Source organism: Micromonospora sp. CPM1 (genome assembly GCF_023896895.1).
GTDB lineage: Bacteria > Actinomycetota > Actinomycetes > Mycobacteriales > Micromonosporaceae > Micromonospora > Micromonospora tulbaghiae.
Map to the genome: position 1 here is coordinate 1 of NZ_JAMHIU010000017.1, position 110,756 is coordinate 110,756.

Here is a 110,756-nt window from a genome sequence, read left to right on the forward strand (position 1 = left end):
CCGGCGGAGGGATCAAGCCTGACCGCCCGGAGCCGGGCACGGTCGGCCCCGGCCCCCACCGCAACCACGGATCAACCCCAGCGAACCGGAATCTCCGTAGGAGGCTCACCCTCACCAGCCCAGAAGATCGTGCCCGAGGCGTCCACCACCACCACGCGCGGCGTCCGAGCCAGCCCCCACTCGATCGCCCCGGCCGGGTCGTCCCAGGTCGAGCCCTCCTCCAGCACACCGGTCTCGGCGTCCGCGGTGTCACCGGACGACCGCTCCCAGTACGTCGTCCAGACCTGCTGCCCGGCGGACAGGTCGGGGTGCACGAACACGGTGCCCCGGCCCCGCCAGGCGGCCAACCGGTCCGGCACCACAGGCACCGGATGCTCGCCGGTCACCGCCTCGATGTCGGCCACGTCGAAGGCGTGCGGCAGCAGCTCCGCCATCCGCAGCGGGCCGCCCTTCGCCTCGACCAGGCACTCCGGGCCGCCCTGCTCCCAGAGCAGCTGCCGGCACCGGCCGCACGGCATCAGCGGCTCACCGGTGGCGTCGACGCAGGACAGCGCCACGATCCGGCCCCCGCCGGTCGCGTGCAGCTGCGAGACCACGCCGCACTCGGCGCAGAGCGTGACGCCGTACCCGGCGTTCTCCACGTTGCAGCCGACGACGACCCGGCCGTCGTCGACGAGCGCGGCGGCACCCACCGGGAACTTCGAGTACGGCACGTAGGCGTGCCGCATCACCTCGGTGGCGGCGGTACGCAACCGCTCCCAGTCGATCTCCATCACGACTCCCATTCTGCCCAATTCACGCCCGATCGGTCGCGAGCGCGGCCGGAGACGACGATGCCCGGCGGGTCGCCCCGCCGGGCACGGTGTCGCCGCGGGCGGTCAGCCCTTGATGTACGGCTTGCCGTCGGCGGCCGGCGCCCGGACCTTGCCGACCAGCCCGGCCACGGCCAGGATCGTCGCCAGGTACGGCAGCATCGCCAGGAACTGGCTCGGGATGCTGCTGCCGATCGCGCCCAGGTAGGTGGCGAGCTGGTCGGCGAAGCCGAAGAACAGCGCCGCGAGCAGCGCGCCGGTCGGGCTCCACCGGCCGAAGATCAGCGCGGCCAGGGCGATGAAGCCCTTACCGCCGATCATGTTCTTGGTGAACGAGTAGAGCGCCAGCGTGTACGAGGCGCCGCCGACGCCGGCCACCAGACCGGCCAGGATCACGTTGCGGTAGCGCAGCCGCAGCACCTTCACGCCGAGCGTGTCGGCGGCGGTCGGGTGCTCGCCCACCGACCGCGTCCGCAGGCCCCACCGGGTACGGAACAGCGCCAGGTGGATGACGAGCACCAGCAGCAGACCGAGGTAGAGGAAGATGTTGCCCCGGAACAGCGCCGGACCGAGCAGCGGGATGTCGGACAGCAGCGGGATCTCCCAGTTGCTGAACCGGGGCGCGCTGTTGTACTTCGCCGCGTCGGTCTGCATCAGCCGCTCGTAGAGGAAGCCGGTGATGCCGACCGCGAGCAGGTTGAGCACGATGCCCATGACCACCTGGTCGACCAGGTAGCGGATGGAGAACACGGCCAGCAGGAACGAGATGAACGCGCCGCCGATGGCGGCGGCCACCAGGCCCACCCAGACGCTGCCGGACATGCTGCCGAACAGCGCCCCGGAGAACGCGCCCATCAGGAGCTGGCCCTCGATCGCCACGTTCACCACGCCGGAACGCTCGCAGAGCACACCGGCGAGCGCACCGAAGATCAGCGGCAGGGCCAGGATGAACGTGCCGCGGACGACGTTCACCAGCGGCATGAAGTTGCGGCCCTCGGGCGCGGCGGAGACCTGCCAGCACAGGAAGCTCAGCACGAAGGCGACCAGCCCGGCGCCGAGCAGCAGCGTGAACCAGCGCTTCGGCACACCGGCCAGCAGCGCCCCTCCGGCCGCGGCGGTGATCAGCCCGAACAGGATCGCGCCGACCGTACCGTTGATCTCCAGGGCGGCTCCGCCCTCGGTCTCGCTGAGCGTGAACCGCGCGTGCTGGTCGGTCGCGAGCGCGCCGAACAGCACCGCCGCGAGCACGCCGAGCGCCAGCAGGACCGCGCCGATCTTCCGGTTGCGGGTCCAGAAACCCTCGTCGACCGCGGTAACGGCGACCTCGGGGACAGCGGTGGTGGACATGCTCACCAGCCCTTCGCGAGGCTCGTCTGCAACCGGGCGGCGCGGGCCGCCCGGAGCTGGAAGATCGTCTTCACCAGGGCAGGCGCGGCGATGAAGATGACGATGAGCGCCTGGAGCACGGTGACCAGTTCCAGCGAGATGCCGGAGTACGACTGCATCCGGTTGCCACCGGCCTGGAGCGCGCCGAACAGCAGCGCGGCCAGCAGCACACCCCACGGCTTCACGCGGCCGAGCAGCGCGACCAGGATGCCGTCGAAGCCGATCTGCGCGATCACCAGCGGGGTCAGCGCGGTCGCGGTGGTGCCGAGCACCATGGTCGAGCCGCCCAGACCGGCCAGCATGCCCGCGAACACCATCACCAGCACGTACGTCTTGGTCACGCTGATGCCGGCGGTGCGGGCCGCGTCCGGGTTCGCGCCCACGGCCCGCAGCTCGAAGCCGAGCGTGGAGCGGTTGAGCAGCCAGGCGATGAACCAGGTGGCCGCCACCGCGAGCAGGATGCCGGCGTGCACCCGCAGGTCGTCGCCGAGCAGGCGGGGCAACTGCGCGGAGGAGTCGACCGGCTTGCTGATCGCGTCCGACCGGTTCGGGTTCTGCACCCCGTTCTGGACGATGATCCAGGACAGGAAGTAGACCGCCACGTAGTTGAGCATGATCGTGTTGATCACCTCGTGCGCGCCGGCCCGTGCCTTCAGGATGCCGGGGATGAAGCCCCAGAGCGCGCCGCCGAGCGCGCCGGCGATCAGCGCCACCAGCAGGTGCACGACGGGCGGCAGCGGCAGCGCGAAGCCGGCCACGGCGGCCAGGATGACGGCGATCGTCGCCTGGCCCTGGGCGCCGATGTTGAACAGGCCGCCGCGGAAGGCCAGCGCCACCGACAGACCGGTGAAGACGAGCGGCGCGGCGTAGGTGAGCGTCTCCGAGATCGGGCTGAGGGCGGCGGTGAAGCCGACCGCTTCCGGGTCGAAGATCGCGCCCTTGAACAGGTTCGCGTACGCCTCGCTGACCACCGTCCAGCTGGCGTTCAGCGCGTCCGTGGGACGGGCCGTGATGTAGCTGTAGGTGGCGAGCACCTCCGGGTCGGACACGATGATCAGCACCGCGCCGACCACCATGGCCAGCAGCACCGCGAGCACCGTCACGGTGAACGTGTTGGACGCCCAGAGGTTGTCCAGGAACATCCGGCCCATGCTCGGGCGGGACTCTCCGCCCGGAGCCGGCTTCTTCGCGGTCGCGGTGGCGGGCACCGTCTGCTCGGTGTCACCGGCCGGCTGCGTCGGCGTCGCCCGGGCCTCGCTCAGCGACTCCTGCGCCTCGGTCGCCGGCTCCTTGTCCGGTGAGCCCGAGTCGGGGTTCGGGTTGGTCATGCCTCGTCCTCGTTGCCAGGGCCGTCCTCGGTCGCGGTGGCGGCGTCCGGGGTGGCGGCGTCCGGGGTGATGCCGGCCATCAGCAGGCCGATCTCCTCGCGCGGGGTGTCCGGGCCGACGATGCCGATGATCCGGCCGCGGTACATGACCGCGATCCGGTCGGCCAGGCCGATCACCTCGTCCAGTTCGCTGGAGACCACCATGACCGCGGTGCCGATGTCCCGCTCGCGGATGACCCGGCTGTGGATGAACTCGATCGAGCCGACGTCCACGCCCCGGGTGGGCTGGGCGGCGATGAAGAGCTTCAGCGGCCGGGACAGCTCCCGGGCCACGATCACCTTCTGCTGGTTGCCGCCGGAGAGCGTGCCGACCGCCGCGTCGGCCGAGGAGGTGCGGACGTCGAACTGCTCGATCCGCTCCCGCGCCGACTTCGCGATGGCGTCGGGCTTCAGCGACAGGCCCTTGCCGAACGGCGGCCGGTCGTAGATGTCCAGCACCAGGTTCTCCGCCACGGAGAACTCCTTGACCAGGCCGTCCACGCTGCGGTCCTCCGGCACGTAGCCGACGCCGGCGCGGAGCACCTTCTTGGTCGACCAGCCGTGCGTCGGCTCGCCGTCGAGGCTGATCGTGCCGGCGAGCACCGGGCGCAGGCCCATGATCGCCTCGATCAGCTCGGTCTGGCCGTTGCCCTGCACGCCCGCCACGCCGAGCACCTCACCGGCGTGCACGGTCAGGTCGACACCGTCGACCGCGCGTACCTGCCGGTCGTCGTCCACGACCAGGCCGGCGACCTCCAGGATCGGCTTACCAGGGGTGGCCGGCTTCTTGTCCACGGTCAGCCGGACGCTGCGTCCCACCATCAGCGCGGCCAGCTCGTCCCGGCTGGCGCTCGGCTCGGCGGTGCCGACCGTCTTCCCGCGCCGGATCACGGTGATCCGGTCGGCGATGGCCTTCACCTCGCCCAGCTTGTGGGTGATGAACACGATCGACTTGCCGGCGGCCTTGAGCGACCGCATGACGGCGAGCAGTTCCTCGGTCTCCTGCGGCGTGAGCACGGCCGTGGGCTCGTCGAGGATCAGCAGGTCGACGTCGCGGGTGAGGGCCTTGACGATCTCCACCCGCTGCTGGATGCCGACCGGCAGGTCCTCGATCACCGCGTCCGGGTCGACGCGCAGGTTGTACCGCTCGGAGACCTCGGCGACCTCGCGCCGGGCGCGCCGCCGGTCGAGGATGCCGGCGAAGGGCCCCCTGACCTGCTCGGCGCCGAGCATCACGTTCTCGGCCACGGTGAAGACCGGCACCAGCATGAAGTGCTGGTGCACCATCCCGATCCCGGCGGCGATCGCGTCCGACGGGCCCTTCAGCTTCAGCGGCTTGCCGTCGACCAGGATCTCGCCCTCGTCCGGCTGGTAGAGGCCGTAGAGCACGTTCATCAGGGTCGACTTGCCGGCGCCGTTCTCGCCGAGCAGGGCGTGGATCTCTCCAGGCTCCACCGTCAGGTCGATGTGGTCGTTGGCGACCAGATCACCGAACCGTTTGGTGATGCCGCGCAGTTCGAGTCTCAGCGCAACCTCCTGGAGTGCGAGCGATGGTGCAGCGTAGCGACCTGCCGCGCCGCCACCACGCCGGGTGGGGATGTTCCGGGGGATTCAAGGTGATCGGCCGCCCCGGCACCGGGGGTACCTTCCCCGTGGCGCCGGGACGGCCGGATCGTCAGAGCTGGTGCCCGCCGACCCTCGCTGCCGATGATGGCACCGCGGTGGCCGGCGGGACTGTCACTTGGTCGGCTGGGCCTTCGAGGTGACGGTGATGGTGCCGGCGGCGATGTCCGCCTTGATCTTGTCGACCTCGGCCTTCAGATCCGCCGGGACCTTGCTGTCGAAGTCGTGGTACGGGGCGATCGAGACGCCGTCGTTGGCCAGCGTGCCGACGAAGCCCGGGGTGGCCTCGAGCTTCTCGCCACCGGCGGCCTTCAGCGCGGCCTCCTTGACGGCGTCCGGGATGTTCTTGACCACGGTGGTCAGGATCGCCGAGCAGTCCGGGGTGCTCTCGCAGCCGTCGATGTCCACCCAGACGACCGAGTACTTGCCGCCCGAGGCCTTGGCCGCGGAGGTGGTGCCGAGACCGGCGCCACCGGCGACCGGCATCACGATGTCGGCGCCCTGCGCGACGAGCGCGTCGGAGACCTTCTTGCCCTCGTCCTGCTTCTCGAACGAGTTGGCGAAGGAGCCCTTCTGGGTGGCCTTGTCCCAGCCCAGCACCTGGACGTTCTTGCTCTTGGCCTTGTTGTAGTACGCCACGCCGTCGGCGAAGCCGTCCATGAAGATGGTGACCGGCGGGATCGGCAGGCCGCCGTAGGTGCCGACCTTGCCGGACTTGCTCATCCCGGCGGCCAGGTAGCCGGCCTGGAAGCCCGCCTGCGCGGTGTCGAACTGCATCGGGTAGACGTTCGACACACCCGGGTTGGCGTCGACGATGGCGAACTGCTGGTTCGGGTTCTTCTCAGCCGCCGCCTTGGTGGCGTCCGACATCAGGCCACCGACGGCCAGGATGAAGTCGCACTTCTGGTTGACGAACCCGGTCAGGTTGACCTCGTAGTCCGCCTCGGCCTTCGACTGGACGTACTTGATGTCGATCTTGTCGTTCTCCTTCTTCGCCTCCTGCAGGCCCTTCCAGGCCGAGGCGTTGAAGGACTTGTCGTCGACGCCGCCGACGTCGGTCACCATGCAGGCGCTGAACTTCTTGCCGCCGTCGCCGCCGGCGTTGTTGTCGTCGTCCGGAGCCTCACCACACGCGGCAGCGCCCAGCACGAGTCCACCCGCCGCAATGACGGAGGCGATCCGCATCCCACGCACAGAGCGCAAGACGTCTCCTTCCCCTTGCACGCCGCGTCGTGCGCGGCGTGCAGCCCTTCGCCGGCCTGCGGTGTGCCGCCGGCGTCCCACGTTACGGACGGGAGCGTACGCCCGCGCCCACCCACCGGCCGACAATCGTGCACGACTGTTGAGCGTCCGTTACCCCGGTGTAACCCTTGCGTGGGGCACGTCACTTATCCGGCCGGTAGGCGTGCGTGGCGGTGTCGCTAACGTCCGTTTTCCCGAGCTTCCCCGACTTGCGGCGAACTAACGCCAGAACACCGCGACGGCCGCGTTGACCAGCGTCAACCCGACGATCGCGAGGAAGTGGCCACGGTTGACGCTCTCCCGCTTCCGGGAGAAGAAGACCATGACGAAGATGAGCAGCGCGAGCACCAACTTGGTAACAAGTTTCGCCGGGGCCGGCTCGTCCCCGTCCCGCAGCGGAGCGGACAGCCCGATGCCGGTGAGGATCTGGATGATCGCGCCCCAGAGCATGGCCGCGTTGATCCGCAGCCGGCCGGTGACGTACTGGGCGATCGCACCACCGAGCAGCAGCGCGAAGCCGATCAGATGGACGTAGAGAAGAATCAGTCGAAGAGCTTCCACGCGCCCCATCCTCCCCCATCAACGACGCAACGTAGTAGTCACCCCGCCGACCGCCGTCATACCGTGACCCACCCTCCCGGCCCTCCTCCCTCACCCCCCTCCCCCGCGATCTTGCAGTTGCCGCCCCGGCATCCGGGACGAAAGCCGCGCCACACGGGCCGGAACCGCAAGATCGACGGGGGCGGGGCGCGGGGGCGGGGGGCATGGGATCAGGGCAGGCGCCAGACCTGGAACGTGGGGCCGTCGGCGGGGAGGGTGACCGCGCCCTCGGCGTCGGGGCGGAGGGCGGGGGCGTTGCCGTAGACGTTCTCGGCGTTGGGCAGGCCGGTCAGGCGGACCGGAGTGCCGGCGGCGCGTCTCGCCAGCACCAGCACCGTCGACGTGGGCGCCTCGCGCAGGAAGACCAGCGTGTCCGCGTCCGCGTGCACCCAGCGCAGGCCGCCGTGCCGCAGCGCCGGCTCGTCGCGGCGCAGCATCAGCAACGACCGGTACGCGTCGAACGTGCGCCGGTCCCAGCTCTCCGGCCGGTGCCACGGCATCGGGGTACGCGAGCCCTCCCCGTTCGTACCGGTCAGGCCCAGCTCGTCCCCGGCGAAGACCACAGGCGTGCCGGGCATGGTGGCGAGCAGCCCGGCCGCCACCTCCTGCCGGGCCGCGTCGCCGACCACCGTGCGGATCCGGGCCGAGTCGTGCGAGCCGAGCAGCTGCCACGAGTGCGTGTACGACCGCCAGGACACCAGCGACCGGTAGGTGTTCATGGTGGCGAGGATCGCCGCGGCGTCGCGCCGCCGTACCCCGCCCGGAGTGCCGAGGAAGTTCGGCACCGGGTCGTCGCCGTGGCGCAGCCAGGACCAGACCGGGTCGGTGAAGCCGACGTAGTTCATCGTCCCGTGCCAGCCGTCGCGGTCCAGGTCACCGGTGTGGTCGTGGCCGTGCTCGGCGAGCAGCAGCCCGTCCGGCCGGGTCTGCGCCACCACCTCGCGCAGCAGCCGCGCCACCTCGTGGGTGTACGCGTCCGCGCCGCGCCGTCCGGTCATGTTCGCCACGTCGACCCGCCAGCCGTCCAGCCCGTACGGCGGGCGCAGCCAGCGGCGCAGCAGCGAGTCCTCGGCGGTGGCGAACCGGCGGCGCAGCTCGGCGCTGCCCCAGTTCAGCTTCGGCAGCGACTTCACCCCGTTCCACGACTCGTAGTCCGAGCCGGGCAGGTCGAAGTAGTACAGCTCGCGTTCCGGAGCGTGCACGTCGGAGACGGCGGCGGTGAACCAGTGGTGGGCGTCGCCGGTGTGGTTGCTGGTGATGTCGCCGAGCAGCCGCCAGCCCCGGGCGTGCACCGCGTCGGCGAGCCGGGCCAGCGCCGCGTCGCCGCCGAGCAGCGGGTCGACGGTGTCGAAGCTCGACGCGTCGTACCTGTGGTTGGAGCGCGCCGGGAAGACCGGCGTGAGGTAGACGGTGTTGACGCCGAGCCGGTCCAGGTGGTCCAGGTGCTCGGTGACGCCGTCGAGGTCGCCGCCGTAGAACTGGCGGGGCGTCTCCGGGCCGCGGCCGACGACCGGGGTGTCCCAGTCGCACGGGATCGCCCAGTCCGGGACGGTCCGGCCGTCGGCGGCGGCCGAGCGGGCGAACCGGTCCGGGAAGATCTGGTAGATCACGGCGTCGCGGGCCCAGGCCGGCGGCGGGGCGTAGCCGACCAGCTTGAAGTCGCCGTTGTCCGGCACGTCGTGGCCGGCCAGCCCGGCCGCGTTGAGCCAGCGGGCGCCGCGCTCGCCGTCGAGCAGGAAACGATAGTTGCTGACCGGGTTGCGGACCTCGACGTCGGCCCGCCACCACACGTCGCCGCCGTCGGTGCGGTCGATCCGCGCCTCGGCGAAGCGCGGATCGCCGTCGCCGGTGGTGCGCACGTGCACCTGGGAGACGCCGGATCCGGCCGGCACCCGGACGAAGACCGGCACGGTCTGCCCGAGCGCGGGCTCCTGCTCCGGGACGTAGGTGGCGGAGCCGTCGTGGTGCGGCTGAAGAGACATGGTGCTGCCTTTCGCGTCGTACCGACAGGGAGAGGGGCGGGCACCCGCCGCGGCCGGTTTCACCCGACCGCGGCGGTCCGCCCGGAAACCGCTCCGGTGTACGCCGACACGACGCCCTTGCCGCAGCGTGAGCCGAGGAGGCTCAGCCCTTGACCGCTCCGGAGGTGAGTCCGGAGACGATGTAGCGCTGGAGCAGTTGGAACACCAGCACCGTCGGGATCGCGGTGAGCAGCGTGCCCGCCGCGAACATCCCGAAGTTGTTGTTGCGCTCGCCGGCCACCAGGCCGTACATGCCGACCGCGAGGGTCTTCGACTCGGGTTCGGTGAGGAACACGTTGGCGATGATGAACTCGTTGATCGACCCGATGAACGCGAGCAGGCCGGTCACCGCCAGGATCGGCGCCACCAGCGGCAGCATGATCCGGAAGAAGACCTGCACGTGCGACGCGCCGTCCATGGTCGCCGACTCGTCCAGCTCCTTCGGCAGGGTGTCGAAGAAGCCCTTCATCAGCCAGGTGTTCGCACCGAGCGCGCCACCCATGTAGAGCAGGAACAGGCCCCACGGGGTGTTGAACCCGATCGCCGGGTAAAGGTCGGTGAGCGTGGTGAAGATCAGGAAGATCGCCACGATCGCCAGGAACTGCGGGAACATCTGGATCAGCAACAGCGCGAGCAGGCCGACCCGGCGCCCGGCGAAGCGCATCCGGGAGAACGCGTACGCCGCCAGCGACGACAGGAAGATCGACGCGAAGCTGGCCACGCCCGCGAGCAGCAGCGAGTTGAGGAACCAGTGGCCGAACGCGGTGTTGTCGAACAGGTTCGTGAAGTTCTCCAGCGACACCCCGGTCGGCAGCAGCTCGGTGGAGGAGAGCGTGCCGAGCGGGTTGAACGCCGCCGAGATCACGAACAGGATCGGGAAGAGGCTGAACACCACCGCCAGCACCCCGACCAGGTGCCGCCAGCCCACCTGGGCGAACCACCGGCTGCGCGAGCGGCGGACCGGCCTACGGGTGGCCGTGGGTGTGGGCGTCTCCGCGATGCTGGTCACGAGTACACCTCCTCCTGCTTGCGGGTCCGCCGGAAGCTGATCGCCGACACCGTCGCCACGATCGCGAAGATGAAGATCGAGACGGTGGCGGCCAGGCCGAACTCGGCGCCCTGCGCACCGAACGCGAGCCGGTACGTGTAGGTGATCAGCAGGTCGGTGGCGCCGTTGGTCGGGTTGTCCGGCGCGAACGGGCCGCCCTCGGTGGTGAACAGGATCGCGTTGACGTTGTTGAAGTTGAACGCGAACGACGCGATCAGCAGCGGCGACAGCGCCACCAGCAGCAGCGGCAGGGTGACCGCCCGGAACGACTGCCAGGGCGACGCGCCGTCGACCGAGGTCGCCTCGGTCAGCTCCCGCGGGATGGCCTGCAACGCGCCGGTTGCCACCAGGAACATGTACGGATAGCCGAGCCACAATTGCACCAGCACCACCGCGATCCGGGCAGACCAGTTGCCGCCGAACCAGTCGACGTTCAGCCCGAACAGGTTGTTGAGCAGGCCGAAGTCGGTGTTGAACATGTCCCGCCAGATCAGCAGCATGGCGAACGACGGCATGGCGTACGGCAGGATCAGCACCATCCGGTAGAGGTTGGTGCCGCGCATCCGGGGTGAGTGCAGCGCGAGCGCGATGGCCATGCCGAGCAGGAACGTCAGCCCGGTGGAGCCGATCGCGAACGCGAAGTTCCAGGCCAGCGTGCCGAAGAACGGGCCGGAGATGTTGCGGTCGGTGAGCACCGTGGCGAAGTTCTTCAGCCCGACGCCGACCTTCCAGCCCTGGGCGAGGCGTTCGCCGTCGGCGGCGACGAAGGAGCCGGACTCCTCGTCGGCGGTCCACGTCTTGCCGGTCTCGCTGTCCTTGACGCAGTCGCACGCGGCGTCGTACGCCCGGATCGCCTTGCCCTCGTACGCGCGGGTCAGGCCGTTGGAGCGGATGGCGCCCTCGTCGGTGGGAACGACGAGCGCGGTGACCGCGTCGCTGCGGCTGCTGGCCTGCCCGATGTTCAGCAGGGTGTAGCCGTCCGCGGCGGTGATCTTGCCGCTGAGGCTGCTCACCTCGACGTCGGCGGCGTCGAGCTTGCGCAGCCCGTCCGCGTCCCCGGCGAAGACCTCCTTGGTCTTCGGGTCGCTGAGCAGGAAGGTCAGGGAGCCGGTCGCCGGGTCGCCGGTGGTGGCGATGGTGAGGTTGTACTCGGTCGAGCCGGGCACCTGCTTCACCGAGGCGGTCTGCACGGCGACGATCGCGTCGTCCTTGGTGCCGCGGTGCCCGTCGCCGAAGTTCGTGAACGCGGTGCTCGCGGTGTAGAGCACCGGGAAGACCTGGAACGCGATCAGGAAGAGCGTGCCGGGGACCAGGTACTTGGCCGGGATGTGCCGGCGGCTCAGGTAGAGGTAGAACAGGCCGGCGGTGGTGACCGCCAGGACGCCCAGCGCGATCCAGTGTTCGGCCTCGATGAGCGGGAAGGCCGCCCAGATCGCGATCCCGGCCACCAGGCCGAGCAGGACCACCTTGACGACGAGGCCGGTCGCGGTGATCGGCGCGTGTTGCCGCGCGGTACGGGACGTGCGCGGGAGCCCACGGCGTACGGGCTCCCGGCCCGGGGCCTGCGGTGCAGACCCCGGGCCGGACAGCGGCGCGCTCATTACTTGATCTGACCCTGGATGGTCTTGCCGGCGGCCGTGATCGTCTTGGCCGGGTCGGCGCCGCCGATGATGGCGGCCTCGGCCTTGCCGAACGGGTCCCAGATCGCGGCCATGGCCGGGATCGCCGGGAGCACCTGGCCGTTCTTACCGGCCTCGGAGAACTTGGCCAGGTCCGCGTCCTCGCCCTTGACCTGATCGAAGGCGGCGGTCAGCGCCGGCGGGCGCGGCTCGGCCTTGTACAGCGCGACGGCCAGCTCGGGCTTGGTCACGTAGTTGGTGACGAACTCCTGGGCCAGGGCCTTGTTCTTGCCCTTGGCGGCCACGTAGAACGCCTGGACACCCACGAACGGCTGGGCCTCCTTGCCACCGGCGAAGCCGGGGACCGGGGAGATGTCGTAGGAGATGCCGGCCTTCTTGGCGTCGGCCACGGCCCACGGGCCGGAGACCAGGAACGCACACTTCTTGCCGGTGAAAGTGGCGATGGAGTTCTCGCCGGTGATGGAGCGCTTCAGCGCACCCTCGCCCTTCTCACCCAGCTTGGCGATCTTCTGGAAGGCAGCGATCGACTCCGGCTTGCCCACGCCCAGGTCCTTCGGGTCGTAGTCGCCGTTCGCCGCGGTGCCGAACAGGTAGCCGCCGCCCGAGGTGTAGAGCGGGTAGATGTGGTACGCGTCGCCGTTCTGGCCGGACTGGAGGCACAGGATCTCGCTGGCCTTCTTCTCGGCCTTGAGCTTCTTGCCGGCGGCGACCAGGTCCTCGATCGTCTTCGGCGCCTCGGGGGCCAGCTCGGTGTTGCGGATCAGCGCGACGTTCTCGGTGGCGTAGGGCACGCCGTAGAGCTGGCCGTTGAACGTGACGGCCTTGACGGCGGTCTCGTTGAAGCCGGCCTTCTGCTCGGCGGGGAGCTGCACCGGGTCGATGGCGCCGTTCTGGACCAGGTTGCCGATCCAGTCGTGCGCGCCGACCACGACGTCCGGGCCGCTGCCCTGCTGAGAGGCGGTGACGAAGTTGGTCTGCAGGTCCTTGGAGACGGCCTGGACCTCGACGGTCACACCGTTCTCCTTGCCGAACTCCTCGGCGAACGGCTTGAGGGCGGCCGTGCGCTTGTCGTCGGCCCAGATGACCAGCTTGCCGCCGGTCGCCTTGGCGGACTCGTCGGCGGCCGGCTTGTCGCTGCCGCTGTCACCACAGCCGGAGGCGGCGAGCGCCAGGCCGAGGACGGCGACCACACCCGCGGTACGGATGCGCATCGGTACTCCTGTCGTCATGGCGGCCCGCCGGGGGAAGGGCGGCCCGCCAGTGGGAACCTCTGAAAGTTCTTGCTGACCGGCGCCGAGATGCTGCGCCGCTGCTCTCGCATGTTGCGGGGACGTTAGCAAGAGGTTGCAGAGAATGGAAGGGCTTGCAGAAGTGTACGCAAGACTTTGCCGTTGGGCTAAAGTGCCGCACATGCGCGCTCGACTGTCCGACATCGCCCAACAGGCTGAAGTCAGCGAGGCCACGGTGTCGCGGGTGCTCAACGACCGCCCCGGCGTGGCCCCCGAAACCCGCCAGGCCGTCCTCACCGCCCTCGATGTGCTCGGCTACGAGCGCCCCGCCCGGCTGCGCAAGCGCAGCGCCGGACTGGTCGGCCTGGTCGTGCCGGAGCTGGACAACCCGATCTTCCCGGCATTCGCCCAGATCATCGAGTCCGCGCTCGCCCCCACCGGCTACACACCGGTGCTCTGCACGCAGACCCCGGGCGGCGTACGCGAGGACGAGTACGTGGAGATGCTGCTGGACCGTCAGGTCTCCGGCATCGTCTTCGTCTCCGGCCTGCACGCAGACACCGCCGCGGACCACGACCGCTACCGCACGCTGCTGGCCCGGCCGCTGCCGATCGTCATGATCAACGGATACGCGCCCGGCATCCCCGCGCCGTTCGTCTCCTGCGACGACCGGGAGTCCGCCGAACTCGCGGTCGCCCACCTGGTCGCGCTCGGGCACCGCCGGATCGGCCTGATCACCGGCCCGGACCGGTTCGTGCCGGTGCAGCGCAAGGTCGCCGGCTACAAGGCCGCCATGGGGCGCCTCAGCGACATCGCCGAGGACGAGCTGGCCGACCTGACCGAGCTGTCCCTGTTCGGCGTCGAGGGCGGCGAGGCGGCCGCCGGCCGGCTCATCGAGCGCGGCGTCACCGGGCTGGTCTGCGGCTCGGACCTGATGGCGCTCGGCGCGATCCGGGCCGCCCGGCAGCGCGGGCTGTCGGTGCCCGGCGACATCTCCGTGGTCGGGTACGACGACTCCCCGCTCATGGCGTTCACCGACCCGCCGCTGACCACGGTGCGCCAGCCGGTCGCCGCCATGGCCGTGGCCGCGGTGCGCGCCCTGGTCGACGAGATCAACGGCCACCCGTCCCCGAACTCCGAGTACCTGTTCCGCCCTGAGCTGGTGGTACGAGGCTCGACAGCGGTGGCGAAGCCCGCAACTCCCCCCAGCCGCCAGCGCCCCGCCACCCCTTCCTCCCCCACCCCCTCCCTCCCCATCCCCGCCTAACCCCCCTCGCCGCACCCCCTCCTCCCCCGCCCTCCAACGCGTCGATCATGAAGTTGACGGCGACAAATCGGACGGCCAAGGCCGCCAACCTCATGATCACCCGAGTCACCCCGGCCGGACCCACCCCCCGGACCCCCGTTGATCAAGGGATTTGTGTCCGGGTTGATCTCCACTCGGGACACAAACTCCTTGATCAACGCCTGGGGGGCGGGTCGGTCCGGGCAGGAGGCGGCCGGGTCAGGGGTGGCGATCATGAGGTTGGCGGGGGTTGAGGTCCGGAATGTCGGGGTTAAGTTCATGATCGACGGTGGAGCGGGGGGGCCTGTCGGGAGGGCTGGCGGGTGGGTGTCTCGGGATTCGGGAGAGGGTTTCGGGGTGGTGGCGGGTGATGGCTGCCATTTCTTGCGCAAGGAATGCTTGACTCTTGCAGTGCAATGGCGGCATTCTGCTCAGACACCCTGCGCCGCACCAGAAGCCGCCACAGAACGGGATCGACAGCGATGACCTCCGCCCCCAGCACCACCCCACGCACCGCCGGCGACGACTGGTGGCGGTCCGCTGTCGTCTACCAGGTGTACGTCCGCAGCTTCGCCGACGCGAACTCCGACGGCGTGGGTGACCTCCAGGGCATCCGGCAGCGCCTGCCGTACCTGCGCGATCTCGGCGTGGACGCGCTCTGGCTGACGCCGTTCTACACCTCGCCGCAGGTCGACGCCGGCTACGACGTGGCCGACTACCGCGACGTCGACCCGCTGTTCGGCAACCTGACCGACTTCGACGAGATGATCACCGACGCGCACGCGCTCGGCCTGCGGATCATCGTCGACATGGTGCCGAACCACACCTCCAGCGCGCACCCGTGGTTCGCCGCCGCGCTCGCCGCCGGGCCGGGCTCTCCCGAGCGCGAGCGCTACCTGTTCGCCGACGGCAAGGGCGAGCAGGGTGAGCTGCCGCCGAACGACTGGGAGAGCATCTTCGGCGGCCCGGCGTGGACGCGCGTGGTCGACGGCCAGTGGTACCTGCACCTGTTCGACCCGGCGCAGCCCGACCTGAACTGGCGCCACCCGGAGGTGCGGGCCGAGTTCGAGGACGTGCTGCGCTTCTGGCTGGACCGGGGCGTGGACGGCTTCCGGATCGACGTGGCCCACGGGATGATCAAGGCCGAGGGCCTGCCGGACGTCGGCTTCAACTCGATGACCACCGGCCAGCGCCAGTCCGAGCTGCTGGGCAAGGGCCGGCTGCCGTACTTCGACCAGGACGAGGTGCACGACATCTACCGCGCCTGGCGGCCGATCCTGGACAGCTACCCGGGCGGCCGGATGGCGGTCGCCGAGGCGTGGGCCGAGACACCGCAGCGGCTGGCCCGCTACATCGGCCCGGACGAGCTGCACCAGGCGTTCAGCTTCGACTTCCTCGACGCCACCTGGTCGGCCGACTCGTTCCGCAAGGTGATCGACACGGCGCTGGCCGAGTCCACGATCGTGGGCGCGCCGACCACCTGGGTGCTCTCCAACCACGACCGGCAGCGGCACGTCACCCGGTACGGCGACGGCGAGGTCGGCCTGCGCCGCGCCCGCGCCGCCGCGCTGCTGATGTTCGCGCTGCCCGGCTGCGCGTACGTCTACCAGGGCGAGGAACTGGGTCTGCCGGAGGTGCTGGACCTCCCCGACGAGCTGCGTCAGGACCCCGCGTTCCGGCGTACCGGGGAGAGCCGGGACGGCTGCCGCGTGCCGATCCCGTGGGGCGGCGAGCTGCCCCCGTACGGCTTCGGGCCGGGCGGCAGCGAGCTGAGCTGGCTGCCGGCGCCGGCGACCTGGCGGTCGCTGTCGGTGGCCGCCCAGACCGGGGTGCCCGGCTCGACGCTGGAGCTGTACCGGACCGCGCTGCGCATCCGGCACGAGCACCCGGCGCTGGCCGGCCTGGACGGCATCACCTGGCTGGAGACCGAGCCCGGTGTCCTGGCGTTCCGCCGCAGCGCCGGGGACGCCGAGGTGACCTGCGTGGTGAACATCAGCGGCGCCGACGTGACGGTGAGCGGCTACGGCCGCCCGCTCGTCGCCAGCGCCGGCCTCACCGAGCGGGGCGACGGGTACGTCCTGCCGGTGGACGCGGCTGCGTGGTTCGAACGGCGCTGAGCCGGGTAACCCGCCAACGACCTGGCCGTCCGTTGTGCCCCGCGCCGACGGGCGGCTGGGCTGCCGACCCCTTGTGGTGGGGGGTGAGGTGGCCCCGGCCCCTCGGGAGTGCGCTCCCGGGGGGCCGGCGTCCATCGGGGAGCGCGCGCGTCCTCAGCCGCCCTTGGCGGTGAGCAGCGCGGCGATCCGGGCGAACCCGGCCCGGATCTCCTCCCGGTCGGGCGCCTTCGCCGGCTCGGGCTCCGGCTCGCGTTCGGCGGCCAGTTCCAGCTCCTCGTCGATGACGTCCTCGAAGTCGCCGTAGAGGTCCGCCTGGTCGACCTGCGCCGCCTCGTCCTCGGCGGCGATCTGCGCGGCAGCGATCTCGCTGCGGATCTCCTCCGGCGTGAGCGCCGGCAGCAGCGGCTCCACCACCGCCATCAACTGCTCGTCGGCCACCACCGCCTCGGCAAGCGCCAGCGCGTGCGGTCGCTCGTACGGGCCGCAGACCACCGGCTCCCAGTCGTCCTCGGCGCCGAGCGGGCCGAACGTGATGATCCACGGCAGGCCCCGGATCGGGGAGTCGTCCGGCAGGTCCAGTGTCACGAGTGCGCCCACCGGCCCATCATGGTCGTCGCGCATCGGCCCGGGGAACGCAAACATCGGACTCTCCCCGCTTCGGGGACCACGCTCAGCCACGCGTACCGGCGTCCAGCGCCGCACGGACCAGGGCGACGGCCTGCTCCGGCGGGACGCCCAGGTGACGCGCCTGCTCGGCGTACTCGGCGGCGGCCCGGTGCAGCCGGTCGGTGGCGTCGTCCCGGCCGGGGGCGACCACCGTGCCGTGCCGGCCGCGCGTCTCGACCAGCCCGGCGCCCTCCAGCTCCCGGTACGCCCGTGCCACGGTGTTCACCGCGAGCCCCAGGTCCGCGGCGAGCTGCCGCACCGCCGGAAGCCGGGTGCCCACCGGCAGCCGCCCGTCGCCGATGCGCGCGGCGAACTGCGCCCGCACCTGCTCGTACGGCGGCACCGCCGACTCGGCGTCGATCCGGATCCGCGCGCTCATCCCGCTCCCCCCGGTGTGCCCGGCTCGGTCTCCTCGTCGAGCACGTCCGCCTCCACGTCCACCTCCCGGGCGCCGCCCTCGGCCAGGTCCACCACCCGGCCGTACCGGCTGGTGGCGGCCAGCGCGGCGCCGAAGAGGACGAGCTGGTTGAGCAGGTAGAGGTAGAGCAGCAGGCCCACGGCGGTGGCGACCACCGTGTACGCGGGGTTCCGCTCGGTGCGTACCACGTAGTAGCGCCCCACGGTGTTGAGCAGGGTGATCCCGACGGCGATGGTCAGGATCGCCGGGCGCAGCCGGCGCCGGCTCATCCGCAGCCGGGGCACTGCGAGCAGCAGCGCGGCGGCGAGCACGGCGTTGACGAGGACGCTCAGCACGGCGCTGATGGTGGTCAGGCCCACCGAGCCGGTGCTGCGCAGCAGGAAGCGCAGCAGCGACTCCAGCGCGTCCACGGCGGCGACCGAGACGAACAGCAGCACGAAGACCGCGACCAGTACGCCCAGGTCGACCAGCCGCCGCACCACCAGGTTGCCGGGCTGCTGGTTGAAGCCGTACATCAGCCGCTGCGAGGACCGGATCGCCTCCACCCAGGCGATGCCGGTGAAGACCAGGATGACGAGGCCGATCACGCCGACGGTGCCGCTGCTCTCGGCGATCAGCGCCGGGTCGAGGAAGGGCAGGTTCTCCTCCAGGAAGTCGGCCGCCGCGCGGCTGACCTCCTCGTTGTCGCGCAGCACCGCGCCGAAGACCCAGTACGCGACCAGGGCGAGCGCGAACACGGCGAAGAAGCCGTAGTACGCGATGGCGGCGGCGAGCCGTCCGGCGAGCAGGTCGGCGTAGAGCGTCCCGGCCCGCCAGACGTGGTCGAACGCCGACGAGCGGCTCCGGGCCGCGTCGATGCGGCGCCCCACCGCCGCCTCGATCCGGCCGAAGACGTTCACCCCGTCATCCTCGCCGATCTCCGCCCGTGGCGGAGGGGCCCCGGCCGGTCGGATGTTCAGCTCCGGCCGCCGAGCCGGAAGTCGCGGCGGGGCTGCCACCGGGTCGCCCCGCTGTGCGAGAACAGCGTGAACGCGTCCACCTGGAACAACGCGGAGAAGTCGGCCAGATCCTCGTACGCCTTGTCGAGCACCTCGGGCGGCACGTCCTGCGCCACCGTGACGTGCGGGTGGTACGGGAAGCGCAGCTCGCGCCGCAGCTCGGGGGCCGAGTTGATCGCGGCGGCCAGCAGTTCGCACTCGCTGATCCCGGCCGCCACCGCCACGAACACCACCTGGGTGACCGGGCGGAACGTGCCGGTGCCGCGCAGGTGCAGCGAGAACGGCAGGTGCGCGGCGGCGACCCGGGCCAGGTGGTCCTCGACGGCGGGCAGCGCGCGTACCGGGATCTCGGTGGGCCCGAGGAGGGTGACGTGCGCGGGGACGGCGAGCGGGTCGCCGGCCTCGACCCGGCGGCGGGTGAGCATCCCGCCCCAGGGCTCGGGGACGTCGACCGCGATCCCGATCTGGATCGTGTCCGCGCCGCCCGGCGCCGTGTCACTGCCCGCCACGTCGCGCGCCACCCCTCCGGCCACCGGCTGCGTCACCCGTTCCCGCCCGTCCGGGCCGTTACTCGAACCGCACCGGCGGGAAGAAGCCGACCCGCTCGTACGCGTCCCGCAGCGTCCCGGCGGCCACCACCCGGGCCTTCTCCGCGCCCCGCACGAGCAGCTTGTCGAGCTGCGCCGGGTCGTTCAGGTAGGCGTTCGTGCGTTCCTGGATCGGCGTGACGAACTCCCGCACCACCTCGGCGAGGTCCTTCTTCAGGTCGCCGTAGCCCTTGCCGTCGTACGCGGCGACCAGGTCGTCGATGCTCCGGCCGGAGAGCGCGGAGTAGATCGTGAGCAGGTTGGTGATGCCCGGCTTGCCCTCGGCGTCGAAGACGATCTCGCGGCCGGTGTCGGTGACCGCCGAGCGGATCTTCTTGGCCGAGCGGGCCGGGTCCTCCAGCAGGTCGATGATGCCGGCCGGGGAGGACGACGACTTCGACATCTTGGCCGTCGGATCCTGGAGGTCGGTGATCTTCGCGGTGTCCTTCACGATGTGCGGGGAGGGCACGGTGAAGGTGCGGCCGAACAGCGAATTGAACCGCTGCGCCAGGTCGCGGGAGAGCTCCAGGTGCTGCCGCTGGTCCTCGCCGACCGGCACCGCGTTCGCCTGGTAGAGCAGGATGTCTGCGGCCTGGAGGATCGGGTACGTGAACAGGCCGACGCTGGCCCGCTCGCTGCCCTGCTTCTGCGACTTGTCCTTGAACTGGGTCATCCGGCCGGCCTCGCCGAAGCCGGTGATGCAGCCGAGCACCCAGGCCAGTTGCGAGTGCTCGGGCACCTGCGACTGCACGAACAGCGTGCTGCGCTCCGGGTCCAGGCCGAGCGCGAACAGCTGCGCGGCGGCGACCCGGCTGCGGCGCTTGAGCACCTTCGGGTCGTGCCCCGCGGTGATCGCGTGCAGGTCGACGACGCAGTAGTAGGCGTCGTGGCTGTCCTGCAACGCCACCCAGTGCCGCAGCGCGCCCAGGTAGTTGCCGAGGTGGAACGAGTCGGCCGTCGGCTGGATGCCGGAGAAGACGCGCGGGCGGGCGGGTACGTCGGACATGGCGGCAATTCTGTCAGCAAGCCCCGGCGTCCGTCATGACGGGCCGGTGGATCGGGCGGGTACGGGCGGAAGCGGACCGTTCACCTCACGTCGGGGCTCGGGCAGCCGTGCTGCGGAGACCGCCAGGCGGGACACCCGCCGGCCGTCGAGTGTGAGCACCCGCAGCAGCCAGCCGGCCGGATCGGCGGGAACCGATCCGCCGGCCGGATCGACGGCCACCGGCACCTCGTCGCCGGCCACCGGCAGCCGGCCCAGGGCGGCCATCACGAACCCGCCCACCGTCTCGTACGGCCCGGCGGGCAGCGGCACGCCGGTGCGCTCGGCGAAGTCGGTCAGGTTGAGCCTGCCGTCGACGACGGCGGGCAGGCCGGCGGGTTCCGGTTCGAGAGGGCCGTGCTCGTCGTCCCGGATCTCCCCGACCAGCTCCTCGACCAGGTCCTCGCAGGTGACGATGCCGGCGGTGCCGCCGTACTCGTCGACGACGACGGCCAGGTGGTGGCCCTCCCGGCGCATCTCGGTGAGCGCCGCCAGCACGCGTTTGCTGTCCGGCAGGCGCTTGACCTCCCGGATCAGGTCGCCGACCAGCAGCGGCCGGTCCGATTCCGGGCGCAGCAGCACGTCCCGCAGGTGCACCATGCCGACCACGTCGTCGTGGGTGCCGTCGACCACCGGGTAGCGGGTGTGCGGGTCGGCCCGGACCAGCCGCTGGGCCTGCGCCAGCGGGAGCGCCGCGCTGAGGAAGACCACCTCGGTGCGGGGCACCATCACCTCGCGGACGAGCCGGGCGCCGGCGACCAGCACCTCGTCGATGATCCGCCGTTCGTCCGGGTCGAGCAGCGTGTTCGCCGCGACCAGGTCCCGCAGTTCGGCCTCGCTGATCCGTTCCCGGCCGGCGGTGGGGCTGGCCCCGAGCAGGGCGGTGACGAGGCGGGTGGCGCCGTCGGCGCCGCGCACCACGAGACGGGCCACGGTGCGGGCCAGCGGGCCGGGTTCGCGTCGGGGCCGCCCCGACGGTTTCCGCCGGGGCCCGGGACCACCACCCTCCCGCATGAGAAGGATGGTAGACAGCGGCCACCGGACGCTCGGCCCGATGTTCGGATCTGTTCAATCGTGAAGGATTATGGTGGAGTAGAGGTGGATTCAACTCGACAGCCGTGACGCAGCCCTCGGCCTTAGGGTGATCACGGGACGGCCGCCGCGGGACGCGGCCCAGGCAGGAGGACCGACGTGAAACTGCTCGTCACCGGCGGCGCCGGCTACATCGGCAGCGTGGTGACCCGGATGCTGCTCGACCACGGCCACCAGGTGACCGTGCTGGACGACCTGCGCACCGGTCACCGGGAGGCCCTCGCCCCCGACGCCACCCACGTCGAGCTGCCGGTGCACGAGGCCGCCCGGGTGCTCACCCCCGACGCGGGCTTCGACGGCGTGCTGCACTTCGCCGCCCTGATCGCCGCCGGCGAGTCGATGATCCGCCCCGAGCTGTACTGGCACGCCAACACGGTCGGCTCGATCGCGCTCATCGACGCGGTCCGCGCCGCCCGGGTGCCGCGGATGGTCTTCTCCTCCACTGCCGCCGTCTACGGCAACCCCACCGAGCTGCCCATCCCGGAGACCGCCGTCAAGGCCCCCACCAGCACCTACGGCGCCACCAAGCTGGCCGTCGACATGGCGCTCACCTCCGAGGCGATCGCGCACGACCTGGCCGCCGTCTCGCTGCGCTACTTCAACGTCGCCGGGGCGTACCTGCGCGACGGGCTGGCCATCGGCGAGCGGCACGACCCGGAGACCCACCTCATCCCCATCGCGCTCGACGTGGCCGCCGGACGGCGGGAGAAGCTCCAGCTCTTCGGCGACGACTACCCCACAGTCGACGGCACCTGCGTCCGCGACTACATCCACGTCGAAGACCTGGCCCGCGCCCACCTGCTCGCGCTGGACGCGGCCACGCCGGGCCGGCACCGGATCTACAACCTGGGCAACGGCAACGGCTTCACCAACCGGCAGGTCGTCGACGTGGTCCGCGAGGTCACCGGGCAGCCGGTTCCGGTCGAGGTGGCCGCCCGCCGCGAGGGCGACCCGGCCGAGCTGGTCGCGTCCTCCGCGCTGGCCCGCGACGAGCTGGGCTGGACGCCGGCCAAGCCGACCCTGCACGACATGGTCGGCGACGCCTGGGCGTTCTACCGGGCGCACGTCGCGAGGCAGCCCTCGTGAACGCGAGGAGTGAGCCGGGGTTGCGAGCCCCGCAGTCGCGAACGAAAGAAGGCACGGCATGAACGTCGCCGACCGCGCCACGGCCGGCTTCCGGCAGCGGTACGGCACCGAGCCGGCGGGCCGCTGGGCGGCTCCCGGACGGGTCAACCTGATCGGCGAGCACACCGACTACAACGACGGCTTCGTGCTGCCCTTCGCGCTGCCGCTGCGTACCGTGGTCGCCGCCGCGCCCACCCCCGACGGACGCTGGACGGTCTGGTCGGAGCTGGACGACGAGCCGGTCGAGTTCGGCCCGGCGGAGGCCGACGAGCCCGGCCGGGTCGACGGCTGGGCCGCCTACGTGGCCGGGGTGGTGTGGGCGCTGCGCGCCGACGGCCACGACGTGCCGGGCGCCCGGCTCGCCGTCGCCTCCGACGTGCCGGTCGGCTCCGGGCTCTCCTCGTCGGCGGCGATCGAGTCGGCCGTGCTGGCCGCCCTGGTCGACCTCGGCGGCCTCGACCTGCCTGCCGGGCGGTGGCCGCGGCTCGCCCAGCGGGCCGAGAACGACTACGTCGGCGCGCCCACCGGGATCATGGACCAGTCCGCGGTGATCCGCGGCCGGGCCGGGCACGCGCTGTTCCTCGACTGCCGCACCGAGGAGATCGAGCAGATCCCGTTCGACCTGGACGGCGCCGGGCTGGCCGTGCTGGTGATCGACAGCCGGGCGCCGCACCGGCACGCGGACGGCGAGTACGCGGCCCGCCGCGAGAGCTGCGAGCGGGCCGCCGCGACGCTCGGCGTGAGCGCGCTGCGCGACGTGACGGTGGCCGGCCTCGACGCCGCGCTGGCCCGCCTCGACGACGAGACCCGCCGCCGGGTGCGGCACGTGGTGACCGAGAACCAGCGGGTCCTCGACACCGTCGCGCTGCTGCGCGCCGGCCGGGTCCGCGACACCGGTCCGCTGCTGACCGCCTCGCACGCCTCCATGCGCGACGACTTCGAGATCACCGTGCCGGAGATCGACACCGCGGTCGAGGCGGCGCTGTCCGCCGGGGCGTACGGCGCGCGGATGACCGGCGGCGGCTTCGGCGGCTGCGTGCTCGCCCTGGTCGACGCCGGCTCCGCCGACGCGGTGGCCGCCGCCGTCACCGACGCGTACGCCCGGAACGGCTTCACCGCCCCCGGCACGCTCACCGTCCTGCCGGCCGGCGGCGTCACCCGCCTGGAGTGAACGCGAAAGGCCCCCGGCGCAGCGCCGGGGGCCTTCTCGTCACGTGCGTCAGCCGGCCTCGACGATCATGCCGGCGCCGACCGTACGGTTCGTCGACTCGTCGATGATCACGAAGCCGCCGGTGGTGCGGTTACGGCGGTACTCGTCGGCCAGCAGCGGAACAGTGGTCCGCAGCCGGACCCGGCCGATCTCGTTGAGCTTCAGCTCGGCGGCCGTCTCGTCGCGGTGCAGCGAGTTGATGTCCAGCCGGTAGTGCAGCCCGCGCACGATCGCCCGCGCCGAACGGGTCGTGTGCTTGATCGCGTACTTGCCGCCGACCTGCAACGGCCGGGTCTCGTCCATCCAGCAGACCATCGCCTCGATGTCCTGCACGGCCATCGGCGCGTTGTTCGGCCGGCAGATCATGTCGCCGCGGGAGATGTCCAGCTCGTCGGTCAGCCGGACCGTCACCGACATCGGCGGGAACGCCTCGTCCACCGGGCCGTCGGCCGTCTCCACCGCCGCGATCCGGCTGGTGAAGCCGGACGGCAGCACCATCACCTCGTCGCCCGGCTTGAGCACGCCCGAGGCCACCTGACCGGCGTAACCCCGGTAGTCGGTGACGGTGGTGGACTGCGGCCGGATCACGTACTGCACCGGGAACCGCACGTCGACCAGGTTGCGGTCCGAGGCGATGTGTACCCGCTCCAGGTGGTGCAGCAGCGACGGGCCCTCGTACCAGGGCATGTTCTCCGAGCGGGTGACGATGTTGTCGCCCTGCAGCGCGGAGACCGGCACCACTGTCAGGTCCGGTACGTCGAGCTTCGCGGCGAACGCGGTGAACTCGTCCGCGATCCGCTCGTAGACCTCCTGCGACCAGTCCACCAGGTCCATCTTGTTCACGCACAGGACCAGGTGCGGCACCCGCAGCAGCGAGCAGAGGAACGCGTGCCGGCGGGACTGCTCCACCAGGCCCTTGCGCGCGTCCACCAGGATCAGCGCCAGGTCGGCGGTGGAGGCGCCGGTGACCATGTTCCGGGTGTACTGGATGTGCCCCGGGGTGTCGGCGATGATGAACTTCCGCCGCGGCGTGGCGAAGTAGCGGTACGCCACGTCGATGGTGATGCCCTGCTCCCGCTCGGCGCGCAGGCCGTCGGTGAGCAGTGCCAGGTTGGTGTACTCGTCGCCCCGGGCGGCGCTGACCGCCTCGACGGCGGCGAGCTGGTCGCTGAACAGCGACTTCGTGTCGTAGAGCAGACGGCCGATCAGCGTCGACTTGCCGTCGTCGACGCTGCCCGCGGTGGCGAACCGCAGCAGGTCCATCGGCCGGGCGGTCTCGCTCTCGGCCGGGGCCAGGGTCTCGACGCTCATCAGAAGTAGCCCTCTCGCTTGCGGTCCTCCATGGCGGCCTCGCTGACCCGGTCGTCACCGCGGGTCGCGCCGCGCTCGGTGATCCGCGTGGCGGCCACCTCCTCGATCACCTTCTCCACCGTGTCGGCGTCCGAGCTGACCGCCGCGGTGCAGGAGGCGTCACCCACGGTCCGGTACCGCACCTGGGCCTTGAACGGCTGCTCACCGGCGCGGGCCCGGAAGAACTCGTTGACCGCGTAGAGCATCCCGTCGCGCTCGATCACCTCGCGCTCGTGCGCGTAGTAGATCGACGGCAGCGGGATCTGCTCCCGCGCGATGTAGTGCCAGACGTCCAGCTCGGTCCAGTTCGACAGCGGGAACACCCGGATCGACTCGCCCGGGTGGTGCCGGCCGTTGTAGAGCGCCCACAGCTCCGGGCGCTGGTTCTTCGGATCCCACTGGCCGAACTCGTCGCGGAAGCTGAACACCCGCTCCTTGGCCCGTGCCTTCTCCTCGTCGCGCCGGGCGCCGCCGAACAGCGCGTCGAAGCGGTGCTTCTCCACCGCCTCCAGCAGCACCGGCGTCTGGATCCGGTTGCGCATGCCGTCGGCCGACTCGCGGACCAGGCCCTTGTTCAGCGCCTCCGGCACGCTCGCCACGATGAGCTGCAGGCCCAGCTCGGCCACCCGCTGGTCGCGGTAGTCGAGCACCTCGGGGAAGTTGTGCCCGGTGTCCACGTGCATCACCGGGAAGGGGATGTTGGCCGGCGCGAACGCCTTCTGGGCCAACCGGAGCATCACGATCGAGTCCTTGCCGCCGGAGAACAGCAGCACCGGCCGTTCCATCTCGGCGACGACCTCGCGCATCACGAAGATGCTCTCCGCCTCGAGCGCGTCGAGGTGCGACACCTGGTACGCGGCGGGGGACGTCATGACACGAACTCGATTCGCACGGATCCGTACATCGGATTCCAGACCTTTCAGGTCGGACTCGTGAAGAAGAACGCTCAGGTTACCCGGAATGCCGCTGCAACGCTGCAAGCAACCGACTCGCGAGATCCTTGCGGCAGACCAGCAGATCCGGTAGGCGCGGGTCGGCCCCGTTGTATTTCAGCGCAGAACCGTCGATCCGGGAAGCATGCAGACCGGTGGCCGTCGCCACAGCGACCGGAGCGGCCGAATCCCACTCGTACTGACCGCCCGCGTGGATGTACGCGTCGACCTCACCGGTCACCACGGCGGCGATCTTCGCGCCCGCCGAGCCCATCGGGACCAGATGAGCGCCGACGTCCTCTGCCAGGTCGGTCAGGAAAACCGGCGGACGGCTACGGCTGGCCGCCAACCGGATGACCCGCGCGCCGCCCCCGATGGCCGCCTCCACAGTCATCGGCGGGTACGCCGGCGGGTGGTCCGTGCCGAGCACCCGGTGCTGGGCCGGCAGGGCCACCGCGCCCGCCACCAGACCGTGCGGCGTCGACGCGTTGCGCGACCAGAGCGCCACGTGCACCGCCCAGTCCGCGCGCCCCTCCTCCGCGTACTCCCGGGTGCCGTCCAGCGGGTCGACGATCCAGACCCGGTCCGCGGTCAGGCGCGGCAGCGCCTCGTCGGTCACCTCCGCCGTCCAGGCCAGCCGCGAACCCTCGTCCTCCTCCGACAGCACCGCGTCCGCCGGCCGCCACTTCGCCAGCTCGGTGCGGATCAGGTCGTGCGAGACCTTGTCACCGGCCGACCGGAGCGCGCCCGCGTCGGCGAAGCCCATCTCCGCGCGCAGGGCCGTCAGCGCCTGACCGGCCCGGGCCGCCAGCCACCGGGCGAACCCGCCGTCGATCATCGGAGGACTGCCCATGATGCTCCCGTCACCCGCCTTCGCTCCCGCCGCCCGAGGCTACCGGCCGCGCTCCGCCCCGCCGGTCAACCCCCGTGGTACAGGTTCTGCGTCGGCTCCACGCCCTTGAGGACCACCGACTCCACCACGTCCGCCGCGCGGTCCACCAGGAACTCCAGCTCCTTGCGCTCCGCCGAGGAGAAATCCGAGAGTACGTAGTCGGCCGGGTCCTGCCGGCCCGGCGGCCGGCCGATGCCGAACCGCACCCGCACGTACTCCTTGGTGCCGAGCGACTTCGACATCGACCGCAGGCCGTTGTGCCCGCCCTCGCCGCCGCCGCACTTCACCCGCACCTGCCCGTACGGGATGTCCAGCTCGTCGTGCACCGCGATCACGTGCGCCGGCGGGATCTTGTGGAACTGCGCCAGCCCGGCCACCGGACCACCGGAGAGGTTCATGTACGTCAACGGCTTCAGCAGCACCAGCTTCGGACCGCCGAACCCCAGCCGCCCCTCGGCGGCCTCGGCCATCGCGCGCTTGTGCCGCCCGAACTTCGCGCCCACCCGGGCCGCCAGCAGGTCCGCCACCATGAACCCGACGTTGTGCCGGTTGTTCGCGTACTCCCGGCCGGGGTTGCCCAGGCCGACCACCAGCCACGGCCCCGCCTCGTCCGTCACCCGACGCCCCTTCCCGCTCGCTCGCCCGACCAGTCCCGATACGCCGACAGGCGCCCCCGGGAACCGGGGACGCCTGTCGCACAGCCTTGCGGACCGGTCAGGCCTCGGTCTTCGCCTCGGCCGGGGCCTCCTCGCCCTCGGCGGCCGGAGCGCCCTCGGCACCCTCGGCGGTCTCCTCGCCGACCTCGGCCTCGGCCTCCTCGGTGGCCTCCTCGACCTCGGGGAGGGTGGCCTCGAGCTGCTCGGCGGTCGGAGCGGCGGTCACCGAGGCGACAGCGGTCTCCTCGTCGGTGGCCAGCTCGACGCCGGACGGCAGCTCGACGTCGGCGGCGGTGATCGTGGTGCCCGGCTCGGCGCCCTCGATCGACGCCTCCAGGTGGTCCGGCACCTTGGTCGCGTCGGCGGTCACCGACAGCGTGTCGTGGTCGTGCACGATCAGGGTGTCCTTCGCGGCCTCACCGGTCAGCTGGACCGGGACCTCGACGGTGACCTTCTCGCCGCGGCGGACCAGCAGCAGGTCCACGTGCTCGAAGGTGTCCTTGATCGGGTCACGCTGGATCGCCTTCGGCAGCGCCAGCACCTGGGTGCCGTCGCTGACCTCGATCGCGAAGAGCTGGTTCGCGCCGCCCTTGCGGATCGCGGCGGCGAACTCCCGCGCCGGAAGCGCGATGTGCTTGGGCTTCTCGCCGTGGCCGTACAGCACGGCGGGCACCTTGCCGGCCCGGCGGGTACGACGGGCACCACCCTTGCCGAACTCGGTACGGGGCTCGGCGCTGATCTTTACCTCGGACACGGGGAAACTCCTGATGCTTCGCTGCGGCGGCTTGTCGTCTGGCGGTGCTGGGGCGAGGGGCTCGCTGGGGCTAGGGTCATGAACGACCGCCCGGAGCACCGCGTCGATGACGGCGCCTCCGTGCGGTGCTTGTCAGCAGCCCGCCGGGCACCCTCGCCGTGGCAACCGCACCAGTCTACCCGAGGGAATTCCCGGCTCTCCGGCAGTCCCCCATATCACCGCCCGGCCGCTTGCGCAGGGCATCGGCCCGGCCGCCGGAGACACCCCGGCGACCGGACCGGCGCGCTCAGCTCAGGCCACCGAACAGGGTGGTCACCGACCCGTCGTCGAAGACCTCCCGGATCGCCCGGGCCAGCAGCGGGGCGATCGACAGCACGGTCAGCTTGTCCAGCTGCTTCTCCGACGGCAGCGGCAGCGTGTTCGTCACCACGACCTCGCTGATCGGGCTGTTCTTCAGCCGCTCCGTCGCCGGGTCGGACAGCAGCGCGTGGGTCGAGGCGACCACGATCTCCGCCGCGCCCTGCTCCTTGAGGATGTCCGCCGCCTTGGTGATCGTGCCACCGGTGTCGATCATGTCGTCCACGATCAGGCACACCCGGCCCTCGACCTCACCGACGACCCGGTTCGCCACCACCTGGTTCGGCTTGAGCGGATCGCGGGTCTTGTGGATGAACGCCAGCGGGCAGCCGCCCAGCCGGTCGGTCCAGCGCTCGGCCACGCGTACCCGGCCCGAGTCCGGCGCGACCACGGTCATCGGCCGGCCCGCGTACTTGTGCTCCACGTACTCGGCCAGCACGTCCATCGCGAACAGGTGATCCACCGGGCCGTCGAAGAAACCCTGGATCTGCGCGGTGTGCAGGTCCACGGTCAGGATCCGGTTCGCACCGGCGGTCTTCAACAGGTCGGCGATCAGCCGCGCCGAGATCGGCTCCCGGCCGCGGTGCTTCTTGTCCTGCCGCGAGTACGGGTAGAACGGCAGCACCACTGTGATCCGCTTGGCCGAGCCGCGCTTCAGCGCGTCGACCATGATCAGGGTCTCCATGACCCAGGTGTTCACGCCGTGCGTCACGGACTGCACCACGAAGGCGTCCGAACCACGGACCGAATCCTTGTACCGTACGAAGATCTCGCCGTTGGCGAAGTCGTACGCGTCGGCCGGCGTCGGCGCGACGCCGAGCACCTCACCGATCTCCTTGGCCAGCTCCGGAAAACCCCTCCCGGAGAAGAGCATCAGGCTCTTGCGGTTTTCGGCGACGATGCTGCCCATGGGCCCGTCTGCTCCCGTATGTCGGTGGTACCCGGCGGCGGTGGGCCGGGGACTGTTCGGTTGCAGTATGCCCCCGGTTCAGCGATCCACCCACGGCCCGGCGGCCGCCGTGGAGTCAGTCACCTTCGCTTGCGGCGCCGCCCGTGTCCGACGCACCCTCACCGGCCCGCCGCGCCGCCTCCGCGGCGTCCGTGCCGGCCCGCTTGCGCAGCACCCAGCCCTCCACGTTGCGCTGCTGACCCCGCGCCACCGCCATCGCACCCGGCGGCACGTCCCCGGTGATCACCGAACCCGCAGCGGTGTACGCTCCGTCGCCCACCCGCACCGGCGCCACGAACATGTTGTCCGCCCCGGTACGCGCGTGACTGCCGATGGTGGTGTGGTGCTTGCGTACCCCGTCGTAGTTGACGAAGACGGTCGCCGCGCCGATGTTGCTGTGCTCGCCGATCGTCGCGTCCCCCACGTACGACAGGTGCGGCACCTTCGACCCGTCACCGATCGACGCCTTCTTGGTCTCCACGAACGTGCCGACCTTCGCCTTGCGGCCCAGCCGCGACTCCGGCCGCAGGTACGCGTACGGGCCGACGCTCGCCTGTGGGCCCACCTCCGCGCCGAGCGCGTGGCTGCGCACGATGCTCGCGCCCGCGCCCACCGCCGTGTCCACGAGCGTGGTGTCCGGGCCGACGAGCGCGCCCTCGCCGACCGTCGTGGCGCCCTGGAGCTGGGTGTTCTGGTCGATCACCGCGTCCCGCTCGACGGTCACCGTCACGTCGATCCAGGTGGTGTGGGGGTCGAGGATGCTGACGCCGGTCCGCATCCAGCCCTCGTTCACCCGGTCCCGCAGCAGGCGGCGCAGCGCGGCCAGCTCGACCCGGTCGTTGCAGCCGAGCGTCTCCACGTGGTCGGCGGCGCAGTGCACAGCCACCGGCTCACCGGCGTCGCGCAGCAGCGCGAAGACGTCGGTCAGGTACTCCTCGCCCTGGTCGTTGTCGGTGGAGAGCTTGCCCAGCGCCTCCCGCAGGCGAGCCGCGTCGAACGCGTAGATGCCCGCGTTGATCTCCCGCAGCGCGCGCTGCTGGGGGGTGGCGTCGCGCTCCTCGACGATCTGCTCCAGCTGCCCCTGCACGTCCCGCACGATCCGGCCCAGGCCGGTCGGGTCGGGCACCTCGGCGGCGAGCACCGTCGCCGCGGCGGCGGCGTCCTCGTGCGCCTCGACGAGCGCCTGGACCGTCTCCGGCCGCAGCAACGGCACGTCCCCGTTGATCACCACCACGGTGCCGGTGGCGTCCGGCACCGCGTCCAGCGCGATGCGGACCGCGTGCCCGGTGCCGAGCTGGCGCTCCTGGAGCACGGGCGTGGCACCCGGGGCGACCTCGGTCAGGTGCTCCCGGACCTGGTCGGCGCCGTGGCCGACCACGACCACGGTGCGGTCCGCGCCCAGCGGGCCGGCCGCGGCGAGGACGTGACCGAGCAGGGTACGGCCGAGCAGCGGGTGCAGCACCTTGGGCAGGGACGACTTCATCCGCTTGCCCTCACCGGCGGCGAGCACGACAACGGTGCGGAGGTGGGGCTGGGACACGACGTGGCTCCCGTCGGGACGGCGACAGTCTCGCGGTCATGCTAACCAGAGCAGCCCGCAGGTTGCCGCGTACCCCAAGAAGGGCACCTATACCTGGAATTGCTCGGCCGCCAGGATTCGAACCTGAAACACAAGAACCAAAATCTTGGGTGTTGCCAGTTACACCACGGCCGAAGGGACGCAGACAGCTTAGCGGGTGTCGTCCACCTCGGGAGGTCTCGGATCGGGGCAGACGCCGCGACCCACGCCGACCGCTGCCGCCAGTGGCATCCGATTGATCACTCATCCCACGCCTGTTCCACAGCGCGCCCGACTCCGGTCATCACACCCTCGATGCGCCAGTAGAGCCACCGGCTGCGCGGCACGGTGATCACCAGGCAACCGCGGTAGTCAGCGCCGTTGTTCCGCCGTACCGTCGCCGGATTGTGCCGTTTGAGGGTCGCCCGGCCGAACCGCTCCGGCGGAAGGGTCAGCCGTTCCACCCACCAGCGTTCCGCCGCAGGGACATCGGCGGACTCGTGGATCAGGAGCCGATAGGCCGGCACGTCGCGTTCGATCCCGCAGCAGGCCAGGAACGCGAGGAACAGGGCGAGCAGCCCGGGATCGCTGTTGACGAACTCCAACCGGCCCTGGGGCCGCCAGGGCTTGGACTTCGCTCCCTCGCACCAGTAGATCGCGGCACCGAGCATCAGCAGGTCCCGTTCGCCGAGACCGCCGACCACACCGGCGGCGCGGGTTTGCTCCGCGGCCCGCGCGGCGTCCCGCGTCTCCCGGTACGCGCTCCAGCGCGCCTCCGTCATCGCCTTCGAGTGCTCGCGGCGCCGCTCGGCCGTCTCGTCGTCCGGGTCCAGCGGCAGGTGCCGCACCCACTGGTAGGCGGTCGACTTCGCCACCCCGAGCCGCGCCGCGATCTCGTTGACCGATCGGCCCACCGCGCGCAGCCGCAGGGCCTCGGCACGGGCGTCGTCGCGGGCTCGCGGCCGGCGGGTCCACTCGGGCGGCGGGATGCCGCGCAGCAGCGCGTACACCCGGTCGCGGCCGATGCCCAGGCGAACCCGGATCTCGGCGACGGAGAGCTGCTCGTCCACACGTAGGCGCCGCGCCTCGGCGGCGAGGGGGTCGGTCACCGGCGCAGATTAGAACGTGCGTACGACAGCGGCCGGTCTGACCGCGAGCGTCGCGCCTGGCAGGATGGACGGGTGACCGACGTTTCCGGCAACGACCGCACCCGTCGGCGGCCCGTGCCGGCGACGAAGCCCTCCCGGGTACGGATGTCCGCGACGCAGCGGCGCGAGCAGCTGATCTCGATCGCCCGGCAGATCTTCGCCGAGAAGGGCTTCGACGCGACCTCGATCGAGGAGATCGCGGCGCGCGCCAAGGTCTCCAAGCCGGTGGTCTACGAGCACTTCGGCGGGAAGGAGGGGCTCTACGCGGTGGTGGTGGACCGGGAGGTCCGCTCGCTGCTGGACCGGATCACCACGGCGCTGACCGCAGGTCATCCGAGGGAGTTGCTGGAGCAGGCCGCGTTGACGTTGCTGACCTACATCGAGGAGGAGACCAGCGGCTTCCGGGTGCTGGTCCGGGAGTCCCCGCTGATGTCCGCGACGGGCAACTTCAGCAGCGTGATGAACGACGTGGCGCACCAGGTGGAGCACATCCTGGCGGGCGAGTTCTCCATCCGGGGCTACGACCCGAAGCTGGCGGAGCTCTACTCGCAGGCGCTGGTGGGCATGGTGGCGCTGACCGGCCGCTGGTGGCTGGAGGTGCGCAAGCCGCGCAAGGAGACGGTGGCGGCGCACCTGGTGAATCTGGCCTGGAACGGGTTGTCCCACCTGGCCTCGAAGCCGGGGCCGATCGGGACGTGAGCCGGATCCTCGGCCGTGCGGTGCGGTGGTGGCACTACGCCCCTGCGGCGGCCGCGATCGCCGAGTCGAAGTCGGGGCCGGCACCGATCTGGGCGAGCAGCACGTTCGCCGCGTTGTAGCAGTCGAACCTTTCGATCTTTCCGTCCCGCAGATGCCAGAGATCAGCAGTGGGCACGTCGATCCGGTTGCCGGTCGGCGGGATCTCGCCGGCCGGCGTGGGGAAACCGCCGAGGTGGGTGCCCTGAATTCGTAGTTCGACGGCGACGACGTCACCGAGAGCATGCACGTCGAGCAGTTCGCGGTGGACGTCGGGAAAGACGCCGGCGAAGCCGGTCAGCGCCTGCGGAATCTGGTCCCCGCGGAAAGTCAGCCCGTTGGGCATGTCGTTGAACGTTCCGTCCTCGGTGAACAGGGCGCGGAAGCCGGGCCCGTCGAGGACATCCCCTTCCGCCAGCCGGTACGCCTCGCGAACGATCTCTTCGTTGCTCTTCATTCGGCCCGTCCTCGATTGTCGTGCCACCGCGGGAACAGTTCTCGTCGATGTGCGCCGCCCACGCTAGCAAGTTTTTGACCGGATGGTCAATAACGTAGGCTTCCCCCGTGCCCCGTCCCCGCAAGTTCGTCGAGAGCGATGTCGTCAGCAGCGCCAGTGAGGTGTTCGCCGTGCACGGCCTCGCCGCCTCGACCCTCGACGACCTGGTGCGGGCGACCGGCCTGGGCAAGCAGAGCCTCTACAACGCCTTCGGCGGGAAGCGGGAACTGTTCCTCCGGGCGCTCTCCGAGGATCGGGAGGAGGCGACGCGCGCCGTCTCGGAAGCGCTCGGGCACGACGGCGCTTCGCCGCTGGAACGAATCCGGGGGCACATGCTCCGCATGGCGATCGAGTTCAGCAGCAGCGATCGGCGGGTCTCACTCACCACGCGCGCGCTCGTCGAGTCGACAGGCGAGGAGGACCCGCTCTCGACCGTCACGAAAGCCGGCATCGAGCAGCTCGCCGGGGTCTACGCCGGATGCCTGGAACACGCCCGGGAGAATGGGGATCTCCCGGAGGACGCGAACGTGCAGTCACTGGCGGTCTACTTCGTCGCGGTCACCCGGGGGATGGAGTTGCTCGGCCGCGCCGGTGTCGGCCGTGGCGTTCTCACCGCTGTCGCACTCGACGCGCTTCGCGCGCTCCACGACCCGCGGACCGACCAGGCCGACGGCGGTCGCCCGACGCTCCAATGAGCCGCGGCGCCCGTCGTGGCGACGAGGGCGCCGGTCACCGAGAGCGTTCCCCGATGGGGTGGTAGCGGCGCTGCCGTTCCTCCTCGGCGTGCTCGGGTGTGCCGACCTTGTCGTACAGGCCGGTGGCGAGCAGGACCAGCCCGAACAGCAGCGACACGATGACAGTCGACATCGAGAAGTTGAGGAAGTTCGCCGAGGTCTGGAGCACCGACATCATCAGGATGCCGGTGACCAGGAAGACCACCCCGGCGGTGAGGTTCATGTAGTGGCCGAGGTTGTCGCGGCGGGACGCGCCGACCAGCAGGACCGCGCCGAAGACCACCGAGACCAGCGAGAAGGCCAGGTTGGTGCGCAGTCCGAGCGCCCAGTCGCTGTCCCGGCCGAACAGCCCTTCGCCCCAGGTCTGGAAGACGCCGAAGACGCCGAAGACCAGGATGTAGAGGCCGATGAGCCCGGACAGCACCCGGTACAGCGGCCGCGCGGGGTGGTTCACCGGGAAGTGCGCCATGTTGCCCTCCAGCCGTGTGACTGATTCGGGGCAATTGTCGCCTGACGTGTCCGCGCGCGTCCGGAAAACACCGAAGGCCCGGCGCGGCGCGCCGGGCCTTCGGTACGAGGGCGGGATCAGAGCACCAGGCGGGCCTTCTGCCAGGCCTCGTGCTCGTCGTCGGAGCCGACCTTGCCGTACATGCCGACCATCAGGAGCACCAGGGACAGGGTCAGGACCACGACGTCGGTCATGATCGAGAAGTTGAAGATGTTGGCGTCGGTCTGGAGGAACGCCAGCGCGGCCAGGCCGATCACCATCAGCGTGTAGGCCAGCCACTGGTTGATCGCCACGTCGAGGTTGCGGCCGATCGCGGTGCCCACCAGGATCACGACGCCGAACAGCACCGACAACAGCGAGAACGCCATGTTGGTGCCCTGGCCGAGGACCTTGGTGTCGTCCTGGGCGAGGAAGTCGTTGCCGGCGCTGGCGATGATGCCGAGGCCGCCGAAGACGACGAAGTACAGACCAACGATCCCGCCGATCGCCCGGTAGATCGGCCGCGCGGGGTGGTTGACGGGGGTGTGGGCCATCTCTGCGTCTCCAAAAGACCGTTCGGACGAGGGTTCCACCGGTGATTGTCCCGTACGCCGGTCAGTGACGCCGCACACCCCCCACCCCGGCGGCAGGTCAGCCGGCCGGAAGCTCCTCGGCGAGAGCCAGCCAGGTCTCCTCGGTGCGGTCCCGCTCCGCCCGTACCTCCTTGAGCTGGGCGTCCAACTCGGCGACCCGGGCGTAGTCGGTGGCGTTCGCGGCGAGCTGCTCGTGCAGGCCCGCCTCCTTCTGTTCCAGCTTGGCGATCTGCCGTTCCAGCCGGTTGAGTTCCTTCTTCGCGACGCGTACCTCGGCGGCGGACATGCCCTCGCGCGCCGGCGCCGCCGTGGCCGGGGTGAGGTCGGCGGGCGCCGGGCCGCCGGCCGCGGCGGCGCGCTCCAGGTACTCGTCGACGCCGCCGGGCAGGTGCACCAGCCGGCCGTCACCGAACATGCCGTACGCGACGTCGGTGACCCGCTCGATCAGGTAGCGGTCGTGGCTGGCCACCACGATCGTGCCGGGCCACGAGTCGAGCAGGTCCTCCAACGCGGCGAGCGTGTCGGTGTCCAGGTCGTTGGTGGGCTCGTCGAGCAGCAGCACGTTGGGTTCCCCGGCGAGCAGCCGCAGCATCTGCAGGCGGCGGCGCTCGCCGCCGGACAGGTCGCTCACCGGGGTCCAGAGCCGCCGGTCGTCGAAGCCGAAGATCTCGGCGAGCTGGGAGGCGCTGATCTCCCGGTCGCCGAACTGCACGCGCCGGGCCACCTCCTCGACGGCTTCCAGCACGCGCAGGTGGCCGGGGAGTTCGGCGAGTTCCTGGGACAGGAAAGCCGGACGGACGGTCTGCCCGGCGGCGAAGCGCCCGCCGTCGGGGCCGGTCACCCCGGCGAGCATCCGCAGCAGGGTGGTCTTGCCGGCGCCGTTGCGCCCGAGGATCGCCACCCGGTCGCCGGGACCGACCTGCCAGGTGGTGTCGTGCAGGATCTCCTTCGGGCCGGCGTACAGCCGCACGTGTTCGAGGTCGTACACCTGCTTGCCGAGCCGGGCGGTGGCGAGCCGTTGCAGCGACATGGTGTCGCGGGGTTCCGGCACGTCGGCGATGAGCGCGTTCGCGGCGTCGATGCGGAACTTGGGCTTGGAGGTGCGTGCCGGAGCGCCCCGGCGCAGCCAGGCGATCTCCTTGCGGAGCAGGTTCTGCCGGCGGGCCTCGGTGGCGGCGGCGACGCGTTGCCGCTCGACCCGGGCCAGCGTCCACGCGGCGAAGCCGCCCTCGTACGCCCGGACGGTCTGGTCGGCGACCTCCCAGGTGCTGGTGCAGACGGCGTCGAGGAACCAGCGGTCGTGGGTGACCACGACGAGCGCGCCCTTGCGGGTGACGAGGTGCCGGGCGAGCCAGTCGACGCCGCCGACGTCGAGGTGGTTGGTGGGCTCGTCGAGGACGAGCAGGTCGGCGTCGCGGACCAGCAGCGCGGCGAGCGCGACGCGGCGGCGTTCCCCGCCGGACATCGGGCCGACCGGGGTGTCCAGGCCGAGGTGGGGCATGCCGAGGCCGTCGAGGATGGCGCGCACACCGGCGTCGCCGGCCCACTCGTGTTCGGCGCCCATGCTCTCGCCGAGCCAGGCGGTGCCGAGCACCACGTCCCGCACGGTCAGTTCGGGGGCCAGGTCCAGGCGCTGCGGCAGCCAGGCCACCCGCAGGTCGCGGCGGTGCGTGACGCGGCCGTCGTCGGGTTCCTCGGTGCGGGTCAGCAGGCGCAGCAGCGTCGACTTGCCGGCGCCGTTGAGGCCGACCACACCGACCCGGTCGGCGTCGTCGAGGCCGAGCGAGACGTCGGTGAGCAGCGGCCCCGCGGCGCCGTACCCCTTGGACACCCGGTCCAGGTTGACGATGTTGGCCACTGACCCACCCCTCACGACTCAGGCGTCCCGGGGGCCCGGGACGCCTGAGTCAAGGGTACGGGGCGTCAGACCACGCGGGCGCCGGCGACCGGACCGTGCGCGACGCGGGCCTCCCGGCACACCCCGGCGGCGGTGATCTCGGCGGCGATCCGGACCGCGTCGGACTCACCGGTGGCCAGGAAGACGCAGGTGGGCCCGGAGCCGGAGACGATGCCGGCGAGCGCGCCGGCCGCCTCGCCGGCCTTGAGCGTCTCGGCCAGCGACGGGCGCATGGTCAGCGCGGCGTCCTGGAGGTCGTTGCCGAGCGTGGCGGCGAGCACCCGCGGGTCGCGCTGGCGCAGCGCGGCGAGCAGCGCGTCGGTGCTGCCCAGCGGCGTGCCGGCGGCTCCGGCGTCACGCAGCCGGTCCAGTTCCCGGTACGCGGCCGGGGTGGACAGGCCGCCGTCGGCGATCGCCACCACCCAGTGCCAGGAGGTGGGGCGGGCCAGCACCGGGCTGACCGCCTCGCCCCGGCCGGTGCCGAGCGCGGTGCCGCCGTGGATGAGGAACGGCACGTCGGAGCCGAGGTCGGCGGCGATGCCGGCCAGTTCGTCGCGGGACAGCCCGGTGCCCCAGAGCGTGTCGCAGGCGACCAGCGCGGCGGCGGCGTCGGCGCTGCCGCCGGCCAGCCCGCCGGCGAGCGGGATCTGCTTGCGCAGGTGCAGCCGGGCGTGCGGGGCGACGCCCGCGTAGCCGGCGAGCGCGTGGGCGGCGCGCAGCGCCAGGTTGGTGTCGTCCAGCGCCAGCTCTCCGGCGCCCTCGCCCTCCATGGTGAGGGTGAGCGTGTCGCCGCGACGGGCGGTCAGCTCGTCGTAGATGGAGATCGCGTGGTAGACGGTGTTCAGCTCGTGGTAGCCGTCACGCCGCAGCGGCCCGACACCGAGATGCAGGTTGACCTTGGCGGGCACCCGCACCTTGACCGGGCCGCTGGACCCGCGCCGCTGCCCGTCCTCGTCCTCCGGTCGCCATGCCTCGGTCACCGGGCGGACTCCACCGGTCGTGGGCGGATGTCGAACGGCTTCGGCACGGTCAGCTCCTCGGCGAGGGGTCGGACAACGGCGCCAGCCTACTGCTCGCCGCCGGGGGCGTCCGGGGCCGACGCGGCGATGGCGGCGAACTGCTCGACGGTGAGCGATTCGCCCCGTGCGCCCGGATCCACACCGGCGGCGGTGAGCGCGGCGGCGGCCCGGTCCGCGCCGCCGGCCCAGCCAGCCAGGGCGGCGCGCAGCGTCTTGCGGCGCTGCGCGAACGCGGCGTCGACGACCGCGAAGACGGCCTTCCGGGGTACGTCCGGCCGGGGCGGCTCCCGCCGGGTGAACGCGACCAGGCCGGAGTCGACGTTGGGCACCGGCCAGAACACGTTCGGCGGGACCTTGCCGGCGGCGCGGGAGCGGGCGTACCAGGCGAGCTTGACCGACGGGATGCCGTACACCTTGGAGCCGGGACCGGCGACGAGCCGGTCGGCGACCTCCTTCTGCACCATCACCAGGCCGTGGCGCAGCGTGGGCAGTTCGGCGAGCAGGTGCAGCACGACCGGCACGGCGACGTTGTAGGGCAGGTTCGCCACCAGCGCGGTGGGCGCGGGGCCGGCCAGGTCGGCGGCGGTGACCCGCAGCGCGTCGGCCGGGTGGACGGTGAGCCGCTCGGCGGCCGTACCGGCGAAGCGGGCGGCGGTCTCCGGCAGCGCGGCGGCGAGCGCCGGGTCGAGTTCCACAGCGTGCACGTGCGCGGCGACCGGGAGCAGGGCGAGCGTGAGCGAGCCGAGCCCGGGGCCGACCTCCAGCGCCACGTCGTCCGGGGTGAGCCCGGCGGTGGTGACGATCCGGCGCACGGTGTTCGGGTCGTGCACGAAGTTCTGGCCGAGCTTCTTGGTCGGCGTGACGCCGAGGCGCGCGGCGAGTTCCCGGATCTCCGCCGGGCCGAGGAGTCCGGTCACGCCGGGCATCCTCTCACCACGGCCCGAACGCGCGGTCGCCGGTCGCGGAGATGGTGGCGCAGAGTTCGTCCAGGTCGGTGCCGGTGGTCTCGGCGAGGAAGCGGACCGTCAGCGGGATCAGGTACGACGCGTTGGGCCGTCCCCGGTACGGCATCGGGGTGAGGTAGGGCGCGTCGGTCTCGACGAGCATCTGCGCGGGCGGTGTGACGGCGGCGGCCTCGCGCAGCGCGGCGGCGCTGCCGAACGTGAGGGTGCCGGCGAAGCTGAGCAGGAAGCCGCGCCGGACGCACTCGCGGGCGAAGTCGGCGTCGCCGGAGAAGCAGTGCATCACCACGGTCTCCGGGGCGCCCTCGTCATCGACGATGCGCAGCACGTCGGCGTGCGCGTCCCGGTCGTGGATGACGAGCGCCTTGCCGTGCCGCTTGGCGATGGCGATGTGCGCCCGGAAGCTCTCCTCCTGCGCGGCCCGCCCCTCGTCGCCGGTACGGAAGAAGTCCATGCCGGTCTCGCCGACGCCTCGGACGCGGTCCCGCCCGGCGAGCGTCTCGATCTCGCGCAGCGCCTCGTCCAGGTCGGCCAGCCGGGGCGCCTCGTTCGGGTGCAGCGCGACTGTGGCGAGCACCGGGGCGTACTTGTCGGCGACGTCGGCGCTCCACCGGGACGAGTCGACGTCCACGCCGACCTGGACGAGCCGGTCCACGCCGGCCCGGGCGGCGACGTCGATCGCGGCGGCCACCGGGTCGTCGCCGGGGGCGCCGCCGGGAGGTGTGCCGAACTCGCCGACGGTGATGTCGAGGTGGGTGTGGCTGTCCAGCACGGGTACGGGCAGCGGCTCGGGGGCGGGCGGGAACTCCCCGGCCCGGCGGGCGGCGCGCTGCTTGCGGGTCTCGGTCTGCTCGGTCATCGCGGCCAGCATCACACACCGGCCCGGTGCGGCGTTCCCGGACCGCCACCGGCTGTTCACGTGCCCCACATCTGGCGGGCTTAGCGTCCCGGAGTGACCGTCACCGACCAGGCCGGCGGGCCCGCCTCCGACCGGGCCGGGTTGCGCGTGACGTACGGCGGCCGGGTGCACCCGGCCGAGGAGATCGCCCGGGGCGCGGCGTACGAGTTGTTCAGCGCCGACGAGGCGCCCGGGTTCGAGTGGTGCCCCCGGCCCGGCAGCGGCTGTCCGTGGCGCCGGTTCGTGCACGCGACCGAGGTGGACGCGGTGCACGGGGGCGCCGGGCCGGGCGACGACACGGACGCGCCGCTGCTGATGCCGGTGCACCGGGACCGGGGCTGGGCGTACGTGCACCGGCTCAGCCAGCAGCCGGGTGCGGCGGCCGATCCGACGCTCGCCGCGGTGCGGGCGTCGGCGGTGATCCGGCCCGGTACCCGGATGGTGAAGGTGCTCTCGGCCCGGCAGCTCGCCGGGTACGTGCGCGGGTGGCTGCCGCACGGCTTCTGCTACCGGGAGCACGACGTGGCGCACCTGCGGACACCGGCCGGGATGGCGGTGCTGCGGGGCGACTCGGAGGGCGGCGACGTGGCGTACGCGCTGCGCTGGCGGGCCGCCGACCCGGCCGACTACGACGTGCCGGTGGGCGCGGCGCACCGAGGGCTCATGGCGTTGCCGCCCCGGGACCGGCTGGGGCCGCCGGTGCTCGGTACCGGGTTCGTGCCGAGCAGCGCGCAGCTCGTACCGGAGTTCGTCACCCGGGACTTCGCCGACCTGCCGATGCCGGCGAACGCCACGCTGCTGGCCTACCCGGCCGAGGGGGTGGAGGTGGTGCTCTACACCTACCAGGCGGAGCAGCGGGGCTGGCTGCGCCTGGCCGGGCCGCAGTGGCGGCACCTGCTCGCCGCGGTGCCCGGGCTGGCCGCCGACCAGGAGTACGTGCCGACCGGCGACGCGCCGCGCTCCACCCGGCTCGTCGGCACGTACGCCGGTTCGGAGTACGAGGCGGTGGCCGACCAGCCGGGCGGGTTCCGGGTGCTGGCGATGACCCGGGCGGCCCGGTACCCGGTGGACGCGGCGGCCCGGCGGGTGCGCACGGCGGTGTGGCGCGGGGTGCCGTGCCTGGTGCTGCGGGAGGAGGGCGGCTGGCTGCGGTTGCGGCTGCGCCGCCCGGATCCGGACGCGGTGGCCGCGACCGGCGCGCAGTGTCTGGAACGCGGCGTGTACGAGGTCTGGGCGCCCGGCGGCGAGCTGACCGAGGACCGGATGGTGGACCTGCCCTATCCGGCCCGCCACGAATAGACGGGGGCAGGTCGGGAAGGCGTGGGGGGTCCGAGAAACCCGCGCGAGGGGGAATCCCGACATGCCTTTCGTCACCGTCGGTACGGAGAACTCCGCACCCATCGACCTGTACTACGAGGATCACGGTTCCGGTCAGCCGGTCGTGCTGATCCACGGTTTCCCGTTCAACGGGGCGACCTGGGAGAAGATGAGCGGTCCGCTGCTGAACGCCGGGTACCGGGTGATCACATACGACCGGCGTGGGTTCGGTAACTCCGCCCAGCCGGCCATGGGCTACGACTACGACACGTTCGCCGCCGACCTGGACGTGCTGATGACCGAGCTGGACCTGCGCAACGCGATCCTGGTCGGGCACTCCATGGGCACCGGTGAGGTGACCCGCTACCTGGGCGCGTACGGGTCGGACCGGGTGGACCGGGCGGTCATGATGGCCCCGTTGGCGCCGTACCTGCTGAAGGCGCCCGAGGACCCGGAGGGCGTCGACAAGAGCATGTTCGAGGGGTTCCAGAAGGCGATCATCCAGGACCGGTTCGCCTACCTGACCCAGTTCTGCGACGCGTTCTTCAACGCCAGCGAGAACCGGGGGAAGCTGGTCAGCGACGAGGCGTACCACGCGCACTGGCAGATCGGCGCGCAGGCGTCGGCCAAGGGCACCCATGACTCGGTGGACGCCTGGCAGACCGACTTCCGCGGTGACCTGCCGAACATCGACGTGCCGGTGCTGATCATCCAGGGCGACAAGGACAACGTGCTGCCGTACCCGGTGACGGGCCAGCGGCTGGTGAACATGCTGTCCGACGCCAAGCTGGTCACGCTGAAGGGTGCGCCGCACGGCACGCCGTGGACCCATCCCACCGAGGTCAACAAGGCCATCATGGAGTTCATCGGCAAGCCGAGCATGGCGACCGCCTGACCTGGCGGACGACCGCGGCCCCGGGGATCTCCCCGGGGCCGCGGTCACGCGTGCGTGGTCAGCCGGCCAGGCGGGCCAGCTCCTCCTCGACGATGGACGGGTCGAGCTTGCGGAACACCGGCTTCGGCGCCGCGAGCGGCCGGCCCACCTCCAGGGGTACGGACTCCCAGCGCGCCCCGACCGTGTAGTCACCGGTCAGCACCGGGTACGACGGCCCGCCGTCGAGGTCGTCGACCTCCTCGATCACCGGCATGGGCGCGTGCACGCCGGTGCCGCCGAGCAGCTCGTGGATCTTCTGCGCGGAGTGCGGCAGGAACGGGGTCAGCAGCGTGTTGGCGTCGCTGACGACCTGGAGCGCGACGTGCAGGATGGTGCCCATGCGGGGCTTGTCGTCCTCGCCCTTGAGCTTCCACGGCGCCTGCTCGGAGAGGTACTTGTTGGCCTCGGCGACGACCTTCATGGCCTCGCCGATGGCCTGCTTCTGCCGGTGCCGGGCGATCAGGTCGCCGACGGTGGCGAAGCCGGCCTTCGCGGTGTCCAGCAGCGCCTGGTCGGCCTCGGTGAGCCCGGCCGGGTCGACCGGCGGGATCGCGCCGAAGTTCTTCGCCGCCATCGACACCGAGCGGTTGACCAGGTTGCCCCAGCCGGCGACCAGCTCGTCGTTGTTGCGGCGCAGGAACTCGGCCCAGGTGAAGTCGGTGTCGTTGCTCTCCGGCCCGGCCACCGCGATGAAGTAGCGCAGCGCGTCGGCGTCGTAGCGCTCCAGGAAGTCCCGGACGTAGATGACCACCTTGCGGGAGGAGGAGAACTTCCGCCCCTCCATGGTCAGGTATTCGCTGGAGACGACCTCGGTGGGCAGGTTGAGCCGGCCCAGCTCGCCCGGCTCGCCGTCGCGGGCGCCCGCACCGGAGTAGCCGCCGAGCAGCGCCGGCCAGATCACCGAGTGGAAGACGATGTTGTCCTTGCCCATGAAGTAGTAGGAGCGGGAGTCCTTCCCCTCCCCGTCCGCCGACCACCACTTGCGCCAGGCCTCCGGGTCGCCGGTGCGGCGGGCCCACTCGATGGACGCGGACAGGTAGCCGATGACCGCGTCGAACCAGACGTAGATCCGCTTGTCCGGGCGGTCGCGCCAGTCGTCGAGCGGGATCGGCACGCCCCACTCCAGGTCGCGGGTGATGGCCCGGGGCTGGAGGTCGTCGAGAAGGTTGCGGGAGAACCGCAGCACGTTCGGGCGCCAGCCCTCGCGGGTGTCCAGCCACTGCCGCAGCGCGTCGGCCAGGGCGGGCAGGTCGAGGAAGAAGTGCTCGGTCTCGACGAACTCCGGCGTCTCCCCGTTGATCTTCGACTTGGGGTCGATCAGGTCGATCGGGTCGAGCTGGTTGCCGCAGTTGTCGCACTGGTCGCCGCGTGCGCTGTCGTAGCCGCAGATCGGGCAGGTGCCCTCGATGTAGCGGTCGGGCAGCGTCCGGCCGGTGGACGGGGAGATCGCGCCGGTGGTGACCTTCGGGACGATGTAGCCGTTGCGGTGCAGGCCGGTGAACAGCTCCTGCACCACCGCGTAGTGGTTGCGCGTGGTGGTGCGGGTGAACAGGTCGTACGACAGGCCGAGCGCCCGCAGGTCCTCGGCGATCACCCGGTTGTAGCGGTCGGCCAGCTCGCGCGGGGTGACCCCCTCGGCGTCGGCCTGCACCTGGATCGGGGTGCCGTGTTCGTCGGTGCCGGAAACCATGAGCACGTCGTGACCGGCCATCCGCATGTACCGGGAGAAGACGTCGGAGGGAACGCCGAATCCGGATACGTGGCCGATGTGGCGCGGGCCGTTGGCGTAGGGCCAGGCGACCGCGGCGAGAACGTGACTCATGAGCAGCAAGCCTAGTGATTGCCGTGGGCGCGCCGCGAACCAATGGGGTGTGCGCTCCGACCGTACGTCCGATTTGTCGCCGACACGCGGAGTGAGCTGCCCGACAAGCCAGACGTACCGGTGTGAAATGAACATCGTGACCAGCAGACCAGCGGCGCCCGAGCCGTCGGCGGCCGCCACCCGGCGGGCGGCGCGGCCCACGCCGCCCGGCGGGCCAGTCGCCCCGCAGCCCCGGCTCGACCCGGCGGACCTGCCGGTGGAGGTGGAGCCGACCACCGGCGCACCGGTCGACGCGGTGCCGAACCGGGTGCCGGTGCGCCAGCCGCGCTGGCAGCGGGAGGCCGCCACGTCCGGCGGCTGGGCGCCGATCGAGGAGGTGCACTGGGACGGCACGCCGCTGCGTGACGAGCCCCGTCCACGTCCCGGCCGGCCGCCCGCGCGGCGGGAACGCGCCCGCCCGGTCACGCCGCCGAGTCCGCCCGCCGGTCTGGCCGTGCTGCTGACGCTGAGCCTGCTCGCCGCGTTCTTCGCCTGGGTGAGCGCCGGGCCGTTCTGGCTGGCCGTGGGGCACTCGACCGGCGGCACCGTGATGATCACGCAGTGCGCGGGCGGCGGGCTCACCCAGCGCTGCCGGGGCATCTTCTCCGCCGACGGAGACCGGTTCCAGGCCCACGGGGTACGGGTCAGCGGCGTACCGGCCGGGCACACCGACACCGGCAGTTCGCTACGCGCGCGGATGACCGGGCCGGACGGGTCCACCGCCTACGCGGACACCGGCGCCGGACGGCACCTGCGCTGGCTGCTGGGGCTGGCCCTGGTGGCCGGCTGCGCCGCCGGGATCGCCAGGTGGACCGGGGCGACCCGGCTCGCCGAGGAACGGCAGCGGCGCTGGGCGGTCGGGCTGGCGCTGGCCGGCCCGCTGCTGATCACGGTCGGTTTCCTGGCCGCCGCCTGGTAGGTGCCCGGCGGCCTCAGCCGTGCACCACCGCGTAGACCTCCCGCCGCCGCAGCCCGTACGCGGTGGCGACCTCGGTGATCGCGTCCCGGCGGGACAGCCCGGCCGCCTCGCGCTCGGCCACCGCGGCGCGCAGCGTCTCGTCGTCCGGCCGGACCGCCGGTGTGGCCGGGGCGCCGGCCACGACGAGCGTGATCTCGCCCCGGGGGTCGCCCTCGGCGGCCCACTGGGCCAGCTCGCCGAGCGGCCGGCGGACGACCTCCTCGTAGGTCTTGGTCAGCTCGCGGCAGAGCGCGGCTGGACGATCCTTGCCGAACGCCTCGGCCAGGTCGGCGAGCGCACCGGCGATGCGGTGCGGCGCCTCGAAGAACACCAGCGTGCGCTCCTCGGCGGCGAGCGTGCGCAGCCGGGAGCGGCGGGCACCGGGGGTACGCGGCAGGAAGCCCTCGAAGCAGAACCGGTCGCAGGGCAGCCCGGACAGCGCAAGCGCGGTGGTGACAGCGCTCGGCCCGGGCGCCGCGGTGACCGGCACCCCGGCGTCCAGCGCGGCCCGGACCAGCCGGTACCCGGGGTCCGAGACGCTCGGCATGCCGCCGTCGGTGACCAGCGCGACCGTGTAGCCGGCGGCGAGCACCTCGGCCAGTTCGGGGGTACGCCGCTCCTCGTTGCCCTCGAAGTACGAGACGATCCGGCCGGGCACCGTCACGTCCAGGTCGCGGGCCAGCCGGGTGAGCCGCCGGGTGTCCTCAGCGGCGACCACGTCGGCGGCGGCCAGCACCTCGCGGAACCGGGCGGACGCGTCGGCCGGGTTGCCGAGCGGCGCGCCGAGCAATACGAGCCGCCCTACCTCGGACATTTCCCCCACGGCGTGCGCTCCCTCATCGACGGTCGTACCAATTTCGGAGACGACGGACGCCACCGGGCACCCTCGCAGCCTACGATCGCCGGGTGACGAGTGCGTCGACAGCACAGAGCGCGAACCCGGGCCCTTCCACCACCGACCGGGGCGACGGCGCCGGGCCCGGGCTCGCCGCCGCCGTGCGGCGCCGGCTCGCCACCGTCGACGACCGCATCGGCCGGGGTCAGGCGTGGCTGGCGACAGCCGTGGTGGTGGCCATCGCGGCGATCCTGCGTTTCGTGGGGCTCGGTTTCCCGCCCGGGAAGATCTTCGACGAGACCTACTACGCCAAGGACGCGTACGGGCTGATCGACCGCGGCTTCGAGTGGAACTACAAGGACAACGGCCCCTCGTACGTGGTGCATCCACCGCTGGGCAAGTGGATGATCGGCATCGGCGAGTGGGCCTTCGGCTACCAGGACGCGGACAGCGGCGTCTCGGTGCCGGGGCACCTGATGACGACCTCGCCGGAGTTCGGCTGGCGGTTCGGCGCGGCGGTGGCCGGCACGCTGTCGGTGCTGCTGCTGGTCCGCATCGGGCGGCGGATGTTCCGCTCCACGGTGCTCGGCTGCGCGGCCGGCCTGCTGCTCGCGCTCGACGGCTACCACCTGGTGCTGTCCCGCACGGCCATCCTCGACATCTTCCTGCTGCTGTTCGTGCTCGCCGCGTTCGGCGCGCTGGTGCTCGACCGGGACGCCCGGCGGCGGCGCTGGGCCCGGGCGCTGGAGGGCGGGCTCGACCCGACCCAGCCGGGCAGGGCCGGCCGGCCGTCGTCGGGCTGGCGGGACTGGCCGTGGTGGCGGCTGGCGGCCGGGGTGCTGCTCGGCTGCGCCTGCTCGGTGAAGTGGAGCGCGCTCTACTTCGTGCCGGCGTTCGCGTTGCTGGTGCTGCTCTGGGAGGTCGGCGTCCGCCGCTCGTCCGGGGTACGCCGGCCGTGGCGCGACGCCGTGCTCGACGAGCTGCCGTGGCTGCTCGCGGCGGGCGTGCTGATGCTCGTGACCTACGTCGCGACCTGGTCGGGCTGGCTGCTCGGGCAGGACGGCTACTACCGCCTGGCGGAGCGCTACCCGAACAACCCGGAGCTGAGCGACACCCCGTTCGTCGGGGCGCTGATCAACCTGTGGGAGTACCACAAGGCCGCGTACGGCTTCCACACCCAGCTCGACGACCCGCACAAGTACCAGTCCTGGCCCTGGCAGTGGCTGCTGCTCGGCCGCCCGGTGGCGTTCCACTGGTCCGGTGACGGCAGTTGCGGCGCGCCGAGCTGCGCCTCGGAGGTGCTGCTGCTGGGCACGCCGCTGCTGTGGTGGTCGTTCCTGCCGGCGATCGCCGCGACCGCCTGGCTCGGTCTGGCCCGGCGTGACTGGCGGGCGGGCGCGATCCTTCTCAGCGTCGCCGCCGGCCTGCTGCCCTGGTTCTGGTTCGCCCTCGACGGCCGGACGATGTTCTCCTTCTACGCCGCGCCGGCGGTGCCGTTCCTGGTGCTCGCGGTGGTCTACGTGCTCGGCGCGATCGCCACTCCGGCGCCGGTGACGAACACGGCCGCGCCACCGGACCCGCAACAGGTCCACGACCGCCGGCTGGTGGGCGGGATCATCGCGGGCGCGTACGTGTTGCTCGTGGCGCTGTGTTTCGCGTACTTCTACCCGATCTTCGTGGGCCGGGTGCTGCCGTACGCGGACTGGTCGGCGCGGATGTGGCTGGACGGCCGCTGGATCTGAGGCGGGGGGCGCCGGGCACTGCGCGGCGCCCCGGCACAAAGAAGCGCGCCCCGATCGCCTGCCACGGGGGAAGCGGGCGATTGGGGCGCGCAAGACAGAGCTTAACCACACTCCGGCAACCGCACAACGGGTGCGGGCCGGTCAGATTTCCGACGAGTGCACCACCGGCCGAAAGGTTTACATGGTGCAGCTAACGGTGGGTGGCCGAGCGCGACCGTGACGACCCCGGCGGACGCCGGGAACGGGCACCCGCGACCCGGATGATCTTCCAAAGTGGATCTCACTACACTTCGCCCGGTGATCAACAAGAGACGATCGACGGCCGTCCTCATCGGACTGCTGGCGGCGGCCGCGATGATCGGGCCGAGCCCCGCCGGGGCCGACGACGAGACCACCGAGCCCGTCGCCGAACCACCCAAGGTCGAGCTGGTCCTCGACGTCAGCGGGTCGATGCGGGCCCGCGACATCGACGGCCGCAGCCGGATCTCCGTCGCCCAGCAGGCGTTCAACGAGGTGGTCGACGCCCTGCCGGACGAGACACAGCTCGGCATCCGGGTGCTCGGCGCCACCTACCGGGGCAAGGACAAGAAGCAGGGCTGCCTGGACACCCAGCAGATCGTGCCGGTCGGCCCGGTGGACCGCACCCAGGCCAAGGCCGCCGTCGCCGGGCTGCGCCCGACCGGCTTCACCCCGGTCGGGCTGGCGCTGCGCTCCGCCGCGCAGGACCTGGGCACCGGCAGCACCGCCCGCCGGATCGTGCTGATCACCGACGGTGAGGACACCTGCGCGCCGCCCGACCCGTGCGAGGTGGCCCGCGAGCTGGCCGCCCAGGGCACCCGCCTGGTGGTCGACACGCTCGGCCTCGCGCCGGACGAGAAGGTACGCAAGCAGTTGCTCTGCATCGCCGGCGCGACCGGCGGCACCTACACCGCCGCGCAGAGCGCCGACGAGCTGACCGGCCGGATCAAGCAACTGGTCGACCGCGCCCGGGACACGTACACGGCCGCCCCCGCGGTGGTCGGCGGCGGCACGGCCTGCGAGGGCGCCCCGCTGCTCGCCCCCGGCGTCTACAGCGACCGCGAGGCGTTCTCCGAGCACCGCTGGTACCGGGTGCCGGTGCGTCCCGGGCAGGAGCTGCGCGCCTCGGTGAGCGTCGCGCTGGACCGCCCGGTCAACCCGGACTACGGCGTACTGCTGCGCGCCACCGCGCCCGACGGGCGGGAACTGGTCCGGGGCGTCGACGCCGGCAGCGGGCGTACCGACGTCGTCTCCGCCGGGCTGCGCTGGTCGGCCGCCGAAGAGGAGGAGGAGGACGGCCCGAGCACCGAGCCGACGCCGGGCACGGAGCAGGCCGCACGGACCGTCTGCCTGGTGGTCAGCAACTCGTTCGCGGCCAAGCCCGGCACCCAGGCCCGTCCCGGCATGCCGGTCGAGCTGACAGTCGACGTGGTGGCCGCCTCCCCCGCGCCGGACGGACCGGACCTCGGCCGCGGCTGGGTGCTGCTGCTCCTGCTCACGCTCGCCGGACTGCTCACCGGGCTGCTCGCCGGACTGCTCACCCGCTGGTGGGTGCACACGTGGAGGACGAACTGAGCATGCGTACGCTGATCCGCGCCGCGGCGGCGACCACCGCCGTCGGACTCGCGCTCACCCCGGCGGCGGCCCTGGCCGCGCCCAGCCCGTCACCGGGCGCGACCACGGTGACCAAGGCCGGCACCTCGTTCCTCACCGCCACGACCGTCACCGCCGGTCAGCCGGTGCAGGTCGGCGCGTCGACCGGCGACCACCTGTACTGGTCGTTCCGCGCCGACGCCGGGCAGGTGCACGAGGTGACCGCCACCGTCACGTTCCCGAAGTCACGCAGCGGCGCGTCCACCTGGACCATCGACGTCTTCGACGGGCTGCGCCGCCGGCAGGCGTGCACAGCGGGCGCGCAGACCCCCACCGCCGACGCGTCGGCGACGAGCGTCGCGCTGGGCTGCACGCTGCGGCGGGTACGGCCGTGGGCCGAGCCCTGGTCGGGCGACCCGCTGCCCGGCACCTACTACATCCGGCTCTCCGTCACCGACCTGCCCGAGCCCGACCTCGGCCTGCCGATCGACGTGGAGATGCTCGTCGGCGCGACCGACGAGGGCGGCGCGTCCGGCGACGACGGCGAACTGGCCGCGCCGCTGGTGCCGAACACCCGGGCCGGCACCGTGCTGACCGCCGAGCCGACGCCCGAGCCGGTGGCCGACGAGGAGATCGACCTGACCGGCTGGCTCCCGGAGGCCGGGTCGCGCTGGGTGTGGACCACGGTGGGCGGCGTGCTCGCCGCCGTGGCCGGCGTGGTCGGCTTCGGGCTCACCCGGCGGCCCCGCCGCCCCTGAGGACCGCAGCCGGTGGCCGCCGCGAACCCGACGCGGCGGCCACCGGACGCGCTCACGCCTCGGCGGTACGCGGGCCGCGCGGCACCCAGCCGATGAAGCGGTCCTGGAGCGCGGTGACCGGCACGGAGCGCAGATCCTGCGTCGCCGCGGCGAGGCAGGATCCGAGATAGACGCTCAACGACGCCCGGTCCACCTGGTACTCGCGCAGCAGGTGATGACGTTTCGTGGCGCAGGGCCAGTCGTCACCGCACGAGCCGCAGGTCCAGTGGGGGGTCACCGGCACGTGCTCGCCGCCGGTGCTCCCCGAGCCCTCCACGCCAGGCGTCATCGGCCGCTCCTTCCGAGTCGGAAATGGGTGGTGATGGACCGGTTGCCTCCCCGCAACGTTCCTTCAGCGCAGCGGCACGCCCAAGCGTTACGGTACGTTCACCGCGTGTCCCCGTCATCCACCTCTCGTGCGTGATCTGCTTCCGGCCGAGGTCGCCGTCGCGGTGGCCGCCCCCGCCGACTGGGCCGGTGACCTGCTCCCGGCCGAGCTGGCCGCCCTGGGTGAGCGCGCGGTGCCCGGCCGCCGCCGTGACTTCACCGCCGGGCGCGTCTGCGCCCGCCGGGCGCTCGGCGCGCTCGGCCTGCCCGCCACGCCGGTACCGGCCGGCGCCGACCGGGCCCCGATCTGGCCGCCCGGCGTGGTCGGCGCGATCACCCACACCCGCGACTACTGCGCGGCGGCCGCCGCCCGTGCCGCCGACGTGCGCGCCGTCGGTATCGACGCCGAGCGCTACCGGCCGCTCTCTGCCGGGGTACGGCGGAAGGTGTGCCGCCCCGACGAGGAGGCGGACCTGGCCCGGCTGCCGTCCGGCACGCCCTGGCCGACCGTGCTGTTCAGCGCGAAGGAGACCGTCTACAAGGTCTGGCACCCGCTGGTCGGGACGTGGCTGGGTTTCGCCGACGCGCGCGTCGTGCTCGACCCGGAGGCGGGCACCTTCCACGCGGTGATCGCGCCGGCCCGGATCGCCGCCGCCCCGGTGCCCGATCCGCCGTCAGCGGTGACCGGACGGTTCGCCGTGGACGACGACCTGGTCCGCACCGCGGCCGTCCTGCCACATCGATGAGCCACTGCCGGGCGGGTTGTGCCCGGCTTGTACCGTCGTTCCGACTGAAAATTCCGAAGGCGCCCAAGGAGTACGGTGAGCAACCCTCAGCCTCCGTCCGGGTCACCCGACCCGAACCAGCAGCCGCAGGAACCGCCGACGCAGGCGTTCCCCACCGCCCCGATGCCGCCGGTGCCGGGCAGCCCGTACGCGCCGCCGCCCGCTCCGACCTCGGGCGCGCCCTATCCGCCGCCTTCGGACGCGCCGCAGCCGCCCGTCTCGGGCGCGCCGCCCGTCTCCGGTCCGCCGCAGCCGCCGACCTCCGGGGCGCCCTATCCCCCGCAGCCGGGTCCGGGCGAGCAGTACCCGCCCGCGCCCGCTCCCACCACGGCGTTCCCGCCGGCGCCGCCCACCTCGGGCGCGCCCTACCCGCCGCCGGGCAGCGAGTACCAGCCCTCGCCCGGGGCGTACCAGCCGCCGGGGTTCGAGTACCAGGCACCAGGCGCCGCCTACCAGCCGCCGGGGTCCGAGTACCAGCCCCCGGGTGCCGCGTACCAGCCGCCGGGCAGTGAGTACCAGCCGCCGGGCGGGGCGTACCCGCCGCCGGGCGGTTACCCTCCGCCGGGTGGTGGCGCGTACCCGCCACCGCCCGGAGCGCCGTTCGGGCCGCCGGCGAAGAAGTCGAACAAGAACGTCTGGATCACGGTCGGCATCATCGCGGTGATCCTGCTGCTGCTGTGCTGCGGTGGCGGCATCTTCGCCATCTACAGCGGCGCGAAGAAGACCCAGGAGGCGATCGACTCGCTGCCCACGCCGGGCGTCACCTATGGCCAGCCCACAGGTGACACCCCGACGGGCGTTCCCACCGGCACGCCGCAGCCGGGCAACACCGACGACAAGACGTTCAACATGCCGGCCGGCGACAAGCTGGTCGTCAACGACGACCGCGGCACCATCGAGATCACCGTCGGCAACTTCCGGACCAGGAACGCCGCCTGCAGCGAGGTCATGCCCGGCCCGAAGAACGGCATGTTCCTGATCGCCGACGTGACCGCCGAGATCACCAAGGGCACCGGCTCGATCAACCCGTTCTACTTCACCTGGGTCGCCGCGGACGGCACCGAGGAGAGCGGCATCGGCGGCGCCTTCTCCGGTTGCGGCAAGCTGATGACCTCGGGCACCAACCTGCCCGAGGGTTCCAAGCGCAGCGGCCAGCTCATCTTCGACGTGAAGGACCAGAACGGCGTCGTCGAGTACAAGCACCGCTTCCGTTCCGCCGGGTCCTGGAAGCCCTGACCCCACGCGAGACCCCGCACGGGGGCCGGTCCACAGCGGACCGGCCCCCGTGTCCGTTCGGGTGAGGCCGGCAGCCGATCGGACATTTCCATGTGCGCGTGCCGACCCTCGGTCGCCAGGCTCGGAGCATGGCGAACGAGACGACGATCCCACTGCTGCCGTGCCGCTCCCTGGACGACGTGGCACCCTTCTACCAGGCGCTCGGCTTCGAGGCCACGTACCGGCAGGAGCGCCCGAACCCGTACCTCACGCTGCGGCGGGAGGATCTCCATCTGCACTTCTTCGGGATGCCGGAGTTCGATCCCGCCGACTCGTACGGCTCCTGCCTGGTGGTGGTGGACGACCTGGTCGACATCCACCGGGCCTTCGCCGACGGCATGCGTGCCACGTACGGCAGGGTGCTCGTCTCCGGCGTGCCCCGGATGACCCGGCCCCGGCCCCGCCGCAACCAGGACGGCCACTTCGGGTTCAGCATCGTCGACCCCGGCGGCAACTGGATCCGGTTCGTCGGCCGGGCCGAGCCACCCCGGGCCGACGACAAGGGCGGCCTGGCCCGCACGCTGGGCAACGCGGTGGTGCAGGCCGACTCGCGCGGCAATCCCGCCCAGGCCGCGCGGATCCTCGACGGCGCGCTGGCCCGCCCGGAGGCCGCCGACGACCCGGCCGTCCAGGTGGAGGCGCTGGTCTACCGGGCGGAGCTGGCGCTGCAACTCGGCGAGCCGGAGACGGCGCGGGAGCTGGTGCGGCAGGCCCGCTCGGTCCCGCTGGACGACGCTGCGCGCGACGCGCTGGCCGACACGCTGCGGCACGCCGAGGACCTGACCGCGAGCATGCCGCCCGGATAGCCACCCGGCGCGGCCGGCTCAGTCGCGGCTCGCAGCCGGCTCGGGCCGAGGCGGCGGAGCCGGGCCGGTGGTGGCGGTTTGCCGGCCGGGCCAGCGGGGACGCGACGCGGCAGGCGGCGAGGGCCGCGACGCGACGATCCGGGGAGGCGGCATGAGCGTCGAGCGCGCGAAGAACGACCTGGAGGATCTGGCCGGTCCGGCCCGGGCGCGGCTCGGTGACCTGAACCAGGACGAACACGCCGAAGCGGACCGGGTACGCGAACAGGACGAGATCCGGGGCAAGCGCCCCGGCGAGCACATCCAGGCGGACGCCCGCGACGCCGACGACAACTTCTCCGCCTGACCCTGTGCCGCCGAAGATCTTGTTGACAAACGGCCCTCATATGGGCCGAAATCTTCCAAGATCTCCCCGGACCGGCGTGGAGGGGCAGTGTCAGGCCTGGTTCCTATCCTGTGGTGATGGTTCTCACCGACGTCACCGGGTCCTGGGCAGGCACCAACGGCTTCCGGCTGATGCCCTCCGACCCGCTCGCCGAGTCGCCCGCCGCGCTCACAGTCGCCACCGCGGCCGGCGGGCACCTGACCACCGTGTCGTACTCGTGGGACCACCCCGACGACGGCCCGCAGGACGGCCTGCTGGTGATCGCCGCGGGCGACCGGCCGGGCTCGCTCGTCGCCTGGTGGGGCGACTCGTGGCACCAGCAGCCGACCCCGATGACGCTCACCGGCGCGGCGGACGGGGTGTCGGCTGTCGAACTGAGCGCCGAGTACGGCGGCGGCTGGGGATGGCGGATCGTCCTCGACACCGCCGACCCGGCCCTCCTGCGCCTGCGGATGGAGAACGTCGTCCCCGCAGACCAGGCCGGGCCCGGCACACCGGCCGGGCCCTACCCCGCGATGCTCACCGAGGTGCGCCGGGCCTGAGCCCGATCAGGCGTCGAGGATCTCCCGCAGCCGGCGCGCGAACGCCTCCGGCTGCCCGGCCTGGCCCATCTCCTCGCCGAGGAACCCGCCGTGGTGGCTCGGGAAGACCGCGGGTTGCCCGCCGAGCAGCTCGGCCGTGGCCACCGACGTCCGCGCGGTGAGCGTGTCCGCCGACTCCTCGCCCACGGCGATCACCACGCGGGTCGGTGCGGCGCGCAGCGCGTCGGCGTCCGGCCGGTACACGGTGACCGCCGCGGACCGGTCGGAGAGCAGCGGGTCGTCCCGGCTGCCGTCGTCCTCGGCCGGCATCCCGAACGCGGCGGGGTCCGGCGCGGGCTGGGCGAAGTAGTCGTCGGTGAACTCGCCCCGCCACGACGTCAGGCCGATGAACGCCGCCATGCCGGCGCCCCAGCCGTTCTTCCGGTACGCCTCCTGGCAGGCGGCCATGGCCCGGCCGGCCGCCTCGGCGTCGGGGAGCAGCGTGGTCAGCGGCGGCTCGTGCGCCACCAGCGTGGTCACCACGTCCGGGTACGCGGCCACCAGGGCGAGCGCGGTCACCGCGCCGCCGCTGCTGGCGAACATGTCGACCGGGCCCACGCCGAGGGCGTCGACGATGTCGCGTACGTCCCGGGCCTGGACCTCGGGCAGCGAGTCGTTCCGGCCGTCCTTGCGGACGCTCCGGCCGAGCCCGCGCGGGTCGTACGTGATGACGGTGCGGTCCGGGAAGTACGACGCGAGCGTGGTGAAGCCGTCGGCGCACATGGGCTGGCCGATCATGAACAAGGGGCGGTGCCCGCCCTCGGCCGCCGTGGGGGCGTGGACGTCGTAGACGAGGTCGACCTCGGGCGTCTGCAGAGTGAGCGTCTTCATGCCTCTGTCGACCGGTGCCGGCCGGGAAAATCATCGGTCCTGCGGAAACGTGTGCCGGGGCGCGGCTCGCGGCGGTGTCGGCGCCCACCGCCGCGAGCCGTGCCGTCGCGGTCAGCTCACCGTGCCGGTGACGGTGCTGCCGGACTTCGTGACGTAGTAGGTCAGCTTCGTGCCGCTCCAGAAGTGGAACGTGAGCGTCACCCGCTGGCCGTCGTTGACCTCGGCGAAGAACTCCGGCTTCAGCGCGATCGTGTTGCCGGCGTAGTCCGGCGCGAACGTCACGTCGAACTCCTTGTACGAGGTCCAGTTGTGCGGGCCGGCGTTGCTGCCGTCGGCGTACTTCGCCTCCATCGTGGCGAGCTGGTCGCCGCGGAACTGCGCCGGGAGCGTGAACGCGGCGGTGGTGCCGGTCGCGTTGGAGAGCACCGGCGGGTCGTACGAGATGATGCTGATGCGCCACGGCACGCCCGCGGAGAAGCGGGCCTGGAGGTTGGCGTTCACCCCGTACGCGCGGGAGCCGACGAGCCGGGTCAGCGCCGACGCGGTGAACGTCAGGGTGGTGCCGGAGACGGTGTAGTCGGTGCCGTTGACCAGGTCGGTGGTGCCCTGGCGCAGCCCCTGGAACGTGGTGCCGTTCAGGTTGAGTGTCAGGCTCTTGGCGGTGATCGAGCCGGTCCGCGGCACGTACACCTGGTCGCTGGACGCGGTGCCGGAGCGGGTGGTCCAGCTCGACTTGATCTGCGCGAACAGCTCGGGGTCCTTCCAGACGAAGGACGTGCGGTCGAAGTGCTGGCCGTTGTCCCAGAGCTGGGTGGTCAGTTTGCGGCTGCGCGCGTAGTGGCCGAGGAACTCGAAGAACTTGAGCTTCTCGCCCTGCTCGATGGTGCCGGTGTGGCGGTCGAAGCCGAGCAGCCCGTACTCGCCGATGATCACCGGGATGTTGCGGGTGACGAAGGCGTTGTAGACGCGGTCGAACTGGTCGGTCAGGTCCTGCTGGACCGTCGCGTCGAACCGGGTGCCCCCGGCGACGTTCACGCTGAACGGCCAGTACCCGTAGAAGTGCACGGTGGCGATCAGGTTCGGGTCGTTGAGCGTGTTGAACGTGCTGACCAGTTCGTCCACCCGGGCCTGCTCGGCGGAGGTGTGCAGGGTCGGCAGGACGAGCAGCCGGGTGGCGTTGTTCCCGCCGGACTGGCGGACGATGCGGTGGAACGAGGTGTTCAGCTCGTTGAGCAGCGTGGCGTTCTGCGCGTCGCCGGAGCTGCCGGTGAACTGCGGTTCGTTGACGCTCTCGAAGGTCAGCTTCGGCGAGGAGTCCTTGAACGCGGCGGCGATCTGGGTCCAGAGCGCGTTGTAGCGGTTCAGCACGCCTGCGCGGTCGGTGGGCATCGTGTTGATCCACTGCCACGAATCGTGGTGGATGTTGAGCACCACGTAGAAGCCGTCGGCGAGCGCCCAGCCGACCACCTCGCGTACCCGGTTGAGCCAGGCCGCGTCGATCGTGTAGTTCGGCGCGGCGCCGTGGTGGTTGCTCCAGGTCACCGGGATGCGGATGCTGTTGAAGCCCTGCGCCCGGACGTTGTCGAGCAGTGCCTCGGTGACCCGCGGGTTGCCCCAGGCGGTCTCGTCCGCGCCGACCGCGTCGAAGGAGTTGCCGAGGTTCCAGCCGGGCTGCATGGCGGCGACAGCGGCCATGGCGTTGCCGGCGGGCGGCGGGGTCGTGGGCGGTGGCGTGGTGGGCGGCGGGGTGGTCGGGGGCGGAGTGGTCGGCGGTGGCGTGGTGGTCGGCGGCGGGGTGGTTCCGCCGACGCCGCCGGTGCAGGCCACGCCGTTGAGCGAGAACGCTGTCGGCGCGGTGTTCGCGCCGGACCAGGAGCCGTTGAAGCCGAACGAGACGCTGCCGTTTGTGGCGATGGCGCCGTTGTAGCCGACGTTCGTGGCGGTGACGTCGGCGCCGGAGGAGGTGACCGTGGCGCTCCACGCCTGGGTGACCCGCTGGCCGGACGGGAACGTCCAGCGCAGGTTCCAGCCGTTCACCGGGTCACCGAGGTTCGTCACGTCGACGTTCGCGGTGAAACCGCCGGGCCACTGGCTGGCGGTCGTGTAGGTGACGCGGCAGCCGGCCGCCGCCTGGGCGTTCGTCGCCATCACGGCGGTGCCGGTCACGAGCGTGGCGGCGGTCGCGGCGACCAGGCCGACCCGCAATCGGGCGGTACGGGGAGAGCGGAACATGGTGGTTCCTTCGTGGTGGGGTGGGGCGCGTGGACGGGGAAGGCGGGGCGCGCACCCGCCCAGCGCGAGAGTAAGTTTGGAATCTAAACATTGTCAATCGGCAGACGTGGATGCAGGAAGCACGTCAGGCGGTCGGCAGCGTCTCGACGGTGAGGTGCGCCGACAGTGCGCGCAGGAAATCGGGCGCGTCGAAGATCCGGCCGGCCGAGGCGACGCCGGTCGCCCGCGTCCGCCCGGTCAGGATCCGGTGGACCGCCTCGACCGCCAGCGGCGCGCTGATCGCGTAGATGTCCTGCCCGTGGGCCGCCACCCGCCGCCGGGCGTCACCCGCGCGCACCACCACGTCGACTGTGAACGTCTGCGCGGACCGGCCACGCTCGTCCACAGCGGCCGGCGCGTCCCCGGCGGCCAGGTCCCCTGCCGCGTTCACGGTCATGTACGTGCACACCTCCGGGATGTCCAGGTGGCTTGGCACCGTCACCACGTCGGCCATGGTGAACTCGCCGAGCACCGGCCGGACACCGAGCGGCGCCGGGAACTCCCAGTCCAGCCGGGGCAGGTCGCCGTCGGCGTACACCAGGCGCCCGTCGGTGAAGCGGACCCGCCGGCCGTCGCGGCGCTCGCGTGAGACGACGCCGGAGGCGACCGTCCCGGCCGTCGGGTGCCAGCTGCTCAGCCCGTACGCGACGTGCGCCTCGTCGGCCGCCGTCCAGTCCCCCATCGCGGCGGTGACCAGCAGGTCGCCGAGTCCGCCGAAGAACGCCATGGCCGGCACCACCGCCACGCCCGCGGCCTCGGCACGCCCGGCGTAGTCGGCGAACGTGTCCCGGTTCGCCTCGATCTCGGCCGCCACGTCGACGTAGGGGATTCCCGCTCGCACCGCGGCCTCGATCAGCGGACCCGCGGTCGAGGCGAACGGACCGGCGCAGTTGACCACCGCCGCCGCCCCGGCCAGCGCCCGATCCAGCGAGGCCGGGTCGTCCACCGACGCCACCCGGTGCTCCTCCCCCGGGAACGCGGCCGACAGCTTGCCCGCGTCGCGCCCGACCGGCAGCGGCTCGTAACCCCGCTCCCGCAGCTCCGCCACCACGAACCGCCCGGTGTGCCCGTACGCCCCGAACACCGCCACCTGCATGATGCTCTCCCTCGAAGATCGACTGAACTGATCCTCGCCGGGATCCGAGGGCCGGGACAGTGGCGCAAACGCCAATGCCCGTACAGTTTCGGACATGACTCTGATCGCGCTCGCCGCCACCGACGGGATGCTGCACTTCGAGCTGGCGGCGGCCTGCGAGATCTTCGTCCGCGACCCGACCGGCCTGGCCGACCCCTGGTACGACCTCGTGGTCTGCGGCCCCGGCCCGGTCGGCGTCGGCCGGTTCGCCGTCACGCCCGACCACGGGCTGGACCACCTGGCACGCGCCGACACGGTGATCGTCCCGGCGATCGAGGACACCGACGCCGAGCCGCCGTCCGATCTGGTCGACGCCGTCCGCGCCGCGCACGAGGCGGGTGCCCGGATGGTCTCGTTCTGCACCGGCGCGTTCGTGCTCGCCGCCGCCGGCATCCTCGACGGGCTGCGCGCCACCACCCACTGGGCGCACACCGACGCGCTCGCCGCCCGCTACCCGCGCGTCCAGGTCGACCCGGACGTGCTCTACGTGGACAACGGCGACGTGCTCGCCTCCGCCGGCAAGGCCGCCGCGATCGACCTGTGCCTGCACCTGATCCGCCGCGACCACGGCTCGACGGTCGCCAACGCGGTCGCCCGCCGCCTGGTGGTGCCGCCGCACCGCGCGGGCGGCCAGGCCCAGTACGTCACCACACCCGTCCCGGCCCGCGAGGACCACCCGCTCGCCGCGCTGCTCCCCTGGGCGATGGCGCGGCTGGACCACCCGCTCACCGTCGCCGACCTCGCCCGCCAGGCGACCATGAGCACCCGCAACCTGGTCCGGCACTTCACCGCCGCGACCGGGGCCACGCCCTCGCAGTGGTTGGCGACGCAGCGTATCCGGCGGGCGCAGGAGCTGCTGGAGAACACCGACGACAGCATCGACGCCGTCGCCGAGGCGTCGGGCATGGGTACGGCGACGACACTGCGCCGGCACTTCCAGCGCACCGTGGGCGTACCGCCGGACACCTACCGCCGCACGTTCCGCCGCGGCTGACCCGATTGCCCGCGCAACGGCCCGGGTAGAAGGTCCACCATGGATCCGAGCACGGGGTCGAAGCAGCGCTGGTGGAACACCTACCCGGAGGCCACGACCGGGCAGTGGACGACAGCCGTCGTGGTGGCCCTGGCCCTCTCGATGCCGACCACCCTGCTCTGCGTGTGGCTGGCGACGTCGCTGCTCAGTGATGCCCACTGGCTGCTCCAGACGCTCGCCTTCGCCGTCGTCGGTCTCGTCGTCGGCGCTGGCGCCCTCGTACTGCTGACAAAGCTCGCCGGGCGCCGCACGACCTGACCTTGCCCGGCGGTTGTAGCCTCGGCCTCCGACTCGGCCCTCGGACCACCGGAGCAGACCATGGCGGAGCAGGTACGTGTGCCGGACGACGGCGCCGGCAGCGAATTCTTCAGCTTCGCGCACACATACAACGGCTACGAGTTGCGGGGCAGCTTCGAGGCGCTCGCCGCCACCGCGCAGGCCGTACGCGAGCGCTGGGAGCGGACCGGCGAACTCGGCGACGACGTCGACGAGTTGCGCGCCTGCCTGTTCTTCGAGGCACGGGCCTTCCGTCACGGCGGCGGATATGGTCGGTTCGACCAACGGCCGATCGTCCCTGGGCTGGTGGCGCGCATCCGGTCGTTGTCCGGGGGCGTCGTACCGGACAAGTCGACGATCACCTGACCTGAGGCACGGGGGCATGTGTGTTTGACGTGATCGTCGTCGGCGGCGGGCCGACCGGGATGATGCTGGCGAGCGAACTGCGCCTTCACGGTGTCGGCGTGCTCGTGCTGGAGCGGGACGCCGAGCCGCCGCCGTACGTGCGGTCACTCGGCCTGCACGTCCGCAGCATCGAGGTGATGGACCAGCGCGGGCTGCTGGAGCGGTTCCTCGACAACGGCGGCAAGCATCCGATCCGGGGGTTCTTCGCCGGCATCGACAAGCCCGCGCCCGCCGATCTGGACACCGCCCACCCGTACGTGCTCGGCATCCCGCAGACGCGCACCGACCGGCTGCTCGCCGACCACGCCGCCGAGGTCGGCGCCGAGATCCGGCGCGGCCGCGCGGTGACCGGGCTGGAGCAGGACGACGACGGCGTGACGGTCCACCTCGACGGCGAGCCCTCGGAGCCGCTGCGGGCGCGGTTCGCGGTCGGCTGCGACGGCGGGCGCAGCACCGTCCGGAAGCTGCTCGGCGTCGGCTTCCCCGGCGAGCCGTCGACAGTCGACACGCTGCTGGGCGAGATGGAGGTGACCGCCTCCCCGGACGAGATCACCAGGATCATGACCGAGGTACGCCGCACCGAGAAGCGGTTCGGGCTCGGGCCGTCCGGCAGGCCCGGCGTGTTCCGGGTGGTCGTACCGGCGGCCGACGTCACTTCGGTGCCGCCGACACTCGACGACTTCAAACGGCAACTGACCGCGTACGCGGGCACCGACTTCGGCGTGCACTCCCCCCGCTGGCTGTCCCGGTTCGGCGACGCGACCCGCCTGGCCGAGCGTTACCGGATCGGGCGGGTGTTCCTGGCCGGCGACGCCGCGCACGTCCACCCGCCGCTGGGCGGGCAGGGGCTCAACCTGGGCATCCAGGACGCGTTCAACCTGGGCTGGAAGCTGGCGGCGGCCGTGAACGGGTGGGCGCCGGACGGCCTGCTGGAGACCTACGAGTCCGAGCGGCGGCCGGTCGCCGCCGACGTGCTGACCAACACGCGCGCCCAGATGCTGCTCACCACGAACGAGCCCGGGCCGCAGGCCGTGCGGGAGGTGCTGACGCAGCTCATGGACTTCGACGAGGTCAACCGCTTCCTGATCGAGAAGGTCACGGCGATCGGCGTCCGGTACGACGTCGGCGAGGGGCACGCCCTGCTCGGGCGGCGGCTGCGCGACGTATCGCTGCCGCAGGGACGCCTGTACGAGCTGATGCGTACCGGCGGCGGGTTGTTGCTCGACGGGACCGGGAAGCTGTCGGTGGACGGCTGGGCCGACCGGGTCGGGCTCGTCGCCGGCACCGGCGACGAGCTGGACGTGCCGGCGGTGCTGTTGCGGCCGGACGGGCACGTGGTCTGGACCGGCGACGACCAGCGGACGCTGGGCGACGCTCTCACCAGGTGGTTCGGCGGCGCGACGCGGTGAGCTGCCGCCGATCGCCCGCGGGTGTTCAGGGTCCGGTCGTCTGGTAGCTGCGGAGCGCGGCTTCGGCGAGTCGGGTGAGGTGGTCGTCGCCGCCGGGCTCGTTGCCCTGCTCATGAACGGTCACCAGGGTGGTGCCGGTCCGGACGAGGATGCTGTCCCATCCCAGCGTGGTCGAACCGGAGGTCGTGCTGGCGTCGACGCGCATGCTCTCGTCGCCCAGTCGCGGCCCCGGCACCACCGCGAAACGGTAGCTGCCTCCGTCCTGGCTCGCTGACGCGACGGTGGGGCACCGGCCGATGAGCGTCCGCAGGTCAGCCATCGCCCCTCGGGCGCCGTCGTCGGCGTACGTCCTGAGCACTTCGTTCGCCACCCACGGGTAGTCGGGGCCCTCGGCGGAGCTGACGGTGGCAGCGGCCATCGCCGACGGAGTACCGGTCAGCCGGTTGGCCGACAACAGCGGAATCATGTCCGCACAGGGCACCTCGGGGCCGGGGCGCTGCCGGCCCGCATCCGGGGCCATGACCGTTGCGATGTCCACTGTGAACCCCGGTGGCAGCGCGTCCGTGGTCACCAGCCGCGCCGACAGTGCCGCGGAGTAGCCGGCGCCGCCGGTCGCCGGAACCGCGGACGGCTTCCGGGTGGTGGGCATGCCGGTCGCCTGGGCCGCAGAGGGGACGGCTTCGCCCGCCGAACGATCCGCTGGATCAGCGGTAGAGGGTCCGCACGCGGCCACCACGCAGACCGCGCCCGCCGCGCCCAGCCTCCGCAGCACCATCCTGAGCATCGGGCAGACTCCATCTGTCGTACGGACGCGTCAGGCTACCAACGGACGTGACTCCAATCGGCCGCCCGGCTGCGGGGCGACCGCCGGCGGCAATCGCGCGTTCGTCTTCCCTTCCGGGGAGCTGGCTCCGCCTGCCGTGCCCTCCGGCGACACCGTCCTGGCGGCCGAGACGTCCGCCGTCACGTACGTGCCGATGCGGGACTCCGACGGCTACGACGAGGCGCGCGAACGCTGGCGCGGTGAGTCCGGCCGACCACTGCGAGACGTCCTCGGGCAACTCGGCGGACTGCCGGCGTGGCTCCAGTTCGACCAGACGCCCACCTGTCCCGCCTGCGCCCTGCCCATGTCGTTCGTCGTCCAGCTTGAGGAAGGCCACGATCACCGCACCGGCTTCAACTTCGGGGGCGGTGGCTGCGGGTACGGATTCCGCTGCCGGCCGTGCTCGGCGGCGGCGTTCCTGTGGCAACAGTGACCTGCTTTTCAGGCTTGACGAGCGTCAATGGTAAGCCGTAGCTTACCGTTCGTGGGCACTTACCGAACCGAGGACGGGTGGGACGCCCTGGGCGACCCGACGCGGCGGGCGATCATCGCGTGTCTCGCGGAGCAGCCGCGGGCGGTCGGCGAGCTGGCCGCGGTGCTGCCGGTCAGCCGGCCGGCGGTGTCGCAGCATCTGCGGGTGCTGAAGGACGCCGGCCTCGTGACGGACCGCACGGCGGGCACGAAGCGTGTCTACCGGCTCAATCCCGCCGGCGTGGCCGCCCTACGAGATCAGCTCGACACCTACTGGAGCCGCGCGTTGGACGGCTTCAAGGACGTCGCCGAGCGCCCTGACGAGGAGGAATCATGAGTGGAACGGATGCGGTGGTACGGCGGCAGATCGTGGTCGACGCGCCGGTCGAGCGCGCCTTCGCGGTGTTCACGGAGCGGTTCGGCGACTTCAAGCCGAAGGAGCACAACCTGCTGTCGTCGCCGATCGCGGAGACGGTGTTCGAGCCGAAGGTCGGTGGACACATCTACGACCGCGCCGAGGACGGCAGCGAGTGCGCCTGGGCGCGGATCCTCGTCTTCGAGCCGCCGGACCGGCTCGTCTTCAGCTGGGACATCAGCCCGGCATGGCAGCTCGAACAGGATCTGGAGAACGCCAGCGAGGTCGAGGTCCGGTTCGTCGCCGAGACACCGGGGCGGACCCGGGTCGAGTTGGAGCACCGCAACCTGGACCGGCACGGTCCGGGCTGGGAGTCGGTTCGTGACGGCGTCGGCCACGACGAGGGCTGGCCGCTGTACCTGAACCGCTACGCCGCCCTGTTCACCGAGGCGAGATAACGCCGGAGGCGACTCGTTGAGGATCTCGCATGACGCCTTCGGTCAACTTCGCCTCGCCCAATTCCTGGCGGTGGAAGACCTGGAGGAGCTTCGTGGCTGGGAGTACCTGGGGCGTCGCTGGGTCGGGGAGGCGTCCGGCTTCACCGAGTGGCTTCGTCTTGAATCGGCTCCCGGCGTGACGCGTTCGGTAGCGATCGACCTCGCGGCCCTGCCGGAGGCGACGGCTCAGCGCATGATCGACGCGATCGGACTTCCCCTCCGAGCAGGGATGGATCAGCAACACATCACCGGCGTCTTCGGCAGGCCCACCGGCACGGAGAAATTCGTACGGGATCGGGTCACACTCGTCTTCCACGTCGGCACCGCCGATCCCTACGAACTGAGCGGCACCGTGCACGAGGAGCAGGGGCTGATCCACCTCACGATGCACCCCACGCCGTTGCCGCAAGAGCCGACGGCGGCGCAATAGGCTCCAGATCGTGCACGGATTCACCGACGTCGACCGGCAGTCAGACCCGGACTCGTGGGTCGGCGTGCTCGATCGCCTCACCGACGAGCCCTTCTACCAGGCGTATCAGCATCGGGTCCGCGAACTGCTCCATCCGGTGCCCGGCCGGCGCTACGTCGAGGTCGGTGCGGGCACCGGAGCGAGCGCGGTCCGCCTCCGAGACGAACACGACGCCTGCGTGGTGACCGTGGACCGCGCCGTCACCATGGCTGCCGCCATGCAGGCGCGCGGCTTGACGCAATGCGCCGTCGCCGACGCCCACCGGCTGCCGTTCCTCGACGACTCCTTCGACGGCGCCTGGTCCGACCGCACCGTGCAACACCTCGCCGATCCCCACGCCGCGATCGGGGAGCTCGTCAGGGTCGTCCGGCCGAGTGGCCGCATCGTCCTCGCGGACCCCGACTACGACACGCAGGTGCTCGACATCGCCGACCAGGATCTGGCGCGACGTGTGCTGCGGTTCCGGGCCGACGTCCTCCTCCGCAACGGCACCCTGGCCCACCAGCACGCCGGCATTCTCGCCACGCTCGGTCTGGCCGACATCGCCGTCGAGCCCCGAACGCTCCTGGTTCGCGACCCGGCCGCCGCCGACAACGTTCTGGGCCTGCGCAGTTGGGCTGCCACAGCGGCTCAGCGCGGCGTAGTCGAACCCGCCGAAGCTCGCGCGTTCGAAGACCAGTTCGACGAGGCCGTCGACGCGGGCCGGTTCACCTATGCAGTCACGTTCTTCCTCACCGCGGCGACCGTCACCTGAGACGGAGGGCACTGGCAGACTGTCGCCATGCCGCCCGAACCGGAGTCGTGGATCATCAGGCACTTCTCGCAGGCCAATCCCGTGGGTCCAGGACAGGACAGTGTCCCGGCGTTGCTACGCCGCATCGCCGACAGCATCGAACAGCGGCCGGGCATCGAGGTCCAGGACGTCGTCGTACAGAACGAGATCACTGCCGACGGTGACTGGTGGTCGGCCACCGTCTACTTCCACGAGCCGTCGCCCTAGCGAATTCGGCGCACAGGTCGGCTCGTCCGCCACTGAGGGCGACACAAGGGGTCGTGACACGTGGACCGACTCCTGAGGACTGCCGCACTTTTCTGCTTCACAAGATCGAGGCCACCTCTCCAACTAGCGGAGAAGGCCTCAGGGCTTGGTTGAGCTGAGGATTCGATTCGGTGGCTCGTCGATGCAGGCTAGGTGCCTTCTGGTCTGCTCGGGGAGCTACGCAGCGCCTGCGAGGGCGTCGCAGAAGCGCTGGTCAATCAACCATCTACTGAAAAGGACTGGCTGACCTCGCGCGAGAAGGAACTGCTGCCCACACATCGAAGCAGAGCCTAAAACAGAGCGCTCCCTTCTGAGCCTGCCCACGCACCGGTGCGGCACACAAGCACCCATGCGCTGCGGCCGGAGCTCGCGGCCTCTCCCTTGGAGTTCCGGCCGCCCCCTTCAAGACGAGTGCGTCGACAACACAGCCCTCGCAGCGCTGAGGGTTGGAAGTCGTTGCTGGAGATGGCAAGGTGTATTACATGGATACATCGACTGCCCTCAACGTGGCTGCCTTCATAGCATCTCTCATAGCTTTGTGCCTCTCGTCCGCAATCGCCCTTCAGCAAATCCGGATTTCTAGGCATGCTAATCAACTCCCCGTGGCGGTGGAATTTTTGTGGAAGGTGCGCACTGCCGAATTCCTCAGGCGAGAAGAGAACCTGTGGACTGAGCTGCCGAAGCAGGATAAAGATCTACCATTCCTCGACCTTCCGGAGCCCGTGCGTGACGATGCCCAAGAGGTCGCCACTTTCTACCAAACGGTGTCATACCTAGTCGCCCTGGGAATCGTAGATGAGAGGCTAGCCATACTGCCGTTGCACTACAGGGCACCGAAGACCTGGTCAGCGATTCAGCAGTTCGTCATGAACGAGAGGGCGCGGCGCGACGATCCGCTTTCATTTCTAAACGCCTTCGAACATTTGGTCGACACCATCAGCTCGTCGAATGCCTCGACCCTATCAGGTGAATTGTTTCGAAGAAGACGATGACAGGGGCGCCACCAACAGCCTCACATCTTTGGCCAGCTAGGGGAACGCAGAACGATTCGTGGTGGTCGAGCCACCCTCGCCGCATTGGCGCTGACGAGCCCTATGCACCGAGCTGCGCGGCTCACGAGAAGCTAGGAATTGCCCGCCTCGCGCAGATTCCAACGCCACAGCCGGGTTGCCTCGCGGTCGGCTCCACTCCCCCGGCGGTCAACGAGATCAGAATGGCCGTTCCAACTGGAGAAACGGCTGCCCTCGCTCGCCGCCCTCTGCAAGCACTACAACGTCAAGCAACACGATCATCCGCGCCGCCATGCTCGTGCCGCGAATGTGCGGGCACACGACGCGATTCGCCATCCACGTGGATACGTGGTTGGCCTAGCTGCCGTACGAGAGTCCCCACCTGCGGGCTGAGAGGGCCTCCCGTCCGGGGCACTGAGCGGGCCGACACCTGTCGGGGTGTAGGCAGGCGGGGCGTCGGGTACCTCGCGCCCAACCCCGCACCCCTGCCCAGGAGGACCTTATGACCGTCGTACTCGCCGTTGTCTGCAAAGACGGGGTGGTGATCGGCGCCGACTCCCAGATCACCGAGAGCGACCGCGGTCTGAGCTTCCCCGCCCAGAAGCTGCACCCACTGGGCGACTGCGCCGCCTGGGGCGGCAGCGGCGCGCGAGGAGTGCTCAACGACCTGCGCCCACTTCTCCAGGACTCGGCCACCGCCATTCTCGAAGCACCGGACATCGGCGACGAGCTGCAGGAACGCGTCCTACCCGTCTTCAAGAAGCACTACGAGAACTACATCCCGGACGTGCCCGGCGAGGGCAGCGGCGGCGGGGTGTCGGCGTACCTGCTCGCGGCCGGCTACAGCCAGGGCGGGCCGTGGATCGTGGAGATCAACCCGAACGGGCTCATCGGCCGCTACGAGGACGTGGGTTTCCACGCCATCGGCTCCGGCGCACCCATGGCCCAGCAGGCCGGCGCGCTGCTGTCCCACTTCCGGATGACCACGCGCACCGTCGAGTACGGCGTGGTGGGCGTGGTGCGGGTGCTGGAGGCGCTGGAGCGGACCTCGCCGTCGGTCGGCGGGCCGTTCAGCGTCGCGTGCATCCGCGAGGAGGGCGCGCACCACCTCGACGAGAAGGAGATCGCCAAGGCGCTGAAGGACGCCGAGCGCTGGCGCGACCTCGAACAGAAGGCGCTCGACGACCTGTTCGACTGACGCCGGCGGGTGATCGGCGACGACCGGCACGGTGGCGACCCGTCGGGGGTTGTCCACCGTGCCATGAGGGCGAGATCGAAAAGGCCGTCTCCGACTGGCGGAAACGGCCTTTGAACTGGGTGGAGCTGAGGGGATTTGAACCCCTGACCCCCTCGATGCGAACGAGGTGCGCTACCGGTCTGCGCCACAGCCCCTCCGCTGGCGAACCAGCGTCGGTCCCACCCAGCTTTCACCGGGTGGGCCGGCGACAAGGCTAACAGGTCGCGCCCCCACGATGCGAACCGCCCCACCGCCCACGTAGATCTTGGAAGAAAGCGGCCCCCAGAGGGGCCCAATTCTTCCAAGATCGCTACCGAGCCCAGCACCGGCAAGGCAGGTGAGGGGTCAGGCGCCCCGGCCGGACTGGTAGGGGCGTCCGCGCAGGCCGCCCGCACGCCGGTAGGACACCGAACCGCCGCTCGCCGCCGGCGGCAGGTCCGCGGGACGGTCCAGCCCCATCGCCGTACGCCGGACCGCCTCGCGCTGGGCGGCCAGCCGGCGCTGCGCCTCCCGCCGGGCCGCCGCGCGCCGGGCCTGCTCGCGGCGCACCTCGGCCTGGCGGGCGGCCAGCCAGGCCGCCTCGCGGGCGTCCGCGCGCCGCCGCCGGCGCTCGGCCAGGGCGCGCTGCCGCAGGTGTACGACGTACGCCACGAGCAGTGCGCCGGTGACCGAGACGCTGATCCAGAACCCGGGTCCGACGAGCACCACGCCGCCCAGCTCGACCAGGTTGAGCAGCAGCAGTGCGGCCAGCACCCGGCGCCGGCGGTAGATCGCCGGGGTGTGCCGTCGCCGGGGCGGGTGCCGTCGGCGGGACTGGGCCGGCACCGCGGAGACGGGCCGGAGCCGCCCGGAGCGACGCCGCAGCGGTGGCGCGGAGACCGGGCGGGCGAGACTGCCCGTGTCGGAATCTTCACTGAGGGTCACGACAAGGGAGCGCGGAGGGTGCAGCGGTCGCCGCCCGGGCACGGTGCGCCGTCGACGCTGGCGCTGGAGCACCCGCGCCGTCGACTGCGCCCGCTCCGCCACCAGCCGCTCGGTGGCGTCGTACCGGCGGACCAGCGCCGGAGCGAGGGCGAGCAGACCGGCGGCGGCGAGGACGGCGAGGAGCACCGACGTGGGCACCCTCACCCCTCCCGTCACCAAAGTTCGGGGCGAGCGTCACACCGCCGCAACTTCTTCCGTCGACCGTCGTTTACGGCGCACTTCGTGCGGGCGGGCAGCGCTTGCCACAGCTTGCAGTTACTTGAGGTTACGGGCCGCCGACCCGGTTCACAGTGCGCCGCGCCGGGCGTTCGCCTCAGCGGCGGTTGTCACGTACGCGGTGCCACCGCGCCAGCAGTCCGCCCTCGGCGACCACTTCCTCGCCGGTCATCGCGTATCCGATGTGGTCGCGCCAAGCGCCGTCGATGTGCATGTAACGCACGTGATAGGCCTCCTCGCGGAAGCCGAGCTTCTCCACCACCCGGCGGGAAGGCATGTTCTCCGGCCGGATGTTCACCTCGATCCGGTGCAGGCCGCCCGGCCCGAACGCGTGGTCCACGGCGAGCGCCACGGCGGTCGGGATCACGCCGCGACCGGCCACCCTGGAGTCCACCCAGTAGCCCACGTACCCGGAGCAGAACGCCCGCCGCACGATGCTGCCGATGTTGACGTGACCGACCAGCCGCTCCTGCCCGTTCTCGCGCAGGCAGACCGCGAACGGCATGCCCTCACCGGTACGCGCGGACTTGCGCTGGTCGGCGTGCACCAGGCGGAACGCGGCGGGCGAGTTCGTCTCGTACCAGCCACCGGGCACATGGGACTCCCACGGCGCCAGCCACTCCCGGTTCGCGCGCCGGATCTCCGACCAGGCGGCGGCGTCCGAACGCCGGTACGGCCGCAGCACCACCGGACCGTCCACCAGCACCGCCGGCCACCCCGGCGCCCGCCGGAACCTCACCGAGCCGGCCCTTCGCTCGCGACTGCGGGGCTCGCAAGCTCACTCCTCGCGCTCACCGGCGCCGGTCCAGCAGGAGCACATCCACGGTAGACCCGGCAGCGGCCGTGGTGACCCGCTCGCCGAGCACCAGCAGACCGTTGGCCTCGGCCAGGCCGGACAGCGTGTACGGACCACCGGCCAGCGGCTGCACCGTGTACCCGCCACCGCGCCGCTCGGCCACGTGCGCGGGCCGGAACTCGCGCAGCCCCACCGGGGACGAGACCGTCTCCAGCAGGTGCGCGCGGACGCTCGGCCGGAACACCGGCTCGGCGCCGGCCAGCAGTTGGATGGCCGGGCGGGCCAGCACCTCGAAGCCGATCAGCGCCGCGCCGGGCTCACCGGGAAGACACACCACCGGCACCTCCTCGGCGCCGACCGTACCGAACCCGAGGGCTGTTCCGGGATAGAGGGCCACCTCTGTGAAGGTGACCGGCCCGGCCCGGCCGCCGTCGCGGCGGGACAGGATGCGGCGGACCATGTCGCCGGGGCCGGTGCCGGTGCCGCCGGTGGTGATGATCAGGTCGGCGCGCAGTGTCTGGTCCTCCAGCAGGCCGCGCAGCGCCTCCGGGTCGTCGTCGCAGATCCCCACCCGGTACGCGAGCGCGCCCGCCTCCGCCGCCGCCGCGGTCAGCGCGTGCGAGTTGGTGTCCACCACCTGCCCGGGCTGGCTGCCCCGGCCCACGTCCACCAGTTCGTCGCCGGTGGCAACGATGACCACGCGCGGGCTGGGCCGTACCACCACGTGCCCGATGCCGGTGGCGGCGAACACCGCGACCAGGGCCGGGGAGACGTACGCGCCGGCGCGGGCGAGCAGCGTGCCGGCGACCAGTTCGTCCCCGGCGCGGCGCAGGCCGTACCCCCGTTTGGGGGCGCGGAAGATCTCGACGGCAGCCATGCCCTGGTCGGTCCACTCCACCGGGACGACCACGTCGGCGCCGATCGGCAGCGGTGCGCCCGCCGCCACCGAGAAGCAGGCGCCGGGGGTGAGCCGCACCGGCCGCCAGCTCGCCGCGCCCAGGTCACCGACCACGTTGAGGCGGATGCTGCGGCCGCCGGGCATACCGGAGGGGGCCGGGACGTAGCCCGGCCCCCGACTCCCACCGGAGATGTCCTCCCAGCGCGCGGCGTACCCGTCCACCGCCGCCTGGTCGAAGGCGGGGTACGAGTGCGGGGCGACCACGTCCTCGGCGAGCACGTTGCCGTACGCCTGGGTCAGGTCGAGGTCGAGTGGAGGCAGCGCTCGTAACCTGCGCAGCACACTGCCCAGGTAGTCGGCGAGCGGCGTCAACTCGTTCGCGGCCGCCTCGGCGTCGGCCGTCGCGGTCATGTATCGGCACCGCCGGACGCGTCGCGGATGCCGTTGAGCACCGCAGCAGTGACCGTCTCGTCGCCGTTGTTGACGAACTCGGTCAGCCACTTGCGGAACTCGGCGCCCAGGTCCTCCCGCTCGGCGGCGATCTGCACCACGGTCTGGAGGTAGCCGAGCGGCATGCCGGTGTCGTAGCGGGTGCCCCGGTAGACGATGGCGTGCACCGGCACCCCCTCGGTACGCAGCAGCTCCATCGCGTCGGTCAGCTGGATCTCGCCGCCGCTGCCCGGCTGGGTACGCCGGATCGCGTCGAAGATCTTCCCGGGCAGGACGTACCGGCCGAGGACGGCGAGGTTGCTGGGGGCGTCCTCCGGGCTGGGCTTCTCCACCATGCCGGTGACCTTGACGACCTCGGCGATGTCGGCGTATTCCGACTCGGCCGGCTCGACCGACGCGATGCCGTATCGGCTCGTCTCGGCCGGGTCGACCTCGAAGAACGCGAGCACCACACCGCCGGTGCGCGCCTGGAGTTCCAGCATGGCCGGCAGCAGCGGCTCGGACGGCTTGACGAACTCGTCGCCGAGGAGCACCGCGAAGGGCGCGTCGCCGACGTGCGACTCGGCGTACCCGACGGCGTGGCCGAGGCCGAGCTGTTCCGGCTGGCGGACCGTGTAGATCGCGGCCAGTTCCTCGGTGCGCTTGACCTCGGCCAGCAGCTCGGGCTTCTTGGCGAGCCGTTCCTCCAGGTCCGGCCGGCGGTCGAAGTGGTCCACCATCGAGGTCTTGCCGCGACCGGTGATCAGCAGGATGTCGTCGATGCCGGCCTGCGCGGCCTCCTCGACGATGTACTGCAGCACCGGCCGGTCGACGACCGGCAGCAGTTCCTTCGGAACCGCCTTGGTGGCCGGCAGGAACCGGGTGGCCAGGCCGGCGGCCGGGATCACGGCCTTGACCGCGCGGGAGCGACCGTGGGCCGCTGAGGGGTTCGCTGAGTGCTCCGACATGTCGCGAGACTATCGGCCACGGCTCTGCCGCGGCGGGTGAGGACCGGAAGACGCGCCGCCCTGGACGGTGCCCGCCGGGTCCGCCGCACCGGCCCGGGGCAGCCCGTCCGGTGGGCCGGCACCGGCGGCCACCACCGGGATCTCCTGGGTGGGCACCGGATCGGGCGCCGGGGCGAGCCGGTAGCCGTCACGTCCGGCGGCCTTCGCCGCGTACAACGCGTCGTCGGCGGCGTCGAGCACCTGCTGGCCGTCGGCGGCGTGGTCCGGGTAGACGGCGATGCCGATGGAGACGGTCACCGGCACCCGCACCGGCTCGTCGCCGTTCCCCTCGACCGCCACCGGCTGGTCGCGTACCACCGCGCCGAGCCGCTCGGCGACGATCGTGGCGCCCCGGGCGTCGGTCTCCGGCAGCAGCACCACGAACTCCTCGCCGCCCTGCCGGAACGCCAGGTCCACCTCGCGGATCACACCGCGTACCCGGCGCGCGAACTCGACCAGTACGGCGTCCCCGGCGGCGTGCCCCCAGGTGTCGTTGACGTTCTTGAACCGGTCCAGGTCGAGCGCGAGCACGCTGAGCATGCGGCCGAACCGGTTCGCCCGCTCCACCTCGCGGCGGATCGACTCCCGCAGGTAGCGGTAGTTCCACAGCCCGGTGAGCGGGTCGGTGAGGGAGAGCCGCTGCGCCTCCTCGTGCACCCGGACGTTCTCCACGGCGACCGCGGCGTGCCCGGCGAACGTCCGCAGCGTCACCACGTCGTCGTCGTGGAACTCGTGCCCGCCGAGCCGGTCGTAGAGCACGAGCACGCCGAGCGCCGCACAGGCCGAGCCGGGCGGTTCGCCGTCGGCGGGCGGGTGGCCGGGCCGGTCCGGGCCGCGCGGCTCGGCGGCGCCAGGGGTGGCGAACGGCACCGCCACGTACGTCTCGCAGGACGGCTCCCCAGTCTCCGTGTCCGGCGACGCCCACCGTCCGCGCAGCGGTTCGCCGGTGGCGGCCACCGCGCCGAGCACCCCGGCGCCGACCGGCACCCGCAGCGTCGCCGGGTCGGCCGGGTCGCCCGTGGGCCAGCGCCCGGTCAGTCCCTCCACGCACCGGCCGACGAGGACGCCGTCGCCGTCGACCAGCAGCACCGCGCCGGCCCGGGCGCCGGTGGCGGCGATCGCGCTGTCCAGGATCACCCGCAGGATGCGTTGCAGGTCGTGCGTGCTGGCGAGCGTGTCGCCGAGCACCGCCAGGTGGTTGCGGATCTGGTCGCGGCTGCTGGTCAGCGCCGTCACGTAGGTGCCGGTCTCCCGGGTCATCCGGTTGAACGCGCTGGCCAGCCGCCCGATCTCGTCGCGGCTGCGCACCGGCACCCGGGCGCTCAGGTCACCGCGCGCCACCCGGTCCACCGCGCCGGCCAGCTCACCGAGCGGCCGGGTGGTCACCCGGGCCAGCCGCCAGGCCGCGAGCACTGCCAGCAGGGCGGCGAGCGCGACCGCGGCGATCAGCGCCCCGTACAGGCCGGGCGCGCGTTCCCCCGGCACCGACAGCACCAGCGGCAGCGGCTGACCGGGAGACGGACCGACGCGCCGCACGTACCGGCCGTCGCCGGTGCCGGTCACCCGGTTCCCGTCCGCCTTGCCGGCGGCGGCCAGCACCGCTGCGCGTACCCCCTGGGCCTCGGTCGTGTGGGTGATGCCGCCGGGGTCGTCGAGGAGGGTGACCCCGACGCCGGTCACGGCGGCGAGCCGCGCCACGAAGGCCCGGTCGACGGGCTGGGCGGCGGCGACCGCGCCCAGGTCGGTGCCGGCCGGGTCGCGGAGCCCGACCTGGGCGGAGAGCGCCCCGACTCCGGTGGCGGGCGCGCCGGCGCAGTCCTGCCAGCGCCCGGCCGGCCCGCCGGCCGTGGCGTAGGTGGTGCGGCCGGCGGCGTCGGCCATCCGCACGGCGGCGGCCAGGCCCCGGGCGACCACCTGGTCGGCCGCGCGCGAGCGGGCGGCCGGGTCGCCGACCAGCGCGACCGCGTCGGCCGCCGCGCGTAGTTGCTGGCAGAGCGCGTCGATCGAGGTACGGACGCCGGCCGCGGCCAGACCCAGCCGCTCGGTGGCGCGGCTGTGGTCGACGGCGCTGAGCGTGACCCCGACGAAGAACGCGCCGAGCAGGACGGGGCCGAGGACCACCGCGAGGAAAGCCGCCGTCAACCGCCCGCGTAGCGTCAATCTTCCCCCCGGAAGTTCCGCTCCCTTGGTGCGATGCTGACACAGAGCGACCATTAGGCAAGCGTTGCGTCAGGAGTGTTGCGTGCCGGAATTTTCGGATGAAGCGCACGATGCGAAGCGGGAGATGCGCATCGCGCTACTCGCCGCGCGCCGGTCGCTGTCCGCGGCCGACCGCACGGTGGCTGCGGCCGCCGTCCAGGCCGAGCTGGTGACGTTGGTACGCCGGCTGCGGCCGGCCAGGATGAGCGCGTACGTGCCGGTCGCCTCCGAGCCCGGCGGGGACGACCTGCCGGACGTGCTGCGCGCCGCGTTGCCGCCCGACGCCGAGCTGCTGCTGCCGGTGCTCCGCGACGACCTGGACCTGGACTGGGCCCCGTACACCGGCCCGGAGTCGTTGCGCGCCGCCGGCCGGGGTCTGCGCGAGCCGACCGCACCGCCCCGGGGGCGTGCCGCAGTGGCCGGGGCCGCCCTGGTCGTGGTGCCGGCGGTCGCGGTGGACCGCCGGGGCGTGCGGCTGGGCCGGGGCGGCGGCTCGTACGACCGCGCGCTGGCCCGGGTGCCCGCCACCGTGCCGACCGTGGCGCTGCTGCACGACGGCGAGCTGGTCGAGGCGGTGCCCGCCCTGCCGCACGACCGCCCGGTGCACTGTGTGATCACTCCGGCGGATGGACTGGTGGCGGTCCCGGATGTGGGCCCGGGCGCTTCCGCTGGACGAACCCGGGGGTCATGACGCACCATTGGCACTCGAAGACCAGGAGTGCCAACAGGCCGTGCCGAAGATCCGGAGGAGAACGTGCCCACGTACCAGTACGCCTGCACCGCGTGCGGCCACCAGCTCGAGGCGGTGCAGTCCTTCTCGGACGACCCGCTGACCGAGTGCCCGGCGTGTGAGGGGCGGCTGCGAAAGCTCTTCAACTCGGTGGGCATCGTGTTCAAGGGCTCCGGCTTCTACCGCACGGACTCCCGTTCGTCCGGCTCCGACAACGGCGCCGCGGCCACGAGCAAGCCGGCCAAGTCCGAGTCGTCATCGTCCTCGTCCTCGCCCTCGTCGTCGTCGGACTCCTCGTCCTCGTCGTCCTCCTCGTCCGGGTCGTCCTCCTCGTCCGGTTCCGGGTCGGGGTCGACTGCGAGCAAGGCGCCGGCGGCGTCCAGCTCGTCCTGAATCAGCCTCTCGCGCTCCTCGCGCGACACGTGGCCGTCCCCGCTCGGGGGCGGCCACGTTCCGTTCGCGGCGGATGCTCGCCGGCTCGGCGAGGTCGCTGCACCGGGCCGGTGGCGGATGCTCGCCAGTTCGGGGAGGTTGCTGCACCGGCCGGCGGATGCTCGCCAGTTCGGGGAGGTTGCTGCACCGGCCGGCGGATGCTCGCCAGCTCGGGGAGGTTGCTGCATCCGCTCGTCCGGAAGCAGCAAGCTCCCCGAGCTGGCGGTCCCGGCCGCACCGGACCTCCGCGCTGGTGACGGCGGGCCTTCCGGGGAACGGTTTTCCACAAGCCGGCGGGTTATCCACAGGGGCGGGCGATGGGGCGGCGCGCGTCGGGAGGCCGGTCCTAGCCTGGGGTCGGATGGTTGGCCGGCGGCGGGAGGCAGCGGTGGCGGATGGCGAGGCGACGTTGCGGCCGGTCCGCTGGCGCGGACTGCCCCGGCGCCGGACGCTGCTGCGGGTGACGCTCGTCGCGGTGCTGCTGGGGCTGGCCGCGGCGGTGCTCCAGACGCCGCCGTCCTGCCCACCACCTCGCGCGTTGCCGTCCGCCCCGGCGACCGCGTCACCGTCCGGCGGCATCCGCGCCCTGCCGGCCGGTGCGGTGGGCGTACCGATCCGGCTGGCCGAGCCGGCCGCCCTCGCGGTGCTGCGCCCGGGTGCCCGGGTCGACCTGCTCGTCGTGCCGGCCGGCGGTTCGCCCGACCCGACGCTGCTGGCTCCGCGCGCGTTGGTGCTCGACGTGGTCGGCGCCGCCGGAGCGGTCGACGGCTCCTGGGCGCTCTACCTGGCGCTGCCGCCGGAGCAGGCCCGGCGGGCGGTCGGGTTGCCGGAGGGCAGTCGCTTCGCCGTGGTGGTACGCGGCTGACGTGAGCACAGCGGGAGGCCTCGGCGCGGCGCCATCGGCCCTCGACGGTCCGCTCGGCGCGATCGGGCCACTGCGGCGCGATCGGGCCGTTGGGGCGCGATCAGCCCCAGTGCGGAGGGCGCTCGGCGAGCAGCCAGTCGTCGTTGCCGCCGGGGCGCTCGCCCCAGCCACGGTCGGTGTCGTCGCTGGTCTGTTCGGGCAGCACCACGAAGTCGTCGCTGAGGTCGACCACGCGGTCGTCGTCGCGCGGTGCCCGGATGGCGGGGTCGGTCACGAGCAGCAACGATACCGCCGGACGGGCCGCCGGCTCGATCCCCGGGACCGGGCGGATCGACCCGAGCCCGGCCGTACCGGCCCGGAAGCCGCCGGACCGCCACCCACCGGGCGCGAATGGCCGAGCGGCGGTGATCGACGCGTCGGGCGGCCGACCGGCCGGGGCGTTGGTAGCGTCGGACGGCGTGACGACGCCGAGCGGTGGCAGCCCCGACGACGAGACCTGGCGACGCCCGGAGCAACCGGTACCCGCCGGGGAGAACGCCCCCGGGGCGGTCCCCCGGGGCGGTGCGGACAGCGCGGACGTCCACCCGGCCGGTCCCGGCCCCCGGCCGGGTGACGCCGGTGACGCCGGTGACGCCGGTGACGCCGGTGACGCCGGTGACGCCGGTGACGCAAGCGGAGCACATGAGTCGGACCGCACCGCCGAACCGGACCGCACCGCCGAACCGGCCGGGGCCGCCGGGCAGCCCGAGCCGGCCGCCCTCCCGGCGGAGCCGACCGCCCTCACAGCAGAGCCGGCCTCCCGCCCGGTGGAGCCGGCCTCCCTCCCGGCGGAGCGGGCCGTCACCGAGGGCGTCGAGACGGCCGGAGCAGCCGCCGACAACCCCGAGGCGGCCGGGAACGCCAGCCCGTGGTCGCGCGAGGCGGCCACCGAGAGCCCGTGGGCCCGGCCGGAGGCGGCAGGCGGCTGGACGGTGGCCGGCGGCGCGTGGCCGGGCACGCCCGGTGCCGGCCCGCCCGCCGGTGGCCCGCAGTTCGGGGGCGGCGCGCCCGCTGGTGGCCCGCCGCCCTCGGGATACGCGGGACCGCCGCCGAGCACGCCCCCGCCGCCCGGCTGGCGGCCACCGGTACACGTGCAGCCGTCACCGCCCCGCCGGCTCCCGCCGCAGGACATGGCCGCGATGGACCAGGCGGAGCAGCGCGCGCAGCGCCTCACCTACGGCATCGGGGCGGTCGTCGCCGTGGTGCTGGTGCTGCTCACCTGCCTGCTCTGCTCGCGGGTGCTGTTCTGAGTCAGACGACGCCGTCCCAGACCATCTTGGCGCCGCTGTCCCCGGTCCAGTACACGTACACGAGCGCGAAGACCGCGAGCACCGCCACCACGACGGTGAGCACGATCGGGAGCCAGCGGGGCAGGTTCCGGCCCGCGACGAGGCGGCTCGTCGACAGCACGAGCAGCAGCGCGGCGACGCCGAGCCCGAGCGCGAACCAGAACAGCATGTCGCCGTACTCGGCGTGCTCGCTGATCTGCTGGAGCCGGTCCGGCGGGTAGCCCTTCGCGCGCAGCGCCTCCTCCAGCTCCTCGCCGGACTCGGTCGCCACCCAGGCGACGATCGGGGTGACCACGGCGAGCGCCGCGACCGCCCAGCCGAGGCGGGGCCGCCAGCGGGGCAGCACCCCGTACCCGACGGCGAGCAGTGCCAGCAGCGGCACCAGCACCACCGCCGCGTGGATGACGAGTACATGGACGGGCAGACCGTTGATTTCCCTGAACACCGACACCTCCGGCGAGTGGGTGGTTTGGCGCGCTCAGCGTACGGCGTGACGCCGTCTGCCTCGATACACGCGAGCGCGGCGGTGCCGGTTCACCTGTGGCCCCGGCCACGGGTGAACAACGCTCGCTTGTCGGCCCGCCTGCCCCGTGCTGTCATGGATCCATGTCCACAGGTGAGGAGCTGCTCCGGTCGAGGGGCCTACGGGTCACCCGGCCGCGTCTCGCCGTGCTGGACGTGCTCTCGGCCGGCGGTCACCTGGAGGTCGACGAGATCACCCGGCGGGTCCGCCAGCGGATCGACTCGGTCTCCACCCAGGCCGTCTACGACGTGCTCGGTGCCCTGTCCCGGGCCGGGCTGTCCCGCCGGATCGAGCCGGCCGGCAGTCCCGCGCGGTACGAGGCCCGGGTCGGCGACAACCACCACCACGTGGTGTGCCGGGGCTGCGGTGAGATCGCCGACGTGGACTGCGCGGTCGGCAGCGCCCCCTGCCTGGACCCGAACGTGGCGCACGGCTTCGAGCTGGACGAGGCGGAAGTGACCTTCTGGGGCCTCTGCCCGTCCTGCCAGTCCCGCCGCTCCGCCGACGACTGACCGCCCCATCGTCGACCGACCGCCGCACCGGGGACGCCCGGCGACGGCTCGTGGCACTCTTGATCGGTGGACACCGAAGACCTCGGCCTCTTCGGTCCGGGATCGGTCACGTGGAAGGTGCACGAGGAACCGATCCTGATCGTCGCCGGCCTGCGCTCGCTCTACCTCCAGGCGCTGCACCCGCGCGCGATGGCCGGCGTCGCGCAGAACAGCAGCTACCGCACCGACGCCTGGGGCCGGCTGGTCCGCACGGCGACGTACGTGGCGACGACGATCTACGGCACGACGGCCGAGGCGGAGGCGGCCGGGCGACGGCTGCGTACGCGGCACGCCCGGATGCGCGCCACCGACCCGTTCACCGGTGAGGAGTTCCGCGTCGACGATCCGGAGCTGCTGCGCTGGGTGCACGTGACCGAGGTCGAGTCGTTCGTGAGCACCGCCCGGCGGGCCGGTCTGGCGCTCACCGACGACGAGGTGGACGGCTACTACACCGAGCAGCGCCGGTCGGCGGCCCTGGTCGGGCTGGACCCGGACGACGTACCGGGGACCGCCGCCGAGGTGGCTGACTACTACCGGGACGTACGCCCGCAGTTGCGGATGACCCGGGAGGCGGCCGAGACCGCGGTGTTCCTGACCGCGCCGCCGATCCCGTGGAAGGTGAGCCTGCCGGCGCGGGTCGGCCTGAACCTGGGGCCGCCGCGCTGGGCGTACTTCGGGATCGCCGCCACCGCGCTGGGGATGCTGCCACCGTGGGCGTTGCGGCTCTACGGCGGGCTGGGCCTGCCCACCACCGCCCTGTCGGCGGACCTCAGCGCGCGGGCGCTGCGGCTGGCGCTGGCGGCGGTGCCCCGGCGCTACCGGGAGGGCCCGTTGCAGCAGGCCGCGAAGGAACGCGCCGCCCGCCTGACCGCGGCCTGACGCCGCCGCGCACTCACTCCGGTCCGGCGAACCGCTCGACCGCGGACCAGGGCTCCTTGCCCGGGGTCTGCGCGCCGGTCGGGCACGTACGCCGGTAGTCGCACCAGCCGCACCGCGGCCCCGGCTCGGTGGGGAACGCCGCGTCGGGGTCGGCGCCGTCGGCCACGGCGCGCTCGGCGGCCATGATGTCGCGGGCGGTGTCCTCCGCGCGGGTGAGCTGCCGGTGCAGGGACTCCGGCGTGTGCTCGTGGGCCGCGACGGTGCCGGTGGGCAGGTGGTGCAGCTCGACCCGGCGGCACGGCTTGCGGAACACCCGCTCGGCCGCGTACGCGTAGAGCGCGAGCGCCTGCGAGCCGCGTGCGTCGTCGGCGTCGAGCCCGGTGCGGCCGGTCTTGTAGTCGACGATGACCAGCTCGGGCCGCCCGTCCGGGCCGGGACGCGAGTCGATCCGGTCGGTGCGGCCGTTGAACGCGAGCACAGCGGTCTTGACCGCGACGACCCGTTCCACGCCGACCGGTTCGTCGGCCGGGTCGAGGCCCGCCACGTAGCTCTCCAGCCAGGTCAGCGCCCGCCGGAAGGCGTCGCGCTCCTGCTCGTCGTCGCGGTAGCCCTCGCGGACCCAGGTGCCCTTGAGCAGCGTGCCGAGCACCTCGGGGCGGCGGCGGTCGGCGGCCAGCGCGTACCAGTTCTTCAGCGCGGTGTGGACGCTCGCGCCGAGCGAGTTGTGCGCCCACGGCGGGCCTTTCGGCGGCGCGGGCCGGTCCACGTAGGCGTAGCGGTAGCGGCGGGGGCAGTCCGCGTACGTGCCGAGTTTGCTCGGGGTGCAGACGAACAGGCGTTCCGGCATGCCCTCGAAGCCGAGCTGCTCGGACTGCTCGGCGCGGGGTCGGGGAGCCCGGGAGCCGGTGGGGCCGGCTGCTGACGGTCGTCGCACCCCTGAGATCCTGCCACCCCGGTACGACAGCGGACGAAGCGCTCAGGCGTTGTTGAGGTACTGGGTCACGAACGCGGCGATCGCGTCGGCGATGAGCTGCACGGCGATGGCGGCCAGCAGCAGGCCGGCGATCCGGGTCAGCACCTCGATGCCGCCGGGGCGCAGCACCTTGACGATCCCGCCGGAGAAGCGCAGCACCACCCAGACCGTCACCATCACCGCGACGATCGCCAGCGCGATGGCGAGGTAGTCGACGGGACCGCCGGCCTGCTGCACGAACAGCATGGTCGCCACGATGGCGCCCGGCCCGGCCAGCAGCGGGGTGCCCAGCGGCACCAGCGCGATGTTGGAGGTGACCTGCTGGCTCGGGTCGTCCGCCTTGCCGGTCAGCAACTCCAGCGCGACCAGGATCAGCAGCAGACCGCCGGCGGCCTGGAGCGCGGGCAGGTCGACGTGCAGGTACGCCAGGATCGTCTGCCCCGCCACCGCGAAGATCACGATGACCCCGAGCGCCAGCGCCACGGCCTGCCAGGCGGCCCGGTTCCGGTCGCGCGCGGGCAGCGGCCCGGTCAGCGCGAGGAAGATGGGCATCATTCCGGGCGGGTCGACGATCACCAGCAGGGTCACGAAGACCTCGCCGAAGAGCTTGAGATCCACGCGGACACGGTAGCCGTGCCGCCGGAGCGCTTCAGCTCGAAGCGACAGGGGTCACCCCGCGGGCCAGCGCGACGATCCGCTCGTACGCCTCGGGCCCGGTGGTGTACGCGCCGAGCCGGACGGTCTTGTGCGTGCCGTGGAAGTCGGACGATCCGGTGACCAGCAGTCCCAGGTCGGCGGCGAGCCCGCGGACGTGCTCCCGCTCGGCCGGGTCGTGGTCCTCGTGGTCGGCCTCCAGCCCGGCCAGGCCGGCCGCCGCCAGGTCCGCGATCAGCTCGTCCGGCACGATCCGGCCGCGCCGGCTGGCCTTCGGGTGGGCGAAGACGGGCACGCCGCCGGCCGCCCGCACCAGCGCCACCGCCTGGAACACCTCGATGTCGTCCTTCGGCAGCCGGTACCGCTCGCCGAGCCAGTCCGGCCCGAACGCCTCGGTGGTGGTGGCGACCAGACCGGCCCGGATCAGCGCCTGCGCGATGTGCGGGCGGCCGACGGTGCCGCCGCCCGCGCTGGCCAGGATCTCCGTCCAGCTCACCGGGACGCCGTCGGCCTGGAGCAGCCGGACGATGCGCTCGCCGCGTTCCTCGCGGGCCCGGCGGACCCGGGCCAGCTCCGCAGCCAGGTGCGGCTCGGCCGGGTCGAACAGGTAGGCGAGGAGGTGCAGCGGGATCGCCGGCTCGGCGCCGAACCAGCGGCAGGAGATCTCCGCGCCGCGGATCAGGGTGAGGCCGGGCGGCAGGGCGGCGACGGCGGGCGCCCAGCCCGCGGTGGTGTCGTGGTCGGTGAGTGCCACCACGTCGAGCCCCGCGTCGGCGGCGGCCCGGACCAGTTCGGCGGGGGTCAGGGTGCCGTCGCTGGCGGTGGAGTGGGTGTGCAGGTCGATGCGGGCGGGGACGCTCACCCGCCCGACGCTACGCCCCCTCGGGCACCGTGGGGACGTCGGCCACCACCACCGGGTGGTCCTCCGGCGCCAGCCCTTCGACCTTCGAGGCCGTGGGCCGGTCACCGGCCAGCACCCGCTCCGGCTTGACCCGGACCAGCCCGCCGCTCGCGTCCACGTGCAGCGCCACGCCGCCCCGGGTCCAGGCCACGCCGGCGGCCAGCACCGGGCCGGCCGGGTGGGTGACCGGGCTGGCCGGGTCGGCCAGGTCCACCAGGAGGGCGGTGCGCGAGGTGCCGTTCGCGAGCAGCCACCGGCCGTCGGAGGAGACGGCGCCGAGTCCGTCGGTGGCCAGCTTCAGGCCGCATCCGGTACGCACCGGGGCGAGGTCACGGGCCGGGTCGAGCAGGGCGAGGCAGCGCTGCTGATCCCGGCCGGCGGCGACCAGGGCCACCACCCGGCCGTCGGGCCGGGTGCCGTAGACCGCGCGTACGTCCGGGTTCACCGGTCCCGGCTGCCCGCCCAGCGCGCGGTCCCAGACGCTCATCCCGCCGTCGCCGGGCTGCTGGATCAGCACGGAGTCGCCGGCGAAGCCGACCGGCACGGCGCCGTCCGGCGCGGCGGTCCGGACCGGCGCGATGAGCTGGCCGGCGACCACACCGGCGGCGATCACGTCGGTGCCGTCCCGCCACGCCACCTGGCGGCCGTCCGCGGAGACCGCCACCGCGTCCGCGGCGGCGAGCATGACCTGCGGCGCGGCGCCACCGACCGGCACCCACCAGAGGGTACGGCCGGCGACGGTGGCCGCCGAGGTGAGCAGCCAGCCCTCCTGGTCGTGGATCCGCTGCGCCCGTTCGACGCCGCTCACACCGGGCAGCTGCCGCCGTTCGCCGCCGCTGGTGTCCAGCCGGTCACCGACGAGCAGGTCGAGTTCGGCGCGGACCGGCCCGAAACGGGTGATCGAGGACGGTCCGGAGGGCTCCGGGGACGGGAAGAGGACGGGCGGGTCGCCGAGCACCACAGTGGGCGTGCCGCCGTTGCCGCCCGACGCGCTGAACTGCGCCACCCCGGTGGTGATGAACACGGTGGCGACCCCGGCCAGGGCCAGGCCGGTGAGCGTACGCCGCCGGCCCGTGCGCCGCGCCCGGCGCAGGATCTCGCCGGCCGGGTCGGCGGGCAGCGGGCGGGACGTCGCGACGCGGCGGGTCAGCGTCTCCCGCAGCGCCCGCTCCAGCTCGTCGTCGCTCACGGGGAATGGACGCTCCGGGCTGCCGGTCCGGTTGTCACCGTGCTGGCGGGTGCCGCTCATCGGCTCTTCGCCGGGATCGGGACGGCGGGGCGTACCGGAGCCGCGGGTGGGGCCGGTCGCGGCACCCGGGCGGCGGGCTGCCGCGCGGGGGTACGGGCCGGTTCGGTGCCCCGGGCCGGCGGGACGGACCGGCCGCCCGTGGCGGGCGCGGTCGGATTCGCCGCGGGCGCGTCGGCCGGTGCGGGCAGGCTCAGGGCCGCCTCGGAGCCGAGCCGGCGGCGCAACGTGTTCAGCGCCCGGGAGGTCTGGCTCTTGACCGTGCCCGGGGAGATCTCCAGCAGCGCGGCGGTCTGTGCCTCGGACATGTCCTCGTAGAAGCGCAGCACCAGCACCGCCCGCTGCCGGGCCGGCAGCGCCTGGAGGTGCCGCCAGAGCGCGTCCCGGTCGAGTTGCTGCTCGATCTCGTCGACACCGGCGCGCTCCGGCAGCACCTCGGTGGGGCGCTCGCCGTGCCAGCGGCGCCGCCACCAGCTGGTGGACGTGTTGACCATGACGCGGCGGGCGTACGGCTCGATGGCGTCGATCCCGCCGAGCCGCTTCCAGGCGAGGTAGGTCTTGGTCAGCGCGGTCTGGAGCAGGTCCTCGGCGGTGGCCCAGTCACCGGCGAGCAGGTACGCGGTACGCAGCAGCGCGCCGGACCGGGCCGCGACGAATTCGCGGAACTCCTCCTCCAGCGGATCTCTGCTCGCCACGCTCATCTCCCCCCGTCCTGCCTGGCAGAATGCCACGGCCGGGCCGGTCGGGTCGATGGCGGAAGGTGTGCAGTTCATCCGATGTTCGGACGAAAAGTTTCAGGCTCCGTCGTCGGCCTTGGCCTCGTCGGCCTCCTTGCCCAGCCGCGCCTCGACCGCCTGCGGCTCGTACATCTCCTCGACCACACGCAGGTAGAGCTCGTTCGGGTTGGGCAGGTTCTTGATCACCCGGAGTGCCTGTTCCTGGCCGGCGGACTCCAGCACGAACGTTCCGTAGTTGAGGGCGCGGCCGGTCGGGCTCTGCTCGTACTTCATGTCGGTGACCCGGGTGAGCGGCATCATCGCGACCTGCCGGGTGATGATGCCGGCGACCACCATCACCCGTTTGTTGGTGAGGATGAACCGGTCGTACCACCAGTCGGCGACCCGCCAGGCGACCCAGCCCATCACGCCGAACCAGAGCAGCACGGCGACAGTGGTCAGCGCGCCGACGTCCCGACCGGCGAGGAAGCCGGAGAGGTAGCCGAGCACGAACGTGGCCGCGACGCCGACGATGATCGGGGTGGTGAGGTGGATCCAGTGCCGCTTCCACTCGCCCCGGTAGCGCTCGGTGGGGAAGAGGTAACGGGCCACGAGCGAGCTGGGCTCGTCCTCCAGCGGCAGCACCCGGCGGGGTGCCATGCCGGTGGCGTCGGACCGCAGCCCGGCCAGTTCGTCCTCGGAGATCGGCTGGTCCGGGAAGCCGTCCGGGTCACGCGCCCAGGCGCGGCTGGAGCGCCCCTCGCCGGCGTAGGCGCCGCCGTAGCCGGCGTCGTCCGGATCCCCGCCGTAGGGGCCGGGGCCGTAGGCGCTGGGAGGGTCGTCCGGGTCGATCCGGGGGATCGGCTCGGTGTCGCGCTCCCGGCGGGCCCGGTCGGGGTCGTCCGGGTCGAAGGGTGGACCGGAGGGGCTTCCCATGGGCGGCTAGGCGACGAGGTTGGTGAAGAAGTCGCCGAAGCCCTGCGCGATGTCCATGATGCCGCCGCCGAGAGACTTGAAGACGTCGGCGGCGGAGTTGGGCCGGTACGCAACAAAGAAGATCAAGAATGCGATGCCGGCCCAGGTGAGGACCTTCTTGACCATAGCGGGCCATCCTCTCGCGCGGCGCCGGGTCCGTTTACCGCAGCGGCACCCAGAGTATCAGCATGGTGTCTTACCGTGAATATCTGCGTCCGCTCCCCGACTCGCCGTGGCGAGCCGGTCAGGCCCGCCCGTGCAGGTACGGAGATGGTGCGCCGTACACGAGTTCGGGCGGTGTCCACTCGGTGAGGTCGTGCAGCACGACTTCTTCCGCGAGGAGGTGACCCGCACTCGCCGGCCAGGCTATCGCATGGAGCCACATTCCCCGAGCCTCGCCGGCGTACGCGCTTCGATCCGTTTCGGAGCGGACGAGCCACAGTGGAGTCGGATGGCCACCCACCCGGATCTTCGCGTGCGGCAGCCGCTCGGGATGACCAGGGCCGGGATCGGTGAGCGCCTCCTCCACCTGTGGGCCGGGGTCGGGTCCGGGCAGTCCCGCGAAGCGGGATCCGAGGCCCACGCCGGGTTCCTCGGCGACGAAGATCAGGTCGGCCGGCCCACCGTCCAGGGGGGCCGGTCCGGCGCAGGCGACCAGCGTCGCCCGTACGCCCGCGCGGTCGTCACCCGCCCACGCCACGCCGGTGAGCGTCCAGCCCGGCGGGAGCGGCCACGGACACCACAGCGGCATCCGGAGCCGGCCGGCCGGGTCGGGGTCGGCGGCCATCCGGTCCACCACACTGGCCATGATCTCGGCGCTGATGTGCTCCGGCACGTGCAGCGGCGCGACCGGGCCGCAGCGTACGCACCGGTGCTCGGCGTGCATCAGGTCCGGCTCGCGCACCGGGCCCGCACATCTCGGACAACTCACCGCGACAGTCACACCCTCACCGTCGCCCCGGACCCGCGGGGCGTCAAGCGGGGCGGGCCGACGAGCGTGGGATTTCCGTCCGGTGGTGGACCCACGCCGGGTTCAGTCCGGCGGCGGCCCGGCGTACGACCGGATCCAGGCGTGCATGGCGATGCCGCTGGCCACACCCGCGTTGATGGACCGGGTCGAGCCGTACTGGGCGATGGAGAACAGCGCGTCGCAGGCCGACCGGGCCACCGCCGACAGCCCCGGCCCCTCCTGCCCGAACAGGAGCACGCAGCGGCGCGGCAGCACCGCCGTCTCCATCGGCCGGGAGCCGGGCAGGTTGTCGATCCCGACCACCGGCAGCTGTTCGTCACGCGCCCACGCGACGAACTCCTCGATCGTCGGGTGGTGCCGGACGTGCTGGTAGCGGTCGGTCACCATGGCGCCCCGGCGGTTCCACCGCCGCCGTCCGACGATGTGCACCTCGGCGGCGAGGAAGGCGTTGGCGTTGCGGACCACGGTGCCGATGTTGAAGTCGTGCTGCCAGTTCTCGATCGCCACGTGGAAGTCGTGCCGGCGCCGGTCCAGGTCGGCCACCACGGCCTCGCGCCGCCAGTAGCGGTAGCGGTCCACCACGTTGCGCCGGTCCCCGGTCGCGAGCAGCTCCGGGTCGTAGCGCGGGTCGTCCGGCGGGTCACCGGGCCAGGGCCCCACACCCACGTCGAGCTGGTCGTCGGTCACGGTCTGCAGAGGGTACGGCCCGGCGGCGTCCCCGGTCAGCGCAGGTCGAGCGCGCCGCCCAGCCGGTCGAGGAAACGCGTGTCGGCGGGGCTCGGCGTGGTCTGCCCGGCCCGGCACACCCGGGCGGCGACCGACTCCACCCACTGCCGGTACGCCGCCGAGTCGGCCGGGTCGGCCCGGCGGTGCAGCACCCGTACCGCGGCCCGGGCGGCGGCCAGCAGGTCGACCAGGTCGGTCAGGCGCTCGTCCCGCTCGGTGGCCCCGTCGTGGCGGGCGTAGATCGCGGCCACCACGGCGCGGACGAGATCGCTGTCGAAGGCCCGGCCGGCGGCCACCGCGTCCAGGCCGGCCAGGCCGGCGGCGACGCCGCGCGGCGGGCGCCCGGGCCCGGGCGAGGCGGCGGCGACGAGGACGCGGCCCGGCAGGTCGGTCAGCAGGTCCCACTCCGCCGCCGAGTAGGCGGCGGTGGTGAGCGGTGCGGCGCGGCGACCGGCGGAAGGCGGCTCTCCGGCTACGGAGTGGCTCATGGGCACCTCCAGCCCGAGCATATGCCCCCGGACGAGGTCCGGGCCCCGTCCCCGCCGAACGGAGAACGAGGCCCGGTGGCCGGAGATGTTCAGGTCAGCGCGGCTCGGGGAAGCTGGGGCGCTCCGGGTCGACGCCGTCCGGGACGGCGGCGGCCGCGTACTCCTTCTTGGGGACCATGACCTTGCGGCGGAACACGCAGACGAGTGTGCCGTCCTGGTTGTAGCCGCGGGTCTCGACCGCGACCACGCCGCGGTCGGGCTTCGAGGCCGACTCCCGCTTGTCCAGCACCGTCGTCTCGCCGTAGATGGTGTCGCCGTGGAACGTCGGCGCGACGTGCCGCAGCGACTCGATCTCCAGGTTGGCGATCGCCTTGCCGCTGACGTCCGGTACGGACATGCCCAGCAGCAGCGAGTAGATGTAGTTGCCGACCACCACGTTGCGCTTGAACTGCGAGGCGGACTCGGCGTAGTGCGCGTCCATGTGCAGCGGGTGGTGGTTCATGGTGAGCAGGCAGAAGAGGTGGTCGTCGTACTCGGTGACCGTCTTGCCCGGCCAGTGCCGGTAGACCGCGCCGACCTCGAACTCCTCGTAGTAGCGGCCGAACTGCATCCTTGTCCCCTTCACGGGCGGCGATGGAGTTCGGCACAGCATGCCTTATCGCTTGTTAAGGCGAGGGGCGGGGCGCTCGCCCGGCGGAAATGTCACACCGGGGGTCACCGAGGTCCGGACGCAATGAGCGGCGGGGCCCTCCCCGGCACCCGCCGCCCACGCTCTGATGCGAAGAATTCTGCCGTACGAACACCCGGCACCGACAGAGACGGAGGTCACATTTATCTTTTCGTAACATTACTCAAAGTAACCGACAGGCGGTCGGTAAGCGATCTCTGCAGGCCGGATAGATGCTCGTCAAGCCCAAAGTTACCGATACGTAGCCACAACTGAGCGTGATCTCCCTGGAAACGCTCCCATCACGTCCCGTCACGCAAGTGCGGTGTGCATTTGCGATCCGCACGACCGGGCCGAACAGATGGTGTTCGATGTGCCCAGGGTCACCGTCCGGGCGCTCAGCGTTTCGTCACCCCCGCGACGGGAATTCGGACGGACTGACCCTGGTTCCACCGGACGTACGACAATCCGCGGTGATCGGAGAGAGCAAATGGCAACGGTTGAGCTGACCACGGCCAACTTTGACGAGGTGACCGGGCGCGACGGGATCGTCCTGCTCGACTTCTGGGCGGACTGGTGCGGCCCGTGCAAGCGCTTCGCCCCGGTCTACGAGCGCTCCTCGGAGAAGCACCCGGACATCGCCTTCGGCAAGGTCGACACCGAGGCGCAGCAGGAGCTGGCGGCGAAGTTCAACATCAGCTCCATCCCGACGATCATGGCGATCCGTGACGGCGTGATCGTCTTCGCCCAGCCGGGCGCGCTGCCGGAGTCCGCGCTGGAGAACCTCATCGAGCAGGTCCAGGCGCTGGACATGGACGACGTGCGCAAGAAGCTGGCCGAGCACAACCACTGACGTTCCACACGCCGCCGGCCGGTGCCCCGCTTCGGGCACCGGCCGGCGGCGTTTCTCGTGCCGGCTCGCTTGCACTTTGTTCGTACACATGTTCGAATGAACGCCATGCGCTGGGACAACCTCTCCGCTCCCCCGGACGAGGGGACTCCCGATCGGGCGGCGCCGGCGGCTCCACCCCTGCCGCTGGCGCTGCCCGGCGCCGTCACCCGCACGTTCGACACCCCGGACTTCGCCGGCATGACCTTCTACGAGGTCCAGGCCAAGTCGATCATCAACCGGGTGCCCGGCCAGTCGCGCGTGCCGTTCGAGTGGACGATCAACCCCTACCGGGGCTGCTCGCACGCCTGCGTCTACTGCCTGGGCGGCGACACGCCGATCCTGATGGCCGACGGCCGCACCAAGGCGATCAGCGAGCTGGAGCCCGGTGACCGGATCTACGGCACCCGGCGGCGCGGCGCCTACCGCCACTACGTCGTCACCACAGTGCTCGACAAGTGGTCCACTGTGAAGCGGGCCTACCGGGTCACGCTGGCCGACGGCACCACGCTCGTCGCCAGCGGCGACCACCGGTTCCTGACCGAACGCGGCTGGAAGCACGTCACCGGAACGATGCGCGGCGGCGGCCGCCGTCCCCACCTGACCACCCGCAACCGCCTGCTGGGCACCGGCCGGTTCGCGGTCGCGCCGAAGCGCTCGGCCGACTACCGCCGGGGCTACCTGCACGCCCTGGTCCGCGACGACGGCCCCTCCGGCGACCGGCGAGACACCCGGTTCCGGCTGGCCACCGCCGAGTCCGAGGCGCTGGACCGGGCCGAGCGCTACCTGACCGACGCGGGCGTCACCGTCGAGCGGGCCACCGTCGCCCGGGTCGGCCGCCGGGCGACGACCACAGTGGTACGCACAGCCGGCCCGGCCGAGGCCGTCACCGGGCTGTTCGAGCCACCCGCCGAGACGACCGACGACTGGGCGCTGGGCTACCTGGCCGGCATGTTCGACGCCGTCGGCACCTGCCATCGGGGCGTGTTCCGGATCAGCGTCGCCGACGACGAGAGCCGTGCCCGCGCGGCCGGTGCGCTGGAGCGGTTCGGCTTCCGGTGGGCGCTCGACGTGCCGGGCGCCCCGGGTGCGGCGAGTCAGCTCCGGCTGACCGGCGGGCTGCCGGAGCGGCTGCGCTTCTTCCACCTGACCGACCCGGCCGTCACCGCCCGGCGCTCGATCGAGGGCATGGCGCTCAAGTGCGCGGCGCGACTCCAGGTGACAGCCGTCGAGGATCTCGGCCTGGAGCTTCCGCTGTGGGACATCACCACCGGCACCGGCGACTTCATCGCCAACGGCGTGGTCAGCCACAACTGCTTCGCCCGCAACACCCACACCTACCTCGACCTGGACGCGGGCGCCGACTTCGACCGCAAGGTGATCGTCAAGGTCAACGCGGGCGAGCTGGTCCGGCGCGAGCTGGCCGCCCCGCGCTGGCGCGGCGCGCACGTCGCCATGGGCACCAACGTGGACTGCTACCAGCGGGCTGAGGGCCGCTACCGCCTGATGCCGCCGATCATCGAGGCGCTGCGGGACTTCGCGAACCCGTTCTCCATCCTGACCAAGGGCACGCTGCTGCTGCGCGACCTGCCCCTGTTGCGCCAGGCCGCCGAGGTGACCCGGGTCGGGCTCTCGTACTCGGTGGGGTTCGTCGACGAGGTGCTCTGGCGGGCGGCCGAGCCCGGTACGCCGAGCCCGCGCCGCCGGCTGGACGCGGTCCGCCGCCTCACCGACGCCGGTTTCTCCGTCGGCGTGCTGATGGCGCCGATCCTGCCCGGCCTCAGCGACGACGAGGAGTCGATCGACGCCACGGTCGCGGCCGTCGCCGCCTCCGGCGCGGCGAGCGTGACGCCGCTGCCGCTGCACCTGCGGCCCGGCGCGCGGGAGTGGTACGCCCGCTGGCTGGCCCGCGAGTTCCCCCATCTGGTGCCCCGCTACCGGCAGCTCTACCAGGCCGGCTCGTACGCGCCGCAGGCGTACCAGCGGGAGGTGACCGCGCGGGTGCGGATGGCGGCACGCCGGCACGGGCTGCACCGCGGCGAGACCGGCGACAACAGGCGGCTGCCGGAGACCCCGCCGCCGGCCCCTGCCACCGAACAGCTCTCTCTGCTCTAGCAACCGGGGGAACCCCGCCGGCGGGGCTAGTCTCGGGGAATGCGTTCCGCTCAGCAGATCCTCGCCGACTCCGCCGTGATCGCCGTCGTGGGCGCCTCCCGTGACCCGGGCAAGGCCGCGCACCGCGTACCGCTGGAGATGCAGCGGCACGGCTGGCGGATCATCCCGGTCAACCCGACAGTGGACGAGTTGTTCGGCGAGAAGGCGTACCCGACGCTCGCCGACATCCCGCACCCGGTCGACCTGGTCGACGTGTTCCGCCCGGCCCGCGACGCGGTCGACGTGGTCCGGCAGGCGGTGGCGATCGGCGCCCCGGCGGTGTGGTTGCAGCTCGGGATCTTCTCGGACGAGGCGCGCCGGATCGCCGAGGAGGGCGGCCTGGACTATGTCGAGGACAAGTGCCTCATCGTCGAGCGGGCCGCCGCCGGCCTGACCCGTCGCGGCTGACGGCGCCGGGCGCCGGTTCGGGCCCGAAGATCAGGTCGAGGTGGGCGTCGAGCGCGGCCAACGCGGTCTCCGGCGGATAGTGACCGCCGAGCACGTAGATGCCGAGGCCTTCCATCACGGCGAGCAGCCCGACCGCGGCCCGCTCCGGGTCCACCCGGCCGTCCGCGACGAGCGGTGAGCCGGCGGTGATCTGCCCGGCCACGAAGGCCAGCAGCGCGGCCGTCTCGTCGTGCAGCGCGGCGGCCACGGCCGGCCGGACGGCGGTGTAGGCGAGGAAGGCCAGAGCCACCCGCCCGTCCGCCCGCCGGTCCTCGTCCAGCGGCAGCAGCTCGGCCAGCATGGCCCGCAGCAGCGCCCGGGGTGCCGGCGTCGCGCCGAGCGCCTCGACCGCCCTCCGGACCCGGGCCTCGTTGCGCTCGCGCACCACGGCGAGCGCGAAGACCATCATCTCGTCCCGGGTACGGAAGTAGTGCTGCACCATCCCGGGGCTGACCTCGGCCGCCGCGGCCACGTGGCGCAGGCTGACCGCCTCCAGCCCCTGCTCGGCCGCGACCCGCATCAGCGCGTCGGCGATCAGCGCGCGACGCTCCCTGTGGTCGACCCGCTTCGGCATACCCCCATGGTTTCACAATACGACTGCATTGACATGTCGCCGACACGCGCTTTACATTGCAGTTGTATTGGAAAAGGGGGGTGCGCGATGGGACGGGCCATCCGGCTGGCGCGGCGTGCGGTGGCGTACGAGTGGGGCATGTGGCGCAGCCTCACCCGGTGGATCCTGCGCCGCCCGTATCCGGTCGCCCCGGGCGCGGAGACGTACGCCTACGCCGGCGGCGTCCAGCCGATCCTGCTCGCCTTCATCGCCCTGTCCACGATCGAGATCCCGGTCCTCGACGTGATCCTGCGGCACACGGTCGACCAGCCGACAGTGCGGCACGCGGCGATCGCGCTCGGCCTCTGGGGTGTGCTGTGGATGATCGGGCTGCTGGCCAGCCTCCGGATCCACCCGCACGTCGTCGACGAGGCCGGCCTGCGGGTGCGCAACGGCGTCTCGGTCGACGTCACGATCCCGTGGCACGCGGTCGCCCGGGTGGCGCTCCGCCGCCGCTCACTGCCGTCCAGCCGGGCCGTCCAGTACGACGCGGACGACCCGGCGGTGCTCAACCTCGGCGTCGGCAGCCAGACGGCGGTCGACGTAGTGCTGCGCGAGCCGCTGTCGGTGCGGCTGCCGAAGGGGCCGAGCGAGCCGGTGCGGGAGATCCGGCTGTACGCCGACGACCCGACGGCGCTGGTCGAGCACGCGCGGCGGCACCTGCCCACCGCCGAGCAGGCCGCGCGCCGGCCCGAGCGGTGAGCCGGGCCCTTACTGCTTGTACTGCTTGAGCAGGCCGCGCGAGATGATCGTCTTCTGGATCTCCGAGGTGCCCTCGCCGATCAGCAGGAACGGCGCCTCGCGCATCAGGCGCTCGATCTCGTACTCCTTGGAGTAGCCGTAGCCGCCGTGGATCCGGAACGCCTCCTGGACCACCTCGGCGCAGTACTCGGACGCGAGCAGCTTCGCCATGCCCGCCTCGACGTCGTTGCGCTGGCCGGCGTCCTTGAGCCGGGCCGCGTTGACCATGAGCGCGTGCGCGGCCTCGATCTTCGTACCCATCTCGGCGAGCTTGAACGCGACGGCCTGGTGCTTGGCGAGCGGCTGGCCGAAGGTGTGGCGCTGCTGGGCGTACGCGACCGCGAGTTCGAACGCCCGGATCGAGATGCCGCAGGCGCGGGCCGCGACGTTGACGCGGCCGACCTCGATGCCGTCCATCATCTGGTAGAAGCCGCGGCCGACCTTCTCCTCGCCGCCGAGCACGGCGGAGCCGGGCACCGTGACGCCGTCGAGCACCATCTCGGTGGTCTCGACGCCCTTGTAGCCCATCTTGTCGATCTTGCCGGGGATGGTGAGGCCGGGCGCGGTCTCGCCGAAGCCGGGCTCCTTCTCCAGCAGGAAGGTGCTCATGTTGCCGTAGACCGAGTCGGCCCCGGTGTCGGTCTTGACCAGGGTGGCCACCACCGAGGAGTACGCCCCGTTGGTCAGCCACATCTTCTGGCCGTTGAGGACGTAGTTGTCGCCGTCACGGACGGCCTTCGACTTGATCGCGGAGACGTCCGAGCCGCACTCGGGCTCCGACATCGAGAACGCGCCGCGCACCTCGCCGGTGGCCATCCGGGGCAGCAGCCGGGCCTTCTGGTCGGCCGAGCCGTGCTGCGAGATCAGGTACGCCACGATGAAGTGGGTGTTGACGATGCCGGAGATCGACATCCAGCCCCGGGACAGCTCCTCGACCACGAGAGCGTAGGTCAGCAGGGACTCGCCCAGGCCGCCGTACTCCTCGTCGATGGTGAGGCCGAACAGCCCCATCTCGCGCATGCCGTCGAGGATGTCGCTCGGGTACTCGTCGGCGTGCTCCAGCCGCTGCGCGTGCGGGATGATCTCCTTGTCGGCGAACTCCCGGACGGTTTCCAGGATCGACCGCTGCACGTCGGTCAGTCCGGGTGTCTGGGCGAGTCGGGCCATCTCAGCCTCCGGGGTCGGCGCCTTACTCATGGGTAACTGAACGCTCGGTCAGTATCGGTCCCGGGACCGGCCGCGCCAAGGTGACCAGTCCACACAACCGCTGTGAAAAGGTTCACCGCTGCGGGTAGCGTCCGCAAGAGAGAGGGCCGTTGACCTGGGGGAAGGGGCGCCCGTGAGTGACGAGCAGCCACCGTCGCCGTACGAGCCGCCGCCGCACGGTCAGCCCTACGGGCAACCGCAGTACGGTCAGCAGCACCCGCAGTGGGGCCAGCAACCCCCGTACGCCCCGCAGCCGCCCTACGGCCAGTACGGGCCACCTGGCCAGGGGCCGGGGCCCCTTGGCACGAACGTGCTCGCCATCCTGTCGCTCGTCTTCGCGTTCGTCTTCGCACCCGCCGGCATCGTCTGCGGCCACCTGGCCAAGCGGCAGATCCGGCAGACCGGCGAGGACGGCGACCAGCTCGCCAACTGGGGTCTGATCCTCAGCTACATCTTCACCGTCATCGGCATCCTGGTCTGCTGCGGCTGGATCGGGCTGGCGTTCTGGGCCAACTCCGACACCAGCGGCTACTGACGGTCAGCGGAACTGCGCCTCCCGGACGCTGTTGCCGCCGTCGACCACGAGCATCTGCCCGGTGATGTACGACGCGGCCGGCGAGCAGAGGAACGCGATCGCCGCCGCCACCTCGTCCGGCGTGCCGGGGCGCCCGACCGGCGTACCCAGCCCCTGCTTGATCTCGGCCATGGTGGACGCCGCGGTGTGGATGATGCCCGGCGCCACCGCGTTCACGGTCACCCCGTCGGCGATCATCTCCATCGCCAGCGCCCGGGTCAGGCCGACCACACCGGCCTTGGCCGCCGCGTAGGCCGCCTCGGTGGGCAGCGCGTTGACCGGCCCGGCGGTGGCGGCCAGGTTGACGATCCGGCCCCAGCCCCGCTCGGCCATGCCGCCGATGAACGCGCGGCTGCACAGGAACGCGGTGGTCAGGTTGCGGTCGATCTCGCCGCGCCACTCGTCGTACGTCAGCTGCGCCACCGGCCGCAGCACCTCCGGGCTGGCCCGGCTGGCCAGGCCCGCGTTGTTCACCAGCACCTCGACGTCGCCGAGCTGCTCGGCCACCGCGTCGGCCAGCGCGCCCACCTCCGACTCGTCCGTGAGGTCGGCGACGAAACCGGTGACGCCCAGCTCGCCCGCGCGTTCGTGGATGCGCCTCGTGGTGGACACGATCGCCACCCGGGCGCCCAGGTCGGACAGCCGGCGCGCGGTCGCGTACCCGATGCCGTCCGGGCTGCCCGCGCCGGTCACCAGCGCGACCCGGCCGTCCAGCCGCATGGTGGCCGGTTCCGGCAGCGGCGCCGGCCGTTCGGAGTCGGCGGTGCCGACCGGCTCGCCGCCACGTGGGCGCCGCACCGACCCCGGCCGGCTCATGTCCCGTCGCGACCGACCCCCACGCGCGTCAAGTGCCATGCCGAGGATCCTGCCCGGTGCCGACCCCACGGGCAACGCGGTGGCCGGAAAGGGGACGTCCGTGTCGCGCACCGGATGGCTACCCTGAGCGCGACCACGTACTGGAGATGATCAGATGACCTATCCCCCACCGTCCGGTGGCTGGCAGGACCCGTTGGCGGCCGGACCGCAGTCGAGCCCGCCGGCCGTGCCGAGTCAGCCGGGTCCGGCCGACCCGTACGCGCCGGTCGCGGACCCGTATGCACCGGGCGCCGACCCGTACGCGGGAGCGAAGTCGCCCTATCCCCCGCCCGGCGGCGAGCAGTACGCGGCGCCGATGCCGGGCTATCCGGGTCCGGGCGCCTACCCTCCGCCCGGCGCATATCCCGGCTACGCCATGCCGGCGGCCCGCACGAACACGCTCGCCATCGTGGCGCTGGTGCTGTCGCTGGTCGGCTTCGCCTCGTGCGGCATCACCGCGCCGATCGGCGCGATCATGGGCCACGTCGCCCGCAAGCAGATCCGGGAGACCGGTGAAGAGGGCGACGGCATGGCCCTGGCGGGCATCATCGTGGGCTGGATCATGACCGCATTGATGCTCGCCGTGATCATCTTCTACATCGTGATGATCGTGATCGCGGTCGGCGCCAGCAACGCCAGCACCAGCAGCTACTGACGCGATCGGGCCGCCCCCGGCAGGGAGGCGGCCCGGCGCGCGGTCAGGACGCGGGCGGCGTGAACGAAGAGGTACGGGACATGCCGGCGGCCCGGCCCTTCGCGGCGATCACCAGCGCCATCTTGCGGGACGCCTCGTCGATCATCTCGTCGCCGAGCATCACCGCGCCGAGCTTCCCGCCCGCCTCCGAGGTGTAGTAGTCGTACGCGTCGAGGATCAGCTCGGCGTGGTCGTAGTCGGCCTGCGCCGGGGAGTAGACCTCGTTCGCGGCGTCGATCTGGCCGGGGTGCAGCACCCACTTGCCGTCGAAGCCCAGCGCCGCCGAGCGCTTCGCCACCTCGCGGAACGCGTCCACGTCCCGGATCTGCAGGAACGGGCCGTCGATGGCCTGCTTGTCGTGCATCCGCGCGGCCATCAGAATGCGCATCAGGATGTAGTGGTACGGGTCGCCCGGGTAGTCCGGGATCAGCGCGCCGACCACCAGCGACTTCATGTTGATCGAGGCCATGAAGTCGGCCGGGCCGAAGATGATCGTCTCGACCCGGGGCGAGGCGTCGGCGATGGCGTCCACGTTCACCAGCCCGGCCGCGTTCTCGATCTGCGCCTCGATGCCGATCCGGCCCACCTCCAGGCCGAGCGTCTTCTCGATCTGGGTGAGCAGCAGGTCCAGCCAGTGCACCTGCTCGGCGTTCTGCACCTTCGGCAGCATGATGCAGTCCAGGTTCGCCCCGGCGCCCTCGACCACCTCGATGACGTCCCGGTAGGTCCACGGCGTGGTCAGGTCGTTCACCCGGACCACCCGGGTCTTGCCGGCCCAGTCGCCCTCGTTCAGCGTCGCCACGATGTTCTTGCGCGCGTCCGGCTTGGCCAGCGGCGCGACCGCGTCCTCCAGGTCCAGGAAGACCTGGTCGGCGGGGAGGCCCTGGGCCTTGCCGAGCATCTTGACGCTGGAGCCGGGCACCGCCAGGCAGGATCGGCGGGGACGACCGACAGCGGTCATGGGTGCGCTCCTTCCAGCGTCCGGCGCGGGTGCCGGCGCAGCGGTGGATTTCGAGAACTTAACGATCCCAAAGGGCGTGGTGACGCCACGGTAACCTCGTGCCGTGACCGGGGTGAATGGACCTGTGGAAGATCTCACTGAGCGTCGGATCGTGGTGCTGACCGGGGCGAGCTCCGGCATCGGCCTGGCCGCCGCGGAGGAACTGGCGCGCCGCGGTGACCAGGTGGTGCTGGTCGGCCGCGACCCGGCCCGGCTCCGCGCCGCGGGCGAGCGGGTCCGCGAGTGCTGCGGCGAACAGCCGGAGCTGTTCCGCGCCGACTTCGCGGTGCTCGACGACGTACGCGGGCTCGCCGAACGGCTGCGCGAGCGGTACGACCGGATCGACGTGCTCGCCAACAACGCGGGCGCGATCGTGCTGGAACCGATCACCACGGTCGACGGTTTCGAACTGAGCATGCAGGCCAACCACCTCGCCCCGTTCCTGCTCAGCAACCTGCTGCGAGACCGGATCCGGCGGATGGTGGTCACCGGCTCGGACGCGCACCGCAGCGGCGTGCTCGACCCGGACGACCTCAATTCCGCGCTGCGCTCGTACCGGCCGTTCCGCGCGTACGGCACCAGCAAGCAGGCGAACATCCTGTTCACCGCCGAGGCGGCCCGGCGCTGGCCGGAGGTGCCGGCGCACGTGTTCCACCCCGGCGTGGTGCGCACCCGCTTCGGCAACGAGAGCCGGATCGTGGCGCTGGGCATGCGGCTGCTGCCGTTCCGGAGCCCGGAGAAGGGTGCGGAGACGCTGGTCTGGCTCGCCTGCCAGGACCCGTCCCGGTTGACCGACGGCGGCTACTACGCCGACCGCAAGCCGCACCGGCCCCGGCCCAAGGCGGCCGACCCGGCGCTGGCCGCCCGGCTCTGGACGGCCAGCGCGAAAGCGGTCGGCATCGACGCCTGACGACACCCGGGGGGACACATGACCGCGGAGCAAGAAGTCCTGCTGGTCGCGCTCGTCGACCTGAGCGCCGACGTGGACGCCGGCCGGCGGTACGAGGACGCGGTGCTGGCGCTGCTCGGCCGGCACGGCGGCCGGTTGGAACGCCGGTTGCGCACCGGCGACGGGAAGACCGAGGTGCATGTGATCCGGTTCGCCGCCCGCGCCGGGCTCGACGCGTTCCTGGTCGACCCGGAGCGGGTCGCGCTGCGCGCCGAGTTGGGCGACACCGCGCCTGTCACCCGCGTGCTCGAGGTACGCGACGTCTGAGCGTCACCGCGACACGTGCACCGGGACGCTCGTGACCACCACGCCGGGCAGCGCGCGCAACGCGACCCGTAGCCGCTGCTCGGCGCGGCTGTGCAGCAGCCGGTACCGCCGCCGGCGCAGCACCACCTCCGGCACGATCACGGTGAGCGTCAGGTCCGGGCTCGCGGCGTGCAGCGCCTCCAGGTAGTGCGCCAGCGGCCCGATCACCGACCGGTACGGCGACACGATCGTCTCCAGCCGCAGGTGGTCGCCCCAGGCCCGCCACTGCTCGCGGAACCGGTCCGCCTCGGCCTCCTCCGGCGCGAGGTGCACGGCGAGCGTCGGCCGCCCGAGTGACGTCGCGTACGCCAGCGCGCGCAGCGACGCCCGGTTCAGCCGGGCCACCGGCACGACCACCAGGTGGCGTACCTGCTGGGGCAGCTCGTCGCCCTCGGCGGGCGGCGCGGGTGGCGGCGGGTGCAGCGCCAGCGCGTGGTGCAGCCGGGCGTAGTGCCCGTGGATCCGGCGGAACAGCAGCACCAGCAGCGGCACGGCGACCACCACCACCCAGGCGCCCTCGGTGAACTTGGCGACCGCCGCGGTCAGCAGCACCAGCCCGGACAGCGCCGCGCCGACCGCGTTGACGGCGAGCCGGCGGCGCCATCCCGGCCCCCGGCGGCGCCGCCAGTGCACCACCATCCCGGTCTGGGACAGCGTGAAGGCGAGGAACACGCCCACCGCGTAGAGCGGGATCAGCCGCTCGGTGTGCCCGCCGAACGCCACGAACACCACCGCGGCGGTCAGCGCCAGCGCCACCAGCCCGTTGCTGAACGCCAGCCGGTCGCCCATGTGCAGGAACCGGCGCGGCGCATACCCGTCCCGGGCCATGAAGAACAGCAGCCGGGGGAAGTCGTTGAACGCCGTGTTCGCGGCCAGCAGCAGGATCAACGCGGTGGTGGCCTGGAGGATCGCGTACCAGGGCCCGCTCGGGAACGTCACCCGGCCGAGCTGGGACAGCAGCGTCTCGTCCGCCCGGGGCACCAGGCCGTCGAGGTGGATCAGCCCGACCAGGCCGGCGAACAGCGTGACCAGCATGGCGACCATCCAGCCGAGCGTGGTGCGGGCGTTGCGCCACTCGGTCGGCCGGAACGCAGGCACCGCGTTGGAGACCGCCTCGATGCCGGTCATCGACACCGCGCCGGAGGAGAACGCCCGCAGCACCAGCAGCAGGCCCAGGCCCTCGGCGGCGGGCACCGAGGGCGGCGGCACCGGCGCGAAACCCCGCGCCGCGGCCTTCGCGTACCCGACCGCCAGCACCGCGACCAGCACCACCACGAAGGCGTACGTGGGCAGCACGAAGATGTTCCCCGCGGTGCGTACGCCGCGCAGGTTGCCGGCGAGCAGCACGACGATCACCAGCACCCCGAGCGGCACCGCCCACGGGCTGAGCCCGGGTAGCGCCGAGGTGACCGCGTGCACCCCGGCCGCCACCGACACGGACACGGTCAGCACGTAGTCGAGCATCAGCCCGGCCGCGGCGGCGAGTCCCGGCGTACGCCCGAGGTTGTCGCCCGCGACGATGTAGGAGCCCGCGCCGTGCGGGTAGGCCGGGATGGTCTGCCGGTAGGAGAGGCCGACCGCGACCATCAGCACCACCAGCACGGCGGCCAGCGGCAGGGCCAGCCCGAGCGCGGCGCTCCCGGCCAGCACCAGCACCACGAGCATCGCCTCCGGCCCGTACGCCACGGAACTGAGCAGGTCCGAGGAGAGCACCGGCAGCGCGACCAGCTTGCGCATCCGCTCGTAGAGCACCGACGCGCTGGACAGCGGCGGCCCGATCAGGGCCCGGCGCAGCCGGGTGGCGGCCCGGCCGGCCCGGCCGGCGGGCAGGTCGGCGGCGCCGGTGGCGACCAGCTCGTCCGGCTGCGCCACTGTGAACATGTCGATCGGCGCGAGCCGGCCGAACCGGGTGGGCGCCGGGTGCTGGTCGTGCCGCCCGAGCGCCGGGTCGACCGGCAGGTCGTCGGCGCGGCGCGGGCCGCGCCAGCGCTCACCGATCCGGCCGAGCGCGACCCGTTCCTCGTCGCCGAGCGGCGGGAACTCGGCCGAGGGCGTGACGACGGTGCCCGCCTCCGCCGCGTCGTCCCGGTCCGACCCCACCCTGAGCACTTTCGTGCAAACCGGACGGCCCGGTGGCCGGAACGGCGCGACTTCGCCCCGACCGGCGGCGGCCCGCTGATGCTCGACGGCCGCGCTCGCGCGCGAGGGCCGCGTCGTTCAGTCGCCGAGCGGCGTCGGGTCGGCCGGCGCCGCGACCGGCGCGGCGCGGCGGCCGGCCCGCGCGCCGCCGAGCACCACCACCGCCACGCCGGCCAGCAGCAGCGCCAGGCCCGGCAGCGCCAGCGGCCGGGGCAACTGCCCCAGCCACACCCAGCCGATCAGCGCCGCGCCCGGCGCCTCCAGCAGGATCAGCACGCTGACGGTGGTCGCGGAGACCCGGTGCAGCGCGTAGTTGAACATCGAGTGGCCGAGCAGTTGGGCGCCCGCCACCAGGCCGAGGATCGCCAGCCAGGTCGCGCCGTCGAAGCCGTGCAGGCGTACCCCGCCGACCAGGCACACCACGAGCAGGATCGCCGCGCAGACGCCGTAGCAGACGGTGGTGTAGGTGGTGGTGCTGATGCTGGCCCGGGCCCGCTCGCCGAACGCGGTGTAGACGGCCGCGAACAGGCCGCCGACCACCGCCAGCAGGTCACCGGCGAACGCCCGGCCGGAGACGCCGAAGTCGGCGCCGGTGGCGAGCACCGCGCCGAGCACCGCCACCGCGATGCCGGCCCACACCGCCGTCGGCAGCCGCCGTCCCTGCCCGCGGGCGATCAGCCCCTGCCACACCGGCTGCGTCGCGCCGAGCGCGGTCGCGGCCGCCACCGAGGTGAGCTGCGCGCTCGGCATCCAGGTGGCGAAGTGGGCGGCCAGGGCGACCCCGGAGAGTACGCAGTAGAGCCCCTCGCGCCGGCCCGGCCCGACGGTCAGCGCGCGGAGTTCGGCGCGCCGCCTGGTCAACGCGACCGGCCCGAGGACCGCCACCGACAACGCGGTACGCCAGAACGCCACCGCCAGCGCCGACGCGGCGGCGAACGCCACGAGCGGCGCCGAGGACGAGACCGAGGCGACGGCCAGGGCGAGCGCGCCCACCGTCAACGCGTCGAGCGGCGGGCGATGCGGAACGGTCGGCACGAACGGTAATCCTCACACGGGCACCCGGCAGACACGGAACGTCAGCACTCCGTTACGATCATGCGCGTCCCGGCGATCCTCCCCCTCGACGTCCGGAGGCGTTCCCTCATGCCCAGGTTCCAGGCGGTGCTGTTCGACTTCTTCGGCACCCTCACCCACGGCGTACGGCGCGGAGCCGCCCACCACGCCACCGCCGACCTGCTCGGCTGCTCCGCCGAGGCGCTGGTGGAGGTGTTGAACGGCAGCTTCTACGAACGGGCGAGCGGATCCTTCGGGAACGCCGAGTCGACGATGCGCTGGGTGTGCGCCCGGCTCGGCGTCCACCCGTCCGACGCGGCGGTACGCGCCGCCGTCGCCACCCGGCACCGGGCGGTCCGCGCCGACACCCGGCTGCGTGCCGAGGCGGTGCCGGTGCTGGCCGCGTTGCGCCACCGGGGCGTACGCACCGGGCTGGTCAGCGACTGCACGCACGAACTACCGGCGTTCCTGCCGCAGCTCGCCGTCGCGCCGCTGCTGGACGCCCATGTCTTCTCGGTACGCCTCGGACGCTGCAAGCCGGACCCGGCGCTCTACCTGGCCGCGTGTTACCGGCTCGGCCAGGCCCCGGCCGACTGCCTCTACGTCGGCGACGGCGACAGCCAGGAACTCACCGGCGCGGAGCGGGCGGGGCTGAGCGCGGTCCGGCTGGCCGCGCCGGATCTCGCCGACCACGTGGTCCTCAACGCCGACCACGGGTTCGACGGGCCGTCGCTCACCTCGCTGACAGAGGTGCTCGACCTGCTCGACCCGGTCCCGGTGGCCTGACCCGGCTCGTCGAACGCGGCCGGCCCGTCGGACTGAACCGACTCCGCCTGCGGCGACCGATCCGCATGGCGTCGACCGCCTGGCGCCGACGGGTTCGCGGTCAGCGGCGGCGGACGCGGTGCAGGCGGAACGGCTTGCGGACGGCCCGTACCACGGGGGCCGGGCGGGGCTGCTCGCTCAGCGAGCCGTCCGGCAGGTCGGCGCCGCTCACGGCGGTGCCGGCGGGCGTGAGCCGGTTGAGCGCGCACCCCTGCGCCGCCCACCGCTGCACCAGCTCGGCGGCGGAGCCGGAGGCGTTGAGCCGCTTCGCCGCGACCAGCGGCGCGACGCTGTCCCACTCCTCGGTGCCCGGTCGCAGCCGGGTCACCCGCGCCGGCCAGGTGACGATCCGCCCGCCGTGGTCGCCGCGCAGCGTCACGTCGGCCGTGTCGCTGTCGGCCAGCCCGGATGCGGTCTGCTCGCCGGGACCGGTGACCACGAGCAGGGTGCCCTCCAGCGGCAGGCACCACAGCGCGTACGCCGGGCCGCCGGTGCTCACCCAGCACACGGCGGCCTTCTTCACCGCCTCGTCCACCAGGGGCGGCGTCACCCGCTCGTCCACCTCGTCGCTCACCCCGCCATCCTCCCCCATCCCGCCCGGGCCGCGGTCAGCCGATGAACGGGGGGACGGTGATCTCGCCCCGGGCCACCGGCATGACCTGGCCGGACACTGTCGCGCCCATCGCCAGGCCGCCGGACGCGGTCACCGTGCAGTCGAGCGTCGACGGGCGGTTGATCTCGATGCCCTGCCGGACCGTGTACGTGGAGCGCCCCTCGCCGGGGAGCAGGCCGCTGGCGATCAGCCACACGCCCAGTCCCAGGGCGGCGGAGCCGGTCGCCGGGTCCTCCGGTACGCCGAGTCCCGGCACGAAGACCCGGGCGTGCGCGGTTTGCGAACCGGGCTCCCAGGAGAAGAGGCTGACGTGCTCCACTCCGTACCGCTGCGCCGCCGTCGTGTTCAACCGTGCCCGGGCCACCGCGTCCGGGCGTACCGGAAGATAGGGGAATTCGAGGCCGCACCCGGCGACCCGCGGTGGCGGGCCGACGTGGTCGGGGCCGGTGAGGCCGACCATCTCCAGCAGCGGCTCCGGGTCGAGTTCCGGGCCGAGCGTGGGCGTGCCGCCGGTGAGCGTCGCGCCGGTGGCGGTCACCTCGATCGGCAGGACGCCGGCGCCGCACTCCTGGGTGACCCGGCCCGCGCCGAAGACGCCGCGGCGGCTCGCGGTCACGGCGGCGCCGACGCTCGGGTGCCCGGCGAACGGCAGCTCGTCGGCCGGGGTGAAGATCCGGGCCCGGTAGGTGGCGCCCACCTGTGTCGGCGGGAGCACGAAGACCGTCTCGGACAGGTTGAACTCCAGCGCGAGCGCCTGCATCTGCTCGGTGGCCAGCCCTTCCGCGCCGAACACCACGGCCAGCGGGTTGCCGGCGAACGGGCGGTCGGTGAAGACGTCCACGATCTCGTAGCCCAAGGTCGACATGCTGTTAGAGAGTAGGCCCTTAGGCTGGTGCCCGTGAGCACGCCGAACCGGGTCTACCTCGCTCGACTCGCCGGAGTCGCCGTTTTCGACCCGAACGGCGACCAGGTCGGCCGCGTCCGGGACGCGGTGGCGCGGATGCGCGCGACCCAGCGCCCGCCGGAGGTGGTCGGCCTGGTCGCCGAGATGCCGATGCGGCGGCGCATCTTCCTGTCCATCAACCGGATCACCTCCATCGATCCGGACGGCGTCGTGCTCGGCAGCGGCACTCTCAACCTGCGCCGCTTCGAGAAGCGCCCGAACGAGCTGCTGGTGCTCCAGGAACTGCTCGACCGCCGGGTCCAGGTCGAAGGCGGGCAGGCCGGTTCCGTGGTGGACGTGGCCATGGAGTGCAGCCGCGGCGGCGAGTGGACGCTGGGCCGCGTCGCCGTCCGCGAGCACACCGGCCGGCTCACCCGGCGCGGCCACCTCCACCAGGTCGAGTGGGACCGGGTGCACGGCCTGGGCGCGGTCGGCGACAACCGGGGTACGGCGAACCTGCTCGCCGTCCTGGAGGACCTGCGCCCGGCCGACCTCGCCAACGCCCTCCAGGACCTGCCCGACGCCCGGCGCAACGAGGTGGCCGCCGCGCTCGACGACGAACGTCTGGCCGACGTGCTCAGTGAGCTGCCCGAGCACGACCAGGTGGAGATCCTGGCCGCGCTGGACCGTCAGCGCGCCGCCGACGTGCTGGAGGAGATGGAGCCGGACGACGCCGCCGACCTGCTCAACGAGCTGCCCCCGCCGGAGCAGGACGTGCTGCTCGACCTGATGGAGCCGGACGAGGCCGACCCGGTACGCCAGTTGCTGCGCTACGCGTCCGGCACCGCCGGCAGCGTGATGACCTCGGAGCCGGTGATCCTGCCGCCGGACGCCACGGTGGCCGAGGCGCTGGCCCGGATCCGCGAGGCGCAGCTGTCCCCCACGGTGGCCGCCCAGGTCTTCGTGGCCCGTGCCCCGCTGACCACGCCCACCGGCCGCTACCTGGGTATGGTGCACTTCCAGCGGTTGCTCCGCGAGCCTCCGGCGGATCTGCTCGGCGGCATCGTGGTCAACGACATCGACCCGCTGCGGGCGTCGACGCCGCTGCCCGAGATCACCCGCCGGATGGCCACCTACGACATGGTCGGCATGCCGGTGGTGGACCGGAACAACCGGCTCGTCGGCGCGGTGACGGTGGACGACGTGCTGGACCATTCCCTGCCGCGGGACTGGCGGGACCGGGACGCGGCATTCCCCTCGTCCGCCACCGACGACGGCACCATGGACGGCGACGATGAGTGATCAGCGACGAGGCGACCGGCTGGACCAGCCGCGCGCCCCGCGGAACCTGCAACTGCCCCGGGTCGACGCGGAGACGTTCGGCCGCTGGGCCGAGGGCATCGCCCGGGGCATGGGTACGGCGAACTTCCTCGTCTACATGACGCTGATCCTGGTGGCGTGGTTCCTGTGGAACACGCTGGCCCCGGCGAATCTGCGCTTCGACCCGTACACCTTCACGTTCCTGACCTTGATCCTCTCGCTCCAGGCGTCGTACGCGGCGCCGTTGATCCTGCTCGCGCAGAACCGGCAGGCGGACCGGGACCGGATCGCGATGGAGGAGGACCGGCGGCGGGCGACAATGCAGAAGGCGGACACGGAGTACCTGGCCCGGGAGATCGCCGCGTTGCGGATCGCGATGGGTGAGGTGGCGACCCGGGACTTCCTCCGGTCGGAGCTGAGCCGGCTCGGTGAGGAGCTGGACGAGGCGGCCGAGCGGCGGCGCAAGCTGGAGCGGCGGCAGCAGGAGCGGGGGGCCCGGCGGGCGGCCGGCGGCGAGCGGCTGGACGAGCCCCGGGACGAGCTGGACGGCGACTACGCCCGGGGCGGCCGCTACGAGGGCTGAGCGGTCATCGAATCGCTCACACCGCCCCCGCCAGCGGCGGTGGCCGATGACCCGCGACGTAGCATTGCGGGCATGTCTGCACCCGTCAGCACCGTCTCCGACGCGATCCAGGCCGCCCTGGCCACCGTCAACGACCCGGAGATCCGCCGGCCGATCACCGAACTCGGCATGGTCCAGTCCGCCGAGCGCGGCGAGGACGGCGTGGTCCGGGTGGAGCTGCTGCTCACCGTGGCCGGCTGCCCGCTGAAGGACAAGCTGCGCAGTGACATCACCGCCGCCGTGGGCGCGGTACCCGGCGTGAGCGGTGTGGAGATCATCTTCGGGGTGATGAGCCCGGAGCAGCGCCAGGAGCTGCAGTCGAAGCTGCGCGGTGGCGGTGCCACCGCCGAGCCGGTGATCCCGTTCGCCCAGCCGGGCTCGCGGACCCGGGTCTACGCGGTCGCCAGCGGCAAGGGCGGTGTCGGCAAGTCCAGCGTCACCGTCAACCTGGCCGCCGCGCTCGCGTCCCGTGGCCTGTCGGTGGGTGTGGTGGACGCGGACATCTACGGCCACTCGGTGCCCCGGATGCTCGGCGCGGACGGCGCGCCGACCCGCGTCGAGGACATGATCATGCCGCCGCAGTCGCACGGCGTGAAGGTCATCTCGATCGGCATGTTCACCCCCGGCAACGCCGCCGTGGTCTGGCGCGGGCCGATGCTGCACCGGGCGCTTCAGCAGTTCCTCGCCGACGTCTACTGGGGTGACCTGGACGTCCTGCTGCTCGACCTGCCGCCGGGCACCGGCGACATCGCGATCTCGGTGGCCCAGTTGCTGCCGAACGCGGAGATCCTGGTCGTCACCACGCCGCAGGCGGCCGCCGCCGAGGTGGCCGAGCGGGCCGGTGCGATCTCGTTGCAGACCCACCAGCGGGTGGTCGGCGTCATCGAGAACATGTCCTGGCTGGAGATGCCGGACGGCTCCCGGATGGAGGTCTTCGGGGCCGGCGGCGGCGCGGCGGTGGCCGAGTCGCTGACCCGGACCATCGGCGCGCAGGTGCCGGTGCTGGGGCAGATCCCGCTGGACACCCGGGTACGCGAGGGCGGCGACGCCGGTCAGCCGATCGTGCTGACGCAGCCGGACGCGCCGGCCGCGAAGGCCCTGTTCCAGGTCGCCGACCGCCTCGCGGTCCGCCGCGAGTCCCTCCTCGGCAAGCCCCTCGGCCTCAAGCCCGCCGGCCGCTGACCCTTACCGCTCCACCACGCCCCACCGCCCCTCCCGCTCCGCGCGAGGGGCGGTCCCCTTTCCAGACGTCGATTATGAGGTTGACGGTCGCCGGACCGGCGTGTCGCGCCGTCAACTTCATGATCGACGGCGAGAGAGAGGGCGGCGTCAGGTGGCGTCGTCGTAGGACGGGCGGGGGGCCGGCGGCGTGGGGGTGGGGGTGCTGGTGGCCACGCTGGGGGTGCGCAGGTCGGCGGCCTTCGCGACGTCCTTCAGCTCGTCGTGCACGCCTGTGACGTCCGAGCGCAGGTTGTCGTACATGCTCTGGAGCGGCTTGCGGATCGCCTGCTCGTCGTCCTCGCTCAGCAGGTGCTTGCGGATGAACGCCTTGGGGTGCAGATCCTCCAGCTGGATGTCTGTGCCCAGCTCGCGGCTCAGGTCGCCGGTGGCGTTGCGCGCCATGTTGCGCAGGTTACGGACCATCCGGAGGCCGTCGCTGATCACGTTCGGCAGCCGATCGCCGAAGATCAACAGCGCCAGGAGCAGCAGGACGCCGATCTCCCACCAGTTCAGGTTCTCGAACACCGCCGCCTCCTCGTCCGTGTCAGGGCCAGACTACGCACGTCAGGTGCCCATCGGGGAGGGGGTGACGGGTCCTCACTTCGCATCAGCGGCGAGCGTCACCGACGCGTTCTGCCGCGCCGACCCGCGCCGGTACTCGACTGTCACCACGGAACCGGGCGCGTACTTGCGCACCAGGGCCACCAGGTCGGTCGGATCGGTCATCGGACGGCCGCCCAACCGCAGCACCACGTCCCCGGCACGCAGTCCGGCCGCCGCCGCCGGGCCGGCCGGCTCGACCGCGTTGAGGCGTACCCCGCCGCCCGTGGCGCCGGTGCCGCCCACCTGGGCGCCGATCACCGTACGCCGGGCCTTGCCGGTGCCGATGATGTCCTCGGTGATCCGCTTCGCCTGGTTGATCGGGATGGCGAACGCGAGGCCGATGTTGCCGGCCTCCTGCCCGTCGGCCACCAGCGACTTGATCGTCGAGTTCACCCCGACCACCCGCCCGGCGCCGTCCACGAGCGGGCCGCCGGAGTTGCCGTGGTTGACAGCGGCGTCGGTCTGGATCGCCGCGTAGTAGCGGGTCGGCCCGCCCGGCTCGCCGGCCTGCATGGTCCGGTCCAGCGCACTCACGATGCCGGCGGTGACGGTGTTGGCGAGCGACAACGGCGACCCGATGGCGAGCACCGGGTCACCGACGGCGAGCGCGTCGGAGTCGCCGAACTGCACCGGGGTCAGCCCGCTGCGCGAGACCTTGATCACGGCGAGGTCCGACTCCGGATCCTGCCCGACCACGGTGCCGGCGGCGGTGCTGCCGTCGTTGAACACGACAGTGGCCTTGCCGGTGCCGTCGGCGACCACGTGGTCGTTGGTGACGATGTGGCCCTCGCCGGTCACCACGAAGCCGGAGCCCTCGCTGGTGCCGCCGAGGCTGACCACCCGGATCGTGACCACGCTGGGCAGGACCCGCTCGGCCACCCCGGCCAGTGACTCGGGCTTGCGCTGGGCAAGCGCGGGAGCCTGGCCGGTCTGCGCGCCGATCGTCGGCACGTCACCGCCGCGCAGGAAGGCGTACGTCAGGGCACTGCCGAGAGAACCGGCGAGAAGGGCCGTGACCAGGGAAATCAGCACCACCTGACGCAGCCCCGGCCGGGTCGGCAGGTCCGGGTCGGTGACCGGTTCCGGCTCCCCCGCCCCCGGTGCCGGCGCCGCCGGGATCACCACGGCGGCGGGCGCGTACGGGTCGCGCCACGGGTCGGCCAGAGCGTCGGACCACCACGGCGACGTCGCCTGACCGGGGGCGTCCTGCGGCGGTCGTCCGGACGCCGGCCCACCCGGTGCCGGCGATCCGCCGGGCCGCCGCCAGTCCCAGCCGTCGGTCACGTCGGTGCCTCCCACTCAGTCCCGCTGGCCCCGCGCCGGCGACCGGCGGAGCCGGACGACAGTGACGCGCGGGACACATCCAGGATTACACGGATGGCGCGAACGGGGTCAGGGGTTGCCGTCCGTGAGCGCTCGACGGCGGACTCGCGGCTGCGCCGGTACCGGCCCGCCTCTACGCTCACAGTGCATACCGCCCCTCGCACCAGTCCGCCCCTCGGAGGTGTCCCATCGCCACGGTCGCCGGTCACGGCAGTTCGACGGCCCAGGCGCTCCACTTCGCCGAGTCTTTCGTCACCGAGGATCTCGTGCTGCGCACGGCCCGCGCCCTCGCCCACGAGGTGGGGGTGGAGGCGGTCACGCCCGGGTCGGGTGCCGCGCTGCGGCTGCTCGCCGCCGCCGGCAACGCCCGGGCGGTGGTGGAGATCGGCACCGGCACCGGGGTGAGCGGCGTGTGGCTGCTGCGTGGCATGCGCCCCGACGGTGTGCTCACCACGATCGACGTCGAGGTCGAGTACCAGCGCATCGCCCGGCGGCTGTTCCAGGAGGCGGGCTTTCCGTCGGGGCGTACCCGGATCATCACCGGCCGGGCCCTCGACGTGCTGCCGCGGCTCGCGGACGGCGCCTACGACCTGGTCTTCGTGGACGCGGTGTCGACCGGCTTCGCCGCGTACGTGGACGCGGCGCTGCGGCTGCTGCGCCCCGGCGGCGTGCTCGCGCTCAACGGCGCGCTGGCGGCCGGCCGGATCGGCGACCCGGCCGCGCGGGACGTCGAGACGGTCACCGTGCGGGAGACGATCAAGGCGATCCGCGAGTCGGAGCACTGGGTGCCCGCGCTGCTGCCGGTCGGCCACGGCCTGCTGGCCGCCGTGAAGGCCTGAGTCAGGCCGGCGTGCCCTGAACGGCCGGCTCAGTCCAGCGTCCCCAGCCAGCGCAGCAGGCCGCGCACACCCCAGCCGGTCGCGCCCTTGACCAGTTCGCCGTGCGTGTCGTCGGACCACGACGGCGCGGACATGTCCAGGTGCGCCCACCGGTCCCGCAGGTCGCCGGTGAACTCCCGCAGGAACAGCGCGGCGACCACCGAGCCGGCGCCCTGCGCCGGGGAGCTGTGCAGGTCGGCGATCTCGCTGGCCAGGTATTCCACGTAGTCGTCGGCGAGCGGCATCCGCCAGGCCCGCTCGCCGGCCGCGGTGATCGCGTCGAGCAGCCCGGCGGCGAGCGTGTCGTTCTCGCTGTAGAGCGCGGCGTGCCGCTTGCCCAGGGCGACGGCGTTCGCGCCGGTGAGCGTCGCCAGGTCGATCAGCAGGTCGGGCTTCAGCTCGCGGGCCGCGTACGCCAGCGCGTCGGCGAGCACGAGCCGGCCCTCGGCGTCGGAGTTGGTGCTCTCGCTCGTCAGCCCGCCGTAGTGCCGGATCACGTCACCGGGGCGGAACGCCGAGCCGCTGACCATGTTCTCGGCGAGCGGGGCGAGCGTGGTGACCCGTACCGGCAGGCGCAGTTCGGCGGCGCCGAGCGTCGCGGCGATCACCGCGGCGGCACCGGCCATGTCCTTGCGCATCAGCTTCATGGCCGGCACCGGCTTGATCGAGATGCCGCCGGTGTCGAACGTGATGCCCTTGCCGACGAGCACCACGTGGGTACGCGCGCCCTCCGGCCGCCAGTCCAGCTCCACCAGGCGCGGTCCGGTCGCGGAGCCGCCGCCGACGGCCAGCAGGCCGCCGAAGCCCTCGGCCGCCAGTTCCTCCGGGCCGCGTACCCGCAGGTGCAGGTCGGGGCGCCCGGACGCGGCCTCGGCCACCTGCGCGGCGAACCACTCCGGGTTCTTGGTGGACGAGGGCATGTTGGTCAGGTCCCGGGCGAGCCGGGTCGTCTCGGCGGTGGCCCGGGCGGCGTCGAGCGTGTCGGCGAGAGCGTCCGGGTCGTCGACGAGCACCGCCACCTCGGCCAGGGCGGGCCGCTTGCCGGCCTCGGTGAGGCGGAAGCGGTACGAACCGAGCAGCAGCCCCTCGGCGAGGCCACGCAACGCCGCCGTCGCCTCGCCGGGAAGCGCGATGGTGATCTGCGTCTCATCCTTCGCCGCGCGGGCGAGAGCCGCTCCGGCGGTGCGCCAGTCGCGCTCCTCGCCGTCGCCGACGCCCAGCAGCCACAGCCGCGCCGGGGAGCCACCGGGACGCAGGTGTTCGCGCACCTCACCGGCCGCGCCGGTGAGCCGGGTGGCC

At 72.5% G+C, this 110,756-nt stretch carries 114 protein-coding genes, 2 tRNA genes and 2 pseudogenes (1 of these 118 running past the window's edge); 48 read left to right on the plus strand and 70 right to left on the minus strand.

Annotation, left to right across the window (positions count from 1 at the left end; all coding sequences use genetic code 11):
• Positions 1–71: 71 nt before the first annotated feature.
• From M8C11_RS20750 to M8C11_RS20795, 10 genes are all read right to left on the minus strand, one after another.
• Complete coding sequence (locus M8C11_RS20750) at positions 72–773, minus strand: cytidine deaminase (RefSeq protein ID WP_252452403.1); 702 nt, start codon at positions 771–773, stop codon at positions 72–74.
• Between the two features lie 105 nt (positions 774–878).
• Complete coding sequence (locus M8C11_RS20755; protein WP_120571694.1) at positions 879–2,159, minus strand: ABC transporter permease; 1,281 nt, start codon at positions 2,157–2,159, stop codon at positions 879–881.
• A 2-nt stretch (positions 2,160–2,161) separates the two neighbouring features.
• The gene (locus M8C11_RS20760; RefSeq protein ID WP_374668855.1) at positions 2,162–3,349 is read right to left on the minus strand and encodes an ABC transporter permease; all 1,188 of its coding nucleotides are present in this window, start codon (positions 3,347–3,349) and stop codon (positions 2,162–2,164) included.
• A 173-nt stretch (positions 3,350–3,522) separates the two neighbouring features.
• Positions 3,523–5,091: an ABC transporter ATP-binding protein gene (locus M8C11_RS20765; protein ID WP_252452405.1), complete on the minus strand. Its 1,569-nt coding sequence runs from the start codon at positions 5,089–5,091 to the stop codon at positions 3,523–3,525.
• A gap of 210 nt (positions 5,092–5,301) precedes the next feature.
• Positions 5,302–6,372, minus strand: a complete 1,071-nt coding sequence (locus tag M8C11_RS20770) for a BMP family protein (protein ID WP_162959377.1) — start codon at positions 6,370–6,372, stop codon at positions 5,302–5,304.
• Positions 6,373–6,648: 276 nt separating this feature from the next.
• Positions 6,649–6,990, minus strand: coding sequence for a hypothetical protein (locus tag M8C11_RS20775; RefSeq protein WP_091415352.1), 342 nt, complete (start codon positions 6,988–6,990; stop codon positions 6,649–6,651).
• Between the two features lie 209 nt (positions 6,991–7,199).
• Positions 7,200–9,011, minus strand: a complete 1,812-nt coding sequence (locus tag M8C11_RS20780; RefSeq protein ID WP_252452186.1) for a glycoside hydrolase family 13 protein — start codon at positions 9,009–9,011, stop codon at positions 7,200–7,202.
• Between the two features lie 142 nt (positions 9,012–9,153).
• A complete protein-coding gene (locus tag M8C11_RS20785) occupies positions 9,154–10,059 on the minus strand; it encodes a sugar ABC transporter permease (RefSeq protein ID WP_252452189.1) in 906 nt (301 codons plus the stop codon).
• Complete coding sequence (locus M8C11_RS20790; protein WP_252452192.1) at positions 10,056–11,699, minus strand: ABC transporter permease subunit; 1,644 nt, start codon at positions 11,697–11,699, stop codon at positions 10,056–10,058. Before M8C11_RS20790 ends, M8C11_RS20785 begins: the two co-directional genes overlap by 4 nt.
• A complete protein-coding gene (locus tag M8C11_RS20795) occupies positions 11,699–12,949 on the minus strand; it encodes a maltose ABC transporter substrate-binding protein (protein WP_120571702.1) in 1,251 nt (416 codons plus the stop codon). Before M8C11_RS20795 ends, M8C11_RS20790 begins: the two co-directional genes overlap by 1 nt.
• Before the next feature lie 199 nt (positions 12,950–13,148).
• Here M8C11_RS20795 and M8C11_RS20800 point away from each other — a divergent pair, with 199 nt between their 5' ends.
• Entirely contained in the window at positions 13,149–14,234 is a 1,086-nt protein-coding gene (locus M8C11_RS20800) for a LacI family DNA-binding transcriptional regulator (protein ID WP_252452195.1), read from the plus strand.
• A 500-nt stretch (positions 14,235–14,734) separates the two neighbouring features.
• Positions 14,735–16,369: a glycoside hydrolase family 13 protein gene (locus tag M8C11_RS20805; protein ID WP_252452198.1), complete on the plus strand. Its 1,635-nt coding sequence runs from the start codon at positions 14,735–14,737 to the stop codon at positions 16,367–16,369.
• Positions 16,370–16,522: 153 nt separating this feature from the next.
• On the opposite strand, the gene M8C11_RS20810 is transcribed toward M8C11_RS20805, so the two are convergent.
• The 6 genes from M8C11_RS20810 to M8C11_RS20835 form a co-directional block, all read right to left on the minus strand.
• Positions 16,523–16,966, minus strand: a complete 444-nt coding sequence (locus tag M8C11_RS20810; protein ID WP_162959168.1) for a hypothetical protein — start codon at positions 16,964–16,966, stop codon at positions 16,523–16,525.
• 73 nt (positions 16,967–17,039) lie between these two features.
• Entirely contained in the window at positions 17,040–17,414 is a 375-nt protein-coding gene (locus tag M8C11_RS20815; protein ID WP_252452201.1) for a GntR family transcriptional regulator, read from the minus strand.
• Positions 17,411–18,352: a YhjD/YihY/BrkB family envelope integrity protein gene (locus M8C11_RS20820; RefSeq protein WP_252452204.1), complete on the minus strand. Its 942-nt coding sequence runs from the start codon at positions 18,350–18,352 to the stop codon at positions 17,411–17,413. Before M8C11_RS20820 ends, M8C11_RS20815 begins: the two co-directional genes overlap by 4 nt.
• A gap of 56 nt (positions 18,353–18,408) precedes the next feature.
• A complete protein-coding gene (locus tag M8C11_RS20825) occupies positions 18,409–18,996 on the minus strand; it encodes a 2'-5' RNA ligase family protein (RefSeq protein ID WP_374668809.1) in 588 nt (195 codons plus the stop codon).
• Positions 18,997–19,018: 22 nt separating this feature from the next.
• The gene (trpS, locus tag M8C11_RS20830) at positions 19,019–20,044 is read right to left on the minus strand and encodes a tryptophan--tRNA ligase (protein ID WP_252452207.1); all 1,026 of its coding nucleotides are present in this window, start codon (positions 20,042–20,044) and stop codon (positions 19,019–19,021) included.
• Between the two features lie 33 nt (positions 20,045–20,077).
• Complete coding sequence (locus M8C11_RS20835) at positions 20,078–21,094, minus strand: hemolysin family protein (protein WP_252452210.1); 1,017 nt, start codon at positions 21,092–21,094, stop codon at positions 20,078–20,080.
• A 177-nt stretch (positions 21,095–21,271) separates the two neighbouring features.
• Between M8C11_RS20835 and galE the strand changes: the two genes are divergently transcribed.
• Both galE and galK read left to right on the plus strand, forming a co-directional pair.
• Positions 21,272–22,258 carry a UDP-glucose 4-epimerase GalE gene (gene galE / locus M8C11_RS20840; protein WP_374668812.1) on the plus strand — a complete coding sequence of 329 codons (987 nt, stop codon included), beginning with the start codon at positions 21,272–21,274 and terminating at the stop codon, positions 22,256–22,258.
• A 58-nt stretch (positions 22,259–22,316) separates the two neighbouring features.
• Positions 22,317–23,468, plus strand: coding sequence for a galactokinase (galK, locus tag M8C11_RS20845; RefSeq protein ID WP_252452213.1), 1,152 nt, complete (start codon positions 22,317–22,319; stop codon positions 23,466–23,468).
• Positions 23,469–23,516: 48 nt separating this feature from the next.
• On the opposite strand, the gene M8C11_RS20850 is transcribed toward galK, so the two are convergent.
• The 9 genes and pseudogenes from M8C11_RS20850 to M8C11_RS20890 form a co-directional block, all read right to left on the minus strand.
• A complete protein-coding gene (locus M8C11_RS20850) occupies positions 23,517–24,818 on the minus strand; it encodes a sulfate adenylyltransferase subunit 1 (protein WP_120571714.1) in 1,302 nt (433 codons plus the stop codon).
• Entirely contained in the window at positions 24,818–25,729 is a 912-nt protein-coding gene (gene cysD, locus M8C11_RS20855) for a sulfate adenylyltransferase subunit CysD (protein WP_252452216.1), read from the minus strand. Before cysD ends, M8C11_RS20850 begins: the two co-directional genes overlap by 1 nt.
• A gap of 79 nt (positions 25,730–25,808) precedes the next feature.
• Positions 25,809–26,642 (minus strand): inositol monophosphatase family protein, encoded by an 834-nt coding sequence (locus M8C11_RS20860; RefSeq protein ID WP_252452219.1) that lies wholly within the window; start codon positions 26,640–26,642, stop codon positions 25,809–25,811.
• A 65-nt stretch (positions 26,643–26,707) separates the two neighbouring features.
• The gene (pth, locus tag M8C11_RS20865; protein ID WP_252452221.1) at positions 26,708–27,298 is read right to left on the minus strand and encodes an aminoacyl-tRNA hydrolase; all 591 of its coding nucleotides are present in this window, start codon (positions 27,296–27,298) and stop codon (positions 26,708–26,710) included.
• A 97-nt stretch (positions 27,299–27,395) separates the two neighbouring features.
• Positions 27,396–28,091 (minus strand): 50S ribosomal protein L25/general stress protein Ctc, encoded by a 696-nt coding sequence (locus tag M8C11_RS20870; protein ID WP_120571717.1) that lies wholly within the window; start codon positions 28,089–28,091, stop codon positions 27,396–27,398.
• Positions 28,092–28,377: 286 nt separating this feature from the next.
• Positions 28,378–29,358, minus strand: coding sequence for a ribose-phosphate diphosphokinase (locus tag M8C11_RS20875; protein ID WP_013283956.1), 981 nt, complete (start codon positions 29,356–29,358; stop codon positions 28,378–28,380).
• A 55-nt stretch (positions 29,359–29,413) separates the two neighbouring features.
• Positions 29,414–30,937: pseudogene (glmU, locus tag M8C11_RS20880) on the minus strand (bifunctional UDP-N-acetylglucosamine diphosphorylase/glucosamine-1-phosphate N-acetyltransferase GlmU); the annotation flags it as partial.
• A 102-nt stretch (positions 30,938–31,039) separates the two neighbouring features.
• Positions 31,040–31,111, minus strand: a tRNA-Gln gene (locus tag M8C11_RS20885).
• A 104-nt stretch (positions 31,112–31,215) separates the two neighbouring features.
• The gene (locus tag M8C11_RS20890; protein ID WP_252452224.1) at positions 31,216–32,064 is read right to left on the minus strand and encodes a helix-turn-helix domain-containing protein; all 849 of its coding nucleotides are present in this window, start codon (positions 32,062–32,064) and stop codon (positions 31,216–31,218) included.
• 72 nt (positions 32,065–32,136) lie between these two features.
• On the opposite strand from M8C11_RS20890, the gene M8C11_RS20895 reads away from it, so the two are divergent.
• On the plus strand, positions 32,137–32,802 hold the full coding sequence (locus tag M8C11_RS20895) for a TetR/AcrR family transcriptional regulator (RefSeq protein WP_121686224.1): 666 nt from the start codon (positions 32,137–32,139) through the stop codon (positions 32,800–32,802).
• 34 nt (positions 32,803–32,836) lie between these two features.
• Here the strand turns inward: M8C11_RS20895 and M8C11_RS20900 are convergent, their stop codons facing one another.
• Positions 32,837–33,322: an ester cyclase gene (locus M8C11_RS20900; protein ID WP_252452226.1), complete on the minus strand. Its 486-nt coding sequence runs from the start codon at positions 33,320–33,322 to the stop codon at positions 32,837–32,839.
• An 80-nt stretch (positions 33,323–33,402) separates the two neighbouring features.
• On the opposite strand from M8C11_RS20900, the gene M8C11_RS20905 reads away from it, so the two are divergent.
• Entirely contained in the window at positions 33,403–34,029 is a 627-nt protein-coding gene (locus M8C11_RS20905; protein ID WP_252452228.1) for a TetR/AcrR family transcriptional regulator, read from the plus strand.
• Between the two features lie 34 nt (positions 34,030–34,063).
• Here the strand turns inward: M8C11_RS20905 and M8C11_RS20910 are convergent, their stop codons facing one another.
• The 6 genes from M8C11_RS20910 to M8C11_RS20935 form a co-directional block, all read right to left on the minus strand.
• Positions 34,064–34,537, minus strand: a complete 474-nt coding sequence (locus M8C11_RS20910) for a DUF4383 domain-containing protein (RefSeq protein ID WP_252452230.1) — start codon at positions 34,535–34,537, stop codon at positions 34,064–34,066.
• 116 nt (positions 34,538–34,653) lie between these two features.
• On the minus strand, positions 34,654–35,109 hold the full coding sequence (locus tag M8C11_RS20915; protein ID WP_121686220.1) for a DUF4383 domain-containing protein: 456 nt from the start codon (positions 35,107–35,109) through the stop codon (positions 34,654–34,656).
• A 97-nt stretch (positions 35,110–35,206) separates the two neighbouring features.
• Positions 35,207–37,006 carry an ABC-F family ATP-binding cassette domain-containing protein gene (locus M8C11_RS20920; protein ID WP_252452232.1) on the minus strand — a complete coding sequence of 600 codons (1,800 nt, stop codon included), beginning with the start codon at positions 37,004–37,006 and terminating at the stop codon, positions 35,207–35,209.
• Positions 37,007–37,071: 65 nt separating this feature from the next.
• Positions 37,072–38,025: a 4-(cytidine 5'-diphospho)-2-C-methyl-D-erythritol kinase gene (locus tag M8C11_RS20925; RefSeq protein WP_252452234.1), complete on the minus strand. Its 954-nt coding sequence runs from the start codon at positions 38,023–38,025 to the stop codon at positions 37,072–37,074.
• 86 nt (positions 38,026–38,111) lie between these two features.
• Positions 38,112–38,981, minus strand: coding sequence for a 16S rRNA (adenine(1518)-N(6)/adenine(1519)-N(6))-dimethyltransferase RsmA (rsmA, locus tag M8C11_RS20930; RefSeq protein WP_252452236.1), 870 nt, complete (start codon positions 38,979–38,981; stop codon positions 38,112–38,114).
• A gap of 13 nt (positions 38,982–38,994) precedes the next feature.
• Positions 38,995–39,897: a TatD family hydrolase gene (locus M8C11_RS20935; RefSeq protein WP_252452411.1), complete on the minus strand. Its 903-nt coding sequence runs from the start codon at positions 39,895–39,897 to the stop codon at positions 38,995–38,997.
• An 81-nt stretch (positions 39,898–39,978) separates the two neighbouring features.
• Between M8C11_RS20935 and M8C11_RS20940 the strand changes: the two genes are divergently transcribed.
• The gene (locus M8C11_RS20940; RefSeq protein ID WP_252452238.1) at positions 39,979–41,223 is read left to right on the plus strand and encodes a hypothetical protein; all 1,245 of its coding nucleotides are present in this window, start codon (positions 39,979–39,981) and stop codon (positions 41,221–41,223) included.
• Between the two features lie 61 nt (positions 41,224–41,284).
• Positions 41,285–42,136 (plus strand): alpha/beta fold hydrolase, encoded by an 852-nt coding sequence (locus M8C11_RS20945; RefSeq protein ID WP_252452241.1) that lies wholly within the window; start codon positions 41,285–41,287, stop codon positions 42,134–42,136.
• A 58-nt stretch (positions 42,137–42,194) separates the two neighbouring features.
• Here the strand turns inward: M8C11_RS20945 and metG are convergent, their stop codons facing one another.
• Complete coding sequence (metG, locus tag M8C11_RS20950; protein ID WP_252452244.1) at positions 42,195–43,997, minus strand: methionine--tRNA ligase; 1,803 nt, start codon at positions 43,995–43,997, stop codon at positions 42,195–42,197.
• Between the two features lie 127 nt (positions 43,998–44,124).
• Here metG and M8C11_RS20955 point away from each other — a divergent pair, with 127 nt between their 5' ends.
• Complete coding sequence (locus M8C11_RS20955) at positions 44,125–44,955, plus strand: hypothetical protein (protein ID WP_252452247.1); 831 nt, start codon at positions 44,125–44,127, stop codon at positions 44,953–44,955.
• 13 nt (positions 44,956–44,968) lie between these two features.
• Here M8C11_RS20955 and rsmI read toward each other — a convergent pair whose 3' ends face one another.
• Positions 44,969–45,808, minus strand: coding sequence for a 16S rRNA (cytidine(1402)-2'-O)-methyltransferase (gene rsmI, locus M8C11_RS20960; protein ID WP_256487233.1), 840 nt, complete (start codon positions 45,806–45,808; stop codon positions 44,969–44,971).
• A 92-nt stretch (positions 45,809–45,900) separates the two neighbouring features.
• Here rsmI and M8C11_RS20965 point away from each other — a divergent pair, with 92 nt between their 5' ends.
• From M8C11_RS20965 to M8C11_RS20975, 3 genes are all read left to right on the plus strand, one after another.
• Positions 45,901–47,571, plus strand: coding sequence for a dolichyl-phosphate-mannose--protein mannosyltransferase (locus M8C11_RS20965; RefSeq protein WP_252452252.1), 1,671 nt, complete (start codon positions 45,901–45,903; stop codon positions 47,569–47,571).
• 297 nt (positions 47,572–47,868) lie between these two features.
• Positions 47,869–49,164: a VWA domain-containing protein gene (locus M8C11_RS20970; protein WP_252452254.1), complete on the plus strand. Its 1,296-nt coding sequence runs from the start codon at positions 47,869–47,871 to the stop codon at positions 49,162–49,164.
• Between the two features lie 2 nt (positions 49,165–49,166).
• Positions 49,167–49,940, plus strand: a complete 774-nt coding sequence (locus M8C11_RS20975) for a peptidase (RefSeq protein ID WP_252452413.1) — start codon at positions 49,167–49,169, stop codon at positions 49,938–49,940.
• Positions 49,941–49,992: 52 nt separating this feature from the next.
• On the opposite strand, the gene M8C11_RS20980 is transcribed toward M8C11_RS20975, so the two are convergent.
• Positions 49,993–50,268 carry a hypothetical protein gene (locus M8C11_RS20980; protein WP_252452256.1) on the minus strand — a complete coding sequence of 92 codons (276 nt, stop codon included), beginning with the start codon at positions 50,266–50,268 and terminating at the stop codon, positions 49,993–49,995.
• 127 nt (positions 50,269–50,395) lie between these two features.
• Between M8C11_RS20980 and M8C11_RS20985 the strand changes: the two genes are divergently transcribed.
• From M8C11_RS20985 to M8C11_RS21005, 5 genes are all read left to right on the plus strand, one after another.
• Positions 50,396–51,052 (plus strand): 4'-phosphopantetheinyl transferase, encoded by a 657-nt coding sequence (locus M8C11_RS20985; protein ID WP_162959170.1) that lies wholly within the window; start codon positions 50,396–50,398, stop codon positions 51,050–51,052.
• Between the two features lie 75 nt (positions 51,053–51,127).
• Positions 51,128–52,327 (plus strand): hypothetical protein, encoded by a 1,200-nt coding sequence (locus tag M8C11_RS20990; protein ID WP_252452258.1) that lies wholly within the window; start codon positions 51,128–51,130, stop codon positions 52,325–52,327.
• A 128-nt stretch (positions 52,328–52,455) separates the two neighbouring features.
• Positions 52,456–53,172 (plus strand): VOC family protein, encoded by a 717-nt coding sequence (locus tag M8C11_RS20995; RefSeq protein ID WP_121686295.1) that lies wholly within the window; start codon positions 52,456–52,458, stop codon positions 53,170–53,172.
• Between the two features lie 151 nt (positions 53,173–53,323).
• Entirely contained in the window at positions 53,324–53,515 is a 192-nt protein-coding gene (locus M8C11_RS21000; protein WP_120571734.1) for a general stress protein CsbD, read from the plus strand.
• A gap of 116 nt (positions 53,516–53,631) precedes the next feature.
• Positions 53,632–54,096: a hypothetical protein gene (locus tag M8C11_RS21005; protein WP_121686303.1), complete on the plus strand. Its 465-nt coding sequence runs from the start codon at positions 53,632–53,634 to the stop codon at positions 54,094–54,096.
• Between the two features lie 6 nt (positions 54,097–54,102).
• Here M8C11_RS21005 and M8C11_RS21010 read toward each other — a convergent pair whose 3' ends face one another.
• From M8C11_RS21010 to M8C11_RS21020, 3 genes are all read right to left on the minus strand, one after another.
• On the minus strand, positions 54,103–54,966 hold the full coding sequence (locus tag M8C11_RS21010) for an alpha/beta fold hydrolase (RefSeq protein WP_120571735.1): 864 nt from the start codon (positions 54,964–54,966) through the stop codon (positions 54,103–54,105).
• Between the two features lie 111 nt (positions 54,967–55,077).
• Complete coding sequence (locus tag M8C11_RS21015; RefSeq protein ID WP_252452260.1) at positions 55,078–57,198, minus strand: cellulase family glycosylhydrolase; 2,121 nt, start codon at positions 57,196–57,198, stop codon at positions 55,078–55,080.
• A 124-nt stretch (positions 57,199–57,322) separates the two neighbouring features.
• On the minus strand, positions 57,323–58,333 hold the full coding sequence (locus tag M8C11_RS21020) for a trans-acting enoyl reductase family protein (RefSeq protein ID WP_252452262.1): 1,011 nt from the start codon (positions 58,331–58,333) through the stop codon (positions 57,323–57,325).
• Positions 58,334–58,427: 94 nt separating this feature from the next.
• Here M8C11_RS21020 and M8C11_RS21025 point away from each other — a divergent pair, with 94 nt between their 5' ends.
• From M8C11_RS21025 to rox, 4 genes are read left to right on the plus strand one after another with little or no spacing between them, the layout of a single operon-like run.
• Positions 58,428–59,366 carry a helix-turn-helix domain-containing protein gene (locus M8C11_RS21025; protein ID WP_252452264.1) on the plus strand — a complete coding sequence of 313 codons (939 nt, stop codon included), beginning with the start codon at positions 58,428–58,430 and terminating at the stop codon, positions 59,364–59,366.
• Between the two features lie 39 nt (positions 59,367–59,405).
• Complete coding sequence (locus tag M8C11_RS21030; RefSeq protein WP_120571739.1) at positions 59,406–59,663, plus strand: hypothetical protein; 258 nt, start codon at positions 59,406–59,408, stop codon at positions 59,661–59,663.
• Positions 59,664–59,723: 60 nt separating this feature from the next.
• Entirely contained in the window at positions 59,724–60,047 is a 324-nt protein-coding gene (locus tag M8C11_RS21035) for a hypothetical protein (RefSeq protein WP_120571740.1), read from the plus strand.
• 20 nt (positions 60,048–60,067) lie between these two features.
• Positions 60,068–61,495, plus strand: a complete 1,428-nt coding sequence (gene rox, locus M8C11_RS21040; protein ID WP_252452266.1) for a rifampin monooxygenase — start codon at positions 60,068–60,070, stop codon at positions 61,493–61,495.
• Between the two features lie 25 nt (positions 61,496–61,520).
• Here rox and M8C11_RS21045 read toward each other — a convergent pair whose 3' ends face one another.
• Positions 61,521–62,144, minus strand: a complete 624-nt coding sequence (locus M8C11_RS21045) for a hypothetical protein (RefSeq protein WP_252452269.1) — start codon at positions 62,142–62,144, stop codon at positions 61,521–61,523.
• 271 nt (positions 62,145–62,415) lie between these two features.
• Here M8C11_RS21045 and M8C11_RS21050 point away from each other — a divergent pair, with 271 nt between their 5' ends.
• The 8 genes from M8C11_RS21050 (at position 62,416) to M8C11_RS21085 (ending at position 67,357) form a co-directional block, all read left to right on the plus strand.
• Positions 62,416–62,751 (plus strand): hypothetical protein, encoded by a 336-nt coding sequence (locus M8C11_RS21050; protein ID WP_252452272.1) that lies wholly within the window; start codon positions 62,416–62,418, stop codon positions 62,749–62,751.
• Between the two features lie 27 nt (positions 62,752–62,778).
• Complete coding sequence (locus M8C11_RS21055) at positions 62,779–63,126, plus strand: helix-turn-helix transcriptional regulator (protein WP_013473924.1); 348 nt, start codon at positions 62,779–62,781, stop codon at positions 63,124–63,126.
• Positions 63,123–63,602, plus strand: coding sequence for an SRPBCC family protein (locus tag M8C11_RS21060; protein WP_252452275.1), 480 nt, complete (start codon positions 63,123–63,125; stop codon positions 63,600–63,602). Before M8C11_RS21055 ends, M8C11_RS21060 begins: the two co-directional genes overlap by 4 nt.
• 16 nt (positions 63,603–63,618) lie before the next feature.
• A complete protein-coding gene (locus M8C11_RS21065; RefSeq protein ID WP_252452278.1) occupies positions 63,619–64,071 on the plus strand; it encodes a hypothetical protein in 453 nt (150 codons plus the stop codon).
• 10 nt (positions 64,072–64,081) lie between these two features.
• Positions 64,082–64,864 carry a methyltransferase domain-containing protein gene (locus M8C11_RS21070; RefSeq protein ID WP_252452281.1) on the plus strand — a complete coding sequence of 261 codons (783 nt, stop codon included), beginning with the start codon at positions 64,082–64,084 and terminating at the stop codon, positions 64,862–64,864.
• Between the two features lie 27 nt (positions 64,865–64,891).
• Positions 64,892–65,110: a hypothetical protein gene (locus M8C11_RS21075; protein WP_252452284.1), complete on the plus strand. Its 219-nt coding sequence runs from the start codon at positions 64,892–64,894 to the stop codon at positions 65,108–65,110.
• Between the two features lie 521 nt (positions 65,111–65,631).
• Positions 65,632–66,141: a hypothetical protein gene (locus M8C11_RS21080; protein ID WP_252452287.1), complete on the plus strand. Its 510-nt coding sequence runs from the start codon at positions 65,632–65,634 to the stop codon at positions 66,139–66,141.
• A gap of 520 nt (positions 66,142–66,661) precedes the next feature.
• The gene (locus tag M8C11_RS21085; RefSeq protein WP_120571748.1) at positions 66,662–67,357 is read left to right on the plus strand and encodes a proteasome protein; all 696 of its coding nucleotides are present in this window, start codon (positions 66,662–66,664) and stop codon (positions 67,355–67,357) included.
• A gap of 120 nt (positions 67,358–67,477) precedes the next feature.
• Here the strand turns inward: M8C11_RS21085 and M8C11_RS21090 are convergent.
• The 6 genes from M8C11_RS21090 to M8C11_RS21115 all read right to left on the minus strand — a co-directional run bounded on the left by M8C11_RS21090 (position 67,478) and on the right by M8C11_RS21115 (position 73,886).
• A tRNA-Ala gene (locus M8C11_RS21090) sits at positions 67,478–67,551 on the minus strand.
• Positions 67,552–67,741: 190 nt separating this feature from the next.
• Positions 67,742–68,524, minus strand: coding sequence for a hypothetical protein (locus M8C11_RS21095; RefSeq protein WP_175438611.1), 783 nt, complete (start codon positions 68,522–68,524; stop codon positions 67,742–67,744).
• 169 nt (positions 68,525–68,693) lie between these two features.
• The gene (locus M8C11_RS21100; RefSeq protein ID WP_252452290.1) at positions 68,694–69,335 is read right to left on the minus strand and encodes a GNAT family N-acetyltransferase; all 642 of its coding nucleotides are present in this window, start codon (positions 69,333–69,335) and stop codon (positions 68,694–68,696) included.
• A 52-nt stretch (positions 69,336–69,387) separates the two neighbouring features.
• Entirely contained in the window at positions 69,388–70,701 is a 1,314-nt protein-coding gene (glp, locus tag M8C11_RS21105; protein ID WP_120571749.1) for a gephyrin-like molybdotransferase Glp, read from the minus strand.
• A complete protein-coding gene (locus M8C11_RS21110; RefSeq protein ID WP_091415168.1) occupies positions 70,698–71,687 on the minus strand; it encodes a UTP--glucose-1-phosphate uridylyltransferase in 990 nt (329 codons plus the stop codon). The genes glp and M8C11_RS21110 overlap by 4 nt, the downstream gene beginning before the upstream one ends.
• A gap of 9 nt (positions 71,688–71,696) precedes the next feature.
• The gene (locus tag M8C11_RS21115; RefSeq protein ID WP_252452293.1) at positions 71,697–73,886 is read right to left on the minus strand and encodes a diguanylate cyclase; all 2,190 of its coding nucleotides are present in this window, start codon (positions 73,884–73,886) and stop codon (positions 71,697–71,699) included.
• Positions 73,887–73,968: 82 nt separating this feature from the next.
• Here M8C11_RS21115 and M8C11_RS21120 point away from each other — a divergent pair, with 82 nt between their 5' ends.
• Both M8C11_RS21120 and M8C11_RS30290 read left to right on the plus strand, forming a co-directional pair.
• On the plus strand, positions 73,969–74,616 hold the full coding sequence (locus M8C11_RS21120) for a 5-formyltetrahydrofolate cyclo-ligase (RefSeq protein WP_374668830.1): 648 nt from the start codon (positions 73,969–73,971) through the stop codon (positions 74,614–74,616).
• Positions 74,617–74,679: 63 nt separating this feature from the next.
• A pseudogene (locus M8C11_RS30290) lies at positions 74,680–74,820 on the plus strand (FmdB family zinc ribbon protein); the annotation flags it as partial.
• A 14-nt stretch (positions 74,821–74,834) separates the two neighbouring features.
• Here M8C11_RS30290 and M8C11_RS21125 read toward each other — a convergent pair.
• Entirely contained in the window at positions 74,835–75,077 is a 243-nt protein-coding gene (locus M8C11_RS21125) for a hypothetical protein (protein ID WP_252452415.1), read from the minus strand.
• A gap of 398 nt (positions 75,078–75,475) precedes the next feature.
• Between M8C11_RS21125 and M8C11_RS21130 the strand changes: the two genes are divergently transcribed.
• A complete protein-coding gene (locus M8C11_RS21130) occupies positions 75,476–75,952 on the plus strand; it encodes a flagellar biosynthesis protein FlgA (protein WP_252452299.1) in 477 nt (158 codons plus the stop codon).
• A gap of 100 nt (positions 75,953–76,052) precedes the next feature.
• On the opposite strand, the gene M8C11_RS21135 is transcribed toward M8C11_RS21130, so the two are convergent.
• Complete coding sequence (locus tag M8C11_RS21135) at positions 76,053–76,226, minus strand: hypothetical protein (protein ID WP_374668833.1); 174 nt, start codon at positions 76,224–76,226, stop codon at positions 76,053–76,055.
• 184 nt (positions 76,227–76,410) lie between these two features.
• Here M8C11_RS21135 and M8C11_RS30595 point away from each other — a divergent pair, with 184 nt between their 5' ends.
• Positions 76,411–77,241, plus strand: a complete 831-nt coding sequence (locus M8C11_RS30595; protein ID WP_308212766.1) for a hypothetical protein — start codon at positions 76,411–76,413, stop codon at positions 77,239–77,241.
• 1 nt (position 77,242) lies between these two features.
• Here M8C11_RS30595 and M8C11_RS21145 read toward each other — a convergent pair whose 3' ends face one another.
• The gene (locus M8C11_RS21145; RefSeq protein WP_120573987.1) at positions 77,243–77,725 is read right to left on the minus strand and encodes a DUF2231 domain-containing protein; all 483 of its coding nucleotides are present in this window, start codon (positions 77,723–77,725) and stop codon (positions 77,243–77,245) included.
• Positions 77,726–77,886: 161 nt separating this feature from the next.
• Here M8C11_RS21145 and M8C11_RS21150 point away from each other — a divergent pair, with 161 nt between their 5' ends.
• Together M8C11_RS21150 and M8C11_RS21155 are read left to right on the plus strand one after the other, a co-directional pair.
• Positions 77,887–78,315: a Fur family transcriptional regulator gene (locus M8C11_RS21150; protein ID WP_120571756.1), complete on the plus strand. Its 429-nt coding sequence runs from the start codon at positions 77,887–77,889 to the stop codon at positions 78,313–78,315.
• 66 nt (positions 78,316–78,381) lie between these two features.
• Entirely contained in the window at positions 78,382–79,233 is an 852-nt protein-coding gene (locus M8C11_RS21155; RefSeq protein WP_252452302.1) for an oxygenase MpaB family protein, read from the plus strand.
• 13 nt (positions 79,234–79,246) lie between these two features.
• Here M8C11_RS21155 and M8C11_RS21160 read toward each other — a convergent pair whose 3' ends face one another.
• The 11 genes from M8C11_RS21160 to M8C11_RS21210 form a co-directional block, all read right to left on the minus strand.
• Positions 79,247–80,080, minus strand: coding sequence for a PD-(D/E)XK nuclease family protein (locus tag M8C11_RS21160; protein ID WP_252452419.1), 834 nt, complete (start codon positions 80,078–80,080; stop codon positions 79,247–79,249).
• Positions 80,081–80,209: 129 nt separating this feature from the next.
• Entirely contained in the window at positions 80,210–80,824 is a 615-nt protein-coding gene (locus M8C11_RS21165) for a MarC family protein (protein ID WP_120571759.1), read from the minus strand.
• 31 nt (positions 80,825–80,855) lie between these two features.
• Positions 80,856–81,722: a PHP domain-containing protein gene (locus tag M8C11_RS21170; RefSeq protein WP_252452304.1), complete on the minus strand. Its 867-nt coding sequence runs from the start codon at positions 81,720–81,722 to the stop codon at positions 80,856–80,858.
• 10 nt (positions 81,723–81,732) lie between these two features.
• Positions 81,733–83,010, minus strand: coding sequence for a hypothetical protein (locus M8C11_RS21175; protein ID WP_252452306.1), 1,278 nt, complete (start codon positions 83,008–83,010; stop codon positions 81,733–81,735).
• Positions 83,007–83,702 (minus strand): SigE family RNA polymerase sigma factor, encoded by a 696-nt coding sequence (locus tag M8C11_RS21180; RefSeq protein ID WP_374668837.1) that lies wholly within the window; start codon positions 83,700–83,702, stop codon positions 83,007–83,009. The genes M8C11_RS21175 and M8C11_RS21180 overlap by 4 nt, the downstream gene beginning before the upstream one ends.
• A 99-nt stretch (positions 83,703–83,801) precedes the next feature.
• Positions 83,802–84,659: a PH domain-containing protein gene (locus M8C11_RS21185; protein ID WP_252452310.1), complete on the minus strand. Its 858-nt coding sequence runs from the start codon at positions 84,657–84,659 to the stop codon at positions 83,802–83,804.
• 6 nt (positions 84,660–84,665) lie between these two features.
• Positions 84,666–84,824 (minus strand): hypothetical protein, encoded by a 159-nt coding sequence (locus M8C11_RS21190; RefSeq protein WP_013283898.1) that lies wholly within the window; start codon positions 84,822–84,824, stop codon positions 84,666–84,668.
• Positions 84,825–84,942: 118 nt separating this feature from the next.
• A complete protein-coding gene (locus M8C11_RS21195; protein WP_308212767.1) occupies positions 84,943–85,641 on the minus strand; it encodes a DUF6758 family protein in 699 nt (232 codons plus the stop codon).
• A 90-nt stretch (positions 85,642–85,731) separates the two neighbouring features.
• Positions 85,732–86,355: an RNA methyltransferase gene (locus M8C11_RS21200; protein ID WP_252452312.1), complete on the minus strand. Its 624-nt coding sequence runs from the start codon at positions 86,353–86,355 to the stop codon at positions 85,732–85,734.
• 35 nt (positions 86,356–86,390) lie between these two features.
• Entirely contained in the window at positions 86,391–86,882 is a 492-nt protein-coding gene (locus M8C11_RS21205) for a hypothetical protein (protein ID WP_120573989.1), read from the minus strand.
• 94 nt (positions 86,883–86,976) lie between these two features.
• Entirely contained in the window at positions 86,977–87,492 is a 516-nt protein-coding gene (locus tag M8C11_RS21210; RefSeq protein WP_013283894.1) for a MaoC family dehydratase, read from the minus strand.
• 547 nt (positions 87,493–88,039) lie between these two features.
• On the opposite strand from M8C11_RS21210, the gene trxA reads away from it, so the two are divergent.
• The 3 genes from trxA to M8C11_RS21225 all read left to right on the plus strand — a co-directional run bounded on the left by trxA (position 88,040) and on the right by M8C11_RS21225 (position 91,000).
• Entirely contained in the window at positions 88,040–88,402 is a 363-nt protein-coding gene (trxA, locus tag M8C11_RS21215) for a thioredoxin (RefSeq protein WP_013283893.1), read from the plus strand.
• Between the two features lie 105 nt (positions 88,403–88,507).
• Positions 88,508–90,553 (plus strand): intein-containing Rv2578c family radical SAM protein, encoded by a 2,046-nt coding sequence (locus M8C11_RS21220; protein WP_252452423.1) that lies wholly within the window; start codon positions 88,508–88,510, stop codon positions 90,551–90,553.
• A 39-nt stretch (positions 90,554–90,592) separates the two neighbouring features.
• Positions 90,593–91,000, plus strand: coding sequence for a CoA-binding protein (locus M8C11_RS21225; protein ID WP_252452314.1), 408 nt, complete (start codon positions 90,593–90,595; stop codon positions 90,998–91,000).
• Here M8C11_RS21225 and M8C11_RS21230 read toward each other — a convergent pair.
• Positions 90,957–91,613: a TetR/AcrR family transcriptional regulator gene (locus M8C11_RS21230; protein ID WP_252452335.1), complete on the minus strand. Its 657-nt coding sequence runs from the start codon at positions 91,611–91,613 to the stop codon at positions 90,957–90,959. The two genes, M8C11_RS21225 and M8C11_RS21230, sit on opposite strands and share 44 nt — an antisense overlap.
• Before the next feature lie 87 nt (positions 91,614–91,700).
• On the opposite strand from M8C11_RS21230, the gene M8C11_RS21235 reads away from it, so the two are divergent.
• Positions 91,701–92,354: a hypothetical protein gene (locus M8C11_RS21235; RefSeq protein ID WP_252452337.1), complete on the plus strand. Its 654-nt coding sequence runs from the start codon at positions 91,701–91,703 to the stop codon at positions 92,352–92,354.
• Between the two features lie 9 nt (positions 92,355–92,363).
• Here the strand turns inward: M8C11_RS21235 and M8C11_RS21240 are convergent, their stop codons facing one another.
• A complete protein-coding gene (locus M8C11_RS21240) occupies positions 92,364–93,560 on the minus strand; it encodes an acyl-CoA dehydrogenase family protein (protein WP_120571768.1) in 1,197 nt (398 codons plus the stop codon).
• 172 nt (positions 93,561–93,732) lie between these two features.
• Here M8C11_RS21240 and M8C11_RS21245 point away from each other — a divergent pair, with 172 nt between their 5' ends.
• Positions 93,733–94,134: a DUF4190 domain-containing protein gene (locus M8C11_RS21245; protein WP_252452339.1), complete on the plus strand. Its 402-nt coding sequence runs from the start codon at positions 93,733–93,735 to the stop codon at positions 94,132–94,134.
• 3 nt (positions 94,135–94,137) lie between these two features.
• Here the strand turns inward: M8C11_RS21245 and M8C11_RS21250 are convergent, their stop codons facing one another.
• Complete coding sequence (locus M8C11_RS21250; protein WP_350814551.1) at positions 94,138–95,028, minus strand: SDR family NAD(P)-dependent oxidoreductase; 891 nt, start codon at positions 95,026–95,028, stop codon at positions 94,138–94,140.
• A 115-nt stretch (positions 95,029–95,143) separates the two neighbouring features.
• Between M8C11_RS21250 and M8C11_RS21255 the strand changes: the two genes are divergently transcribed.
• The gene (locus M8C11_RS21255; RefSeq protein WP_252452343.1) at positions 95,144–95,683 is read left to right on the plus strand and encodes a DUF4190 domain-containing protein; all 540 of its coding nucleotides are present in this window, start codon (positions 95,144–95,146) and stop codon (positions 95,681–95,683) included.
• Positions 95,684–95,726: 43 nt separating this feature from the next.
• Here the strand turns inward: M8C11_RS21255 and M8C11_RS21260 are convergent, their stop codons facing one another.
• Positions 95,727–96,683: a CoA ester lyase gene (locus tag M8C11_RS21260; protein WP_252452345.1), complete on the minus strand. Its 957-nt coding sequence runs from the start codon at positions 96,681–96,683 to the stop codon at positions 95,727–95,729.
• A 124-nt stretch (positions 96,684–96,807) separates the two neighbouring features.
• On the opposite strand from M8C11_RS21260, the gene M8C11_RS21265 reads away from it, so the two are divergent.
• Positions 96,808–97,632, plus strand: a complete 825-nt coding sequence (locus M8C11_RS21265) for an SDR family NAD(P)-dependent oxidoreductase (RefSeq protein WP_252452347.1) — start codon at positions 96,808–96,810, stop codon at positions 97,630–97,632.
• Between the two features lie 18 nt (positions 97,633–97,650).
• Positions 97,651–97,938 (plus strand): hypothetical protein, encoded by a 288-nt coding sequence (locus M8C11_RS21270; RefSeq protein WP_252452349.1) that lies wholly within the window; start codon positions 97,651–97,653, stop codon positions 97,936–97,938.
• A gap of 3 nt (positions 97,939–97,941) precedes the next feature.
• On the opposite strand, the gene M8C11_RS21275 is transcribed toward M8C11_RS21270, so the two are convergent.
• Entirely contained in the window at positions 97,942–100,077 is a 2,136-nt protein-coding gene (locus M8C11_RS21275; RefSeq protein WP_252452351.1) for an APC family permease, read from the minus strand.
• 117 nt (positions 100,078–100,194) lie between these two features.
• Complete coding sequence (locus M8C11_RS21280) at positions 100,195–101,151, minus strand: DMT family transporter (protein WP_252452354.1); 957 nt, start codon at positions 101,149–101,151, stop codon at positions 100,195–100,197.
• 108 nt (positions 101,152–101,259) lie between these two features.
• Here M8C11_RS21280 and M8C11_RS21285 point away from each other — a divergent pair, with 108 nt between their 5' ends.
• Positions 101,260–101,955: an HAD family hydrolase gene (locus tag M8C11_RS21285; RefSeq protein WP_120571777.1), complete on the plus strand. Its 696-nt coding sequence runs from the start codon at positions 101,260–101,262 to the stop codon at positions 101,953–101,955.
• 100 nt (positions 101,956–102,055) lie between these two features.
• On the opposite strand, the gene M8C11_RS21290 is transcribed toward M8C11_RS21285, so the two are convergent.
• Complete coding sequence (locus M8C11_RS21290) at positions 102,056–102,586, minus strand: hypothetical protein (RefSeq protein ID WP_252452356.1); 531 nt, start codon at positions 102,584–102,586, stop codon at positions 102,056–102,058.
• Between the two features lie 16 nt (positions 102,587–102,602).
• A complete protein-coding gene (locus tag M8C11_RS21295) occupies positions 102,603–103,472 on the minus strand; it encodes a PhzF family phenazine biosynthesis protein (protein ID WP_252452357.1) in 870 nt (289 codons plus the stop codon).
• Between the two features lie 33 nt (positions 103,473–103,505).
• Here M8C11_RS21295 and M8C11_RS21300 point away from each other — a divergent pair, with 33 nt between their 5' ends.
• From M8C11_RS21300 to M8C11_RS21310, 3 genes are all read left to right on the plus strand, one after another.
• Positions 103,506–104,792 carry a magnesium transporter MgtE N-terminal domain-containing protein gene (locus M8C11_RS21300; protein WP_120573991.1) on the plus strand — a complete coding sequence of 429 codons (1,287 nt, stop codon included), beginning with the start codon at positions 103,506–103,508 and terminating at the stop codon, positions 104,790–104,792.
• A complete protein-coding gene (locus M8C11_RS21305) occupies positions 104,785–105,393 on the plus strand; it encodes a DUF1003 domain-containing protein (RefSeq protein ID WP_120571780.1) in 609 nt (202 codons plus the stop codon). The genes M8C11_RS21300 and M8C11_RS21305 overlap by 8 nt, the downstream gene beginning before the upstream one ends.
• A 72-nt stretch (positions 105,394–105,465) precedes the next feature.
• Entirely contained in the window at positions 105,466–106,614 is a 1,149-nt protein-coding gene (locus M8C11_RS21310) for an Mrp/NBP35 family ATP-binding protein (RefSeq protein ID WP_252452358.1), read from the plus strand.
• A 147-nt stretch (positions 106,615–106,761) separates the two neighbouring features.
• On the opposite strand, the gene M8C11_RS21315 is transcribed toward M8C11_RS21310, so the two are convergent.
• Positions 106,762–107,178, minus strand: a complete 417-nt coding sequence (locus M8C11_RS21315; protein WP_252452359.1) for a preprotein translocase subunit TatB — start codon at positions 107,176–107,178, stop codon at positions 106,762–106,764.
• 72 nt (positions 107,179–107,250) lie between these two features.
• The gene (locus M8C11_RS21320) at positions 107,251–108,555 is read right to left on the minus strand and encodes a S1C family serine protease (RefSeq protein ID WP_252452360.1); all 1,305 of its coding nucleotides are present in this window, start codon (positions 108,553–108,555) and stop codon (positions 107,251–107,253) included.
• A gap of 212 nt (positions 108,556–108,767) precedes the next feature.
• On the opposite strand from M8C11_RS21320, the gene M8C11_RS21325 reads away from it, so the two are divergent.
• Complete coding sequence (locus M8C11_RS21325) at positions 108,768–109,418, plus strand: O-methyltransferase (RefSeq protein WP_081636063.1); 651 nt, start codon at positions 108,768–108,770, stop codon at positions 109,416–109,418.
• 29 nt (positions 109,419–109,447) lie between these two features.
• On the opposite strand, the gene M8C11_RS21330 is transcribed toward M8C11_RS21325, so the two are convergent.
• A protein-coding gene (locus tag M8C11_RS21330; protein WP_252452362.1) for a M17 family metallopeptidase crosses the window boundary here: on the minus strand, positions 109,448–110,756 show its 3' portion. Its footprint extends 188 nt past the window's final position; only the last 1,309 of its 1,497 coding nucleotides appear in the window; its start codon lies off the right edge, out of view — the gene reads right to left on this strand; its stop codon occupies positions 109,448–109,450.

Bases quoted from the DNA above. Each gene is read 5' to 3' on its own strand.
- M8C11_RS20750 (WP_252452403.1), bottom strand. From the start codon at position 773: ATGGAGATCGACTGGGAGCGGTTGCGTACCGCCGCCACCGAGGTGATG.
- M8C11_RS20755 (WP_120571694.1), bottom strand. From the start codon at position 2,159: ATGTCCACCACCGCTGTCCCCGAGGTCGCCGTTACCGCGGTCGACGAG.
- M8C11_RS20760 (WP_374668855.1), bottom strand. From the start codon at position 3,349: ATGGGCCGGATGTTCCTGGACAACCTCTGGGCGTCCAACACGTTCACC.
- M8C11_RS20770 (WP_162959377.1), bottom strand. From the start codon at position 6,372: ATGCGGATCGCCTCCGTCATTGCGGCGGGTGGACTCGTGCTGGGCGCT.
- M8C11_RS20780 (WP_252452186.1), bottom strand. From the start codon at position 9,011: ATGTCTCTTCAGCCGCACCACGACGGCTCCGCCACCTACGTCCCGGAG.
- M8C11_RS20790 (WP_252452192.1), bottom strand. From the start codon at position 11,699: ATGAGCGCGCCGCTGTCCGGCCCGGGGTCTGCACCGCAGGCCCCGGGC.
- M8C11_RS20795 (WP_120571702.1), bottom strand. From the start codon at position 12,949: ATGCGCATCCGTACCGCGGGTGTGGTCGCCGTCCTCGGCCTGGCGCTC.
- M8C11_RS20800 (WP_252452195.1), top strand. From the start codon at position 13,149: ATGCGCGCTCGACTGTCCGACATCGCCCAACAGGCTGAAGTCAGCGAG.
- M8C11_RS20805 (WP_252452198.1), top strand. From the start codon at position 14,735: ATGACCTCCGCCCCCAGCACCACCCCACGCACCGCCGGCGACGACTGG.
- M8C11_RS20815 (WP_252452201.1), bottom strand. From the start codon at position 17,414: ATGAGCGCGCGGATCCGGATCGACGCCGAGTCGGCGGTGCCGCCGTAC.
- trpS (WP_252452207.1), bottom strand. From the start codon at position 20,044: ATGTCCGACGTACCCGCCCGCCCGCGCGTCTTCTCCGGCATCCAGCCG.
- M8C11_RS20835 (WP_252452210.1), bottom strand. From the start codon at position 21,094: ATGCGGGAGGGTGGTGGTCCCGGGCCCCGGCGGAAACCGTCGGGGCGG.
- galK (WP_252452213.1), top strand. From the start codon at position 22,317: ATGAACGTCGCCGACCGCGCCACGGCCGGCTTCCGGCAGCGGTACGGC.
- M8C11_RS20850 (WP_120571714.1), bottom strand. From the start codon at position 24,818: ATGAGCGTCGAGACCCTGGCCCCGGCCGAGAGCGAGACCGCCCGGCCG.
- cysD (WP_252452216.1), bottom strand. From the start codon at position 25,729: ATGACGTCCCCCGCCGCGTACCAGGTGTCGCACCTCGACGCGCTCGAG.
- M8C11_RS20860 (WP_252452219.1), bottom strand. From the start codon at position 26,642: ATGGGCAGTCCTCCGATGATCGACGGCGGGTTCGCCCGGTGGCTGGCG.
- M8C11_RS20875 (WP_013283956.1), bottom strand. From the start codon at position 29,358: ATGGGCAGCATCGTCGCCGAAAACCGCAAGAGCCTGATGCTCTTCTCC.
- M8C11_RS20910 (WP_252452230.1), bottom strand. From the start codon at position 34,537: ATGGCGCACTTCCCGGTGAACCACCCCGCGCGGCCGCTGTACCGGGTG.
- M8C11_RS20915 (WP_121686220.1), bottom strand. From the start codon at position 35,109: ATGGCCCACACCCCCGTCAACCACCCCGCGCGGCCGATCTACCGGGCG.
- M8C11_RS20935 (WP_252452411.1), bottom strand. From the start codon at position 39,897: ATGCTGGCCGCGATGACCGAGCAGACCGAGACCCGCAAGCAGCGCGCC.
- M8C11_RS20945 (WP_252452241.1), top strand. From the start codon at position 41,285: ATGCCTTTCGTCACCGTCGGTACGGAGAACTCCGCACCCATCGACCTG.
- metG (WP_252452244.1), bottom strand. From the start codon at position 43,997: ATGAGTCACGTTCTCGCCGCGGTCGCCTGGCCCTACGCCAACGGCCCG.
- M8C11_RS20955 (WP_252452247.1), top strand. From the start codon at position 44,125: ATGAACATCGTGACCAGCAGACCAGCGGCGCCCGAGCCGTCGGCGGCC.
- rsmI (WP_256487233.1), bottom strand. From the start codon at position 45,808: ATGTCCGAGGTAGGGCGGCTCGTATTGCTCGGCGCGCCGCTCGGCAAC.
- M8C11_RS20975 (WP_252452413.1), top strand. From the start codon at position 49,167: ATGCGTACGCTGATCCGCGCCGCGGCGGCGACCACCGCCGTCGGACTC.
- M8C11_RS20980 (WP_252452256.1), bottom strand. From the start codon at position 50,268: ATGACGCCTGGCGTGGAGGGCTCGGGGAGCACCGGCGGCGAGCACGTG.
- M8C11_RS20995 (WP_121686295.1), top strand. From the start codon at position 52,456: ATGGCGAACGAGACGACGATCCCACTGCTGCCGTGCCGCTCCCTGGAC.
- M8C11_RS21000 (WP_120571734.1), top strand. From the start codon at position 53,324: ATGAGCGTCGAGCGCGCGAAGAACGACCTGGAGGATCTGGCCGGTCCG.
- M8C11_RS21005 (WP_121686303.1), top strand. From the start codon at position 53,632: ATGGTTCTCACCGACGTCACCGGGTCCTGGGCAGGCACCAACGGCTTC.
- M8C11_RS21010 (WP_120571735.1), bottom strand. From the start codon at position 54,966: ATGAAGACGCTCACTCTGCAGACGCCCGAGGTCGACCTCGTCTACGAC.
- M8C11_RS21015 (WP_252452260.1), bottom strand. From the start codon at position 57,198: ATGTTCCGCTCTCCCCGTACCGCCCGATTGCGGGTCGGCCTGGTCGCC.
- M8C11_RS21020 (WP_252452262.1), bottom strand. From the start codon at position 58,333: ATGCAGGTGGCGGTGTTCGGGGCGTACGGGCACACCGGGCGGTTCGTG.
- M8C11_RS21025 (WP_252452264.1), top strand. From the start codon at position 58,428: ATGACTCTGATCGCGCTCGCCGCCACCGACGGGATGCTGCACTTCGAG.
- M8C11_RS21030 (WP_120571739.1), top strand. From the start codon at position 59,406: ATGGATCCGAGCACGGGGTCGAAGCAGCGCTGGTGGAACACCTACCCG.
- M8C11_RS21035 (WP_120571740.1), top strand. From the start codon at position 59,724: ATGGCGGAGCAGGTACGTGTGCCGGACGACGGCGCCGGCAGCGAATTC.
- M8C11_RS21045 (WP_252452269.1), bottom strand. From the start codon at position 62,144: ATGCCCACCACCCGGAAGCCGTCCGCGGTTCCGGCGACCGGCGGCGCC.
- M8C11_RS21055 (WP_013473924.1), top strand. From the start codon at position 62,779: ATGGTAAGCCGTAGCTTACCGTTCGTGGGCACTTACCGAACCGAGGAC.
- M8C11_RS21060 (WP_252452275.1), top strand. From the start codon at position 63,123: ATGAGTGGAACGGATGCGGTGGTACGGCGGCAGATCGTGGTCGACGCG.
- M8C11_RS21075 (WP_252452284.1), top strand. From the start codon at position 64,892: ATGCCGCCCGAACCGGAGTCGTGGATCATCAGGCACTTCTCGCAGGCC.
- M8C11_RS21080 (WP_252452287.1), top strand. From the start codon at position 65,632: ATGGATACATCGACTGCCCTCAACGTGGCTGCCTTCATAGCATCTCTC.
- M8C11_RS21085 (WP_120571748.1), top strand. From the start codon at position 66,662: ATGACCGTCGTACTCGCCGTTGTCTGCAAAGACGGGGTGGTGATCGGC.
- glp (WP_120571749.1), bottom strand. From the start codon at position 70,701: ATGACCGCGACGGCCGACGCCGAGGCGGCCGCGAACGAGTTGACGCCG.
- M8C11_RS21110 (WP_091415168.1), bottom strand. From the start codon at position 71,687: ATGTCGGAGCACTCAGCGAACCCCTCAGCGGCCCACGGTCGCTCCCGC.
- M8C11_RS21150 (WP_120571756.1), top strand. From the start codon at position 77,887: ATGTCCACAGGTGAGGAGCTGCTCCGGTCGAGGGGCCTACGGGTCACC.
- M8C11_RS21160 (WP_252452419.1), bottom strand. From the start codon at position 80,080: ATGCCGGAACGCCTGTTCGTCTGCACCCCGAGCAAACTCGGCACGTAC.
- M8C11_RS21175 (WP_252452306.1), bottom strand. From the start codon at position 83,010: ATGAGCGGCACCCGCCAGCACGGTGACAACCGGACCGGCAGCCCGGAG.
- M8C11_RS21185 (WP_252452310.1), bottom strand. From the start codon at position 84,659: ATGGGAAGCCCCTCCGGTCCACCCTTCGACCCGGACGACCCCGACCGG.
- M8C11_RS21190 (WP_013283898.1), bottom strand. From the start codon at position 84,824: ATGGTCAAGAAGGTCCTCACCTGGGCCGGCATCGCATTCTTGATCTTC.
- M8C11_RS21205 (WP_120573989.1), bottom strand. From the start codon at position 86,882: ATGAGCCACTCCGTAGCCGGAGAGCCGCCTTCCGCCGGTCGCCGCGCC.
- M8C11_RS21210 (WP_013283894.1), bottom strand. From the start codon at position 87,492: ATGCAGTTCGGCCGCTACTACGAGGAGTTCGAGGTCGGCGCGGTCTAC.
- trxA (WP_013283893.1), top strand. From the start codon at position 88,040: ATGGCAACGGTTGAGCTGACCACGGCCAACTTTGACGAGGTGACCGGG.
- M8C11_RS21220 (WP_252452423.1), top strand. From the start codon at position 88,508: ATGCGCTGGGACAACCTCTCCGCTCCCCCGGACGAGGGGACTCCCGAT.
- M8C11_RS21225 (WP_252452314.1), top strand. From the start codon at position 90,593: ATGCGTTCCGCTCAGCAGATCCTCGCCGACTCCGCCGTGATCGCCGTC.
- M8C11_RS21230 (WP_252452335.1), bottom strand. From the start codon at position 91,613: ATGCCGAAGCGGGTCGACCACAGGGAGCGTCGCGCGCTGATCGCCGAC.
- M8C11_RS21235 (WP_252452337.1), top strand. From the start codon at position 91,701: ATGGGACGGGCCATCCGGCTGGCGCGGCGTGCGGTGGCGTACGAGTGG.
- M8C11_RS21240 (WP_120571768.1), bottom strand. From the start codon at position 93,560: ATGGCCCGACTCGCCCAGACACCCGGACTGACCGACGTGCAGCGGTCG.
- M8C11_RS21250 (WP_350814551.1), bottom strand. From the start codon at position 95,028: ATGGCACTTGACGCGCGTGGGGGTCGGTCGCGACGGGACATGAGCCGG.
- M8C11_RS21255 (WP_252452343.1), top strand. From the start codon at position 95,144: ATGACCTATCCCCCACCGTCCGGTGGCTGGCAGGACCCGTTGGCGGCC.
- M8C11_RS21260 (WP_252452345.1), bottom strand. From the start codon at position 96,683: ATGACCGCTGTCGGTCGTCCCCGCCGATCCTGCCTGGCGGTGCCCGGC.
- M8C11_RS21270 (WP_252452349.1), top strand. From the start codon at position 97,651: ATGACCGCGGAGCAAGAAGTCCTGCTGGTCGCGCTCGTCGACCTGAGC.
- M8C11_RS21285 (WP_120571777.1), top strand. From the start codon at position 101,260: ATGCCCAGGTTCCAGGCGGTGCTGTTCGACTTCTTCGGCACCCTCACC.
- M8C11_RS21290 (WP_252452356.1), bottom strand. From the start codon at position 102,586: ATGGGGGAGGATGGCGGGGTGAGCGACGAGGTGGACGAGCGGGTGACG.
- M8C11_RS21295 (WP_252452357.1), bottom strand. From the start codon at position 103,472: ATGTCGACCTTGGGCTACGAGATCGTGGACGTCTTCACCGACCGCCCG.
- M8C11_RS21305 (WP_120571780.1), top strand. From the start codon at position 104,785: ATGAGTGATCAGCGACGAGGCGACCGGCTGGACCAGCCGCGCGCCCCG.
- M8C11_RS21310 (WP_252452358.1), top strand. From the start codon at position 105,466: ATGTCTGCACCCGTCAGCACCGTCTCCGACGCGATCCAGGCCGCCCTG.